Origin of the sequence: Nonomuraea sp. WAC 01424 (assembly GCF_003947315.1) — a bacterium.
Lineage (GTDB): Bacteria > Actinomycetota > Actinomycetes > Streptosporangiales > Streptosporangiaceae > Nonomuraea > Nonomuraea spiralis.
The window spans coordinates 114790-229713 of the sequence record NZ_QHHZ01000003.1 but is presented as its reverse complement, the minus strand read 5'-3'; the positions used below and the strand labels follow the sequence as shown (position 1 = coordinate 229713).

The following is a 114924-nucleotide window of genomic DNA, read 5'->3' as shown; positions in this document are numbered from 1 at the left end:
TCTACGTCACCGGCACCCCGAAGAACGACAAGCACCTGTTCGCCGCCCTCGACGCCGCCCTGTGCTGACCGCCGCCACCGACCGGCAGGCAACCGCCCTCACCTCACGAGCCCCGGCGAGCAGGCCCCTGGTGGGCTCGTGGCCGGTCTGAAGCGGCGTCGCCCGTCGTGGCGCTCACCCAGGTCAGCCACGGCCGCGCCGCCGGACGATCCGCCGCCACCGCTGCCGCCCGGCCGGCAGGTCGGTCGTCTCCAGTCCCTTCACCGCGACGAAGGAGACCTCGCCGACGATGGTCGTGCCGACGAACCTGGCTCCTCCGCCGAAGACCGCCCCGTCGAACACGGCGTCCCGCAGGAAGGCCGTCCTCTCGAACCGGGGGCTGCGGGTGAAGGTCGCATGATGGAAACTCGCGTCGTCGGCGAAGGTCGCGCCGTCGAAGTCGGCGCCGTCGAGTCCCGGGTGGCCATCGGCGAAGGTCACCCAGGTGAAACTGGCGTCGCCGGTGAAGGTCGCGCCGGCGAAGTTCGCGCGGCCGGTGAACGTCGTCGCCGCGAACATGGCCTCACCGGCGAAGGTCGCCTCCCGGAAGTCGGCGTCGGCCACGCGGCACTCGACGAACTCGAAGTCCACGAGGGTCGCGCCCGTGAGATCGAGGCGGGTGCCGGGCCAGTGCAGCCGGTCCGCGTCGCCGGAGTCGCGCGGCTGCCACCAGCGACGCACCGGCTGAGGGGAGTGGTGCAGATGCCTGGCCAGGATGCGCTGGGCGGCGAGGCGCACCTGCCGTTCCTCGCGTGGATCCGGCCCGGCCGGTACGGCCGACGCCTTCCGGCGTGCGGGCGGCGTCCAGGGCCCGCGGAGATACGCGCAGATCACCTCCGCGACGGTTCCCTGGAGCGCGGGGGTGTGCTCGGCGAGGCGTTCCAGGGCGTACATGCCGCCGAGGCGGATCGCGGCCTGGTCGCTGCCGAGGTGCTCGACCGCCTTGGTGTACAGCTCGGTGACCCGGCGTTCGTCGGCGTCGTGGGTGGTGTGCGCGGTGGCCAGCTCCTGGTGGCGCTGCCGGCGTACGGCCAGCAGCAGCGGGGCCGGGGCGCCGACGCCGGCCGCGGCGGCCAGGGCGGTGCGGACGGCCTCGATCCGGGCGGCGACCCGGCCGGACACCGGAACCGTGTTCAGATCCTGGAGCAGCCAGGCGGTGGTGGCCCATGCGGCGGCGCCGATCAGCAGCGCGGCGGGAAGGGTCCACCACCACATCGAGCGGGGCGGACGCAGCTCGGGCGGCCGGGCGGGGACCCGGGGCGGACGAGGTTCGCGCGGCTGGGCGGGGACTCGGGGCGTGCGCGGGAAGAGGCCCATGGCGACATTCCAGCCCGGCCGCCGGGATCGTTCGGCGGCAGTGTTCAAGTCGTGACCGAACGAAGCACACCCGGCCGGCCGGCGCGCGGCCGGGTCAGGCGGTCACGGTGAGGTCGTCCGCGGTCACGGCGGCTCGGGGTGGGCGGCCCGACACGTAACGGTCGAGCTCGTCGAGGGCGCTTTCGCTCAGCCGCCGGGTCTCCGAGCCGAGCGAGCCGGCGACGTGCGGGGTGAGCATGACGTTGGGCAGGTCGTACAGCGGTGACCCGGCCGGCAGCGGTTCGGGGTCGGTGACGTCGAGGATGGCGTCGATCCGGCCGGCGGCGCACTCGCGCTCCAGCGCGGCGGTGTCCAGGACTGAGCCGCGCGCGGTGTTGATCACCGTCGCGCCGTCGCGCAGCAGGGCCAGCTCGGCGGCCCCGATCAGGTGCCGGGTGGCCGGCAGCGCCGGTACGTGCAGGGTGAGCACATCGCAGCGGGCCAGCAGCTCGGGCAGCGCGACCGGGCGGGCACCGGCCGCGCGCACCTCGTCCTCGTCCGCGTACGGATCGGCGACCAGCACCTCGCCCAGCTCCAGCACGCGCAGCAGGTCCGCGACCGGGCGGCCCACCCGGGAGAAGCCGACGACGCCGACCGTCCGGCCGCGGTTGGACAACTCGCCCTGGTGGGCCAGGTAGGGCCAGTTCTCGCGGTGCCGGCGCGCGTCCTGGGCGAGGAACGGCGCCTTCTTCCCGGCCAGGATGATCGCGGCCAGGGTGAACTCGGCCACCGGGATCGCGTTCTCGCCGGCCGCGCTGGTGACGAGGAGGCCGCGCCGCCAGACCTCGTCGGTGGCGAACCCGCGTACCGAGCCGGCGCAGTGGAAGACCGCGCGCAGGTGGGGTGCGTCCGCCAGGCGCTCGGCGGTCAGGGGCGGGCAGCCCCACGAGGTCACCAGCACCTCGGCCGCGCGCAGCGCGCGGCGTGCCTCGGGCGTGTCCAGGTCCGCGATCGAGACCGGGTCGCCGACCTCGGCCAGCTCGCTCAGCCGTCGTAGTTGCGGCTCGTGGAACTGCTCGGCGAAGCTCGCGGGGTCCATGACGAGCAGGGCACGCGGACGTCGTACGTTCACCTGGGTCCTCTCGGAGGCATCCCGTCGGCGGGTGCCGGGCTTGCGGAAGATGTCCCTTGATGGTGCTGGATCATGCACCCGTGGAGGAAGGGCGGGGAAAGTCCGGCATTTCGATGACATCAAGCGCTTGGTGTCCTAGCTTGAGTGCTGACCGTCAAGGAGTGCCGATGCGGAATCAGGGGCTTGGGTCTTGGCCGGCACGCAGGGCGCGGATGACGCCCGGCCGGCCGGCGGTCGGCTACCCGGGAATCGACCGGACCTACGGCGATCTGTACGGCCGGGTCACGCGGCTGGCCCGCGCGTTCGCCGACCTGGATGTGGGACGCGGCGACCGGATCGCCTACCTCGGGGCCAATCACCCGTCCCTGGTGGAGACGTTCTTCGCCGCGGGGCTGCTCGGAGCGGTGTTCGTCCCGCTCAACACCCGGCTCGCCGCGCCCGAGCTGCGTTTCGTCCTGGACGACTCCGGCGCCCGGGTAGTCGTGCTCGGCGAGGGCCAGGACGGCGGCGGGCTGCCCGGCCGCCACCTGACCCAGGACGCCTTCGAAGAGCTGATCGCCGGCGCGCCCGCCGGCCCCCTCGACGAGCCGGTGAGCCAGGACGACATCTGCCTGATCATGTACACCTCGGGCACCACGGGACGCCCCAAGGGCGCCATGCTCACCCACGCCAACCTCATCTGGAACGCGGTCAACCTGCTGGTCGACGTGCCGCTCGCGCACGACGAGGTGACGCTGGTCAGCGCGCCGCTGTTCCACATCGCGGCCCTGGCGCAGACGCTCGTGCCCACCGTGCTCAAGGGCGGCAGGGCGTTGCTGGAGCCGTCCTTCGGGGTGGACAGGACGTTCGACCTGGTCGAGTCCGAGCGGGTGACGATGATGTTCGGGGTGCCGTCGATGTTCGCGGCCCTCGCGGGGTCGCCGCGCTGGGCGACGGCCGACCTGTCCAGCCTGCGGCACCTGCTGTGCGGGGGAGCGCCGGTGCCCGAGGCGCTGATCAGGGCGTACCGGGAGCGGGGGCTGACCTTCCTTCAGGGGTACGGCATGACGGAGACCTCGCCGGGCGCGCTCTTCCTCGGGGCGGGGCACCCGGACGGCAAGCTCGGCTCGGCCGGGGTGCCGTGCTTCTTCTCCGACGTGCGGCTGGTCGCCGACCTCGGCGCGCCCGCCGTCCCCGGCGAGTCCGGCGAGGTGTACGTGCAGGGCCCCAACGTGATGCCCGGCTACTGGCGACGCCCGGAGGAGACGGCGAAGGCGCTGTCGGCCGACGGCTGGTTCAGGTCGGGCGACCTCGGCGTGACCGACGCGGACGGGTACGTCCGCATCTCCGGCCGGATCAGCGACATGTACATCTCCGGCGGCGAGAACGTCTACCCGGCCGAGGTCGAGAGCCTGCTGTACGAGCATCCGGCAGTGGCCGAGTGCGCGGTGATCGGCGTACCGGACGAGAAGTGGGGAGAGGCCGGCAAGGCGCTGGTCGTGCTGCGGGCGGGCATGAGCGCGGAGCCCGACGAGCTGCTGGCGCACCTGGACGGCCGCCTGGCCCGCTTCAAGATCCCGAAATATCTGGAGCTCGTCCCGGAACTCCCGAAGAACGGCGTCGGCAAACTGCTCAAGGCCAGGCTGAGAGAGCTCTACGGAGAGCAGCGAGCCTGACCGCCGGGCAGGGCGCCGGGCAGCAGGGCGGGTGGTCAGGCGGCTCAGCCGAGGTCGGGCAGGCGCAGGTCGGCGAAGACGCCGCGGTGGTCGGTGCCCGGCACGTCGAGGATCTCCGTACTGGCCACACCCACCCGGCGGTCGGCCAGGACGTGGTCGATGGCGATGACCGGCGGGATCGCCCGGCCGTTGGGCCAGGTCGGTATGAGCCCCTTGCCCACCTGGTCGGCCGCGTCCACGTAACCGCGGGCCAGCAGGTCGCGGAAGGCACGGTGGTCGAGGCTGGCGTTGAAGTCGCCGGCCAGGATCCTGACCACCGACGGCGACGGGGACGGCAGCGCCTTGAGCGAGGCGTTCCACTCGTCCACCTTCGGGCCGAGCGGCGGGTTGGGGTGGACGGCCACGATCTCGACCTTGCCGCCGGCGGGCACGGACAGTGTGGCGGCCGGCATGTTGTGGCCGATCGGGGTGAACAGGCCGGTCAGCGGCCTGAGCGGGTATTTGGCGAACAGGCCGCTGCCGATCGCGCCGTCGGCGTCCTGGAGCACCCTGTAGGGGAGCAGCTTGCGCAGCCCGGCCTCGTCGAGCCGGGCGACCGCGTCAGGCGTGAGCTCCAGCGCGCTGAACACCTGGACGTCGTACGCGCGCACCAGGCGCACCACGGTCTCGGCGTCGGCCCGGCCGAACAGGTTGATCGACAACACCCGCAGCGAGACGCCGTCGGCCACCTCCCCCGCCACCCCGGACGTGCGCGGGATCAGGCACGAGACCAGCACCACGCCCACGAGCGCCGCGCAGAGCGCCGCCGGACGGTTGCGCTTGAGCATCGACAACAGCGCGGTCAGCGCGGCCAGCCCCGCGCCGATCGGCGTCACCGTCATGAGCTGGGTGAGGAAGGACCCGGTCTCCAGACCGCCCACCCGCAGCGCCGCCCACACGGCCAGCAGCGCGACCACGGTCCAGGCGAACCAGCGCCTGGGCCGCCGGGGTGCCCGCCGCTCGTCGGCCGGGGCTCGTTCGGTCGTCGCGCTCGCTCCGCGTTGATCCACAGCTTGAACCTTAAGGCAGCGGCGGATGGGCTGAACCGGGGTCAGCCCGCGGACTCGGCCCTGGCCTTGATGGTGAGGAGCTGCCTGCGCATCGCGACGAAGTCGCCCACGTCCATCATCGCGACGTGGGCGGCGCCGCGTACGGTGGGCTCGCCGCGCGTGCGCGTCCGGAGGATCAGCCGGGTGCCGCCGCCGGTGTCGCGGAGCACGACGGAACAACTCGTGGTGGCGTCGGCGCCGCGGTCGGCCAGCACCAGGCTGTACGGGGCCTCGACCCGTTCGACGACGTACCCGCCGCCGTCCATGACGTCACCGGCCTTGAGGTCGCGCGGGGGTTGCGCGGGGTCGGGGGGCGTGGGACCGGCGGTCCCGGGGCGCGCGCCGGGACGCGGATGGCCGGTGAGCCACACCACCCAGGGCCAGACGGCGGCGGGCGGCGCGTTCACGGTGACGGCGCGGGTGGCCTGGAGCTGGGGGAGCGGGACGATGTCGTCACCCGGCAGGTCCTCGTGCACCTCGCTGTCGGTCGCGCCCCAGCGCAGGTGCCAGGGGCGTACGGCGAGCAGGTATCCGGCCGCCGCTCCCACGGCCAGCCGGATCAGGGGGCGTGGCAGGAACATCGCAGTACTCCTTCGCATGTGGCTGATGGAACGAGTGGAACGAGTCAACGATCGGACGCCGAAAATAGACGGCTTGTGACTGAATTATGGGTGAATATGGCTAAATCTGGTGAGCTTTCCAAATTGTCAGGTCGTAGGCCTCCGCTATCGGCTGCCAGGACTGCGCGAATTGTGCTTTCGCCGTCTGCGCGGCCTCCGATCTGCTGAGTCCGCGCCGATAATCCCGGTCGCCGGAGACCGGGCCCGTACACCCGCCCGCGAGATGGCGGCGGGCCCAGGACAGGAACGCGGTGTCGGCGTCGTAGGAGGCGTCGAGCGCGGCGATGAGCGTCTGCTTCAGCGCCGCGCCGTCGGGGAGGGCCGCCAGTTCCAGGGTCCGGGCGGCGGTGAGCTGGTCGCGGCGGCTCGCGGTGATGTCCTCGATCGTGTCCACGGCGTTCCGGCGGCACCTGGTGGCGTCGGCGATCGCCGTCGAGAGGTTGGAACGGGTGGAGCTGCTGCTGGACAGCAGGCTTTCCACCTGCCCGGCCTGCTGGGCCGCCACCGCGTCCCCGCCCGCCGTCGGCTCCCCGGTGGGGGTCGCCTCGCCGGTCGGGATCGCGTCCCCGGTCGGTGTCGCGTCCTCGCTGGGAACGGCGTCCCCCGTGGGCGCCGGGTCCCCGGTCGCCGCCGGGTCCGACGCCTGCGACTGTACGGCCGCCGGCGTCCCGCCCTCGTCCGCCACGGCGGTGGCGGACGGACGGCTCCCGGCCAGCCACCACACCACGGCCGTCGTGGCACAGGCCGCCGCCACGCTGACCAGCACCACCGGACGCCGCCACGCCGGCCCTCGCAACCGCTCAGGCGGAGGCGGCAGCCCATCACTCCCCACACCCGCCCGCGACGGCACACCCCCAAACTCCCGCACATCTTCCATCCGTCCATCACCCGTCCGCCCGCCCAAGGACGCTCCCTCGTCACCCGCGCGCGCTGCGCCCGAGGGACCTGCGCCCGAGAGGCCGGGCCCCGTGGGATCGGCGCCCGCGGGGTCTGCGCCCTTGGGGGGTGGGGGAACGGAGGGTGGGGGAGCGGTGCTGGTGGGGGCGCCGCAGCGGGGGCATTGGGGGAGGGTGCCGGGGTCGCTGCCGCATCGCCGGCATCGGCCGCCCGCCCCTGAATGGTGGACCAATACACCCTCCCGTAATGCTCCGTAAAGGGATGAATTTCGATTATTAAGCTTTGTGCAGAGCTTCAGTTCCGGTCAACGAGACTATTTGATAACAACCATCGCCCTCACGCACTCGCCCCTCATAAGCTCGGCCGCGCAATCACCGACGAAGGAGGGTCATGGCCGTCGACAGCCCCGGCGCCGCCGGCTCGACGCGTGACACGGCGGCCGGCACGGGCGTCCCGCGCATGAGCAACGTCACGCGCTACCTCAGCGCCGCCGCCTACCTGGACAGCGGGTTCCGCGACCGCGTCCTGGCGGAGCTGATGTTCGATCCCTACCGCGCGGTCCCCCCGTCCTACGGCGGCTTCGACCTGGTCCCGGTCGTCCACCACTGCCGGCGTTCGCGCTCGATGCTCGTGGTCCGCGACGCGCTCATCACCGTGTTCTTCCTCATCGGGTTCATGGTCTCCCCGCTGAGCACGATCGCGTGGGTGGCGATGCTCGTCCCGCTCGTGCTGCTGACCTCCGCGCAGGTCCGGCGCGGATCGGTGGCGCTGCGCGCCCTGATCTGGTTCTGGGCCGGGAACATGGCCCTCTTCCTGCTGCTCGCGCTGCTCTCCAGCGGGCTGTGGGCCATGTGGGCCAACGCGCTGTCCGGCCCCTCGTTCTTCGGCGACGGCCCCTCCTACGGCCCCGCCGAGATCCTGAGTCTGGGCGTGGGCGCGCTGGCGCTGGCGATGTTCGTGCCCTTCATCACGCTGGGGGTGGCGCTGGTCTACCGGATCGCGACGTACATGACGCTGGCCGGCACGCTGCGGCCGGGCGCGCCCGCGGCGGTCACCAGGGCGGCCAACCCCAAGACGGCCCACCGCGTCGACTACGTGCGCAGCGCCCAGTGGGGCAACGTCACCATGTACGCCAACGAGGACGCCTTCATGGGCGCCGGTTCCATCGTCCGGAGCTGGTCGATCGCCGTCGAGCTCGACCGCGTACGCGGCCGCGAGGGCCCGCCGCGCCGCCAGGACGACCCGGTCGACGTCGACCCCGTCGAGCTGCACGCCTTCGTCCGCGAGCGGCTCAAGGACATGCGCGACCGCGTGCTGCGCCCGAACGAGGGCATCCAGCGCCTCGACATCGGCGACCACGTCGTCACCAGGGGCGTCTTCACCGTGGCCGACTGGCACCAGGGCGGCGTCCAGGTGCCCCACCCGCTGATCGGCAAGAACGGCCTGCCCAGATCCCACGCCACGCAGGAGGAGATCGAGGCCATCGCCCGCCATCCCCAGGGCGGCGTGCGCTACTACCAGCGGGTCACGATCAACAACGCGGGCCAGGAGATCCGCGACCGCAACGGCGAGCTCGTCGCGCCTGCCGAGGACCAGGAGGCGCTGACCTCCGCCTTCATCTACCTGGCCGTCGAGGGCCGGATGCTCTACACCCAGTTCGTGGTCACCGTGCTCCCGCCCGCCCTCGGTCCGTACCACGTGGTGGACCGGTTGCCCACGATGACCGGCGGCCGGATCGCCTGGGAGGCGGTCAGGTCGCTGAAGCTGCGGCTGCTGCGCGACGTGCTGGCCGCGCCGGCCCGCCTGGCGCGCGCGGGCATGCAGGCCGTCCGCCAGAACATGCTGGTCCCCGACCCGCGCAAGCACATCGTCTATCCCTACGGCGCCCGCTTCAGCGTCCGGGAGCTGGGCGCGAGCGACGACCTGCAGACCCACATCCAGGTGCTCGACGTCTCCAAGTACGTGCGGATGATCGAGCAGCGGCTCACCGAGGCGGTCCTCGACTTCCTGGAGGACCGGGGCGTGGAGACCGGCGCGTACCGGTTGCAGGCGGCGAGCGTGACCATGAACACGCTGTCCGTGAGCGGCGGCGCCACGGTCAGCGGCCCGGTGGCGTTCGGGCAGCAGGCGTCGGCGACGGTCAACAACCTGGGAAGGCCGGGCACGTGACGAACGAGGAGACCCCCATGGACAGCCGGTACGGCGTGCACATCAGCGGCGGCGAGGTCAGCGGCCCGATCGCGGTGGGGCCCCACTCCCGCGCCACGGTCAACAACCTGGGCGGCACGTCCCCCGGCGAGGCGGCCCGGCTCCTCGACCGGCTGGAACGCCTGCTCGCCGAGCACGAGTCGGACGTGACCGAGCCGGCACGCGCCCGCCGGGACGTCGCCGACGTGCGGCAGGAGATCGAGCAGGCCGATCCCGACCGTTCCCGGGTCATGGACGCGCTGAAGCGGTTGTCGGCGCGGGCGGCCGAGGTGTCGGTGATCGTGGAGGTCGTCGGCCAGATCCGCGAGCTGTTCGCCTGAACGCGGACCCGCCGGTAACGCGGCCTCGCCGGTGTGCGGGCCGGCGGGCCGGGGTCAGCGGAAGACCGCGACCGCGGCCTCGCCGAGCATGTCGTCGATCAGCTTCACGACGTCCTTGACGACGGGGGAGTGGGTGACCGCGATCTCGCGGAGGCGTTCGATGAGCCGGGCCGAGGGCTGGTCGAGGTAGAGCTCGGCCTCCAGCCGCAGCGCCGCCACCAGCCCGCACAGCGCCGCGCCGCGCCCGTCGGGCTGCTTCCACCCCTCCACCGCCGAGCGCACCCCGGCCGAGGCGCGCACGACCGAGGCGATGTCGGCGAGCTGGTAGCGCGTGTACGGCAACATGCCCATGCGCCGCCTGGTCACCATGACGAGCACGTTCGAGGCGACCAGGCTCTGGCGGGTGCGGTCGTAGGCGTCCTCGGCCAGCTTCTTGATCCAGAACTTGGCGTCCCGCTCGGCCCGGTCGCGGGCCAGCATCGGCACGAGGGAGTCGACGACCGGGTCGCCGACCGGGGTGGGGTCGGCGACGGAGATCCGGCCCTGCCCGACCGTGACGCGCTCGCTCAGGGCCAGGTCGAGCAGCACGGCCCCGACCAGCCCGACCGCCATCGAGTGCTGGTGCACCAGGGGCTTGCCGGTCTGGTCGTGGCCGATGAGGAACAGCTCGTGGTGCAGTGGCGCCCGGGTCACGTCGCTCGGCTGACTGTCACGTCGGCCGCAGGCTCGCCGCCCAGTACGGGCCGGCGGCCGAGTGCGTACAGGATGCCGAGGACGACGGCGCCGATGGCCAGCCAGATCAGGCCCACCCGCTGCGCCATGATGTTGGCGTTGATGATCACGAAGATCAGGATCGCCATGCCGATCAGCGGCGCCAGCAGATGCGACCAGATGTCGGTGGAGCGCCGGCGGACGGTGTAGTGCACGATCACCGACAGGTGCAGGATGACGAACGCGATCAGGCCGCCCATGTTGACCAGGCTGCCCAGCAGGCCGATGCCGTCCTCGCGGTTGGCCATCCACACGCCGAGGCTGACGGACAGGGCCGAGACGAGCAGGATGGCGTTGGCCGGCACGGAGTGCTTGACCGAGACCTTGGCGAGGAAGGAGGGCAGTTGCCGGTCGCGGGCCATCGCGTACAGCAGGCGGGAGACGGCGACCTGGGCGACCAGCGTGTCGGCCAGGCCCCAGGAGATCGCGGTGGCGGTCGAGGTGACGTGCCGCAGCCACTCGCCGCCGGCCGCGGCGGCGGCGTCGTAGAAGGCGGTCTCGGAGCCGTTGGCCAGCACACCCGCCGGGTCGGGCACGACCAGGGCCGCGACCCAGACCTGGACGATGAACAGCAGGCCGGCCAGGAACAGCGCGAGCCGCATGGCCTTGCCCACCTGGGCCGAGCCGCCGGACGACTCCTCGACGAGCATGCTGATGCCGTCGAAGCCCAGGAAGGACAGCACCGCGACGGAGACCGCGGCGAAGATCACCGGCCAGGAGAAGGTGTCCGGGTTGAACAGCGGAGAGAGGCTGAACCCGTGCCCCCTGCCCTGGAGCAGCGCCCAGACCCCGGCCAGCACGAACAGGCCGAGCACGACCAGCTCACAGGTGATCAGCACCTTGGTGAGGGACATCGTCATCCGGATGCCACGCAGGTTGATCAGCGTGTTGACGGCCACGAAGACGACGATCCACCCCCATACGGGCACCTGCGGCAGGGTGTTGTGCATGGCGACCGAGGCGACGAGGTAGAGCAGGCTCGGCACGAGGAGGTAGTCGAGCAGGATCGCCCACCCGGTCATGAAGCCGACCGGCGGGGCGATGCCGCGGCCCGCGTAGTTGTAGACCGACCCCGACAAGGGGAACGCCTTGAGCATCTGCGTGTACGACGCGGCGGTGAACAACATCGCGACCATGCCCACCAGGTACGCCAGGACCGGCATGCCGCCCGACGCCGAGTAGACCGGACCGAAGATCGCGAAGGGCGCGATCGGCACCATGAAGATCAGGCCGTAGAACACGAGATCGGTGAGCCCGACCCCACGGCGTAATTCCTGTCGGTAGCCGAACTGCTCGATGTTCTCCTGTGGTTGCACGACAGCCTCTCCATGTCGTCATGCGTGAACGCTGGGGGGTGCGGGCCGTCGGTATACGCATGGGATTACGGACACCGGTGGGGCTCGATCTGGCGATCCTTCCGTAGCCCGCCGTCACGTCGCAAGAGGCTGCCCCAGGTCGTACGTACCTGACCTCGCCGAAGCGGGCGTGACGCGGGCCGTCCCGCCCGCCCGCGGGCGGCGCCGGTCAGCAGGCGCCGGCGTCCTTCCAGACGCCCCACTCGCCGGTGGTGCCGGGCTCCTGGCCCTGCGTCCACCACTTGGCCTCCCACGTGTGGCCCTTGTGCGAGACGCGCTGGCCGCCGGTGTAGACGGCCGTCGCGCTCCAGGCGGGCGCGGTGCAGGCGCCGCCGGTCGGGGTGACGGTCGGCGTCGGGCTCGGGCTCGGCGTGACGCCGCCGCGCGCCAGGTCCTGCGCCAGCCCGTACGTCCGGCCGCCGAAGGTCAGGGTGTAGTTCGCCTGGCCGGGGACGGGCAGGTAGTAGACGTAGTCGAGGGTCACCGACGCCCCGGGGGCGAGCGACTGCCAGGTGGGCAGCTTCACCGACACCCGGTGGAAGTCGCCCTTGAGCCCGCCGATGTTGTTGCCGGTGTGCTCGCTGCTGATCACCCGCAGGCCGAAGCCCGACTGGTCCTTGGCGTTGTTCGGCGCCGAGGTCGCGTAGTCCCACTGGAACTCGGCGCCGCCCGGGATGGCGGTCTGGGTCTTGTTGGTGATGACGAGCTTGGGGTTGATCGGGTAGTTGCTGTCACCGGCGGGGAAGCCGGTGGCCTCGATCGTGACGTCCAGCTTCTCGGCCGGGACGGCCACCTTGGCCTTGGCCGCGCCGTACGGGGTCGCCGTCCTGAGCTTGTCGTAGAGCAGGCTCGTCAGGGTCTGGCCCATGAAGTACTCGCCCTTGGCCGCGTCCCAGGCGTAGTCGCCGGCCAGCTCCCAGATCATCACGCCGCCGATGCCCTGGTTCTTGACGTAGTCGGCCTTGGCGCCGAGCGACTGGTCGTCCTCGGTGGACAGGAACACCTTCTTGGTGGCGTTCCACAACCAGGGCGCGGTCAGGGTGGTGTTGTAGTTGCGGGTGTAGGTGCCGGTCAGCCGGTCCTCGGGGTCGTTCGCCGGGTCCAGGCCGTAGGCGGGGCCGTAGGAGCCGGAGATGCCCTTGGCCAGGTTCATGGCGTGCCACATGGGGTTGGAGCCGGCGCCGACCTCCTTGCCGTTCTCCTCGTCGTGCCACAGGTTGTCGATGCCGCGGGCGCCGTCGCCGCAGGTGGTCAGGCCCTGCGGGCAGCTTCCGCTCGGGCCGTTGGAGGTGCCCCACAGGCCGTTCACGCCGCCGTTGACGTTCTTCCAGCCGCGTGTGTAGTACGGCACGCCGACGTTGATCCGGCCGGCCGGCATCGCGCCGCGGAAGTAGTGGTAGGCCCAGTCGGTGTTGAGGTAGCCGAGGCCGCCGTACTGCGCGGCGGTGTAGACGCCCCACTTGGCCAGCTCGGCGTCCTTGCCGTCGTCGTACAGGGCGGCGTTGGGGCCGACGAACTCGTTCCAGGCGCCGTGCAGGTCGTACGACATGATGTTCACGTAGTCCAGGTACTGGGTGACCTGGAACGTCTCCATGCCGCGCAGCAGGTAGCCGGAGGCGGGGGCGGCGACGGTCAGCATGTAGTACTTGCCGTCGGCGGCGGCCGCGGTGTCCAGCTTCTGGCGCAGCGTCTTCATCAGGGCCGCGTAGCCCTTCATGAGGCTCGACCTGCGGGCGTTGGCGAGGGTCCAGTCGAGCGGGTTCCCGGCGTCCTTCATCGAGGTCGGGTACTCGTAGTCGATGTCCACGCCGTTGAACCCGTACGCGCGGACGAACGCGACGACCGAGTCGGCGAACGTGCCGATGCCGGCCTGGTTGACCGAGCCGTCGGCGTTGGTGGTCATGGAGTAGAAGCCGCCAGAGGCCACGCGCTTGCCGGTGGCGTCGAAGTAGCCGCCGGTCTCGGCCCAGCCGCCCACCGACACCAGCGTCTTGGTGCCGGGGTTCTGCTTCTTGTACTTGTTCAGCAGGTTGAAGTGGCCCTTGTAGGAGTAGGCCGGGTCCATCTCGGCGCCCGCGACGCCCGGCCACTCCATCCCGGTGGCGGTGTCGTCGACGGCGATCTTGTTGGAGCCGTCGACGTGCGCGAAGGCGTAGTTGATGTGGGTGACCTTGCCCCACGGGATGTTGGAGGCCAGGTAGGCGGGCTGGCCGTTCTTGCCGGTGCGCCAGCTCGTGAAGTAGCCGATGATGCGGCGGGGGTGGTCGGCCCCCATCTTCTCGCGGCCGTCCTCGTCGTAGTTCAGGCAGTAGGGGACGTCCACGCCGGGGGTCTGGTAGAGGCCGTCCGGGCGGCAGGCGGCGTTGTCGGTCGCGGCGCTGGCCGTACCGGCCAGGGCTCCGGCGATGAGGAGCAGCGAGGTGCCGCACGCGGCGAGCGCCGCGCGTAAACGTGAAGGCTTCAAGGGCCACCTCCGATGGGGCATGACTGGGGGGTTGATCGGAACCTAAGTCTGCTGACCAGGGTCGTCAATGCTCTCTATTAGGAAACTTTCTTAATAATTCGCGAAGGGGCCACGGAGTCCGATGGTTGCCCCCGGCCGATCATGGAGGTACGGTGCCTCCACCCGCGTGTTAATCGATTAACAGCACCGATCGACAGCACGCCGTCAGCGCTGACCGGCCTTCGACAGGAGCCCACGCTTGCGCCCGAACGTGATCGTCGTCCTCACCGACCAGCAGCGGTGGGACACCGTCGGCCCGCTCACCCCGAACCTCGACCGGATGGCCAGGCACGGCACGCAGGCCACGGTGGCGCTCACCCCGCAGCCGGTGTGCGCCCCGGCTCGCGCCGCCCTCCAGACCGGGCGTTATCCCACGTCCGTGGGCGTGCACCGCAACGGGCTCACCCTTCCCGAAGGGCAGCGCACGCTCGCCCACCACTTCGGCGCGGCCGGGTACGCCACCGGCTACATCGGCAAGTGGCACCTGGCGGACGGCGACCCCGTACCGGCCGGGCAGCGCGGCGGCTACGGCACCTGGCTGGCGGCCAACACGCTGGAGTTCACCTCCGACGCCTACCGCACGATCGTCTACGACGACGCGGCCGAGCCGGTGTTCCTGCCCGGCTACCGCTCCGACGCGCTGGTGGACGCCGCCGTCAGGTTCGTCGCCGACCACCACGCCGAGCCCTTCTACCTGTTCCTGTCGTTCCTGGAGCCCCACCACCAGAACGAGGTCGACAACCACCCGGCCCCCGACGGCTACGAGGAGCGTTACCAGGGCCGCTGGCTGCCCGCCGACCTGGCCGCGCTCGGCGGCACCTCGGCCCGCCACCTGGGCGGCTACCTGGGCCAGGTCAAACGGCTGGACCAGGGCCTGGGCCGGCTGCTCGACGCCCTGCGCAGCATGGACCTGCTCGACGACACGATCGTGGCCTACACCTCCGACCACGGCAGCCACTTCAGGACCAGGAACGACGAGTACAAACGTTCCTGCCACGACGCGTCCCTGCGGGTGCCGCTGGCGCTGCGCGGCCCCGGCTTCGACGGCGGCGGCGCGATCTCCCGCCCGGTCAGCACCCTCGACCTGCCGCCCACACTGCTGGCGGCGGCCGGGCTGCCGGTGCCCGGCGAGATGCAGGGCCGCTCGTTCCTGCCGCTGCTGGCCGACTCCCGCGCGCCCTGGCCGGAGGAGGTGTTCTTCCAGGTGAGCGAGTCGGAGGTAGGCCGCGGCATCCGTACGGACCGGTGGAAGTACTACGTCGTCGCGCCGGACGCCGACCCGTGGGACACCCCCGCCGCCACCCGCTACCGCGAGCAGGCCCTGTACGACCTGCACAGCGACCCCCACGAACTGGTCAACCTGGCCGGGCTGCGCTCGCACGCCCAGGTGGCCGCGGAGCTGCGCGAACGCCTGATACGCCGGACGGTCGAGGCGGGCGAGGCCGAGCCGGTCGTCGACCCGGCCGCCGAGCTGGACTCCGACGAGCGGGCGCTGCCCGACCCCGCCGTACGCGTGCTGGGCCCCGAGCCGGTCAGGTTCGGGCACCAGCGGCGCTCATGAGCCCGTCCTGCGCATGATGAGCACGGCGATGTCGTCGAGCTGGGCGCCGTCGGTGAAGGCGGTCAGGTCCGCGGCCAGGGCCTCGACGGTCCTGGCCGGCGGGTCGCGGGCCCAGGCGCGCAGCCGCCGCTCCAGCGGGTAGAACTCGCCCTCCCGGTTGCGGGCCTCGGTGACGCCGTCGGTGCACAGCAGGAGCGAGGCGCCCGCCGGGAAGGCGAAGCGCGCGCCGTGGCGCGGCGCGCCCGTCAGCGCGGCCAGGCCGAGCGGCACCTCGGGCTCGCCGAGCCAGGCCAGCCCGGCGTTCCCGCCGTGGATGAGGTACGGCGCGATGTGCCCGCAGTTGACCGCGTCCACCTCCAGCTCCGGGCCGATGTCCAGCAGAAGCGCGGTGACGAAGCGTTCGCGCTCGCCGGTGTGCGCGGCGAACCTGTTGTGCCTGATCACCGCGTCCTCCAGGGCGTCGGCCACGCCCATGAGGGTGGTCTCGCGGTAGGCCGCCTCCCTGAAGGCGCCCAGCACGGCCAGTGCGGCGCCGATCGCGGGCAGCCCCTTGCCCTGCACGTCCGCGATCATCACCCGGGTCCCGTGCGGCGACGGCGCCACCTCGTACATGTCGCCGCCCACCATCGTGTCCTCCTCGATGGGCTGGTAGAGGCCGTCCACGACCACGTCGAGCGAGCGCAGCGGCAGCGGCCTGACGAGCTGGCGCTGCAGCGCCGCGGCCGCCGACCGCAACCGGCGCACCTACTCCTCGCGCTGGATCCGGTAGCTCGCGCCGACCACGCTCATCAGCCCGAACGCCGCGGTGAAGCCGGAGACCTCCAGGTTCGTGCGCAGGTTGCCGCCCAGATAGGCGACCGAGCCCGACACCACCAGCAACACCCACAACGACGCGATCGCCGTCTGCCACACCGTGCCGAGCCCCGACACGATCGCGGGCAGGAAGATCAGCACCGGTACGAGCTCCGCGCCCCCGCCGGTGAACTTGTCCAGCCCGACCACCAGCGCCGTGATGCCGATCAGAAAGACCACGAACACCGGCGTCGAGAACAAGGGCTGTTTGAGCCCGCCACCCCAGAGAATCGTCGTTCACCCCCGGTGACCAGCTTCTCCCAGAGAGTTGGCGTTCCGTCCTGCGGCACGCCGGACACGGCGAAGGGCCGGTCCCGAAACCGGGACCGGCCCTGAGGTGCGAACTTATCCGAGGCCGTTCTTCATGGCCGTGAGGAGTTCGGCGTTGGTGGTGTCACCGCTGAGCTCCCAGAAGAACGCGCCGCCGAGGCCCTGGTTCTTCGTGTAGCTCATCTTGCCGCCGATCGTGCTCGGCGTGTCGTAGCTCCACCACTGGTTGCCGCAGTAGGCGTAGGCCGTGCCCGCGACCGTGCCGTTGGACGGGCAGCGGGTCTTGATGACCTTGTAGTCCTCGATGCCCTGCTCGTACGTGCCGGGCGCCGGGCCCGTCGCCGTGCCGCCGGGCGCGGCCTGGGTCACGCCGGTCCAGCCGCGGCCGTAGAAGCCGATGCCGAGCAGCAGCTTGGCGCCCGGGACGCCCTTGCTCTTGAGCTTCTGGATGGCGTTGTCGGTGTAGAAGCCGGGAATCGGGATCCTGTCCCAGGTGGTGAGCGGCGAGTGCGGGGCGGTCGGGCCCTTCGCGTCCCATCCGCCGAAGAAGTCGTACGTCATGACGTTGTACCAGTCGACGTACTGGGCGGCGCCGCCGTAGTCGGCTGCGTCGATCTTGCCGCCGTCGTTGCCGTCGGCGGTGATGGCCGCGGTGACCAGGTTGTTCGAGCCGAAGCGCGAGCGCAGCGCGGACATGACGTTCTTGAACGCCGCCGCGCCGCTGGTGTCACAGGTCAGGCCGCAGGCGTTCGGGTACTCCCAGTCGATGTCGATGCCGTCGAAGACGTCGGCCCAGCGGGGGTCCTCCACCAGCTTGTAGCAGGAGTCGGCGAAGGCCGTCGGGTTCTGGGCCGCCTGGCCGAAGCCGCCGGACCAGGTCCAGCCGCCGAAGGAGAAGAGCACCTTCAGGTTCGGGTACTTCTTCTTGAGCTTGCGCAGCTGGTTGAAGTTGCCGCGCAGCGCGCCGTTGTCCCAGGTGTCGGCGACGCCGTCCACGCTCTCGCCCGCCTGGTAGAAGCGGTCGTAGTCGGCGTAGCTGTCGCCGATCGTGCACTGGCCGTTCTGCACGTTGCCGAACGCGTAGTTGATGTGCGTCATCTTGGCCGCGGAGCCACTGGTGTCGATGTTCTTCACGTGGTAGCCGCGCTGGTAGATGCCCCACTGGACGAAGTAGCCCAGCACCTTGTTACCGCCGCCACCGCCGCCACCGGTGGTGGTCGCGGTGATCTGGTTGCTGTCGGCGGAGCGGTTGCCGGCCGCGTCCCGCGCGCGCACGGTGTAGTTGTAGGAGGTGTTGGCGCTGAGACCGGTGTCGGTGTGCGAGGTGCCTGTGACGGTGGTGACGAGGTTGCCGCCCCGGTAGATCTCGTAGCCGGTGACGGCCACGTTGTCGGTGGAGGCGTCCCAGGTCAGCGAGACGGTGCTGTTGCTGACGCCGGTCGAGCGCAGGTTGCCGGGGACCGAGGGCGGGGTCTTGTCGTCGCCGCCGCCTCCGCCCGTGGTGGTCGCGGTGATCTGGTTGCTGTTGGCCGAGCGGTTGCCGGCCGCGTCCCGCGCGCGCACGGTGTAGTTGTAGGCCGTGTTCGCCGTCAGGCCCGTGTCGCTGTACGTGGTGCCCGTGACGGTGGTGACCAGAGTGCCGCCCCGGTAGACCTCGTAGCCGGTGACGGCGACGTTGTCGGTGGAGGCGTCCCAGGCCAGGGCCACGCTGTTGTTCGTGACGCCGGTCGAACGCAGGTTGCCCGGCACGGACGGCGCGGTCGTGTCACCGCCGCCGCCACCGGAGACCTTCCACAGCGCCGCCACGTTCGGCGGCTCCCAGCCGGGCTGGGAGGTGTGTGCCTGGAGACAGACGTAGTCGACACCGTTGTAGGTGACGACCGTGCCGGCGGTGTAGGCCGTCCACGGCGCCCAGGCCGCCGCGAAGGCCACCGTACTGGCGGAGGCGATCGGTGGGGCGGCCACGGCCGCGGTGAGGGGCAGGGCAAGTGCCGCCATTCCCGCCAGGACCTTGCTCAGAATGGTGTGTTTCATGTCGCTCCGACATCCGTTGGGGGGTGTGTGGGGAGTGGGATGGGAGACTTCTGGGGAAACTATTAGGAAAGTTTCCTTTAAGTTGTGAATCGACGGTAGCTTCTGCCTGCGGGAGCGTCAATACGTATCGGTCAGGTGTCCGTAACCGTGCCGGTCAGGGCCCGGATACGCCCGTTCACAGGGGGATAACGGTTCAGGAACGGGGGCTGACGGCGGGGTGAGCCGTGGCCCAGCATTGGATCGTGGCAGGAATCTCCGCCTGGCGGCGGACGCCTACGCGCCGCGGACCCTATGTGGCCCGCGCGGTCGCGGAGTTACGGTCCTGGCCGTCGCTGGCTCTCAGCGGCACCGGGCAACAGGTCGCCTTCACCGTACGCGGAACCGAGATCCTGCGCCTGGCCGGCCGGGACGAGATCCACGTACGCCTCACCGCACCCGCCATCGGACGCCTGGAGCCCTATCTCCATGCGTGCGATCAGATCCATGCCTGCCGCGACCGCGCCTGGGTCGCCGTGCAGGTCGACGCCGAGCCGGATCTGGAATTGCTGCTCGCCCTCACCAGCGTCGCCATAAAGGCGCACGTGGCCTGACATTCGGCGAGCAGCGTTTCTCTTGCCGACTGCCGAAATAATTGCCCGCGTTTGCCCTGGAATTACTCGCCGGGTACGTTGGTTGTACACACCCAAGCGGGGAGTCGTCCCAGGTAGGGATGACATTGCCCGGGAATTACCCAGGCAGGCCCCATGTTGTACAGAGTCGGCGCGGGCAATCCGCGTCCGGGCGTCGCAGATATACCTTCAGGCCCTTTCCTGGGCCCGGGAAGACGTGCGTCAGCCCTTTGCCTGACCAGAGACCGCTGAATCCGCCTGTGTGCGGAACCGGGGACCCATGTGTCCATCGGGGTGAATCGGCACTGCTGTGCCGTAGGGCAGCTTCCCGCCCGAACCCGTCAGCTAACCCGGTAAGCGGCACGGAAGCACAAGGAGTAATCCCTCATGGCCAAGCACCGTCTTCACCGTGCCTTCAAGCTCGACCTCGCCAAGCTCGACCTCGGCGCGACCGCCGTCGCCGGCGTGCTCGGCACGCACGCCGCAGTGAACGCCGACACCGCCTCGCAGGCCGCCGCCGGCACCACCGCCGCGGGGACCGCCGGGACCGCCGCCCGCCCGTACGTCGCCAAGGTGAGCGACGAGAGCGCCAAGGGCAAGGTCAACGTCACCGCCGCCCAGGTCCTGGCCACCGCCAAGGCCCAGGTCGGCACCACCGAGGACGCCAACGGCGGCGGCACCAAGTTCCAGAAGTGGTACGCCTCCTCGCAGCGCGCCGGCGAGACCGTCGCCCGTGACGGCGGCAACCGCCAGGCCTACGTCAACGCCGCCTGGTGCTCGATGTTCGTCTCCTGGGTCGGCAACCAGACCGGCGCCACCCCGCAGATCGGCTGGGACGCCTACACCGTCGCCCACGCCAAGTGGTTCGCCGCCAACGACCGCTGGGGCACCGAGGCCAAGCCCGGCGCCGTGGTCTTCTTCTCCTGGGGTGGCAGCAAGGACCTGAGCGCCATCCAGCACGTCGGCTTCGTCGTCAAGAACAACGGCGACGGCACGATCTCCACGATCGAGGGCAACACCGGCAACGGCAAGGTCGAGGAGCGAGTCCGCCCGACGTCGCAGGTCGTCGGCTACGGGTACCCGTCCTACGCCGCCTGATCGCACTCCGAAAGAGCGCACTCCCACCTTGGGGGTGCGCTTTTTCGTGTGCGGGAGCGGCTCAGGGGGTGGGAGGTTTCGTGTGCTGGCCGACCAGGGCGGTGGCGGCGTGGGCGGCCGACCGGGCCGCGCCCGGGTCCTCGGAGATCATCGCGGTGACGGTGGCGCCGTCGATCAGGGTGAGCAACTGCTCGGCGAGCAGGCCGGGATCCTCCGCGCCGGCCTCCTCCGAGAGCGAGCGCAGGTAGGCGCGCAGGCGCTCCTTGTGCTCGCGCACCGCCGTACGCACCACGGCCGAACCGGCGCCCAGTTCGGCGAAGGCGTTGGCGAACCCGCAGCCCCGGAAGTCGTCCTCGGTGAACCAGCGCTCCAGCCAGCGGAACACCGAGGGGATGCCGTCGCCGTCGTCGGCCACGTACGCGGTGAGCGAGCCCATCCAGAGCTCGTCCCGCCGCCGCAGGTACGCCTCGACCAGGGCCTCCTTCGACGGGAAGCACTGGTAGAGCCGTTTCAGCGAGACGCCCGACGCGGCCCTGATCTCGTCCATGCCGACCGCCTGCACGCCGCGGCGGTAGAAGAGGTCGCCCGCGGCGTCCAGCAACCGCTGCTCGTGATCCATGACACTCCTCCAGATGCTTGCCGCGGAGAACGCTCGTTCTCTACGCTAGCGCACAGCCCGGGAGAACGCCCGTTCTCTCGACATGAGAGGACATCGCATGACACGCCCGCCCGTTCCGCCGTTCACCGAGGAGACCGCCCGGATCAAGGTCCAGGCCGCCGAGGACGCCTGGAACACCCGCGACCCCGACCGCGTCGCGCTCGCGTACACCGAGGACTCGGTGTGGCGCAACCGCGGCGAGTTCGTCACGGGCCGCGCCGAGATCGCCGCCTTCCTGCGCCGCAAGTGGGACCGCGAGCTGGACTACGCCCTGCGCAAGGAGCTCTGGGCGTTCACCGGCGACCGCATCGCCGTCCGCTTCCAGTACGAGTCCCGCGACGCCGCCGGGCAATGGTGGCGCAGCTACGGCAACGAGCAGTGGGAGTTCGACGAGTCGGGGCTGATGCGGCGCAGGGAGGCCAGCATCGACGACGTCCCCATCTCGGCCGGCGACCGCCGTATCTTCGGGCCGCGCCCCGAGTCGGACCACGGCGTGGACGTGCTCCCCGTCCACTGACTCCCCGTACGCGTCGATGGATCGCAGGAAGCCGGGCGCGTGGGATACCGGTTCGCGCGATGATCGCCGGGGTAGGGTCGAGAGGCCGATCCCAGGAGGTCTGACATGGCGGTACTGCTGCTGGGCACCCTCGACACGAAGGGGGCGGAGTACACCCTCGTCCGCGACCTGATCACCCGGGCCGGGCAGGACGTCGTCCTCATGGACACCGGCGTGATGGGCTCCTCCGCGCTGGCCGCCGACGTCCCGGCCGAGGCCGTCGCGCGGGCTGCTGGCACCGACCTCGACCGGCTCAGGAGCGCGGGCGACCGCGGCGCGGCGCTGGCCGCGATGGCGGCCGGGGCCACCGCGATCGCCAGGGACCTGCACGCCCGCGGCGGCCTGAGCGGCGTGCTCGCGCTCGGCGGCAGCGGCGGCTCCTCCATCGCCGCCGCGGTCATGCGGGCGCTGCCCGTCGGCCTGCCCAAGCTGCTGGTCTCGACCATGGTCAGCGGCGACGTCTCCGCCTACGTCGGGGAGAGCGACGTGACGCTCATGTACAGCGTCGTCGACGTCGCCGGCGTCAACTCCGTCTCCCGTCGCATCCTGTCCAACGCCGCCGCCGCGATCAGCGCGATGGCCGCCTCGTACGACGCCCGCGCCGAGCCGGCCGGCGAGGACAAACCGCTGGTCGCGGCCACGATGTTCGGCGTCACCACGCCGGCCGTGGACGCCGCGCGGGCCCGGCTGGAGTCCCTGGGCTACGAGGTGCTGGTCTTCCGCGCCACCGGCTCGGGCGGACGCGCCATGGAGGCGCTGGCCGCGGGCGGCCACTTCGCCGGGGTGCTCGACCTGACCACCACCGAGCTGGCCGACGAACTCGTGGGCGGCGTGTTGTCGGCCGGCCCCGACCGCCTGACCGCCGCCGGGAACGCCGGAATCCCGCAGGTCGTCAGCCTGGGCGCGGTGGACATGGTCAACTTCGGCCCGATGGAGACCGTCCCCGAACGGTTCAGGTCACGGCGGCTGCTCGTGCACAACCCGACCGTGACGCTCATGCGCACCACCCCCGCCGAGAACGCCGAGATCGGGCGGGCGATCGGCGAGCGGCTGGCCCGCGCGTCGGGGCCGGTCACGCTGTTCGTGCCGCGCGGCGGCGTGTCGGCCGTCGACGTCGAGGGCGGCCCGTTCCACGACCCCGAGGCCGACGCGGCCTGCTTCGACGCGGTGCTCGCCGCCGTCGCGGGCAGCCCCGTCGAGGTGGTGGAGAGCGACCAGGACATCAACGACACGACGTTCGCCGTGGCCGCCGCCGCCCGGCTGCACCGGCTGATCCAGAAGGGGGCCTGATGCATCGGGACGAGGCACTGCGGCGGCTGCGCGCCGAACGGGAGGCGGGCCGGCTCATCATCGGCGGCGGCGCGGGCACCGGGCTGTCGGCCAAATCCGCCGAGGCGGGCGGGGTCGACCTGCTCATCATCTACAACTCCGGGCGGTTCCGGATGGCCGGTCGCGGCTCGCTGGCGGGCCTGATGCCGTACGGCGACGCCAACGCCATCGTCGTGGAGATGGCCGGCGAGGTGCTGCCGGTCGTCAAGGACACACCCGTGCTGGCCGGGGTGTGCGGCACCGACCCGTTCCGGCTGATGCCGCGCTTTCTCGACGAGCTGAAGGACATCGGGTTCACCGGCGTCCAGAACTTCCCGACGGTCGGCCTGATCGACGGCGTCTTCCGGGCGAACCTGGAGGAGACCGGCATGGGCTTCGACCTGGAGGTCGAGATGATCAGGCTGGCCGCCGAGCGCGAGCTGCTGACCGCCCCTTACGTGTTCACCCCCGAGCAGGCCACGCCCATGGCGCGGGCGGGCGCCGACATCCTCGTCCCGCACATGGGCCTGACCACCAAGGGCAGCATCGGCGCCGTCACCGCGATCAGCCTCGACGAGGCGGCCGTACGGATCCAGGAGATGCGCGACGCGGCCGTCGCCGTGAACCCCGACATCATCGTGTTGTGCCACGGCGGCCCCATCGCCGAACCCGACGACGTACGCCTCATCCAGGAAAGAACGGCCGGCATCGCCGGGTTCTTCGGCGCGTCCTCGATGGAACGCCTGCCCGCGGAGCGTGCCATCGCCGACCAGGTACGTGCCTTCAAGCAGCTCTGACCGGGAGGAACCCGCCATGCACCGACGACCGGACGCCCTGCCCACCATGGTCTTCGACTGGGGGGCCATCAAGTGGCACGTGACGCCCGACGCCGTGCCCGGCGCCTCCTCCACGTTCGGCGAGGTGATCATCAACCCCACCAAGGGCCACGAACGCCACCTGCACCCGGACTCCGACGAGGTCCTCTACGTCATCGAGGGCGAGGGACGGCAGACCGTCGGCGACGATCCGGAGTTCCCGGTCAGGGCCGGTGAGGCGATCTACATCCCCAAGGGCACGCTGCACTCGACGTTCAACACCGGGTGGCGGCCGCTGCGGATCATCGCGACGTACACGCCGGGCGGGGCCGAGCTCGCCCTGCGCGAGCTGCCCGGCTTCGTGGAGCTCGCCCCCGGCGCACACCCGGCCTGGACGGCGTCTCTTTGATCGACGGTCGCGTCGTCGATCGGCGCTGATGCGGGCGGTTCGCCCGAGATGATCGTTCCAGCCCGCTCTGTCAGTGGCCTCCGGTAGATTTCCGGGTCTGTTGATCAAGCCCATTCGGAAGTGGCTGTCGGCGTGAGCATGCCGTCGGACTGGAGGTCGAGATCTTGGACGCGGACGAAACCGCGTGGGAACAGCGCAGCGTCGTACGGGTGGTGCCGCCGGTCCAGCCGCGCAAGCTGGCGAAGGTGCCCTTCGTCGAGCTGGCTGACGGCCGGTTGCAGGGGGTCGTGTCGAGCGGGTCCGACATCGAGCGGGTCTACGTCTCCTCGATCACCGCCGGCACCCACGACCTGAGTTGCAGCACCAACAACAACCGCCCGTGCGGCGCGCTGCACGGCTACGCCTGCAAACACCTTCGCCTGCTGGCCGACGAGGCCGTGCTGCAGTACGGCCTCGACCGGGTGGCCCGCTACCTGCGCGTGGAGGTGCCCGAGGGCGGCCACCTGATGAGCGCGCTGAACGGCAGCCCGCAGCGCACCCCGGCGGCCGTGGTGTTCAGCCGGTTCCTGCGCCATCTGGCCTACCTGGAGGTGCCCGACAGCGTCGAGCCCCTGGCCGAGCTGCACTGGTTCCCGGCGATGGGGGAGGTGCGGTGATGCTCGACGTACAGCTCGCAGAGCTGGTGGGGGACGGGCCGGCCGGGCGGCGGGAGGCGCTCGCGCTCGCGGCGGGGTTCGACGAGGCGCTCGGCCACGGGTTCGCCAGGATCGCGGAGGAGCCGGCGGCGGCGCTGGCCGCGCTGGCGGGCGCGCTCGGCGCCTCCCCGCTCGGTGACCGGCTGGGCGAGGCGGTGGAGAAGGTGACCGCCGGGTCGGTCGCCGACGAGCACCTCGCGGCGCTGGCCGGCGGGCGGGCCGCGCTGTTCGGCGCGGTGCACGACGCCCTGCTCGCCCGCCTCGACCAGGCCGTGGGCCGCACCCGCGCCGCCTGGCCCGCCTCCCCGGCCGGGGAGCCGGGGGAGGGCGCCGGCGACGAGGTGCCGGCGAACCTGCTCGCGGGGTGCCGGGTCTGGTTGCGGGAGCTGGCCATCACCGGCTGGCGCGGTGTCGACCACGATCTCGTCTCCGGCGCCGACCAGGCGATCGAGGCGCTGCTCGCGGTGCCGCGGCTGCGCGGGCTCGCCGTCCTGCTCGACGGGCTGGCCGCCGAGCTGCGTGCCTCGGCCCCGGTGGCGGCCATGGACAGGCTGCCCGCCAGGCGGTGGGCCGACCTGTGGACGCGGGCGCTGCTGCTCGCCCAGTCCGGCACCTGGCACGGCGCGCCCGAACCGGTGTCGGGACGGCTGCTGATCCTCGGCGCCGACGTGCACGAGCACGCCACCGTCGTACGGGTGCAGGTGCACGGCGTCCTGGAGGAGGCCGGCGGGCAGACCCGGCTGGTGCGTACCAGCGTCGCGGCGGCCAAGGTCGACACGATCGCCGGGCCGTCGGTGTGGCGGCTGCTGGGCGGTCATCCCGTGCTGATGGGCGCGCTGGCCGGACACCGGTCCGTGGAGATCGACGGCATGCCGCTGCTGCCCGGCGGCGACCTGCTGTGGCACGACGACCGGGCCCGTACGGGCGCCGAGGCCGACCCGTTCACGACCGCGCGGGTCCAGCTCGCGGGCGCGACGGCCGCCGCCACGCCGCCGCTCGACCGCCACCCCGTGCGCATCGCCGAGCCGGTGCTGATCGAGGGATACAAGGTCGACGGCGAGGGCCTCGACCTGGGCGGCCACCGGCTCGCCCTCGACCTCGACCGGCTCCCGTCGAGCTGCCCGCTCACGCCGGAGCTGGTGGCGGCGTCCTCGGCCTGCATCGGGCTGGTGCGCTGGGACGGCGGCAGGTGGCTGCTGCAACCGCTCGCCGTACAGGCGACGGTCAAGAAGAAGCCGGTCACCGCGCACAACGGCGACTGGGCGACCGGCCCGACCGACCCCAAGGTCGTCAAGGCCGAGGCCAAGGCCGGTGACGTCGTCGCCGTGCTGCGCGAACGAGCGGGACGGCTGCTGCGCAAATGAGCGACCCGACCACGAGCGCCGACGAGACCCGGCGCCAAGTGTTGTACTGGCGGCTCATGTCGCGGCTGTTCTCGGCCGACGAGCAGCCCGCGCTGGAGACCGCCAGCATGGGCATCGTCGGCCACCTCGACCTGCCGCCCGCGCTGCTCGACCCCGGCGTGTCGGTGGACACGCTGGTCCAGCGCTTCCCTGAGCTGGGCGCCGAGCTGCAGGACCTGATGGCGGAGAAGGAGCACGAGGAGGGCGGCGAGGTGCGCCGCGCCGCGCTGGTCTCCAAGCTGCTGCTGAACGTCTTCTCCACCGGCACGGGCAACGTCACGGCGGGCGATCTGGCCCGCTGGAAGCAGGACGCGGGCTGGTTCGAGAAGGGCATGGGCTGCGAGCCCGGCGGCCTGAAGCACGGGCCGGGCAACGAGGAACTGGCCGCCGTGCTCGCCATGATCGAGGGCGACCTCGTCAAGCGCATGCGCCTGCGCGAGGTGCTGGCCGACCCGGCCCTGGCCAAGCAGCTCACGCCCAGCATGTCGCTCATCGAGCAGCTGCTGCGCGACAAGTCCAACCTGTCGGGCGTCGCGCTGGCCAACGCCAAGGCGCTCATCCGCAGGTTCGTGGACGAGGTCGCCGAGGTGCTGCGCACGCAGGTGGAGAAGACGAGCGTGGGCGTCATCGACAGGTCGGTGCCGCCGAAGCGGGTCTTCCGCAACCTCGACATCGAGCGCACGATCTGGAAGAACCTCACCAACTGGAGCCCCGAGGACCAGCGGCTCTACGTCGACCGGCTCTACTACCGCCAGACGGCCCGGCGTACCACCCCGGCGCGGCTGATCGTGGTCGTCGACCAGTCGGGCTCGATGGTGGACGCGATGGTCAACTGCACCATCCTGGCCTCGATCTTCGCCGGCCTGCCCAAGGTCGACGTGCACCTCGTCGCGTACGACACCCGCGCGCTCGACCTGACGCCGTGGGTGAACGACCCGTTCGAGGTGCTGCTGCGTACGACGCTGGGCGGCGGCACCGACGGCACGGCCGCGATGGCCCTGGCCAGACCGAAGATCGCCGATCCGCGCAACACCGTGATGGTGTGGATCTCCGACTTCTACGACAACCGCTCGCTGATCACCGACTTCGAGTCGATCCACCGGTCGGGCGTCAAGTTCATCCCCGTCGGCTCGGTCAACAGCTCCGGCTACCAGAGCGTCGACCCGTGGTACCGGCAGAAACTCAAGGACCTGGGCACCCCCGTGCTCTCCGGCCATGTCCGCAAGCTCGTCTTCGAGCTCAAGAACTTCCTCACCTAGGAGAACCCCCGACCATGAGTGACATGCTCCGCGCCCCCGCAGAGGTGAAGTACGCCGAGGAGCTCGACTGGCTGGAGTCGGTCGACGACGGGCCCAAGCCGTTCTCGTGGCGGCTCAGCCCGCGCATGATCCGCATCTTCGTCCTCGGCTCCGAGCGTTCCGACGGGCTCGACCGCGAGATCCCGCAGAAGTGGTTCGGCGACCGCAGCTTCGTCGAGCGCAGCATCGTGACCCTGGCCTCCGACCGCGGCCTGCTGCTGATCGGCGACCCGGGCACGGGCAAGAGCTGGCTGGCCGAGCTGCTGTCCGCGGCGATCAGCCGCAACTCCACGCTGGTCGTGCAGGGCACCGCCGGCACCACCGAGGACCACATCAAGTACTCGTGGAACGTCTCGATGGTCATCGCCAAGGGCCAGTCGCGCGAGTCCATGATCCCCTCGCCCATCATGAACGCGATGGAGCAGGGCGTGATCGGCCGCTTCGAGGAGCTGACCCGCTCGACCAGCGACGTCCAGGACGCCCTGATCTCGATCCTGTCGGAGAAGTACGTCTCCATCCCCGAGCTCGACGACGACAACATCGTCTTCGCCCAGCCCGGCTTCTCGATCATCGCCACCGCCAACAGCCGCGACCGGGGCGTCAACGACCTGTCCTCCGCGCTCAAGCGGCGGTTCAACTTCGTCCGCATCCCGGTGGTGACGAACAAGAAGAGCGAGGCGGAGATCGTCCGGTTCCGTACCGAGGAGCTGCTGCGCAGGCACCAGATCGAGCTGGACCTGCCGCCCACGCTGCTGGACATCCTGCTGCAGAGCTTCGCCGACCTGCGGGCCGCCGCCGCCTCGGCGACCAGCGACGACGAGAAGCTGGAGTCCGCGTTGTCCACGGCCGAGCAGATCGGCGTGCTGGAGGACGCGATCCTGCACAGCCACTTCTTCGGCGACCGCACGCTGCGGCCCGACACGCTCGCGGGCTCGCTCGTCGGCTCGCTGGCCCGGCGCAGCCCCGAGGACCTGGCCATCCTGAACAAGTACTGGCACGGCGTCGTCGAACCGCGCAGCAAGAAGGACGGCGGCCCGTGGCAGGACTTCCTCGAGGGCGGCCGCCAGGCCATCTCCACCCTGTCATGAGCCTCTTCCAACCGCTGAAGGACCAGCTCAGCGAGGCCGCCGCGGCCTTCGTGGGCGACGGCGCGGTGTCGTCCATCCTCACCGGGCTGGTCGAGGACGTCGACCGGGCGCTGCGCGAGGAGCTGGAGATCTTCCCGGTCTGCCACCACTCGCCGGCCTCGGCGCTGGCCATGGTGCGCCGCCTGCGGGAGAAGCAGCCGAAGGTCATCTACCTGGAGCTCTGCGAGGACCTGGCGCCGCTGCTGACCGAGCTGCGCAACTGCCGGCTGCCGGTGGCGCTCCAGGCGTTCGCGACCGAGCTGGACGGCTTCCCCAAGGGTTCGGGGCCGCTGAGCGTGGTGGCCCCGATCACCGAGGCGTCGGCCGAGTACCAGGCCATCTCGTACGCGCTGGAGACCCCGGACGTCGAGCTGGTGCTGGTCGACCGCTCGTCGGACCACGTCTTCCAATGGCTGCCGCGAGAGCAGGAGAAGGAGCCGGCGAAACCGGGGGAGGAGGCCGGCCTGCACGGCGACGCCGTCGGCGTGGAGATCGGCGACCTGCGCCCCCGCTTCGCCGAGCTGGAGGAGCACCTGCTCCACCACGGCAAGGTCCGTCACTGGTCGGAATGGTGGGACCAGTACGTCGAGCAGCCGCTGTCCGGCGCCGACTACGACACCTACCGCCAGGTCATGGTCCTCATCGGCAGCCTGTTCCGCCGGCTGCGCCCCGAGGACGACCGGCTGGCCGTCGACGAGGAGCGCGAGCGCTACATGTGGACCAGGATGCGCGAGCACCTGGCCGCCTCGGGCGCCGACCCGGCCGACTGCCTCTACGTCTGCGGCGCCTTCCACGCCGCCAGCCGCGTCGAGCAGTTCGGCCTGGCCGCCACCGCCCCGTACGAGATCGGCCCCCGCACCGGGACCCGGTGGTTGTACGGGCTGATCCCGTCCAGCCACTCGGCCATCGAGGCGCAGTTCGGGCTGGCCTCCGGGTCGGTGTCGATCGCCGCCGCGACCTGGGCCAAGGCCGTGACGCGGAGCAAGCTCACCCCGTTCCAGCTCAGCGGGCAGAAGGGCACCAGGAAACGGGCGGTCAAGCTGTCCGCGCCCGCCGCGCCGGCGCAGCTCGCCGACCGGCTGACCGGGTTCCTGTCCAGCCCGCCCAAGCTCGACGCGCTCGACGAGGCCGGGCTGCTGGGCTGGAGCGTGGACATCGTCCGGCTGGCCCGCCGCAACGGCTATCTCGCCAGCACCGCCGACGCCATCGCGGTGTTCGAGACGTCGATCCTGCTCGCCGGCATGCGCAACCGGACCAGGCCCACGCCGTACGACTTCCAGGACGCGGCGGTCACGTGCATCGAGAAGGACGTCGTGCCGGGCCGGCGCGACGTGCGCCGCCTGTGCGAGATCCTGCTCGGCGGCGACCGCATCGGCTCGGTCGGCTACGACGCGCTGCCCCCGCTGGCCCAGAACGTCTACGACCGGCTCCGGCCGCTCGGCGTCGACCTGGACCGGCGCACGCTCCAGCGGGCGCTGCTCGACCTGCACTCCGACCCCGAGCTGCTGCCCTGCTCCGACCTGCTGTGGATGCTGCGCTACCTGCTGCCCGGCGACGCGGCACGGCCGATCATGGGCGAGCGCAGGCTCGGCGAACGGCCGATCCAGGAGAGCTGGGACCTGGCGATCGGCCGCAACCAGCGGGCCATCATCGAGCTCGGCTACGAGGGCGTCACCATCGAGCAGGTGCTCGAACAGCGGTTGCGGCGCAAGGTGTGGGAGCCGGACGCCACCGCCGCCGTCGCGCTGGCCGCCGTCGAGGACGCCATCCTCTTCCTGGGCGGCGGGCGCATCGCCGACGAGCTGGGCGCGCGGGCGGTGGAGCTGCTGGCGGCCGAGCGAAGCGTCGACGACGCCCCGGACGTGCTGCGCCGCATCCGCCGCCTGCTGTCCTACTACCGCACCGCCGAGCCCGTGCTGCCCGCGTGGTGCGAGGCGTTCGTGACCGAGGGCTACGCCCACTACTGCACCCTGCTCCCGACCGCGTTCGTCGAGGACGAGACCGGGGTGCGGCAGGTGTCGGCCATGCTCGGGTTCCTGTTCACGATGGAGGGGCTGGCGCTGGCGCTCGGGTGCGACCGGGCCCAGCTCGAGATCGCGGTGCGGCAGTCGCATCCGGAGTCGCCGGCCAAGGTGGCGCTGTTGTGGGCGGCCCAGCACCTGCTGGGGTTGCTGCCGCTGGCCGAGCTGCGGTCGCGGTGCGACGAACTGCTGGCCAACCCGCTGGTCATCCCGTCGTTCCCGCAGTACATCACCGGGTTCGTGCAGGCGATGGAGCCGGCTCCGGCGTTGTCCGGGTTCGTGGTGGAGGTGATCTCCAAGGCGTTCGGACGGCTGCCGGACCAGGTGTTGCTGCCGTGGTTGCCGAAGCTGATCACGACGCTGCGGGACCAGGCGGGGGAGCTGATGCCGGTCCTCGTACGGGAGGCCGGTCGTACGTTCCCCGGCAGCCTGACGGCGGTGGACGCCTGGACGCCGCCGTGGGCCCGTACGGCGGCGCCGCCCGCGTCCAAGGCGGTCGCGCCCGCCGCGTCCGGCCCGGTCGCCGAGCTGCTGGCCGGGCATCCGGCGGCCTGTGACGCGGCGGCCGGGCTGCTGGGCTGCGAGGGCGGCTGGCGGCCGGTGGCCGCCGGCGCCGGACCGGAGCACCCGGAGGCCGCCGCCCTGCTGACCCACCACCCCGACACCACCCTCGCCCTGGCGGCGCTGCTGTCCTGAGACCGGGCGGCCGCTCGCGGGCGCCGGACCACCTCCGGCGCCCGCGAAGTCCCAGGGCCGGGGCGCGGGGGCGGCGGGCGAGGGTCAGCGGCCGAAGCAGATGGTGCGGCCGGGGTGGACGTGGTCGGGTTTGTAGGTGACCTGGTCGATCGTGACGCCCTTGGCGTTCACGAGGAGGATGGTGTCGCCCTGGTTGCCGAGTTGCAGCCGCCCGCCGGGCACGACCTGAAGGACGCCTCCGGCGGCGAGCGACCCGGTCAGCTCGGTGCGCCCGCCCCGCGAGTCGGCCAGCGCCCATCCGGCCAGGTCGACCGGCCGGCCGGTGACGTTGAGGAGGGTGACGTTCTCGTGTCCCCGGTCGGCGCCCGCCGCGCCCGGCAGCGCCGCCACGATCAGCACGTCCCCGGCGGAGACCGGACGCGGGTCCACGGGCGCGCCGGGCGGCGCCGGGTCGGGGCTGATGACGAAGTCCTCGGGCCAGGCCGTGAGCTGGATCCGGGTGCCGGAGGCGCGGATCACGTCGTGCAGGTTGCCGTGTTCGAGCTTGTCCAGCAGGAACACGGCGTCGTCCCGGTTGACGGGGTCGGCCCGGAGCCAGGCGTCGAAGCCGTCGAGGTCGCTCGCGCCCGTCGCCAGGTACGGCACCAGCCTGCGGAACAACTTCGGCCACATGACGAGCCCGGTGAGGGCCTCCAGCGAGGCCACCTCGGCGGGCCCGCCGGGATCGGCGGCCGAACGCGGCCAGATGCCGGTGGGCGAGGCCTTCGTCCTGGCCGTACGCGACACCCCGGCCAGATGCGTGCGCAGCGTCGCGGGCAGCGTGGCGTAGAAGGCCGGGTACGTCAGCCCGGCGGCCAGCAGCCGCGCGTTCGCGGAGGTGTCCACCAGCGCCTCGTCGAGGAACACGGCCAGGCCGTCGGGCCCTGGGTGCTCGCCGGTGAACGCGAAGCCGATCAGCCGGCCGTTGGCGTCGATGCCGTTGCTGAGCACGTGCCCGCGCAGCTCGTCCTGGTCGGCCGACCGGACCTTGTTGGGCAGGTCGTCGAAGAACTGCACGCCGGTGAAGCCGAGCAGGCGCAGCAGCTCGTCCCGCGCCGCGTTCGCGCCGGTGAGCTCCTGGTGGGTGTCCTGGAAGTGGGTCTCCAGCGCGTCGATGGCCTCCAGGCGGACGGAGATGCCGCGCGCGCTGAGGTCCGGGGGCCGTCCGGAGGGACGGGCCAGCGTCTCGACCAGCGCGGGCGAGTCGGGTCTGAACTTGATCGTGTCGCCGTCGGGCTCGGGGCCCTGACGGGGAAGATCCGGGTAACGGATCACGAAGCTGCCGCGTAAAAGTGTGTAGCTCATTGGGTTCCCCCCCAAGAGTGGCCATCACTGCCATATCGGCCACCGGAGCGTAACTCCACGCACTTCTCAGCGTCTACGGCCTGCCGGGCCGGGGACCGGCCCGGCAGGGAACGGCCCGGATCAGGCGGCTCCGAACCGGGGGATCGGCAGGTCCTCGGTGGCCAGGTGCACGATGTGCGACTCGGTGTAGACGTCGATGCTGTGCCGGCCGCCCTCTCGGCCCACGCCGCTGGCCTTGACCCCGCCGAACGGCGTGCGCAGGTCGCGCACGTTCTGGGAGTTGACCCAGAGCATGCCCGCCTCGATCGACTGGGCCAGCCGATGCGTACGCCGCAGGTCGTTGGTCCACAGGTACGCCGCCAGGCCGTACCGGGTCGCGTTGGCCAGCTCCACCGCCTCCGTCTCGGTGGAGAAGGGCGTCACGCAGACGACCGGTCCGAAGATCTCCTCCTGGAAGATCCGCATGTGCGGCGTCACGTCGGCGAACACCGTCGCGGCCAGGAAGTTGCCCGACGTCAGGTGCTCGGGCCGGGAACCGCCGGCGACCAGGCGGGCCCCCTCGCCCGAGCCGATCGCGACGTACTCCATGACACGCTCGTAGTGCTCGGGGTGGATGAGCGCGCCCAGTTCCGTGGCGGGGTCGCCGGGCGCGCCGACCCGTACGCGCGCGGCGCGCTCGGCCAGCCGGGCCACGAACTCCTCGTAGACCGTGTCCTGCACGAGCACGCGCGAGCTGGCCGTGCAGCGTTCGCCGTTGAGCGAGAAGACGCCGAACACCGCCGCGTCGAGCGCCCGTTCCAGGTCGGCGTCCTCGAAGACGAGCAGCGGCGACTTGCCGCCCAGCTCCATCGACAACGTCTTCAGCGACGACGCGGCGTTGCGCATGATGGTCTGGCCGGTGCCGCTCTCGCCGGTGAAGGAGATCACCGGGACGTCGGGGTGGGCGACCAGTGCCGCGCCCGCGTCCTCGCCGATGCCGTGGACCAGGTTGAACACGCCGGTCGGCAGCCCGGCCTCCTCCATGATCTCCGGCAGCAGGCTCGCCGACGCGGGCGACCACTCGGCGGGCTTGAGCACCACCGGGCAGCCGGCCGCCAGCGCGGGGGCCAGCTTCCAGGTCTCCAGCATGAACGGCGTGTTCCACGGCGTGATCAGCCCGGCCACCCCGACCGGCTTGCGCACGACGTAGTTGAGCTGGGCGGTGCCGACGCGGTAGACGTCCTCGCCCATCGTGGTGATGACGTCGGCGAAGAAACGGAAGTTGTGCGCGGCCCGCCGCGCCTGGCCGCGGGCCTGGGTGATCGGCAGGCCGGTGTCGCGGCACTCCAGCGCGGCGATCTCGTCGTCCCTCGACTCGATGGCCGCCGCGACGGCGCGCAGGGTCCCGGCGCGCTGCTCGGCGGGCATCGTGCTCCACGGCCCGTCGGTGAACGCCTTCTGGGCCGCGGCCACGGCCGCGTCCACGTCGGCCGCGCCGCCCGCGGCCACCTCCAGGTACGGCTCGTTCGTGGTGGGATCGAGCGCCGTGAAGGTCGCACCGGACTGGCTCGGCACGTGCCGGCCGCCGATGTAGTGCTCCAGTTTCATCAGGCGACTCCCTCGCTCTGTGCCAGTAGTTCGTTGATCCGGGCGATGCCGGGCTCGGTGGGGGTGATCAGGGGGGCTCGTACGTGGCCGGAGGCGATCAGGCCGCGCTGCTCCAGCACCCACTTGGCCGGGGCCGGGTTCGTCTCCACGAACAGCAGCTCGACCAGCGGGTGCAGCGAGTAGTGCAGCTCCAGCGCGGTCTCGTGGTCGCCCGCCGTGTACGCCTCGTACATGCGGGCCACGGTCCGCGGCGCCAGGTTGGCCGCGGCGCTGACGAAACCGACGCCGCCGATGGCCAGCAGGGGCAGGCAGAGCAGTTCGATGCCGGACCACATGAGGAAGTCGCGGCCGCACAGGTTGAGCACGTGAGAGAAGTGCTCGAAGTCCTTGGTGGTCTCCTTGATGCCGACGATGTTGTCGTGGTCGCGGCGCAGCCTGGCCACGGTCGCGGGGGCGATGTCGACGGCGGTGCGGGAGGGCACGTTGTAGATGACGATCGGCAGCGCGGGGAACTCGGCGGCGACCGTGGCGTACCAGCGGTAGAGGGCTTCCTGGGTGGGACGGGCGTAGTAGGGCGTGATGACCAGGGCGGCGTCGGCGCCCAGGCGCTCGGCCTCGGCGGTCAGCCGCAGGGTCTCGTCGAGCTTGGCCGAGCCGGTGCCGGGCAGGAACGGCACCCGGTCGGCGGTCTCCTCGGCCACCACGGCCATCGCCGCGACACGCTCCTCGACGGACTGCGCGCCGGGCTCGCCGGTGGAGCCGCCGGTGGAGATGCCGTGCGAGCCCTGGCCGAGTTGCCAGCGCACCAGCGAGCGCAGCGAGTCGAGATCCAGCGACCCGTCGGCGGCGAACGGCGTCACCACGGGTGCGATGGATCCGCGGATGGTCGACGGATCGGAGCGGAACTTCATGGGTTCTCCTTTTCGGGGGGTCGGCGCTGCTGCTCGTACGCCTCGCGCCAGGCGCCCTTCAGCGGGTAGAGGCCGTCGATCGAGGCTCCCTCGGAGACGCGATCGAGGATGAAGCGCTCCTCGTCCTCCTGGCGGGCGGCGGCCCCGGGGTCCTCGGCGACCAGCGCGGGCGGGATCACGACGACGCCCTCGGCGTCGCCCACCAGCACGTCGCCGGGGCACACCAGCACGCCGCCGCAGTCCACCGGCACCTGGGAGTCCATCGGCACGTGGCGGCGGCCGAGCACGGCGGCGTGCGCGGTGCCGTAGTAGGAGGGCAGGTCGAGCGTGGCGAAGGAGGGGCTGTCGCGCAGCCCGCCGTCGGTGACGACGCCGGCCGCGCCGCGGCGCAGGGCGCGCATGGCCAGGATGTCGCCCAGCGTGCCCGCGCCGTGCTCGCCCCGGGCGGAGATGACCAGCACCTCGCCCGGCCGGATCTCCTCGACGGTGCGCTTCTGGGCGTTCATGCCGCCGCCGATCTCGGCGAAGACGTCCTCGCGCAGCGGCAGGTAGCGCAGGGTGCGGGCGACGCCGACCATGCGCAGGTCGGGGCGGGCGGGGCGGACGCCCTCGATGAAGTGGTGGTCGATGCCGCGGGCGCGGAGCTGGGAGGAGATCGTCGCGGTCGAGACCGACCGTAGCGCCGCGGTGATCTCCGGGGTCAGGGGGCCGGGCGCGGGGTGCGCGGAGCCGTACGCGGCGGCCCTGGTCGCGTGGGTGACCTTGGGCCGGACGCCGTACGCCGCGGGCGGGTCCTGCTCGGCGACGACCTCGTTGCGCAGCCGGGCGGTGCCTTCCAATTCGACCTCCACCACGTCCCCGGGCCGTACGACGGTCGAGCCGGCTGGGGTGCCGGCCAGGATCAGGTCGCCGGGCTCCAGCGTCATGTACCGGGACAGGTCGGCGATCAGCAGGTCGAAGCCGAACAGCAACTCGTCCGTGCACGCCTCCTGGGCGAGTTCCCCGTTGACGTACGTGCGCAACCACAACCGCCCCGGATCGGCGTCCGTGAGCAGTTCCGAGCCGACCGGGGTGAACCCGTCCTGGCCCTTGGCCCGCAGGTTGGAGCCGAGGTCGGCGTGCTTGAAGTCGTAGACCCCGAAGTCGTCGGCCGCCACGTACCCGGCCACGTGCTCCAGCGCGCGCTCGGGGGAGACACGATGGGCGCGGCTGCCGACGAGGATGCCGATCTCGCCCTCGAACGCCAGCAACTCGCACCCGTCCGGCCGTACGACGGGCCGGCCCGACCACGACAGGGACGTCGGCGGCTTGAGGAAATAGGAGGGGACGGCCGGGGTTCTGCCGCGTTCGGCGGCCCGGCTGCGGTAGTTCAGATGGACCGCGATGATCTTCCCCGGCGACAGGCCAAGAGGGTGTCCCACCTCGTCTCCTTCCAAATCATATACGACATCATTTATGTTATGGCATGTGGAACAATATCGACAAACCCCCTCAGATGCCTACATGATGCTCATCACGCCATCAGTGGAGAGGAGAGTGCGGATGATGGTTCAGACCGCCCAAGCAGGCCGGGGAGTGGCGTGATGGGCGAGATCGTGCTCGCCGCCAAGATCACGCACGTGCCGTCGATCTGGCTGTCGATCCAGCCCGGCAAACACTTCGGCATCCGCCGCCCCGCGGAGCTCGCCCTGACCGAGGTCGGCAGGCGGGCGCGGGAGCTCGGCGCGGACACGTTCCTGATCGCCGACACCCATTGGATGAACAGCATCGGCTTCCACCTCAACGGCAAGCCGCGCCACCAGGCCACGTACGTCAGCCATGAGCTGCCGCACTTCATCCACGACCTCGCCTACGACTACGCGGGCGATCCCGAGCTGGCCGAGCTGATCCGCGAGGAGATCGTCGCGGGCGGCCAGAAGGCCCGCGTGCACACCTACCAGGACCTGGGCCTGGAGTACGCCACGCTGGTGCCGATGTACTTCATGAACCAGGACGCCGGCGTCCGGGTCCTGCCCATCGGCTGCAACATCTACTCGACCGTCGAGGAGAACCGGCGGATCGGCGAGGCCCTGCTGCGTGCCGTGCTCCGCAGCGACAGGAAGGTGGCCTTCCTGGCCAGCGGGTCGCTCTCGCACGCCTTCCCGCCCAACGAGATCGCCGAGTCCCTGCTCGACGACGTGAGCAGCGAGCTGAACCGCAACGTCGACCACGCGGTGCTGGAGATGTGGGGCGAAGGCCGCATCCCGGAGTTCCTCGACATGTTGCCCGACTACAACGAGCGCTGCACCGGCGAGGGGGCGATGGCCGACACCGCCATGCTCTTCGGGCTGCTGGGCTGGCGCGCGTACAACGGGCGGGGCGAGCAGCTCTGTCCCTACTTCGGCAGTAGCGGCACCGGTCAGGTGGTCGTCGACTTCCCCGTGCCCGCGTTCCACACGACATGAAGGATTCGGCAGACATGACGGCCGTTCAGACGTTCACGCCCGACCGGCCCACCGGGGCGCCACCCGTGCTGCTGCTGCACGGGTTCGCCTCCAGCGGGCGGCAGGACTGGGTGGACACCGGGATCGCGGCGGAACTGGCCGCGGCCGGGCGCGTGGTCGTCGTACCCGACCTGCCCGGTCACGGCGGGAGCCCGGTTCCGGCCGAGGCGGCGGGCGCGCCCGCGGTCGCCGCGGCGCTGCTCGCCCTGGCCGGCGACGGGCCGGTCGACGTGGTGGGGTACTCGCTCGGCGCCCGGCTGGCCTGGGAGTTGCCGGAGCTGGCGCCCGACCGGGTGCGGGCGGTCGTGCTGGGCGGGCTGAGCCCGTTCGAGCCGTTCGCCGCGCTGGACGTGGCGGCGCTGCGCGCGGCGGTCGCGGGCGGCGAGCCGGGCGACCCGATGACCGGCATGATCGCGGCGATGATCGCGGGCGCCTCCGGCGGGGTGCCCGAGCGGGCCGCCGGGCTGGTGAGGCTGGTCGAGGGCCTGCGCGCCACGCCGTTCGAGCCCAAGGGATGGGCCGGGCGCACGCCGCCGGTGTTCGTGGCGGGCGCGGAGGACATGATGACCTCCGGCATCGAGAACGTCGTCGCGCCCGCGCACGTCGCCCGGCTGGTCACCGTCCCGGGTGATCACCGCGGCGCGCTGGCCGGTCAGGCGTTCCGCGACGCGGTCGCCAAGGCGCTCGCCACGTGACGAGCACAGGAGGAGTCGCGTCGAAGGCGGAGCTCAGCTACGAGATCCTGCGTTCGCGCATCCTGGACGGCACCTACGGCCCCGGCTACCAGCTCGTCATGGACCGCCTCGCGCGGGAGATCGGCGTGAGCACGATCCCCCTGCGCGAGGCGCTGCGCCGTCTCCAGTCCGACGGGCTGGTGGAGGTGGTGCGCAACGTCGGCGCCCGCGTCGCGATCTTCGACGCGGCGCAGGTGCGCCACACCCTGGAGGTGCTGGCCCGTCTGGAGGGGTACGCGGCCGCCATCGCGGCCCCGCGCATGGGCCCGGCGGACGTGGCTCGTTCCCGCGAGATCAACGCACGGCTGTTCGAGGCGCTGGACTCGTTCGACCCCGCCGCGTTCACCGCGCTGAACCGGGCCTTCCACTTCTCCGTCTACGAGCACTGCGACGACGAGCACCTGAACTTCCTGCTGGAGGCCGAATGGACCAGGCTCGACCACATGCGGCGCTCGGTGTTCGGCTACCTGCCGGGAAGGGCCCGCCGTTCGGTGGAGGAGCACGAGCACCTGCTCGACCTCATCGCCGCGGGCGCCGACCCCGCGGAGATCGAACGGGTCGCGTGCGCGCACAAGACCAACACCGCCGGCGCCCTCTATGACGTCCGGGTCACCCGCGGCTAACAATCGGGTCATGCCCTCCCGGCATTTTGTCCTACACTGGTAGACGAAACGCCGTACGAAGGGGTGCCGCATGCCCAAGATCATTGACCACGACCAGCGTCGCAGCGACATCATCGACGTCACGTGGGACCTGATCACGAAGGGGGGCATCGAGGCGGCCACCATGCGCGAGATCGCGAACGCGGCGGGCTTCGCCAACGGCGCGCTCAAGCACTACTTCCCCGGCAAGGAAGACATCATCGAGGCGACGTACGAGCGCGCCCTGGCCATCGTGACCAGCTACGTCAAGCTCGACGGCCGCCGCGGGCTGGGCGCGCTGCGCGAGATGTGCGAGGCGGCGATGCCGATCGACGAGGAGCGCATCACCGCCGGCCGGGTGCTGCTGATCTTCTGGCAGACCTCGCTGACCAACCCCAAGCTGTACGACAAGTACCTGGAGCACCTGCGCGCCTGGCGCGGCATGCTCCACCGGCTGATCGAGGAGGGCCGCGCCGACGGCGAGATCCGCACCTCGATCCCCGACGAGCAGCTCGTGGACGAGCTCGTGTTGCTCAACGCGGGCGCCAACGTGATGAGCCTGGTCGGCCCGCAGTTCTCCACGGTCGAGCTGCAGAAGCGGCACCTGCAGTCGTTCTTCGACCGCATCGCCCGGCCCTGAGCCCAGCCCTGGCCCTGACCCCGCTCGTTCCGGCCTGCGTCGCGCGTCCGCGGCGCGGGCCGGCGCGTGCTCAGACCGCTTCGGCCACGATGACCCGCGGGCTGCCCGGCAGGGCCAGCTTGTCCACCGGCTTCCAGGCGGCCTCGTCGAGCCAGCCGCGCACCTCATACTCCTCGTAGACGACCGTCCCGTCGATCACCAGGTACTCCCCGGCGTGCAGCGCGTCGATGGCCCGCTGCTCGGCGTCGTCGTCGAGGAAGAAGTCGAGCAGCAGCAGCCGCGCCCCCGGAGCCGCCGCCGCGCGGGAGTTGCGCAGGATGGCCCGGTTCTGCTCGACGTCGAAGCGGTGGATGACATGGTTGACCATGACCAGGTCGTACGGGCCGGACGGCGTCGCCGTGTCGGTCGGGGCGCCGGTCACCTCGGCCCGGTCGGCGAACCCGGCCTGGGCGACCTGCTCGGCGATCGAGTCGGCGAACGTCGGGTCGTACACGAAGGTGGCGCGCAGCGCGGGGTTGGCGCGCAGGGCCTCGAAGGCGAAGGCGCTGGACAGGCCGCCCAAGTCCAGCAGGTTGCGGAATCCGGAGAAGTCGAACGCGCCGCCCAGCATCCTGGCGTGCAGGCTGTTGTACGTCATGACCCCGGCCATGAACGTGCCCCACCGGTTGCCCGAGGTGTCCAGGACGCCCGGCTCGGTGGTGTCCACGGTCTTGTCGAACTGCAGCCAGTGGCCGTAGCTGATCTCGTTGAGGAAGGTGAGGAACGGGCCGAGGTCGAGCTCGGACGACTTCTGCCCGGCCAGATAGCCGGCCGCGTCGGCGCCGAGGGCGTACCGGCCGTCGGTCCTGGTCAGCAGGCCGAGCCCGGCCATGCTGTCGGCCAGGATGCGGGCCATGCGGGGGGTGACGCCGGTGGCCGTCGCGATCTCCCCGGCGCTGCGCGCGCCGTCCGCGAGCGCCGCGAACAGTCCGATGCGGCTGGCCGCGAAGAGCTGCTTGGCGCCCATGTAACCGGTGGCGATGGCGACGATCGGATCCGGCGTGGGGGAAGGCGTGGACATGGTCAAGGCCCTGCCCTTTCTGTATTGTCTACGAATGTAGACGTTCACCATAGACCCTCTGTCTACGAACGTGGAATAACCGTTGACAGTGGAGGGACCGTCTGTCAACCTTTGTAGAACTATCTGGCTCGAACATGGCTTTTCGGCAGCTCAGTGTGGGTTTGCGTGCCCCGCTTCGAGCACGGTACCGGTGCCAGGAATGGAGCTCACGCGCATGTCGCTGCTCAACCTGACGGATCTGACCATCGGCGTCACCCGGGAGGACGCCGGGCCCCAGGAACTCGTCCACCGGCTCACCCTCGGCGTCGCCTCCGGGCAGACGCTCTGCGTGGTGGGGGAGTCGGGCAGCGGCAAGACCGTCACGGCACTGTCGATCATCCGCCTGCTGGAGTTCGTGGCGCCGTCCTACACCGAGGGCGCGATCGAGATCGGCGGCGTGGACGTCACGCGCCTCGGCGCCGAGGAGATGCGCGCCTACCGGGGCGCGCGGATCGGGATGATCTTCCAGGAGGCCCTGGACTCGCTCAACCCCGCCCAGCGTGTCGGCGTCCAGCTCATCGAGGGCTACCGGCCCGAGGGTGCGCTGCCCCGGCAGGCACTGCGCCGGGGCAGCAGGCTGCGCCGCGAGGCCGAGGCCAAGGCCAGGAGTCTGCTGACCGAGGTGGGGCTGGGCGACACCGACCGGATCATGGCGCTGTATCCGCACCAGATGTCCGGCGGCATGCAGCAGCGTGTGATGATCGCGATGGCGTTGATGTCCGACCCCGACATCCTCATCGCCGACGAGCCGACCACCGCCCTCGACGTCACGACGCAGGCCGAGATCCTCGCGCTGTTCCGCCGGGTGCAGCGTGAGCATCAGACCGCCTGCGTGTTCATCACCCACGACATGGGCGTCGCCGCCGAGATCGCCGACCGGATCGCTGTCATGTACCGGGGCAGGCTGGTGGAGATCGGCGACAAGATGGACATCCTCACCAAGCCTACGCATCCGTACACCAAGGCGCTGCTGGAATGCGTGCCGCAGCTCGGCGTCAGCCGTCGTACGGGATTTCCGACGATCTCGGAGGCCAAGCTCAGGGCCGCCACCGAGGGGTCCGGCGAGACCGTGACGGAGACGCTGGTGCTCGCCGCCGAGCCCGCGCCGGTCACCGGCACCCCGCCCCTGGTCATCGAGAACGTCACCAAGGTCTACCGCACCGGCCGCCGGGCGAGCGTACGCGCCGTCGGCGACGTCTCCCTGGAGATCGCGCCCGGCGAGTTCTTCGGCCTGGTCGGCGAGTCAGGCTCGGGCAAGACGACGCTCGGCCGCATGGTCAGCGCGCTGGAACGGCCCACCTCGGGCAGCATCACCTTCGGCGAGCACCGCATCACCGCATCGGGGCTGCGCGGCGACGAGCGCGCCTTCCGGCGTACCGCGCAGTTGATCTTCCAGGACCCGCAGAGCTCGCTCGACCCCCGGCACACCGTGGCCCGCATCATCGCCGAGCCGCTGCGCGAGCTGACCCCACTGCGCGGCGCCGGCCTCGACCGGCGTGTGGCCGAGCTGATCGACGAGGTCGGCCTGCCCGCCGACTGCGCCGGCAAGCTGCCCTCACAACTGTCCGGCGGCATGCGCCAGCGTGTGTCCATCGCGCGCGCGGTCGCCGCCGAACCCAGGCTCATCGTCGCCGACGAGCCCACCTCCGCGCTGGACGTCTCGGTCCAGGGCCAGGTCATGAACCTGCTCCTGCAACTGCGCCGCTCGCACGGCATCAGCTTCCTGTTCATCACGCACAACCTCAGCCTGGTGCTGTCGGTGGCCGACCGCGTCGGCGTGATGTACAAGGGCGACCTCATCGAGGTCGGCATCCCGGAAACCATCGCCTCCTCCTCCACGCACGAGTACACGCGCCGCCTTCTGGCCGCGAATCCCGACTTGTCGGCATACGTGGGATAGCCCCTCGGGTCGACCTTCTCTTCTGTCCCCCCTTTTTTCAGAGCAAGAGCGAGAACCCACATGAACGTGCTCAAGAGCCTGAGGGCCGGGCTGATCTGCGCCGCCGCGGCGAGCGCCCTGCTGCTCTCCGGTTGCGCGGGCGGCGCGACTCCGTCGTCCTCCTCCGCCGACGCCGGCACCCCTGTACGCGGCGGCGACCTCGTGGTCGCGGTCCCGACCGATCCGCAGTCGCTGGACATGGTCGCCAACCCGGGCCAGGTCACCGCCCACATCGGCAACATGTTGTACGAGAAGCTCTTCGAGGTCGACAAGACCTTCGCGGCCCGCCCGATGCTGGTCGACACCTACAAGCAGAGCGAGGACCGGCTCACCTACACCTTCAAGCTGCGCACCGGTGTCACGTTCCAAGACGGAAACCCGCTGACCGCCGCCGACGTGGTCGCCAGCCTGGAGCGCTGGCTGAAGAGCCACGTCACCGGCCAGCAGGTCGCCGCCGACGTCAAGAGCCTCAAGGCCACCGACGACACCACGGTCACGCTGGAGCTGAAGAAGCCGCGCTACCCGCTGATCGACGAGCTGGCCAGCCCCGGCGCCGAGGTCTACGAGGCCAAGAACCTCAAGGGCGTGCCCGCGACCGGCTTCGCCAAGGAGGCGGCCGTCGGGACGGGGCCGTACAAGCTGAAGAGCTGGGACATCGGCCAGCAGGTCGTACTGGAGCGTTACGACGGCTACAAGTCGCGCGCCGAGGAGGACTGGGGCGGCCAGGCCGGCGCCAAGCACGCCTACCTCGACACGGTCACCTACAAGGTAGTCGCCGACCAGGACGCCGTGGTCAACGGCCTGCAGACCGGCCAGTGGACGCACGCCATGCCCGGCGACGACCAGTACACCCCGCTCAAGAACAACCCCGCCGTGGTCGTGTCGAACCTGGCCGGCGCCAACCAGAACGTGTTGATCCCCAACTTCAACAAGGGCTCCAAGTTCTCCGACGTACGCGCCCGGCAGGCGCTCAACCTGCTGATGGACAAGCCCGCGCTGAACGCCGCCACCGGCGGCGGCCCCGACCTCACCGTCGAGGTGGGCGCGCTGGTCTCGCAGGACAACAAGGGCCTGTACTCCACCGCCGGCGACGACGTCTACAAGCAGCACGACCCGAACAAGGCCAAGGAGCTGTTCGCGCAGGCCGGCGTCAACGCCGGTGACACCGTACGCATCCTGACCTCCAACAGCTACCCGCAGTTCAGCCAGTGGGCGGTGCTGCTGCAGGACCAGCTCTCCAAGATCGGCATCAAGACGAAGATCGACACCTACGACTTCCCGACGATGCTCGGCACGATCACCAAGGACCCCGGCGGCTGGGACATCACCACCCTGTTCTTCAACGCCGCGCTCACCTCGCCCTCGCAGATGCCCGCGCTGACCCTCGGGGTGTTCAACGGCTCGGGCTCGCCCGAGATGGCCAAGCTGATCGAGGACTACAACGCCGCGACCTCCCCGGAGACCGCCAAGACGCTCATGGACCAGCTCCAGACGTTCGTGTGGCAGCAGTTCCCGGTCATCACGATCAGCCAGTCGAAGCTGTACGCCGCCTACTCGCCCACGCTCAAGGGGTACGACACGTTCTACCGCGTGTTCTGGAACTCCTGGCTCCAGAAGTGAGGGGGGAACATGGCGGGACTCCTGCTCCGGCGACTGCGTGACCTGGTCGTCATCCTGCTGATCGTGGGCACGATGATGTTCTTCGTCATCCGCCTGATCCCGGGCGACCCGGCCATCGCGATCCTCGGCCCGACGGCCAAACCCGCCGACGTCGAGGCGCTCAGGCAGAGTATGGGGCTGTCCGGCTCGTTGTGGGAGCAGTACCTGAGCTGGCTCGGCAACGTGGCGGGCGGCGACTTCGGCTCGTCGATCACCTACCACGCCCCGGTGGTCCGGGTCGTGACCGAGCACTTCGTCCCGACGCTGACCCTGGCGGTGATCAGCACCGTCATCAGCTTCTTCGTCGCGGTGCTGATCACCTCCTGGAACGCGGTCTCGCCGCGCAACCCCGTGGCCCGCGGGTTCAACCTGCTCTCCTCGCTCGGCATGGCGATCCCCGACTTCTGGATCGCGCTGATCCTGGTGCTGGTGTTCGCCGTGTCGCTGCGCTGGTTCCCCTCCAGCGGGTACACCGACCTCTTCACCGACCCGGTCGCCGGGGTGCCGATGCTGGTGCTCCCGGTGGTGTGCCTGGTCATCGGGCAGTCGGCGCTGTTCACGCTGACCCTGCGGGAGAGCGTGCTCGGCGAGCTGCCGCACACGTACCTGCGCACCGCGCGGGTCAAGGGGCTGTCGGAACGGCAGGTCATGCTCAGGCACGTGCTGCCGAACGCGCTGATGCCGCTGATCACCCAGCTCGGCAGCAACTTCGCGATGATGGTCGGCGGCATCGTGATCATCGAATCGATCTTCGTGATCCCGGGGCTGGGCTCGCTGCTCATGGGCGCGGTCTCGACCCGGGACTTCCCGCTGGTCCAGGGCGTGACGCTGTTCGTCGCGCTGATGTTCGTGGTCGTCAACCTGATCGTCGACCTGTCCTATGCCCTCCTCGACCCCAAGGTGCGTGTTTCGTGACTACCGAGGCCGTCGCGGGGCGCGTCGGGGCGGCCGGGCGGCCCTCCGCCGCCTCCCGCGCCTGGCGCCGCAACCCGGTGCTGATCACCGCCACCACACTGCTCGTCCTGATCGTGCTGGCCGTCGTCCTGGCGCCGGTGTTCCTGCCGGACGCGAACGCGACCGACCCGGTGCACCGGCTGCTGCCGCCCTCGGCCGACCACCTGCTCGGCACCGACTCCTACGGCCGGGACGTGCTGAGCCGCCTGGTCTCCGGCGGCCGGGCCTCGCTCGGCCTGTCGGCGCTCATCACGCTCTGCGCGGCGTTCACCGGCATGGTGATCGGCCTGGTCAGCGGCTTCTACCGGACCGTGGACGCGGTCGTCATGCGCATCATGGACGCCTGGATGTCCTTCCCCGCGATCATCCTGGCCATGGCGCTGGCCATCGGGCTCGGCGCCAGCATCTGGACCGAGCTGATCGCGCTGACGGTCATCTTCACGCCGTTCACGGCCAGGGTGATCCGCAGCCGGGTGCTCAGTGTGGCGGCCCGGCAGTACATCGGGGCGGCGCGGGTGTCCGGCATGCGGCCGGCGAAGATCCTGTTCGTGCACGTGCTGCCCAACGTGCTGCCGCTGGCGCTGGTGCAGGTCGTGATCCTGTCGGCCTCGGCGATGCTGGTCGACGGGGCGATGAGCTTCCTCGGGCTGGGCATCGCGCCGCCGACGCCGACGTGGGGCAACATGATCGCCGAGGGGCGGTCGTACCTGACGCAGGCGCCGTGGCTGATCGTGTTGCCGGGTGCGGCGATCATGCTCTGCGTACTGCTGCTGAACCTCATCGGGTCGAGCATGCGCAACGTCGTCGACGCGCGGGCCCGGTCGATGAGCGAACTGCAGAAGCTGCGCACCCGCCGTCCGGCGCCGCGGTGAGGGCAGGCGCGCGCGGGGGCGCCCGGCGGTCACCGCCGCGCGCCCCCGCTCCCGCGTCACGGGGTCCAGACGCCGTCGGCGCTGACCTCGCGGTCCAGCCACAGGTCCGCCAGCGCCGCGTGCACCTGGGGTCCCCGCTCGCGCCAGAGCCGCAGCGCGCCCAGGTTGTCCTCCAGCTGGGCCATCCTGCTCACCCCGAACAGCACGTTGGCCACCGCCGGATGCTCCAGGCAGAACACGATCGCGACCTGGCCGGGCGTCGCGCCGAAGTCGGCCGCCACCCGCGCCACCGCGTCGGGGGCCTCCCTGATCGCGTCCCGGATGCCGCCCGGGTCGGCGCCGATCTTCCGCTCGGGGAACTTCCGGCCGGCCAGGATGCCGCCCTCGAAGATGTCGCTGGCCTGCAGCGACAGCGCCCCGGACGCGAAGTGCTTGCCGTAGAAGCCGCCCTCGGCCATCGAACGCCGCGCGATGCTGTACTTGAGCTGGGCGAAGCTCGGCGGCGTCAGCCCCTCCTCGGCGGCGAAGCGCAGCGCGAGGTCCACGTCCTCGGCGATCCAGTTGTTGACGCCCCAGCTCGCGAACCGGCCGGCGGCGATCTGCTCGGCGACGTCCGTCACGATCCGGCGGATGTCGGGCCGCTCCATGTAGTCGCCGACCACGACCGTCTCGGCGCGCTCGACGCCGACGCGCTCGAAGCTCACCTCGAGCTGCTCGCGGAAGCCCGTGCGCGGGTACTCCCACAACCACAACTTGCCGCAGAGCTGCCAGTCGTCCCTGTCCGCGCCGGCCTCGCGCACCGCGCGTCCGAAGATGAGGTCCGTACGGGCCTGCTCGGCGTGCGGGCCCATGTTGTAGTGGGCGACGTCGAAGAGGGTCACGCCGGCGTCCAGGGCCGCCCTGATCAGGGCCACCGCGTCGCCGAACTCCATGCGGTCCCACGTGTTCCAGGAACCCAGCCCGAACAGGGACGTCGTCGTGCCGCCCGGTCCGAGTCGCCGTACCGGAACCCGCTGTGTGTCGCTCACGTCGATCCACTCCCTGCCGGACGAGGTCTTTTTTGTCTACGCTTGTATAATAATAAACCCCAACGCCCCCCGCAGCCCCATCTGTGAAGGGCCCTCACCGAACAGGAACCCCCACATGAGCGAACCTGTCGTTCCCAGGACCGTCCTCGTCACCGGCGGCGCGAGCGGCATCGGCCGCGGCGTCGCGGAGGCGTTCGCCGCGGCGGGCGAGCGCGTCGTCATCGCCGACCTCGACGAGGCGCGGGCGCGGGCGGCCGCCGCGGAGATCGGCGCCCACCACGTCCAGGTGGACGTCGGGGACGCCGCCTCCGTCGAGGCCGCCGTCGCGGCCGTCGTCGCCGCGCACGGCACCATCGACGTGCTGGTGAACAACGCCGGCCACACCGCGGGCGGCGGCCCCCTCATCGGCCTCGACGTGGACGTCTTCGACTCCTGCGCCCGGGTGAACTTCCGCGGCACGTTCCTGATGACCAGGGCGGTCGGCGCGCACATGGTGGAGCGCGGCGTACGCGGCTGCATGGTCAACATCTCCTCCATCGGCGCCCGCCAGCCCACACCCGGCCTCGGCCACTACGAGGCCACCAAGGCCGCCATCGACGCCCTGACCCGCTCGGCGGGCATCGAGCTGGCCGCCCACGGCATCCGCGTGAACGGCGTCGCCCCCGGCCCGGTGCTCACCCCCATGACGGCGATGTTCGCCACGGACGACGCGGCCAGGAAGGCGTGGGAGTCGCGCATCCCGCTGGGCTCGATCGCCCAGGTGGCCGACATCGTGCCCGCCGTGCTCTTCCTCGCCTCCGACGGCGCCCGCCACATCACGGGCGTCAGCCTCCAGGTGGACGGCGGCCAGCTCCTGGCCTGACCGGCACCCCGGCGCGGGCTCAGTCCAGGGCCACGCCTTCGCGCATGTGGACGACGCGGCCGCCCACCACGGTCGCGTCGACCGCCACCTGCGGCAACTCCGCCGGCGTGACCTCCAGCGGGTCGCGTTCCAGGACGCAGAAGTCGGCGACCTTGCCCATCTCCAGCGACCCCTTCCACGACTCCGCGCCGTCCTGCGCGGCCGGTGCGGTGGTGTAGCAGCGCAGCAGCCGGTACATCAGGCCGGGACGCGGCGCCCGTTCGCCCAGCAGCGTGCACGCGGCCGCCACCTGCACCCGCCAGTCGGGCGTGGTCACCGGCCCGTCGCTGCTCAGGGTGAACCTCACCCCGCTCGACAGCAGCTCCGCCAGCGGCCAGGCGGCGACCGCGGCGTCCGCGCCGAGCGCCCCCGCCACCCAGTCGGCCGTGGCGACCGCGATCACGGGCTGCGTGGTGAGCCCCATGCCGAGCGAGCCCATACGGGCGATCTGCGCGGGGTTCACCAGGTCGCCGTGGATGACGTAGTGCCGCCCGGCGGCCGCGTCCGGCAGCTCGGCCACCGTGTCCAGGAACGCCTCGACGGTACGGTCGCCGGTGGCGTGCACGCCCACCTGGAGGCCCGCCTCATGCGCCAGCCGGATCATGGTGCGCAGGTTGTGCTCGCGCCCGGCGTCGTCGGCCCCGGCCACCAGCAACGACCCGTGGCCGCCCTCGGTGTAGGGGTGGCAGGTCCAGGCCGACCGCATGGGCGGGATGCCGTCGGCGAAGATCTTGAGTCCGGCCACGTTCAGCCAGGCGGGGTCGGACCGGGGGGCGAGCGCGCCGAGCCCGGCGGCCACGTCCTCCAGCGTGCTGGGGCCGTCGAGCACCCCGAACAGGCGCAGCGCGGTCACCCTGGCCCGCAGCTCACCCTCCTCGGCCAGCTTCGCGTAGGTGTCCAGGACGGCCTGTGAGAAGCAGCCGGTCTCGCCGTCGTCCTCGCCGGGGCCGAGGCCCGGCTCGGTGTAGCTGGTGATGCCGAGCGAGGCGCAGACCTGCCCGGCGCGCAGGATGGCCGCCCGCCTGGACTCCTCGTCGGCCAGCAGCCTGCCCTCGTGGGCGGACAGGCCGTTCTCGCTGATCAGCGTGTCCGGCCAGACCGCTCCTAACCAGGCCGCGTGCAGGTGCGAGTCGTTGATGCCGGGCAGGACCGTACGGCCGGCCAGGGAGAGCACCCGGGTGCCCGGCCCGGCGTACGCCAGGACCTCCTCGTCCGTGCCGACCGTCATCAGGCGGCCGGCGCGCACCGCCAGACCGCTCGCCCGCCCGTCGCGGGCGTCGAAGGTGAGCACGTTGCCGCCGACCGCCACGAGGTCCGCGTACTCGTCCGCTGACACCGGGTTCCTCCTGAGGGGCTGTAATTGTTTGTCAACGAGTGTAGATTAACCACACTCAACGGTCGAAAGCCATGAAGGTGACCATGCCAACGACAACCGCCGCCGCCGTCCTCACCGAGCACGGCAAGCCGCTCAGCCTTCAGGACGTGCCGCTGCCCGACGCGGTCGAGCCCGGCGCCGCCCTGGTCCGCATCACCTGCACCACCCTCTGCGGCACCGACGTGCACCTGTGGGCGGGCCAGATGACGTTCCCCGGGATGCTTCCGATGATCCTCGGCCACGAGATGGTCGGCGAGGTCGTGGAGGCGGGCCCGGGCACCACCGACGCCCTCGGCCGCCCGATCGGGCCGGGCGACCGCATCGGCTGGTCGGAGTCCACCTGCGGCCACTGCTACGGCTGCGCCGTCCTGCGCCAGCCGGTCGCCTGCGCCAACCGCGGGTACGGCTTCATGCAACGCGCCGACCGCCCCCCGTACGCCACGGGCGGCCTGGTCGAGTACTGCTACGTGACCCCGGGCGCGGCCAAGCTGCTGCTGCCCGCCGACGTCAAGGACACCTGGGCCTCGATGTCGGGCTGCGCGGCCAAGACCGTGCTGCGCGCCGTGGACCGGGCCGGCGGCATCAGGGCCGGCTCGACCGTGGTGGTGCAGGGCGCGGGCGCGCTCGGCATCTTCGCCACGGCCGTCGCCGGGATCGCCGGCGCGGGCACCGTCATCACCGTGGGCGGCCCGGACGACCGGCTGGCCGCCGCCGTACGGTTCGGCGCCGACGCCACCGTCTCCACCGACCTGGACAAGGACCAGCGCATAGCCCGGATCAGGGAGCTGGCCGGGGAGCGCGGCGCGGACTACGTGTTCGACCTGGCCGGAGCGCCGACCGTGGCCGAGGAGGCCGTCGCGGTGGGCGCCGAGCGCGGCACCGTGGTGATCGTCGGGTCCACCGGGTTCGAGCTCGCGCCCGTACCGCTCGGGGCGGTCATGGGCAAGGAGCTGACCGTGGTCGGCTCGCTCAACGGCGATATCGCCGACTACCACCGCTCGATCGAGTTCTTCCAGACGTTCGCCGGCCGCATGCCGTGGGACGAGCTGTTCAGCGAGCCCGTCGGCCTGTCGCAGGCCGGCGCCTGCGTCGAGTCGATGTCCAGGCTCGGCCAGATCAAGGCCGTCGTCGATCCCCGCCTGCCCTAGGAGCCGTACCGTGCAGACCATCCCGCGCCGACGCATCGGACGCAACGGGCCCGAGACGGGCGTGCTCGCGCTCGGCTCCTGGCACACCTACGACCGCATGGACTTCCACGACGCGGTCACCATGATCCGCGAGGCCGTGGACCACGGCATCGACCTCTTCGACGTCGGCGTGTACGGCTTCCCCGGCATGCCGCCGGTGTTCACCGACGTGATCTTCTCGGCCCTGGTGCGCGCCGCCGGCCTGCGCCGCGAGGACTACCTGCTCTCCTCCAAGTTGTGGCTGGAGGGCTACCCGGAGCACAGCCTGCGCGACCAGCTGGAGAACGCCCTGTTCCGCGCGGGCGCCGAGCACGCCGACCTCGTGGTGCTCGGCGACCTGCGGCACGACGGCGTCGACCTGCACCGGCTCGTCCTCGACCTGGACGGCCTGGCCAAGGCCGGGCTGATCAGGAGCTGGGGCGTCAACAACTGGTCGGCGACGAACGTGCAGACGCTGATCGACGCCGCCGCCGGCGAGGGCGTCGAGGGCCCGGCCATCGCGCAGCTCAAGTACAGCGTCTCGCGGCGCTCGATCCCCGACGGCGCGCCGTTCGCCCGGATCTTCGCCCAGGGCGTCACCCTGCAGTCCTCGGACGTGCTGGAGGGCGGCGTGCTGCTGGGCAAGGGCGTGGACCGGCAGGTCGGCCGCGACCCCGGCGGCATCAGGGAGCGCATCGCGGACTCGGCGGCCGAGCTGGCCCGCCTCGCCGCAGAGCTGGACGCGACCCCGGCGCAGGTGTGCGTGGCCTTCACACTCACCCACCCGGCCAACACCACGACGCTGTTCGGCGCGACCAGTCTGGAGCAGCTCCGCGACAACCTGGCGGCCGTGGAACTGGTCGAGCGGGTCGGCGCCGAGGAGTTGCGGGCGCGGGTGGAGCCGCTGTGGGCCGACCGGGACGCCGTCGACCCGGAGGGCCCGTGAGCACGCCGCCGAGCAGGGGCTACGAGGGCTTCGGCGGCACGGCCCGCGAGCTGGCCTCGCAGTCCACGCCCTGGTGGCCGCAGCGGCGGCGGGCGCGTCCGGGGGCGCCGAACGTGGTCGTCGTGCTGGTGGACGACCTGGGGTTCAGCGACCTGTCGCCGTTCGGGTCGGAGATCGACACCCCGTACGCGCAGGCGCTGGCCGGGTCGGGTTACCGGTTCACCAACTACCACAGCACGCCGCTCTGCTCGCCCTCCAGGGCCGCCCTGATGACCGGGCTCAACCCGCACCGGGCCGGGTTCGCGATGGTCGCCCACGCCGACCCGGGTTATCCCGGCTACCGGATGGAGCTCCCGCCGGAGGCGCCCACGCTGGCCGAGTCGTTCCGGGCCGGCGGGTATGCCACGTTCATGGTCGGCAAGTGGCACCTGACCCTGGAGTCCAGGATGCACGACGGCGCCGACAAGAGCTCGTGGCCGCTGCAACGCGGCTTCGACCGCTACTACGGCTCCATGGACGGCTTCACCTCCCTGTTCCACCCCCACCGGCTGATCAGCGACAACGGCCCGGTCCCCGACGAGGGTTTCCCGGACGACTTCTACCTGACCGACGCCCTCACCGACCGCGCCATCGGCATGATCGACGGCCTGCGCGCCAACGACGCCGGCAAGCCGTTCTTCCTCTACTTCGCCCACCAGGCCGTGCACGGGCCGGTGCAGGCCAAGTCGGCGGACATCGCGAAATACCGCGGCCGCTACGACGCGGGCTGGGCGCGGGTCCGCGAGGAACGGTTCGCCCGCCAGCTCCGCGACGGCCTCTTCCCCGAAGGCACGAGACCGTCGGACCCGGACCTGCCGCCGTGGGCGGAACACGCCGAGCTGTACGCCCGCCACATGGAGGTCTACGCCGCCGCCGTGGACGCCGTGGACCAGAGCCTCGGCCGGCTGGTCGAGCACCTGAAGCGCATCGGCGAGTACGACAACACGATCATCGTCCTCACCAGCGACAACGGCGCGACCGGCGAGGGCGGCCCGGAGGGCACCCGCAGCTACTTCAGCCGCTTCGTGCACCTGGCCGGGCTGCCGGCCGACTGGTGCCCCGACGTGCCGCGCGACCTCGGCCTCATCGGCGGCCCCCAGGTCCACGGCCACTACCCGCGCGGCTGGGCGAACGTCTCCAACACCCCGTTCCGCCTCTACAAGGGCCACGCCTACGCGGGCGGCATCCACGTCCCGTTCGTGTTGTCCTGGCCGGCCGGGCTGCCCAGGCGCGACGACGACCCGGGCGTGCGCGACCAGTACGCCTACGTCACCGACGTCGCCCCCACCCTGCTCACCCTGGCCGGGCTGGAGCGTCCCGGGGACGTGGACGGCGTGCCGTTCGACCACCTGCTGCGCGAGCGCGACCGGCCGAGCCTGCACCGCTCCCAGTACGTGGAGTGTGGCGGCCAGCGCGGCTACTTCGAGGACGACTACAAGATCATCGCCCCGCACCTGCCCGGCACGCCGTTCACCGACGACGGCTGGGAGCTGTACGACATCGCCCGCGACCCGGCCGAGACCACCGACCTGGCCGCCGAGCAGCCCGGACGGGTCGCCGACCTGGCCGCGAAGTGGCGGGCCGCGGCCTGGCTCAACACGGTCTTCCCGCTGGCCGACACGCCCGGCATGCTCAACACCCGGCCGGCGAGCGAGCTGCCGCTGTCGGAGCCGGTCACGATCCGGCCCGGCACGCCGGTGCTGGAACGGTTCCGGTCGGCCAAGCTCACCTCGCTGCGGTCGTTCACCGTCGAGGCGTGGCTGGATCGGGAACCCGGCGACGAGGGCGTGATCGTGGCCCACGGCGACCAGGGCGGCGGCTATGTCCTGTTCGTCGAGGACGGCGAGCTGCGGCTGACGTACAACGCCTACGGGGTGCCGGTGCGGGCGGCGGGGCCGCTGGCGGCGCAGGGCCCGGTGACGGTCATGGCCCGCTTCACCGCGCTGCCGGAGATGCGCTGGGACATCGAGGTGCTGGCGGAGGACAAGCCGGTGCTGGCCGTCGAGGGGGTGCCGCAACTGCTCGGCATGGCCCCCTTCACCGGCATCAGCGTCGGCTACGACTACGGCGGCCCGGTGGACTGGGAGCTGCACGAGCGCAGGGGCGTGTTCCGCTACCGCCGCGGCCTGGACCGGGTGCGGTACGTCCCGGGCGAGAAGGCGCCCTACAACCCGGAGATCATCGCGCTGGCCGAGGACCTGGCGCAGCGCGCGATCGAATGACGGGTCACAGGTGGTAGGCGTACTCGCCGAACTCCCAGTCGGTGACGTGCCGCTGGAAGCGGGCGACCTCGTCACGCTTGTAGGCCAGGAAGGCGGCGGTGAAGTCCTTGCCGAGCAGCTCGGGCAGCTCGCCGTCGGCCTCGAAGGCGTCCAGGGCCTCGGGCAGCGTCATCGGCAGCACCGGGGCCCTGGAGGCGTCGTAGCCGTACCCGACGAGCGGGGCGGGTGGTTCCTCGCCAGCCCGTACGCCCAGCAGCGCGGCGGCGGCCGTGCCCGCGACCAGCAGGTACGGGTTGGCGCTGGCGTCCCCGAGCCGCAGCTCGAACCGGGCGCCGGCGCCCCGCTCCGGTGGGATGCGCAACATCGCGCTGCGGTTGTCGAGCCCCCAGTCGATGAGCCAGGGGGCCAGCGTGTCGGGGCCGAACCGCTTGTAGGAGTTGACCGTCGGGTTGGCCAGCGCCGCCAGCGCGGGGGCGTGGGCCAGCACGCCCGCGATGGCGTGCCGCGCGGTCGCCGACAACCCGTACGGCGCGTCCGGGTCGTCGAAGGCGTTGCCGCCGTCCTCGCCCAGGCACGACAGGTGCAGGTGGAAGCCCGACCCGCCCTCGTCGTTGAACGGCTTGGCCATGAACGTCGCCAGCCTGCCCTCCACCCGCGCCAGCTCCTTGACCGCCGCCTTGAACCAGAAGGCCCGGTCGGCCGCGTCCAGCGCCTCGGAGTGCCGCAGGTTGATCTCGAACTGGCCGCTGCTGAACTCGTGGTTGCCCGCCGTCACGCCGAGACCGAGGTCGCGCAGGTGCCGCAGGGTACGGGTCAGGTGGCCGTCGGGGTCGCCGCGGCGACCGGCCGTGTAGACGTTGCCGGTGGCCTCGGCGTAGCGCTGCCAGCCGCCCGCGGGGGCCGGGTCGCACAGGAAGTACTCCAGCTCGGGGCCGACGACCGGGCGCAGGCCCTGCCCGGCGCAGCGGGCCAGCACGGCGCGCAGCAGGTCGCGCGGCGACTCGGGGGCCGGGGCTCCGGTGGCGGGATCGACGACGTCGCCGTGGCACCAGGCGACGCCGGGCTCCCAAGGCAGCGGTGCGAGCGTGGCCAGGTCGGGTACGACGGCGATGTCGGGCAGCCCCGCGTCCAGGCCGCCGCTGATGTCGGCGGTGCTGCCGCGCGGGGTGGAGTGGTAGACCGCCCGGCAGAAGGCCAGGCCGTGGCCGACGGCGTCGGGAAGGGACTCCAGCAGGACGTCGCGGGCGCGGTCGGTCCCGGTCAGGTCGGGGTAGGTCACGCGGACCACGTCGACTCCCCGCTCGCTCAGGCGGTCGATGTGCTGCTGCACCGGTGTCTCCTAGAGTCGTTTGAGGTCAAACGTAACGGTGACGTATGGATAGCCGCAAGTGGTGTTGACCGATCGGGCTCGTTGTTCCTATTTTATTTGGAACCAAACGAGTTCCAGGAGGACCACCTTGGCCGGCGTCCGCGGCTACTTCCACCCCAAGACGGCCACAGGCCGCTCGTCCCTCGTCCCGGAGCCGCCGTGGCACTACTCCGGCGACCTGCTCACGATCGAGTACCGCACCGACCCTGACCGGGTGCGCGCGCTGCTGCCCGAGCCGCTGGACCTGGCCGAGGAGGACCCCGGCGCGGTCGCGCTCATCTGGGCCGACTGGCAGTCCTGCTCCGGCTCCCGCGAGGAACTGCTCGACCCGGTGCGCTCGCAGTACAAGGAGGCGTTCGCCGTCGTCCGCTGCTCCTACCGGGGGCGGACGTACTCCAGGTGCGTCTACATCTGGGTGGACAAGGACTTCGCCGTCGCCAGGGGGCTGCACCAGGGCTATCCGAAGAAGCTGGGCTCGATCCACCAGACCAGGCCCCACCCGTACGGGCCCGCGCCCAGGATCGAGGCCAGCGCCCGGTTCGGTGCGACGCTGGCCGCCGCCGACCGCCGCCTGGCCCAGGCCGTCGTGACCCTGCGCGAGCCGTCGCCCGGCAACGGGTTCGTCAACGGCCACCCGATGGCCCACCACCGCTGGCTGCCCGCCATCGGCAAGGGCGGCGGGCTCGCGCTGGACGAGCTGGTCGAGTCCGGCGCCGCCGCCTTCGAGGCCGGACAGGCATGGGCGGGCGATGGCGAGCTGGAGCTGTTCGACTCCCCGACCGAGGAACTGTCCAGACTGGCGGTACGCGAGCCCATCGCCGCCTACTACCGCCAGGTCGGCGTGGTCTGGGACGGCGGCACGCTCCTGGAATCCGGCACGTCCGGCGCGCACTGAGCCGAGACGCGCACTGAGCCCCGTGAGAATGGAAGCACCCGACATGTCCGAACAGATCACCGGCCAGATCACCGCCGCCGCGGCCGCCGTCGACACCCGCCACTGGATCGGCGGCCGGCGCGTCGCCTCCGCGCGCACGTTCACCGACCTCTCGCCCATCGACGGGAGCACGCTCGGCGAGATCGCCCGCGGCGGCCAGGCCGAGGTGGACGCCGCCGTCGCCGCCGCCCAGGACGCCTTCCCCGGCTGGGCCGCCACCCCGCGCGCCGGACGCGCCGCCGTGCGCCGGGCGATCGCCGAGGGCGTCGAGAAGCGGCTGGAGGAGCTGGCCGCCGTCGAGACCGCCGACAACGGCGCCCTGCTGCGCTCGCACCGCCGCGGCGTCATGCCCCGCGTCGCGCACAACTTCCGCTTCTTCGCCGACTGGCTGGAGAGCCTCGGCCACGACGACTTCGACACCCGCGGCCACGCCAACCACGTCTCCTGGGACCCGGCCGGCCCCTGCGCCCTGATCACCCCCTGGAACGCGCCCCTCATGCTGGCCACCTGGAAGATCGCCCCCGCGCTGGCCGCCGGCGACACCGTGGTGCTCAAGCCCGCCGAGTGGTCGCCGCTGACCGCCTCCCTGCTGGCCGACATCGCCGCCGCCGGGCTGCCGGACGGCGTGCTCAACGTCGTCCAGGGGCTCGGGGCCGAGGCCGGGGCCGCCCTGGTCGAGCACCCCGGCATCCGCCGGATCAGCTTCACCGGGTCGGTGCCGACCGCGCGGCGCATCGCCCGTTCGGCCGCCGCCAACCTCACCCCGCTCAGCCTGGAACTGGGCGGCAAGTCGCCGCTGCTGGTCTTCGCCGACGCCGACCTCGACCTGGCCGTCGACCTGGCCGTCGAGCAGTACGACAACGCCGGGCAGGTCTGCCTGGCCGCCACCCGGCTGCTGGTCGAGTCGCCGATCGCCGAGGAGTTCACCCGGCGTTTCACCGAGCGTGCCGCCGCCCTGGTCCAGGGCGACCCGCGCGAGGAGGCCACCGACGTCGGCCCCAACATCCATCCCCGCCAGGTGGACAAGATCGACGGGTTCGTCCGGCGGGCCCTGGCGGCCGGGGCGCGCGCCGTCGTCGGGGGCGAACGTGGCGACGGCCTGTACTACCGGCCCACCCTGCTCACGGACGTGGCCCAGGACAGCGAGATCGTGCAGGAGGAGGTCTTCGGCCCGGTGCTCACGCTCCAGACGTTCGACACCGAGGAGGAGGCCGTGCGGATGGCCAACGACACCCGCTTCGGCCTGGCCGCCACGGTCGCGACCGGCGACCGCGAGCGCGCCCGCCGGGTCACCGAGCGGCTGGTCGCGGGCACGGTCTGGGTCAACTGCTTCTTCGTACGCGACCTGCGAGCGCCCTTCGGCGGCTCCCGCGAGTCCGGCGTCGGCCGCGAGGGCGGCACCTGGAGCTTCGACTTCTACTGCGACCTGAAGAACACCGTCACCGCGCCGAAGGGCTGGAGCGACCATGGGTGAGATCGTCGGGGCGGGCCTGCTGGCGCACGTCCCCACCATCGTGCTGCCCGAGCGGACCCGGCTGGAGCTGAACGAGGGCAAGGAGATCACCCTCGTCACCGGCCTGCGCGAGCTGCGCCGGGACGTCTTCGAACGCGACGACTACGACACCGTCGTGGTGCTGGACTCCCACTGGGCCACCACGGTCGAGTTCGTGGTCACCGCCCAGCCGCGCCGCGCCGGGCTGTTCACCTCCGAGGAACTGCCGCGCGGCATGTGCCGGATGCCGTACGACTTCCCCGGCGACCCCGAACTGGCCCGCAACGTGGCCTCCTTCGCCGGGAAACACGGCACCTGGATCACCCCGATCGACGACGAGTACCTGCCGATCTACTACGCCACCACCAACCTGTGGAAGTACCTCGGCGAGGGCCTGCCCGCCAAGCGCTGGGTGAGCATCGGCGTGTGCCAGACCGGCGACATGGAGGACCACCTGCGGCTCGGCCGCGCGCTGGCCGACGGCGTCGCGGCCACCGACCGCCGGGTGCTGGTGATCGCCTCCGGCGCGCTGTCGCACACGTTCTGGCCGCTGCGCGAGCTGCGCGACCACGAGTCCAGCGACCCGCGCCACATCTTCACCCCGGAGGCCGCCGCGGCCGACCGGCAGCGCATCGAATGGTTCAGGCAGGGGCGCCACGACGAGGTCCTGCGCACGATGCCGGAGTTCTGGGCGTACAAGCCCGAGGCCCGGTTCTACCACTACATCATGCTGGCCGGCGCCCTCGGCGAGGAGCGCTGCACCGCCCCCGCCCGCCAGTACGGCGAGTACGAGAACTCCGTCGGCACCGGCCAGGCCCTGATGTGGTTCGACCGCCCGTCCGGCGGCTGGACCGCCCCCCGACAGGAGAACGCCCATGCCTGAGTACCGCCGCATCCTCCTCGACGGCGCCGTCACCGAGACCGTCCGCGAAGGGGACGAGCTCGTCGCCGGGGACGGCCGCCGCGTCGCGATCGACGAGGCCGCGCACCTGCCGCCGGTCGTGCCCACGAAGATCATCGCGGTGCACCTCAACCACCGCAGCCGGGTCGAGGAGTTCCGCACCCGGCTGCCCGACGCGCCGACCTACTTCCACAAGCCCACCTCCGCGCTCAACTCCCACCGGGGCGCGGTCGTGCGCCCGGAGGGCTGCAAGTGGCTCAACTACGAGGGCGAGATCGCCATCGTCATCGGCCGTACCTGCCGGAACGTCGCGCCCGAGGAGGCCGCGGAGCACATCGCGGGCTACACCGTGGCCAACGACTTCGGGCTGCACGACTTCCGCGACACCGACGCCGGGTCGATGCTGCGTGTGAAGGGCTCCGACACGCTCTGCCCGCTCGGCCCCGGACTGGTGACCGACTGGGACTTCCGCGGCAAACACCTGCGGACGTACGTCAACGGCGAGGTGGTCCAGGACGGCAACACCGACGAGATGACCTGGGACATGCACTACCTGGTCGCCGACATCGCCAGGACGATCACCCTCTTCCCCGGCGACGTGCTGCTGTCGGGCACCCCGGCGGGCTCGCGGCCGGTCCGGCCGGGCGACGTGGTCGAGGTCGAGGCCGGCGGCCTCGGCCGGCTGACGAACCACGTCGTGACCGGGCCGGTGCCGATCCGGGCCGACGTCGGCGCGCAGCCGACGGAGTCGGAGGAGGTGCGCTCGACCGCGCTCGGCGGCGACTGGGAGTTCCGGGGCATCCGCCCGCCGCGCCGGTCATGACCGCGAAGGAGAGCAGGCAGTGGCGGACCACCGTTCCATCACCGAGACCGAGAAGCTGGTCGAGGCCAAGCTCGGCGGCATCCCCGTGCTGCGCGAGCAGATGGCCGTCGTGGCGAACATCCACCGCGCCGCGGCGGCCGTCCGCCAGCACCTGGAGAACACCGTCCTGCGCGGCGCCGACCTGACCTGGACCGGGTTCGTGGTGCTCTGGGTCATCTGGATCTGGGGCGAGCCGGAGTCGCGCCAGGTGGCCGAGGAGGCGGGCGTCTCCAAGGGCACGCTGACCGGGGTCGCGCGCACGCTGGAGTCGCGCGGCCTGGTCGCCCGCGCCCCCCATCCGGGGGACGGCCGCCTGGTGCTGCTCAGGCTCACGCCGGAGGGCGAGACGCTGATGCGGCGGTTGTTCCCGGCGTTCAACGCCGAGGAGGCGTTCGTCGCCGGGCAGCTCACCCCGGCCGAGTGCCTGACGACCGCCGACGCGCTGCGCCGGATCGTCAGGCAGGTCGAGACCGGCGGCGAGCGGCGCAGGCTGGCCCTGCTCGACTGCCGGCCGCCGGCGCCGCGCCGCAGCGGACGCCGCCGGCGGCTCACAGAGGGTGACTGAGGATGCGGCGGCCCTCGTCGCGGAAGCCGCGCCCGCCGTAGTAGGCGAACAGGTGGCTCACGTCGGCGCCGTTCGGGGCGATCACGATCTCCAGGGCCGTGCACCCCTGGCCGGCGGCCCATCGGCGGCTGTCCTCGATCAGCCGTTCGGCCTCGCCGCGCCGCCGCGCCCGGGGTGTGACGTACAGGTCCTCCAGCTCGGCGCACAGCCCCTTCTCCAGCCCGAACGTGGTCGTGGTGATCCCGAACGCGACCAGCGCGCCGTCGCTCTCGCTGACCGCGACCCGGGCCGCGGGCGAGGCGATCAGCGTGGCGAGGTTGTCCTTGAGCGTACGGGCCGGGGTGGTGAAGCCGTCCTCGGCGTAGAAGGCGACGGCGAGGTCGTGGAGTGCGGGCAGGTCGTCAGGGACGGCGGCGCGGATCATGCGAGCCATCATGCCCCGACTCGCGGACGAGCGCGTCGAACAGGGCCTGCTGAGCCGGGTCGCGGTGGGCGGTGTCCTCCGGATGCCACTGCACGGCGGTGAACCAGCCGGGCGGGCCGTCGTGCTCCAGGGCCTCCACCGTCCCGGCGGCGGCGTACGCGGCGGGGGACAGGCCGCCGCCGAGCCGGTCGACGCGCTGGTGGTGGAAGCAGGACGCCTCCACCTTCTGCGTCCCCGCCACCTGTTCCAGGAGGGAGCCGGGGCGCAGCGACACCGGGTGGACGACGTGCCGGTGGCCGCCCTCGGGGCCGCCCATGTCCTGCTCCAGGGTGCCGCCGAGGGCCACGTTGACGACCTGGAGGCCGCGGCAGACCGCCAGTGTGGGCAGCCCGGCGGCCAGCGCGTGGCGGGCGAGGGCCAGGTCGAAGGCGTCCTGCTCGTCGTCCACGTCGTAGACGTCCTCGTGGGTGTCGGCGGCGCCGTACCGGTGGGGGGCCACGTCGCCGCCGCCCGGCAGGAGGAGGCCGTCGAACCTGGCCAGTCTCCCCGCCACGTCGTCCCCGGCGGGGTGGATCGTGGCCGGCTCGCCGCCCGCCCGCCACACGGCCTCCACCAGGGCGCGGGCGCTCACCTCGGCCGCGTAGCGCAGGGCCGAGGCGGAGGCGGAGAAGCGGGCGGGGATCGCGATCAGGGGTCTCACAACTGGATCCAGGTGGTCTTGAGCTCGGTGTACTTCTCCAGCGCGTGCGCCGACTTGTCGCGGCCGTTGCCCGACTGCCGCATGCCGCCGAAGGGCACGGTCAGGTCGCCCTCCTCGTAGCAGTTGACCCAGACGGTGCCCGCCTTCAGCGCGCGGGCGACGCGGTGGGCGGTGCCCAGGTCGGAGGTCCACAGCCCGGCCGCGAGGCCGTACTCGGTGTCGTTGGCCAGGCGTACGGCCTCCTCCACGTCGTCGAAGGCCAGCACGGACAACACCGGGCCGAAGATCTCCTCCCTGGCCAGCCGGGCGCCGGGGTCCACCCGGTCGAAGACGGTCGGTTCGAGGTACGCGCCGCCGTAGCCGGCCAGGATCCGGCCGCCGCCCGTACGCAGCCGCGCGCCCTCGGCGAGCCCGGCCTCGACGTGGCCGCGCACCCGTTCCAGGTGGGCCTCGCCGACCAGGGCGCCCATCTCGGTGGCCGGGTCGAGGGGATCGCCGACCCGCAGCGTACGGGCCCGGGCGACCACGGCCTCCGTCACCCGGTCGGCGACCGACCTGTGGACCAGCAGGCGGGAGGGCGCCGTGCACATCTCGCCCTGGTTGAAGAAGATGCCCCAGGCGGCGGTGGCGGCGGCGGCCTCCAGGTCGGGGGCGTCGGGCAGGATGATGTTGGGGGACTTGCCGCCCAGCTCCAGCCACACCCGCTTGAGGTTGGAGTCGGCCGAGTAGCGCAGGAAGTGCCGCCCGACGGCGGTGGAGCCGGTGAAGGCCAGCACGTCCACGCCGGGGTGCAGGCCGAGCGCCCGCCCGGCGGTGGGCCCGTCGCCGGCGACCACGTTCAGCACGCCCGGCGGCAGCCCGGCCCGGGTGGCCAGCCGGCCCAGCTCCAGGGCCGACAGCGGCGACGACTCCGACGGCTTCAGCACGACCGTGCAGCCCGCGGCCAGGGCGGGGGCCACCTTCCAGGAGGCCAGCGTGAGCGGGAAGTTCCACGGCACGACCGCGCCGACGACCCCGGCGGGCTCGCGGGTGACCAGCGCCAGGGCGTCGGCGGGCACGTGCGGGGCCTCGTCGGTGAGCTTGCCGGCCAGCTCGCCGTACCAGCGGAAGGTGGTGATCGCGGCGCGCAGCTCGATGTCGTGCGCGTCGGTGATCGGCTTGCCCATCTCCAGGCTGACGAGCAGCGCCAGGTGCTCGCGCCGTTCCTCGATCAGGGACGCCAGCCGTACCAGCGCCCGCCCGCGCTCGGCGGGCGCCATCCGCGGCCACGGCCCGGAGTCGAACGCCCGCCGCGCGGCCGACACCGCGAGCGCGACCTCCGCCTCGCCCGCGTCGGCCACCTCGATCAGCACCCGGCCGTCGCGCGGCGAGCGCACCGGGAAGGCCGCGCCGCCGCCGGGCTCGTCGGCGCCGTCGATGTGATGCGCGGACGGGAGCCGCACCGCCGCGGCCCGGTCCAGCCACTCCTCGTGGGTCACTGTTCACCTCGCTCGTGGACGATCCGGCCGTCGAAGACCGTCAGGTCGATCGGCAGGTCCGGGAGGTCGTGCGGATCGGCCGCCCGCAGATCGCCGCCGAGCACGCACAGGTCGGCGGCCATGCCGGGCCGCAGGGTGCCCTTCCACGTCTCGGCGAAGTCCTGCCGGGCGGCGTTGACCGTGTAGGCGCGCAGCGCCACCTCCAGCGGCACGCACTGCTCCGGCCCGCTGGCCCGGCCGCTCGCCCGCGACTCGCGCAACATCATCGCGGCCACGGCCCGCCGCCAGTCCGGCTCGGTGATCGGGGCGTCGGAGCTCGCGCAGACCGCGATCCCGGCCTCGTGGGCGGTGCGCACGGGCCACTGGTAGTCCGAGCGCTCCTTGCCGACGACCTCGTCCATCAGGTCGGCGGTGGCCCACTTGATGGCGGGGTTCATGTTGACGCCGTAGCCGCGCGCGGCCAGGGCGGCCAGGCTGCGGGGCGAGGCGAAGTCGGCGTGGATCAGGTAGTGGCGGGCGTCCGGGCGCGGGACGGCCTCGTCGGCGGCGGTGAACGCGGCCACCACGGCGTCGATCGCCCGGTCGCCGGTGACGTGCACGCCGAGCTGGTGGCCGGCCTCGTGCGCGAGGCGGATCATCTCGGCCAGCTCGGCCTGCTGCCGGGCCGGGCCTTCGCCGTGCACGCACAGCGCGCCGTGCCCGCCGCCGCCCGGGTACGGGTCGTGCATCCACGCGGTCTCGTTCGGCGGCACGCCGTCGGCGAAGATCTTGACCCCGATCACGGCCAGGCGTTCGGGGTCCAGCCCGCCGGGCACGATCCCGGCCAGCTCGGCCAGCCCCCGGGTCACGTCGGCCGCGCCGCCACCCATGGGGGCCGGCAGCAGCAGCACCCGTACGCGGGCGTCCAGCGCGCCCTCGGCGGCCAGCTCGGCGTACGCCCGCAACGTGTCGGTGCCGAGCGCGCCGCCGAGGACGTCCGCGCCGCCCGGCCCGAGGCCCGGCTCGGTGTAGCTGGTGATGCCCTGGGCGTGCAGCGCCGCCACGGCCGCCCGGACGGCCTCCTTGCGCTGGGCCACCGTCGGCGGCGGGATCAGCCGCTGGACCAGCGACTGCGCGGCCTCCTTCAGGATCCCGGTGGGCTCGCCACGCCCGTCGGTCTCGATCACGCCGCCCGGCGGCGCGGCCGTGCCGGGGCCGATGCCGGCCAGCTCCAGGGCCCTGGAGTTGACCCACATCATGTGGCCGGAGAAGTCGGTCAGGCAGACCGGCCGGTCGGGGGCGGCGGCGTCCAGGTCGCGCCGGTGCGGGCGGCGGCCGGGGTCGGCCCGGCACTCGGCCAGGTAGCCGACGTCCCAGCCGAGCCCGGTGAGCCAGCCGTCGCCGGGCGCGCGGCGTACCGCGGCGGCGATGTCGGCGATGGAGCCGACCGCCGGATGGCCCACGTTCAGCGCGAACGGCGGCCTGCTCAGCGCCCACGCCGCGCCGTGCAGGTGGGAGTCGTTGATCCCGGGCAGCACGGTACGGCCGGCCAGGTCGATCACCCGCGTGCCCGGTCCGGCCAGTGCCCCGATCGCCTCGGTGGTCCCGGTGGCGAGGATCCTGTTCCCTCGTACGGCCACCGCTTGTTCGGTGGCGAACGTCTCGTCGAGCGTCAGCACGTCACCGTTGATCAGGATCAGGTCCGCCGGATCTGACATGGTCGGCCCTTCTGCCGGAAACAGGATGAACGAAAATGTATGGGTCCAAACGATTATCAGTCAATGCCGGGCGGGCCTCACCGGGTCATTGACCGGGCGTGGGCGTTCGTTCTAACATCCGCATGCCTGTATCCGAAAATTTCCCACAATGTACGAAACTTTCGGTCGGCTGCTCGCGCGTCCCCGCACCCGTCACCGTCACCGGGCCGGGCGGGGCGAGCGTGACCGTCAAGGCCGTCGTGGACAACCCGGCCGGCCCGGTCAAGGGGTTCGTCGAGGCGGGCGGCCAGGTCACGATCGACGCCGCGCACTACGGCCGGGCCGTGGGCGCCTGGCGGACCATCCCCGACCTCGGCCGCAGCTCCGACGGCGTGACTCCGCTCCAGGTGACCGCCCCGCGCGTGACGCCCGGCGGGGGCAGCCCCCGGCTGGAGTACACGATGACGTTGTTCACGCCCGGTGAGGTCAAGGTGTCGGCGCTGCTGTCACCGCGCAACAACGTGTTGCCGTCCGACGGGCTGAGCTACGCCGTCTCCATCGACGACCAGCCGCCGCAGACGGTGAACGTCACGGCCGTGACCGGCGCGAACGACACCACCATGAACCGCCAGTGGGAGCGCAACACCTCGAACAACGTCAACGAGACCACGACCGTCCACACGATCACGGCTCCCGGCACGCACGTGCTGAAGTTCTGGATGGTGGACCCGACCGTCGTCCTCCAGCGGCTCGTGGTGGACACCGGCGGGCGCCTGCCCAGCTACTTGGGGCCGCCCGAGAGCCGGCGGGCCGGCGCGTTGTAGACCAGCTCCGGCGGCCGGCCGCCGAACAGCTCGCTGACCGTGACGAAGCGGTAGCCGCGGGCGGACAGGCCCTTCAGCACCCGCGGGAGGGCCTTCACCGTGGTCGGGTGGATGTCGTGGAACAGCACGACGCTGCCGGGGCGTACCCGCTTGAGCGAGACGCGGGCCACCCGGGCGCTGTCCCGGTGGCGCCAGTCGAGGGTGTCCACGCTCCACAACACCAGCGGCCGGTGCGACTGCCGCCGCACGTCGCGGTCGAGCGCGCCGTACGGGGGGCGCACCAGGCCGGGCGTGACGCCCGCGGCCGACTCCACGGCCTCGTCGGTACGGGTGAGCTGGGACTTGATCGCGGCCCGCGACAACTTGGTCAGGTCGGGGTGGGACCAGGTGTGGTTGCCGATCTCGTGCCCCGCCTCGGCCGTGCGCCGCACCACGTCCGGGTAGGCGCCGACGTTCTGGCCGACGACGAAGAACGTGGCGCGGGCCCCGTACTTCGCCAGGTGCCGCAGCAGCGTCTTCGTGTAGGGCCCCGGCCCGTCGTCGAACGTGAGCGCCACGCACTTGACCCGGCGGCAGTCGGCCTTCCCGGCCTGCTCGGCAGCGTCGGCGGGCTTCGACGACGGCTCGCCCTGGTCATGCCGCCCGTCCCGGTCCCTGTCCCGGTTCTTGTCCCGGTCGTCCCGGTCCGGCCGCCGGTCGGGTTCCGGGGAGGCCGACGGCGCGGGGTGGGTGGGGGAGGGCGTGGACCGGGCGGGCGTGGCCCCTGTGAGCGCGGCCGTGACGGCCAGCATCGTCGCGGCCATCCCGATCCCGTACAGGCGCGGCCTCACGGCGCTGTTCATGACGTTCCCCCTCATGCACCGCCCCCGGTGCCTCTTCCCCTGAGAACGGCCCACAAGGACCGTTCCACAAAGTTGGACACCAGATCCACTCATATGGTTCGCGCGTCTCCCCAACCGCGGCCGAAGGTTTCTCCCATGCCCAACGGGCAGAGGTGTCCAGACGGGACAGCACTGACCGATTAATCTGGAAATTGACGCCTTGTCAGGCACGGGAGGCATCGAGGATGCGGAACGGCCGGACCAGCACCACGCTCGCCCTCGCGGCGCTCCTGATCGCCGGCTGCACCTCCGGCGGGGGCATGCGATCTCAGGACGGCTCGCCGCAGGCCGAGGGCCCGGTGGCCAAGCTCGCGATCACGCCCGCCGACGGCACGAAGAAGGTCGCCCCCGACACCGGGATCAGCGTCAAGGTGACCGACGGGAAGGTCACCAAGGTGACCGTCGCCGACGCCAAGGGCCGCCAGGTGACGGGCTCGGCGGCGGCCGACGGCACCTGGCGGCCCCGGTGGCCGCTGCGGCCGGCGACGTCGTACACGGTGAGCGCGCAGGCCACGGGCACCGACGGCAAGGCGGTCACCGGACAGGCGTCCTTCACCACCCTCAAGCCCCGGCGGGCGCTCCAGAGTGGCATGTCGCCGCTGGACGGCGAGAAGGTCGGCGTCGGGATGCCGGTGCAGCTCCTGCTGTCCCAGCCGGTCACCTCGAAGCGGGACCGGGCGGCGGTCGAACGGTCGCTGGTCGTGGAGATGTCCGAGCCGGTCGAGGGCGCGTGGAGCTGGGTGAGCGACCGCGAGGTGCAGTTCAGGCCGCGCGAGTACTGGCCGGTGGGGGAGAAGGTCAACATCGTCGCCCATCTGGCCGGGCTGCGCGCGGGCCAGGGCCTGTGGGGCACCAAGGACCGCAGCCTGTCCTTCACCGTCGGCCCCCGGCACGTCACCAAGGTGGACGCCGACGACCACGAGGCCGTCGTCACCGCGGGCGGCAAGGTCGTCCGGACCATCCCCGTCAGCCTGGGCAAACCCGGCGACGACAGCTACTCGGGCACCATGATCGCCCAGGAGAAGGCCGCGGAGACCGTCATGGACTCCGCCACGATCGGGAAGCCGGGCGAGTACCGGATCAAGACCAAGTGGAACGTCCGGATGACCTACAGCGGCACCTTCTTCCACGCCGCGCCCTGGTCCACCGGCGCGCAGGGCAACTCCAACGTCAGCCACGGCTGCGTCAACGCCAGTCCGGCCGACGCCCGCTGGTTCTACGACTTCACCCAGCGCGGCGACGTCATCCAGGTCAAGGGCACCTCGCGCAAGCTCGAATTCGGCAACGGCCCCACGCCCTGGGCGAAGTCCTGGGACGAATGGCTGGCCGGCAGCGCCACCGGCAGGCCCACGACCGGCTGACCGCCTCCCGGGGCGCGCCCTTCGCGCAAGATCGGCCATCAGAACCACAGGACCTGCGAGAACATCAGGATGTCGCCTTGCCCAGGAGGGTCCGTCCCACGATCATGTCGCCAATGGACGCCGACCTACCCCTGGACTACTACCTGATCTACGCCGCCCCGCAAGACCGCGGCCGCGGCACACCTCCCCTGGGCATCCTGGTCGAGGAGTTCGTGCTCTGCGACGACTACACCGCCGCGGGCATCGACTGCGCGGAATGGACGTCCGAGTGCGGCGAGTGGCGCGAGTCGCCCGGATCCAGCCGGGCCATCCGCGCCGATCCCGCCCTGCGCGAACGGGTGCTGCCCGTGACCCGGCGGGACGCCCGCGACACGTACTCGATGCTCGGCGGGGGCGCGCGGCCGGAGGAGGCCGGGCTGCGGGCCTTCTTCCAGTACCGCCAGGCGCTCCCCGCCGCGGCCCCGCTCGACCTGAGCGGCGGGCGCTCCACGCAGACCCGGCGCTACCGCATCCTGTTCGCCGGCGAGCTCGGCGAACGCGGGCTGGCCAACGTACGCACGGTGCTGCGGCTGGAGCCGCCGGAGCCGAACCCGCGGGCCAGGATCGCGGGCACCGCCACGGCGACCGCGGCCGGACACACCTTCACCTGGGAGCTGCGGCGCATCGGCCCCGGCATCGCCTGGTGCCTGGACGTCACCGTACGCCTGAGCGCCGGGCCGCTCGCCGCCATCGGCGCCCTGCTCCACCACCACCGGCAGGCCATCCGCGGCCAGGGCCTGATCCCGGTCACCATCGAACGCTTCGCCTGACCACCGGGCGGTCCGGCCCACGACACCCCGGACCGCCCGCCCGAGCGGGTCAGGGCACGGTGACCGCGCGCACCGCGACCGGCCCGAGCAGCGGGTTCAGCTCGTCGGCCTGCGACACCCCGTCCGGGGTGAGCACGTCGAGCGCCTTGGGCGCCGTGCCGGGATCGGCCGCGCACAGCGGCGCGCCGCCGCCCTCCGCGCACACCCCGAACCGGTACGGCTGCGGCGTCGCCGCGAACCCCCTGGCCTGGTCGGCGGCGTAGCCGTCCTGGCCGGTCAGCACGACCGCGAACCGCCATCCCGGCCCCGGCGTGCCGAAGGACGCCCTGGGCAGGGCGACGGTGATCGTCCGGGTGGCGCCGGACGCGCGCACCGCCGCGCCGCTCAGCCCGCGCCCGTCCGCGCCGGCCCAGACCGGGGCGGCGAAGCCCTGCACCTCGACCCGCTGCGACCAGGCGTCCTCCTCGGCGATCCGGTAGTTGCGCTGCGGGAAGGCCGCCTGCGCCGACCGCCCGGCGGCGGCCGGGTCGCGTACGTAGACGTCGAGGAGCTGCGCGCCCATCTGGTTGCCGAACGTCGGCGTAAGGTCGCTCAGCCCGGCCCGCAGGTAGACGGTGCTCGCGTCGGTGATCACCTGGAAGCGGCGCAGGTCGAACGCCCCCGGACGGAAGTCGGCCGCCGTCGGGTAGGCGTAGGTCCCGGGGCCGTCGTCGTCGCCCTCGGGGTCGGCGACGTCGAGCACCGTGGTCCCGGTGACGTCGCCGACGACCGACCGCCGGGCGTACCCGGTGCGGCCGCCCGAGGTCGCGGTGACGGTCAGCACGACCTCGCCGAACACGATCGGCGCTTCGGCCGTGAACGCGCCGTCGGCCCCGGCGCGCACCGAGACGACCCGGGCGGGCGCGCCGACGTCCACGGGCGCGGCCTGCACGTCCACGAACGCCCCGGGCGCGGCCGTCCCCCGGACGCTGACCGAGCCCCCGGCGCCCGCCGAGCCGTCGGCCGGGGCCGTGACGGTGAGCGGGGTTTCCCCGGGCATGCCGTGTGCGGCGTAGCGGTCGCGTACCGCCTCGGGCTGTTCGGCCGGGCGGCGGGAGCCGAGCGACGACACGAGCCGTACCACCTGCGCCTGAGCCCAGGTCAGCGGCGAGGCCGAGCCCGCCGGGCCGCCGTCGCGGAAGCCGATCGAGGCGGTCGCCGGATCGCTCCCGTACGGGGACGCGGCCAGGTCCGGGTTCTCCCAAGCCTGCTCGGGCACCAGCCCCGTGCCCGACGACATCGCCCGTACGGCCGCCAGCAGCGACGCCGCCGTCGCCTGGTCACCCGTCTGGAGCGCCTGCTCGGCCCGCTCCCCGGCCAGCACCGGCCACACGTGCCCCGAGCCGGTGTTCCCGGTCGGCCACGGCCTGCCGGACGGCGCGCACGACGTGGGGTCGGGCTCGTGGCAGTCGCCGTAGCCGTCCTCGGTGCCCGGCGTGGCCGAACCGTACCGGTACCAGCCGGGGCCGCTCGCGGTGGTGCGCCTGAGCACCCGGTCGACGACCGCGAGGCCGGCCAGCACGTCCGGGTCGTCGGCGGGCAGGACGCCGAGCCTGGTCAGCTCCAGGAAACCGGCGTCCACCACCCGCCGCTGGTCCTCGGTGGGGCCGCCATTGCCCAGGTCGTACGACACGGCCGCGTCCGGGTCGCCGCCGCGCGACAGGCGCAGGAAGTAGCGAGGGGCGTACGGGCCGGTGGTGGTCACCGTCCAGTCCTTGACCGAGCGCGCGAAGTGGTCGGCGGTGGCCCGGTACAGCCGGGCGCGGGCCCGGTCGCCCTGCCGGTCGGCGATCTCGCCCGCCGCGACCAGCCCGGCGATCTCGGCCGCGATCGTGGAGGGCGAGTGGCCCGCCTGCTCCTCCCACCGCTCCACGCCGAACGCCGGCCCGTGCGCCAGCAGGAAGTCGGCCGCCGCCCGTACGCGCTGCCACAGCTTCGTGTCGCCGCCCAGCCCGGACTGGTACGCCATGAGGATCGGGTAGGCCGTCTCGTCGAGCTGGTCGCCGCCGGAGTCGGGCGCGAGCCGGCCGTTGAGCAGCGAGTTGCGCGGCAGCCTGCCGTCGGGGAGCTGCTGGCGTTCCAGCAGGAAGCGGGTGGTGGCGCGGGCCGTGGCCAGGTCGCCGGCGGTGAGGAAGCCGCTGAAGGCGGCGTACAGGTCGCGGGCGAACACCTCGCGGTAGGAGCCGAAGTAGACCGGTCTGCCGCCGGGCAGCTCACCCGCGCCGACCGCCTGCCCCCACGGACTTGCGAGCGAGGCGACGACCGCGCCCGGGAAGGTCTTGTCCTCACTGGCCTTCAGCACGTTGGCCGACAGCCGGTAGAAACCGGCCAGGTCGGCGGGCAGGCCGGTGGGCAGGGCGCCGGGCGGCCGGCGCAGCCCGGCGTCGTAGGCCGCCCAGCCCGCCTCGAACCTGGCGCGGGTGGACTCGAACGGCCGCGCCGCGGCCTCGCCCGCGACGCGCAGCGCCGCGGCGGCGTCGCGCCCGAAGGCGAGCGCGAACGTCACCGAGCCCGAGGCGTCGATCGGCAGCCGCGCGGTGGCCACCACGTTGCCGTCCGGCGCGCTGTTCTGCGGGGTCAGCACGTGGTCGGCGTCGAGCTGCGCCAGCCCGTCGCCCGGGGTGCCCGCGTAGCCGACGGCGGCCTGCGGCAGCCGCCGCTCGGCACGCAGCGCCAGGTGGGTGGGCACGGCGTAGTCGCGTTCCGGGGCGGAGGTCACGGTGGCGGTGTCGGAGATCACCGGAGCCCCGGTGGCGGCGTCCACCGTGCCGGTGTCGGCCCCGCCGTTGGCCGCGCCGCCGCCGCCGTTGCCGTTCACGCTCGCGTCCAGCCGGACGTACAGGCGCAGGCCGGGCGGCTGCAGCCGGGTCCGTACGACGACCGCGTCGCTCCCGGGGTCGGTGACGTAGGTGGTGGTCAGCCGGTAGCGGCCGGCCCTGCTGGTGGAGGTGACCGTGCAGCTCAGCCCCGAGCGGCCGGTCTCCACCCGGTAGGTGGTGTCGCGGGCCTGGAGCTCGGTGAACGTGTCGCCGTCGGTGACCACGAACTGCATCGTCTCGACGTTCGTGTTGTCGATCGTGGGCTCGTACACGTCGGAGAGCACGCCGCCGGCGACCGTGTACCAGACCTTGGACGCCCTGCCCGCGGCCGTACCCACGCAGTCCTTGCGCGCCGCGCCGAAGTGCGAGGCGACCCCGGGCCCCGCGGCGACGGCGGGCGCGCCCGGGACGGCGGCCAGTGGCACGCACAGGACCAGCCCGACGACGAACCGCCCGAAAGCGCGCATGATGGCTCCCTCCGCCCCCGCGTCTCGTTGCAGAGAAGACCAGCCCGGCCCCCCTGTCAACCACAGGCGGCGTTTGCCGATGTCAAATGAACCTTGACAGTTCCGAGGAAGCCGTTCCGCCTGTAACGAGGCACGGTTACGGGTACGATCACCGTCCGAAGGCCGTTCGGCGGGTGACCGGTCTTCCAGGAGGCAGGCTGGTAGTCGAGCGCGCCTGGCGCCCAGTGTCCGGACGCCTTGGGAGCGATTGAGGTGACCGACAGCACCACGGGCGAAGGCCCGGCCGGCGGGAGACGCATCCCGTGGCGGCGTGACTTCAACCTCCTGTGGAGTGCCTCGGCCACCACCCAGCTCGGCTCGATGAACGCCATGCTCGCCGCGCCCCTGCTGGCCCTGTCGCTGACCGGTTCGCCGGTGTTCGCCGGCTGGGTCACGGCGGCCGGCACACTGCCCAGGATCCTGCTGGCCCTCCCCGTGGGCGCGCTGGTCGACTACATGGACCGCCGGCATGTCATGATCGTCAGCCTGCTGGCCCGGGGCCTGCTCGCCACGCTGCTGACCGTAGGCGTGTTCGCGAGCATGCCGGAGCACGTCGTGCTGCCGCTGGTCGCCGCGGCCCAGGGGGTCTGCCTGGTGTTCTTCACCACCGCGGAGACGACGGTGGTGCCGCGGCTCGTACCACGCGAGCACCTGCCGGGCGCGATGGCGAAGAACGAGGCGCGCGTGCACGCGGCGGCGCTGCTCGGCCGCCCGCTCGGCGGCCTGCTGTTCGATCTGCACCGGGCGCTGGCCTTCGCGCTCGACGCGCTGACCTCGTTCCTGTCGGTGCTGGCGCTGCTGGGCATGGCCAAGGACCGGCTCGCGCCCCACGCGGACCGGCTGCGGGCGCGGAGGCTGGCGGCCGACCTGCGCGCCGGTTTCGCCTTCCTGCGCAAGGAGCGGTTCCTGGTACGGGTGCTGCTCGTCTGCGCGCTGGCCAACTTCTTCTTCCAGACGCTCGGGCTCGTCCTCATGCTGCTCGCCCACCAGCAGCGGTTGCCGAGCCTGGTCATCGGCTGTCTCATCGCGGCCACCGGGTTCGGCGGCGTCCTGGGCTCGTTCACCGCGCCGCGGCTGCAGAACAGGGTGTCCACGCAGGTCGTGATCGTGTTGTGCGTGTGGATGTGGGTGGGGCTGACGACGGCCGTGGCCCTGGTCGACCACGGCAGCCTCCTGTACGTCGCCGTCGTGCTCCCGCTGGCCTGGGGCGGCATCGGGTTCACCGGCGCGCACATCAACGTCGCGCTGGCCGTCTACCAGGCCGACGTGGTGCCGAAGGAGCTGCTGGGCAGGGTCACCGGCGCGGGCCGCTTCTTCTCCGGCGGCGCCGTACCTCTGGGGGCGCTGGCCGGGGGCTACGTCATCGCCGAGTTCGGCACTGCGGGCGCCCTCGGCCTCGTGGCGGTGGTCGTCGGCCTGCTGGCGGTCGCCCTGTCGTTCATGGTGACCTCGCTCCGGCACGAACTCGGCCGCCTGGCGCGCGCGGTCGTCAGCCGGCCGCGCCGTCGGGGACGGAAGGGGGCGGCGGTGGGAACACCTGCTCGCTCAGAGCCCGCAGAGCCCGTCGCAGAGCCGTCTCCACCTCCTCCCCTGCAACAACCGGACTTGATACTGAGCGGGCGTGGCTGAACGCCCTGGTGACGGCCGTGCTCAGCCGTTCGATGTGCTCGCGCGCGTTCTCCGGGCACAGCGGCCACAACCGCTCGACCGCCACGGCCGCCGCGAGGTACTCCACCCGCGCCTGCCGGAACTGGCCGGGCAGGTCCTCGCCGTCGAGGCGGGCGTCCCGGTCGCTGCGCATGTCGAGCGAGATGCTCACGGTGAGCCCGAATCTCAGCACCGCCGACTGCGCGTCGGCGAACGCCGTGCGCAGGGTCTCGGCCCGCGCGTCCTCCCGGTCGGCGCGGCGCTGCTCGGCGGCGGCCCTGGCGGACTGCTTCGCCTTCACCCGTTCGGTCACCACGGCCCACCCGGCGCCCGACAGCGCGGCCAGCACCGCCGATCCGCCTGTGATGAGGGCCACGAGGGCGGTGTCCGGCATCACGAGTCGCGCAGGAGCTTCCTGGCCGTACGCCGCTGGTGCTCGGGGAGCGGCGGGCGGCGGGCCGTCATGGCCCGGTCGGCCAGCTCCGTCGCCCTGGTGAGGTCGCCGGTGAGCTTGTGGACGCGGGCCGCGCGAAGCAGCACGGGCCCGCTCTCCTCGGCCTCCTTCAACGCCTCCTCGGCCTCGTCGAGCACGTCGCCGGAACCGTGGGCGGCCTCGGGACGCGCCAGGCTGGCCAGCGCCAGCGCGCGGGCCGCCTTGGTGGAGGGCGCCGGTCTGCCGCCGCGCAACTGCCCCATGTCCCGCAGGGCCGACTCGGCGTCGCCCAGATCGGCCAGGAACTCCCCGCGCGAGCGCCGGGCCTCGGGCGTGTCGGCCTCGCGGTTGAGCACGTCGCTCAGCACGGCGAGGGCGGCGTCCGGCTGCCCGGCCTCCCACAGGGCCTGGCCGAGCGCGGTCTGCACGACGAGGTCGTCCGGCACCCGGCCGACCGCGGCGCGCAGCTGCTCGACGGCCGTGCCCGGTCTGCCCTGGGCCAGGATGGCGCGCCCGACCGCGGTCATCAGCCAGCCGACGGCCGTGGTGTCGCCGACGGCCTCGAAGAGCCGCGCCGCGGCGCGGTAGTGCTCGATGCTCTCCGCCAGCAGCCCCTGGTCGTAGTCGATGTTGCCGGAGAGCGTGTCGATCTCGGCCCGGAGCCGCAACGCCTGCGGCGGGCAGGTCTGGGCGGCCTCGCGCACGAGCTTGCGGGCGCGCTCGGGCTCGCCCTCGTCGCCGGCGCGTTTCGCGGCACGCAACCGGGCCGCCGGATCGGGCGGGAACTGCGGCCACATGGCGGCGTCGAGCTGCCGCAGCGGGGCCAGCATCCGGGGGTGGCGGGGGACGTGCATGGGCAGGCCGTTGCGCTTGGCCGAGCTGATCAGGCAGCGCTCCTCCAGGGCGTTCAGCACGGCGGCGCCCACGTCGGCGACGGGACCGGGCAGCCTGCCGTACTCGCGCAGGACGTCGCGCCGGAACCAGGACATGAGGCGGCCCGGGGGTAACAGGTAGTCCTCGGCGACACTGGCCAGGACGTCCGCGCAGTATCCGCGCAGCGCCCGGTCGACCGCCGTGTCCAGCTCCGCGAGCAGGAAACGGGCGGGGTCGGGCGGATCGCCCCACAGCCGGGCCCCGGCGGCCTGGAGGAGCAGGGGGTCCACCTCGTCGGCGGGCGGCCTGGCCCGGCCGGCGTCGTCCCTGATCGTACGGATCTCCTCGACCAGTTCCCCGGCCTTGCCTGCGGCGGCGCCGTCGCCCGTGGACTCGGCCGACAGGCGCATCGCCTCGACCGCGCGCTCCCGGGTCAGCGGCGGCAGCGCCAGCTCCCGCGGCTCACGGACCGCGTAGCGTCTGAGCACGTGCCGCAGCTCGTCGAGCTGGTCGGTGCGGACCGACAGCAGCAGGCGCAGGTCGGGCCGCTGGGACAACGAGCCGAACAGCTCGTCGAAGAAGCTCTCCCTGAGGTGCTCATGCGGGTCGGGCAGGCGCAGGAACGTCTCGGCCTGGTCGACGGCGGCCAGCGTGGGCCCCGGTCCGGCGTAGCGGTCGTCGCGCCGGAGCCTGCGCAGGAAGTCGCCCACGGACAACCCCGCGAAACTGGCCAGGGAGCTGCCGCCCGACCACGAGGAGAGCAGCGCCATCACGTACGGGTTGTGCTCGGGCAGCGCCGCGGCGAGCCAGACGCGGGTCGAACGGGCCAGGCCCACGGGCAGCACACGCTCGCGCTCGCGGGTCAGCAGGGGGATCACGGCCGCGCGCAGCAGCGAGGTCTTACCGGCCCCGGCCGCGCCGTGCAGGATCGTCAGCCGGTTGTGCCGCCACATGTCCGCCAGCTCGGCGGTCTCCGCGTCCCGTCCGAAGAACAGGGCCCCGTCGTGCTCGCCGAAGGGACGGGCGCCGACGAAGGGACCACGCCGGGGGCCGGAAGCAGTCATGGGACCAGACCTCACTCACCGAGGACGACGTCATATTCCTTTTTGGTCCGGGACCGTATCGCGCGGGCACCGGCGCCGGCCGATGCCGTCACCGCCGTACCATTCACAATGGCTCCCCATGATATGGCATCACCGGGGACGGCGTCCTGTTTTCGGCTTCGCCGAAACCCGGGGAAAGATCTCCGCCGGGTTTCGGCGAACCGGTTGAGTGATTACGGATTTCCGGGCCGGTGCGGCACCGGCATGCAGTTGTCGAACGCGGCGAAGACCTCGTCGTCCCCCGGGCCCGATTCGAGCAGTTCGAGCAACTCCAGTGCGATCACGGAGTTCCCCAGCCCCTCGAGACGTGCAGGTGAGAGTGCGGACAAATCAAGAAGATCCGTGTGTTGCGTGACGACCTGCGGTGCCATGGGCGCTCCCTCGTCGGCTCTGGCCTGCCCGCAGCGTTCCCCGTCCGGATGACCGGCCCGTCCGGAGCGAAGTGCTCAACAGGCTGATCCAAGATTGGCCGAATTTCGTCCGCCCGCCAATAGGTGCGCGAATAACTGCTGTCCCGAACGGGCCGATGGCGAACGTCGCTAATGGTCGGGTAGTACGCGGCTCGCCGGGCCGCTACCATGACAGCTGTCGTTTTTTATGTTGCCCTTTTCGCGGAAACGACACTCCATTCCGGCATGAACACACCGTGAAGGCACGGACAGAAGGGCGGGCACGTGACGATTCCAGAGCCGTCCGCCGCACAGCGCGCAGTGAGCGACTTTCCCAATGTCTGGAAGGTTCCACCCCGGAACAAGAACTTCACCGGCCGCGAGGAGCTGCTCTCCAGGCTGCGGGACAGCATCCTCCAGCAGCCCACCGCGGTCGTGCCGCACGCCCTCCAGGGCTACGGCGGCGTCGGCAAGACGCAGGCCGCGATCGAGTACGCCTATCGCTTCCGCGACGAGTACGACCTCGTCTGGTGGATCCCGTCCGACCAGCCCGGCCTGGTGCGCTCGACGCTGGCCCAGCTCGCGCCGCAGCTCGGGCTGCCCGGCCCGACCGCGACGGGCATCGACGAGGCGGCCAACGCCGTTCTCCAGGCGTTGCGCCGCGGCGACCCGACCCGCCGGTGGCTGCTGATCTTCGACAACGCCGACGAGCCGGACGACATCAGGGAGATCGTGCGTCCCGGGCCGGGACACGTGCTGATCACCTCGCGCAACCACCGCTGGGAGAGCGTCGTCGACACCGTCCCCGTCGACGTCTTCCCACGTCAGGAGAGCGTCGACTTCTTCCAGAAGCGCATGCGCAAGGCCATCAGCGACGCCATCGCCGTCGAGCTGGCCGAAGCCCTCGGCGACCTGCCGCTGGCGCTGGAGCAGGCGGCCGCGCTGCAGAGCGAGACCGGCATGGCGCCGGAGGAATACCTCAAGTTGCTCCAGCAGCGCACCAGCCAGCTGCTGAGCAAGGGCAAGCCCTCGGAGTACCCGGTCTCCATGACGGCCGCGTGGGGGCTGTCGGTGGCCAAGCTCAAGGAGAACCTGCCCGAGGCCATGGAGCTGCTGCGCTGCTGCGCCTTCTTCGGGCCCGAGCCCATCCCGCGCTCGGTGCTCGTCCCGGTCAAGGGGACGGTGCGACCCGTGATCGCCGACCTGCTCGCCGACCCGATCAAGCTGAGCGGGGCCATCGGCACGCTGGCCAAGTACGCCCTGGTACGGGTCGAGGTCGAGGCGAACCGGCAGGCCGGCGGCCAGCGAGGTCCGGGACGGCCGGCCACCCTCCAGGTCCACCGGCTGATCCAGGCCCTGCTGCGGGAGGAGCTCGACCAGGAGACCCAGGAGGAGATCCGGTCGGAGGTGCACTCGCTGCTCGTCGGCGCGCTGCCTCCGGCCGCCGACGACCCGACCAACTGGCCGCGCTACGACGCGCTGCTGGCCCACGTCAGGCCGGCCAGGGTGGCGGAGAGCCGCAGGGAGGAGGTCCGCGACTTCTCGATCAAGATGCTGACCTACCTCAGCTCCTCCGGCAACTACGCCGCGACCGGCAGCCACGTGACGTCGTTCCTCGACCGCTGGACGCAGGACTCCGGCCCGGAGGACCGGCACGTGCTCCAGGCCCAGCGGCTGCAGGGAGACCTGCTGCGCGACCAGGGCCGCTACGCCGAGGCGTACGAGCTCAACCAGGCCACCCTCGTCACTGTGCGCCGCGCGCTCGGCGCGGAGCACCGCGACACCCTCATCCTGCTCAACGGCATCGGCTCCGACCTGCGCGCGCAGGGCCGCTTCATCGACGCCAAGGAGCACGACGAGGAGTCGCTGCGCCTGCACAGGAAGGTGCTGGGCACCGAGGACGTCACCACCCTGCGGGCGATCAACAGCCTCGCCATCGACTACGGCCTGACCTCCGAGTACGTCCGCGCCAGGGAACTGCTGCTGGAGGCGCTGCGCGTGGCCCAGGGCGGCGCGACCGTGGTCACCCGCGGCACCGAGCTCAACCTGCGCACCGGCCTCGGCAGGGTCGTGCGGCTGTGCGGCGACTACCGCCAGGCGGTCGACGTGTGCGACGACGCGCTGATCTTCGGCCGCGAGTTCTTCGACGCCAACCACCCCAGGATCCTGCTGGCGCAGAAGGACCTCGCGATCGCCCTGCTGCGGTCCGGCGAGACGGAGGACGCCCTCGCCCAGGCCATCGACCTGCACGAACGCTACGTACGGCTGTACGGCGTCGACCACCCGAGCACCCTCGCCGCCGCCACCTGCCTGGCCAACTGCAACCGCGCCAACGGCAACGTGGAGGCCGCCTTCGAGCTGGCCTTCGACACCATGAACCGCTACCCGCGGATGTACGGCCCCGGCCACCCCTACAACCACGGCTGCGCCAGCAACGTGGCCCTGCTGCACCGCGTGCTCGGCGACGCGCAGGCGGCCCGCGAGCTGAACAGGAAGGCGCTCGACGGCATCGAGCGCAGGCTGGGCCGCGACCACCACTACTTCCTGCTCATCGCCATCAACTACGCCAGCGACCTGGCCGTGCTCGGCGACCTCAAGAACGCCTGCGAGGTCGGCGCGGAGGTCCACCAGCGGCTGAGCGCGCTGATGGGCGCCCGCCACCCCACGACCCTGGCGTCGGCCGCCAACCTGTCGGCCGACCTGGAGGCCGCCGGGCAGCAGGCGGAGGGCGCGGCGCTCTTCGACGCGACCATGCTCTCCTACCTGGAGACGCTGGGCCCAGAGCACCCGGACACGCGGGTGGCCGCCGAGCGGCGCCACCTCGACTGCGACTTCGACCCGCCGCCGGTCTGACCGGGCCCGGCCCCGCTCACCCGCCGGGCGCGAGCAGCTCGGGGGTGCGCGGGGCCGGCGGCGGCGCGGCCCCGGTCCGGTCCGTCAGGTCCGCCGGGCCGGCCGGGCCGGTCAGGCCGGCCACGTCGTCGGTCACGGCCTGCCGGATGTGGCTGATCAGCCGGTACAGGTCGCGGCAGAAGATCGACGGGTTGCGGAACCCGGTGCCCGGACGGTAGCGGTGGGGGTAGAGCCCGCCGCCGCAGATCCTGGCTAGCTCGCAGGCGGCGCACTCGTCCGAGAGGGCCCGCGCGCCGATCTGCCGGGCCGCGATGGAGGGCAGGAGCAGCGCCGCGTCGAAGGAGTCGCGGAAGGTGTGCAGCAGCGTTCCGGAGGCGCCCTCGTACGCGGACTTGAGCGTGTCGACCTGTTCGATGCTGCCGTCGGTCTCGATGACCACGACCGCGACCGGGGACAACCCGATGCCCTCGCTCCTGGACGGCCGGCCGCACACCAGCCGGATGATCTGGCTGAACATCCGGATCTGGGTCTCCCGCTCCGGCGCGCGGTACCAGCGGTCGAAGACGGCCACGAGCCAGTCGCCGTACGGGGAGCCGGTGGGGGACCAGCCGGGCGGGGGAGTCTCCCAGTTGCCGTGCGGCAGCAGGAAGTCCAGCACCGGCGGACGGAACCGCAGCAGCGCCTCGTAGGTCGTGACGGGGTCGTTGGCCAGGTCGAGGGTGCACAGCAGGCCGCCGAACAGGTGGCGGTAGCCGGGCGCGGTCAGGCGTTCGATGCCGGCCCGTACCTGCTCGTAGCTGCCCTGGCCGGAGGCGCGGCGGCGGTGGCGGTCGTGTCCCTCCTCGTCGCCGTCGACGCTGACGCCCACGTGGACGTCCAGGTCGGCGAACAGGCTCAGGAACGCCTCGTTGAGCAGGACGCCGTTCGTCTGCACACGGGTCACCAGCTCGATGCCGGGGCCGAGCGCGGTGCGCAGCGCGGTCAGCGCGTAGCGCATGTGGTCGACGCCGGCCAGCAGGGGTTCGCCGCCGTGCAGGATGACCTCGACGCTCTCCAGGCCGTTGGCCCGCGCGTGTTCGGCGATGCGGGCGGCCACGCGGTCGATCGTCGGGCCGGACATGCGGCGCGGCTGGCTGCGCCAGCTCTGGTCGGCCATCTCGTACATGTAGCAGTAGTCGCACGCGAGGTTGCAGCGGCTGTGGAGCTTGAGTATGAACTGCCTGAACGGAGTGGGCCGCCACCCTGACTCCAACAGTCTTCCCACATCGAGATCTGCGGGCCATTCGGCTTCGCCCACGCTGATCAGCTCCCGGGGCTGCGACGATGCTCGGTGGCCGAGTTCGTTCGTCCGCGGACCGGATTCCCCCGAACGAAGATCGCCAAACCGGGGATGCGGTGGGGCCCGTTTCCGGAAGGGCACGTGGCTTTTCATGTAAATCCAGTAGGGAATGTTGACTTAGCTCCGCGGGTTCCGTAGCTTCGTACGCATGAGCCAGGGCCTCTACCTGACCCGGCGCCCGCACGTGGACTTCGGCCACGTCGCCAGCGCGCAGTGTCGCTGATCACGCACCTCCGGCAGCCCCCGACCCCTGCGCAGTTCTCCCCAGAGGAACTTCTCGTGATCAACATCAGACATGCACTCCTCGCCGTGCTGCTCGCGACCGTGACCGTCGGCTGCGGCGCGGCCGAGGGCTCGGCGAAACCCGGCGGACCGGAGGTGAAGGAGCTCCGCTACCAGGGCAGCGCAGGCAACGTCACCTTCCCCGAACTGGCCGCGGAGCTCGGCTACCTCGGCGATCTCAAGCTCAAGTGGGTGGGCAACACCACCTCCGGGCCGCAGGACATCCAGTCCGCGGCCACCGGCCAGACCGACTTCGGCGGCGCCTTCGACGGCGCCGTCATCAAGCTCAAGGCGGCCAAGGCGCCGATCAAGGCGGTGATCGGCTACTACGGCTCGGACGAGAAGTCGTTCAACGGCTACTACGTCAAGGACGACAGCCCCATCAGGACCGCCCGCGACCTCATCGGCAAGAAGATCGGCGTCAACACCCTCGGCGCGCACCACGAGGCCGTCATCAAGGAGTACCTCAAGCGCCAGGGGCTGACCCCGGCCGAGATCGAGCAGGTCCAGCTCGTGGTGATCCCGCCGGTCAACACCGAGCAGGCCCTGCGCCAGGGACAGCTCGACGTCGGCACGCTCGGCGGCGTGCTCAAGGACAAGGCGCTCGAACGCGGCGGGCTGCGTCCCCTGTTCACCGACGTCGAGTTGTTCGGCCCGTTCACGGCCGGGTCCGTCGTGTTGCGCGAGGACTTCATCGCCGCGAACCCCGCCACCGTCAAGACCTTCGTCACCGGCTTCGCCAAGGCCATCGAATGGGCCCAGACCCACCCGCGTACGGAGGTCGTCGCCAAGTTCGAGCAGATCATCGCCAAGCGCGGGCGCAACGAGAGCACCGACACGGTGAAGCTCTGGAAGAGCACCGGCATCGCGGGCAAGGGCGGCGTGATCGACAGCCGGGAGTTCCAGCGGTGGATCGACTGGCTCCAGCGCGAGGGCGAGATCCGCCCCGGCCAGGTCAAGGCGAGCGACGTCTACACCAACGAGTTCAACCCCTACGCGAACGGGAACGGGTCATGACCGCCACGATCAGCGAGACCGGCGTCCGTACCAAGATCGGCATCCGGAACGTCGGCAAGGAGTTCCGGGTCAGGGACGCGGACGAGCCGTTCACCGCTCTGTCCGGGATCGACCTCGACGTCCGGGAAGGGGAGTTCCTCACGCTGGTCGGGCCCAGCGGGTGCGGCAAGTCCACGCTCCTCGACCTGGTCGCCGGGCTGACCGAGCCGACGTCGGGCGAGATCGTGGTCAACGGCGTGCCCGTCACCGGGCCCGGCCTCGACCGGGGGGTCGTCTTCCAGCAGTACGCGCTGTTCCCGTGGCGTACCGCCCTGGCCAACGTGGCGTTCGGGCTGGAGGCCAAGGGCGTGGGCAAGGCCGAGCGTACGGAACGGGCGCGGCGGCACCTGGAGCTGGTCGGCCTGTCCGGCTTCGAGGACCGCTACCCGCACGAGTTGTCGGGCGGCATGCGCCAGCGCGTCGCCATCGCCCGCAGCCTGGCCTTCGACCCCGACGTCCTGCTGATGGACGAGCCGTTCGCGGCGCTCGACGCGCAGACCCGCGAGTCGCTCCAGGAGGAGCTGCTGCGCATCTGGCAGCACACCCGCAAGACCGTCATCTTCATCACGCACGGCATCGACGAGGCCGTCTACCTGGGGCAGCGGGTCGCCGTCATGACCTCCAGGCCCGGCCGGATCAAGGAGATCACCGAGGTGGAGTTCGACTCGCGCGAGGGCGACCTGCGGGCCGACCCGCGCTTCGGGGAGTACCGGCACCACGTGTGGGGGCTGCTGCGCGACGAGGTCGCCGCGGCACAGGTGCAGGAGCGGAAGGCGGCGATCCGGCATGACTGACGCGCGCGCCGACGAGCGGACGCGGCCCGAGGGCGACGTCCACTGGTACGACCTGCCCGACGACGAGGCCGAGCCCGGCTCCGGCGAGCCCGCCGCCCCGGCCCGCCCCGTAGCCCAGGCCGACCCCGTCGCCCCCGCAGTGGGGGAGGGCCGGAGCCCCGGCGCGACCGGGCGGCGGGCGGACGGCGTGGCGCGGCGGCGGGTGGGGGACGCGGCCCGGCGGGTGGTCCGGAACTCGGCCGCCATGCTGATCGTCCTGGCCGCCTGGGAGGCACTGCCCCGCCTCGGCGTGGTGGACCCCGTGTTCGTGCCCCCGCTCTCCGAGAGCCTCGCCGCGGGCCTGGACCTGCTGCTCGCCGGCCAGCTCCCCGAGCACCTGGAGGCGTCGCTGGTGCGCTCGCTGTCCGGGTTCGGGCTGGCGATCGTGCTGGCCATCCCGCTCGGGCTGCTGATCGGCTGGTACAAGCCGGTCGCCGACTTCCTCACCCCGCTGCTGGAGGTCTTCCGCAACACCTCCGCGGTCGCGCTGCTGCCGGTCTTCACGCTCATCCTCGGCATCGGCGAGACGACGAAGGTGACGTTCGTCCTGTACGCCTGCTCCTGGCCCATCCTGCTCAACACGATCAGCGGCGTGAAGACCGTCGAGCCCCTGCTGATCAAGTCGGCCCGGTCGATGGGCCTCGGCCCGGTACGCCTGTTCCAGAAGGTGATCCTCCCGGCCGCAGTGCCCACCATCTTCACCGGCGTACGCCTGGCCGGCGCGTACTCGATCCTGGTCCTGCTGTTCGCCGAGATGGTCGGCGCCAAGGCCGGGCTCGGCTACCTCATCCTCGACGCCCAGTCCAGCTTCCGCATCCCCGACATGTACGCCGGCATCATCACGATCTCCGTGGTCGGCCTGCTGTTCAACCTGCTCCTGATCGGCGTCGAGCGCCGCTTCTCCACCTGGAGGACCACGTGACGAGAAAGCTCCACCTGAACGCCTTCCTCATGGGCGTCGGCCATCACGAGGCGGCCTGGCGGCATCCGCGCACCGAGCCGAGCCGCCTGACCGACGTCCGCCACTACCAGGAGCTGGCCAGGATCGCCGAGCGCGGCAAGCTCGACTCGCTCTTCCTGGCCGACGGCGTGGCCCTCCAGGGCAACGTCCGGCACAACGCGCTCGGCGGCCTCGAACCGCTCACGCTGCTGGCCGCCCTCGCCTCGGTGACCGACCACATCGGCCTGATCGCGACCGTGTCCACGACGTACAACGAGCCCTTCCACGTGGCGCGCAAGTTCGCCTCCCTCGACCACATCAGCGGCGGCCGGGCCGGCTGGAACATCGTCACCTCCGCCAGCGAGGCCGAGGCGCTCAACTTCGGCGTCGAACGCCCCGCGCACGCCGCCCGCTACGCCAGGGCCGACGAGTTCCTGGACGTCGTCGGCAAGCTCTGGGACAGCTGGGAGGACGACGCCATCCTGGGCGACCGCGCGGGCGGCCTGTACGCCGACACCGGCAAGATCCACCCGATCGAGCACGCGGGCCGCCACTTCGCCGTCAGGGGCCCGCTGAACACCTCGCGCTCGCCGCAGGGCCGTCCGCTGCTGGTCCAGGCCGGGTCGTCGGAGGACGGCAAGGAGTTCGCCGCCCGGCACGCCGAGGCCGTCTTCACCGCCCAGCAGACGCTGGAGGAGGGCCAGGAGTTCTACACCGACATCAAGCGGCGGCTGGCCGCCCACGGCAGGCAGCCCGGCGACGTGCTCGTCCTGCCCGGCATCTCGCCGATCATCGGCTCGACCGAACGGGAGGCGCTGCATTTGGAGAAGGAGCTCGAAGACCTGATCATCCCCGCGTACGGCCTGGCCCAGCTCTCCCACATGACCGGCATCGAGCTGAGCGAGGACGACCTCGACCGGCCGCTGCCCGACGTGCCCACGGAGACCGAGGGCGCGCAGAGCCGGCGCAAGCTCGTCATCGACCTGGCCAGGCGGGAGCGCCTGACGGTCCGGCAACTGCTCAACCGCCTGGCCGGCGGACGCGGCCACCGGGTGGTCGCCGGCACGCCCGAGCAGATCGCCGACCAGCTCCAGGAGTGGTTCTTCACCGGGGCCGCCGACGGCTTCAACATCATGCCGCCGCTGCTCCCGTCGGGGTTGTCCGACTTCGTCGACCACGTCGTGCCGGAGCTGCAGATCAGGGGCCTGTTCCGGTACGAGTACGAGGGCCGTACCCTCCGCGACAACTACGGCCTGACCCGGCCCGCCTCCCGCTACGCGGCCAGGCTGGAAGCGGCGGTGGCCGGATGAGCGTCGTCACGCTGGTCGGCAACCCCCGCGAGGGCTCCAGGACGAGAAGCGTGGCCGTCGAGGCCGCCGAGGCCGTCGCGCGGCGGCTCGGCCTCCCGGGCACGAACGACGTGGTCGACCTGTCGGCGCTCGGGCCGCACCTGCTCGCCCCGGGGCCCGCGCCCGGGGTCGAGGTGGCGCTGGAGCTGGTCGCCGAGGCGAGGGTGCTGGTCGTGGCCAGTCCCACCTACAAGGGCACCTACACCGGGCTGCTGAAGGCGTTCGTGGACCGGCTGCGGCCGGAGGCGCTGGCCGGGGTGGTGGCGCTGCCGCTGCTGGTCATGGGCGACCCGAAGCACACGCTGGCGGTCGAGGTGCACCTGCGGCCCCTGCTGGTCGAGCTGGGCGCGACCGTGCCGACGCCCGGGCTCGCCGTAGTGGAGTCCCAGCTTCCCGGGCTGGGGGAGATCCTGAGCGGGTGGGCCGACCGGGTCGCGCCGCAGGTGGCCGCGGCGCTCGCCGTCGGGCAGCCGGCCACCGCGTAGAGCGGGCGGGGGCGCGGGGTCAACGCCGGTCGCCGGACCGGAGCGCCCCCGCCGCCTGACGCGGGTGCCTCACCAGGGAGAGGGAGCAGGAGGCGGGGTGACCGGCGGGCGGTCGTCGCAGGTGAGCGTGTTGGGGAGGAGCCAGGACGCCAGCCAGCCGTCGTTGCCGCCGCCGTCGGCCAGGGAGAACTCCGAGCCCGCCGGGGTGAAGTGGAAGGTGCCGCAGTTGTTGACCGGGACCGCGCCCACGTTGCGCGCGTCCACGTTCGCGAAGGTGGCCGAGCCGGCGGCGCGGGCGCTGAGCACCGAGGTGCCGGTGCCGTCCACTCTGATGTCCTCGAAGTGCAGGTTCTTGATGGAGTACAGGTCCTTGACCGGCCAGTCGGCGACCAGCATGACGGCGTTGTAGGTGTTGTCCAGGTAGTGGTCGCCGGTCACCCGGACGTCGGCGTCGATGTCGTGCTCCAGGGCGTAGAACCAGATCGCGCCGAGGCCGATGTTCCAGTTCAGCTCGTACGTGCCCGCCCGGACGGTGGTGTTGCCGGTGATGTCCAGGCGGCCCGCGAACGGCTCGGCGCCGAAGCGGGAGCCGACCTGGAGGGCGCTGCCCTCGCGTACGGGATCGGCGATCAGGTTGGCCGAGACCGTGTTGTCGGTGCCGCCGTAGAGGGCGATGCCGTTGGCCAGCACCGGCGTCTGCACGGTGTTGTGGTCGAACGTGTTGCGCGCGTTCGCCGTCCTCTCCGACCACATCGCCAGGCCGTCGTCGCCGGAGTTGCGGACGAAGGTGTGCGACACGACCGAGCCGGTGACGCCGGTGTGGAAGTTGAGCCCGTCGGCGATCTGGTCGGCGATCACGTTGCCGGTGACGCGGGCGCCGCTCATCGGGCCGTCGAACCACAGGCCGACCTTCGTGTGGTGGATGTAGAGGCCCTCGATCGTGGAGTCGCTCATCGCGCCGCCGATGCCGTTGACCTGGTCGGTGTCGATCCGCTCGCGTACGTCGCCCTCGATCGCGAACCCGGACAGGTGCACGTTCCTGCTGCCGCCGTCCTTCGCGTCCTTGCCGTAGAAGCCGACGCCGGTGTGGACCGAGCCGTCGGGCGCCGGGGTGTCCAGCGTGACCTGGCGGCCCTTGATGATCGTGTACCAGCTTCCCGCGCCGATGATCGTCACGTCGTCCACGACGATGTGCCGGTTCACCTGGTACGTGCCGGGCGGGACGTACACCTTCAGGTGGGCGCGCCGGGCGAAGGCGACGGCCCGGTCGAAGGCGGCCGAGGACTCCCGGCGGCCGGTCGGGTCGGCGCCGAAGGCCAGCACGTTCGCCGCGCGCGGCTCGATCCGCGGCGGGGCGACGAGCTCGGAGTCCAGCAGGTCGACGACCGTCCAGGCGGCGCCGGAACTCGCCGTGAGCCGGATCCGGTCACCCGCCCGGTACGTCCGGCCGAGCGGCAGGCGCTGCTCGTCGTAGAAGTGGCTGGGCCGGAACGGCTTGGCGATCGCCGGGGCCGGGGTGGTCGCGGCGGGCACGCAGGAGCACTCGGTGATCCACCAGTCGGGGTGCAGCAGGTCGGCACCGGGGTCGTTGGTGAACGGGTACTGGTTGTAGAGCCACGAGTACTGCGAGGTCAGCGTCATGGTCGCGGTGCGCCTGCCGTTCACGGCCACGTCGAGCGGCGCGGTGATGCCGCCGCCCGAGGGCGCGTCGGGGATGCTGTAGCGCACGGTGATCGCGTTGGCCGCGGCCGGGAGCGTGAATTCGACGTGCTGCCCGGGTGTCAGCCTGACGGCCCGCCGCCCGGACGCCTCGGCGGGCAGCGTGTACGCGGCGCGGTCGGGGCCGATGACCGTGCCGTCCGTCGCGGCGTTCTCGGCCTCCTGCTCGGCGAAGCCGACGCGCGCGCCCCTGCCGGCCACCAGCGCCGGATCGAGGGCGGCCCGCGTCACCACCGGCCGCGCTCCCGCGGCGGCGGCCTGGGCGGGGGCGGCGAGCGGCGCGAGGGGGAGGCCGAGAGCCGCGGCGAGCACCGCCACGACTCTCCTCAATGTGCTCGTGCGTGACATCGCAAGCTCGATTCTCTCGGGGGGTGAGGTGACAGTAGGACCCCACGACCCCGGGACACAAGGCTCGTGCGAAAGAGTTTCGTAACGTTGTTGTCGAGCTTCTCGTCTCTATCGGCTTCTTGCGTGAGCTACGCAAACGGCTTGCGTGGTTTGCGGGCCGGCGTCAGGGGAGCCAGCTCACCTTGCCGTGCAGCGCGGCGTACCCGGCGAAGGCCACCGCGTCGATCAGCGTGTGCGCGACCACCAGCGGCATCGCCCGCCCCCATCGCTGGTACAGCCGCCCGAAGACCAGGCCCATGACCACGTTCCCGACGAACCCCCCGAACCCCTGATACAGGTGGTACGACCCCCGCAACACCGACGACACCGCCACCGCCCGCCACGGCCCCCAGCCCGCTTGGTCCAGCCGGTGCAGCAGGTAACCGGCGACCAGAACCTCCTCCAGCACCCCGTTCTGCACGGCGGCCAGCAGCAACACCGGCACCCGCCACCACACGTCCGGCAACTGCCCCGGCACCACCGTCAGGTTGACGCCGATCGCCTGGACCACCAGGTAGAAGGCCAGCCCCGAGCCGCCGATCGCGGCCGCGAGCAGCGCGCCGCGCAGCGTGTCGCGGCCCGGCTCGCGCAGGTCCACCCCGATCGTCCGCAACGACTCGCCCGACCGCACCATCAGGTACGCCACCAGCGCCACCGGAGCCACCGAGATCGCGATGTCGACGAGCTGCAACGTCAGGTCCAGCCACGGCCGCCCCGGGGCCAGCGACCCGACGAGCACGGCCTGCTGCCCCTTCAGCTCCCGGGGCGCGGTCAGCGCGCCGATCAGCCGGACCAGCGAAAGCACCGCGCTGGCGCCGAGCGAGACCGACAGCACGACGAGGATCTCGGCTCTGATGAGCCTGGGGCCGAGGGCCGGAGCGGGGGCGAGTGACTGGGTGTGCATGGGCCGCAGGGTAGCCTCCCGCCGCTCCGATGCGGATAAAGGCCCCATTGTCGGCGGGTCCCGAGGGGTCGGCTGTGCTGCCGACCGTGCTTCAGGCCGTCGTCCAGTGGCGGAGTTTGTCGGGGTTGCGGATCACCCAGATGTGCTTGATCCGGTCGCCCGCCACCTCGAACGCGAACACCGTCACGACGGCGCCGCCCTGCTCCGCCACCAGACCGGGCTGGCCGTTGACCGTACGCTCCAGGAACGTCATGTCGTCGGGCCTGCGGCGGGCGATCTCCATCCAGGCGCGGGCGATCTGCTCCCCGCCCTCGATGGGGTGCTGGAACGTGGTGGCGCGACCGCCGCCGTCGGCGACCGCCGTGGCGTCGGGATCGAGCAGCGCGATCAGCGCGCCGATGTCCTTGGCCTCCCACGCCTGCTTGAACTCCCTGACGACGACACCGCCGCCGCCGACCGGCCGGGCCGTCGCGGTCGGGGACGGCCGCGCGGCCCGAACGCGGCGGCGGGCCGAGGAGGCCAGCTGGCGGCAGGCCGCCGGGGTGCGGCCGACGATCTCGGCCACCTCGGCGAAGGAGTGGCAGAAGACGTCGTGCAGGATGAACGCGACACGTTCGGCCGGGGTCATCGACTCCAGCACGACGAGGAAGGCCATGTTGACCGACTCGTCCAGGGTGACCCGGTCGGCCGGGTCGGCGGCGGTGCCGTCGGGCAGCGGCTCGGGGATCCATTCGCCCACGTAGGTCTCGCGCCGGGCCCGTGCCGAGCCGAGCAGGTTGAGGCAGACGCGGCTGGCGACCGTCGTCAGCCAGGCGCCGGGGGACCTGATGGCGTCCTGCTCCTGCCGGGACATGGCGTACCAGCGGGTGTAGGTCTCCTGCACGGCGTCCTCGGCCTCGGCCAGCGAGCCCAGCAGCCGGTAGGCGAGGTTGGTCAGGTGACGCCGCTCGCTCATGATCGCGTCCAGGCTCGGGTCGGATCGGGTGGTCATGGCGGCCGTCGCTCCCTCTGTCGGGTTGTCCTCACCGGTACGACAGGACGGGACGCCGGAATGTGAGGCGGCGTAACCGGCCTGACATTCCTCGGGGCCGCGTTGTCGAACCGCTGAGACCAGCACATCATCCAGCGAACAGGGAGCTCTCAGACATGACGACCACCTCGATTCCGGAGACCACGTTCGCCGACGCGGCGACCGCCGAGCGTCTGGAACGGGCGGCGGCGGCGCTGACCGCGCACGGCTTCACCGTCGAGATCCTCGACGACGCAGCCGCCGCGCGTGTCCGCGTCCAGGAGCTCATCCCCGACGGCGCCAGCGTGTTCACCGGGGCCAGCGAGACCCTCCGCCTGTCCGGCATCGACGCCGACATCAACACCGGCGGCCGGTACGACGCCGTCAAACCGCGCACCCTGGCCATGGACCGCGCCACCCGGGCGGAGGAGATCCGGCGGCTGCGGGCCAGCCCCGACGTCGTCGTGGGTAGCGTCCACGCGGTCACCGAGACCGGTTCCCTCGTGGTCGCCTCGGGCAGCGGAAGCCAGCTCCCCGGCTACGCGGGCGGCGCCGCGCGCGCGATCTGGATCGTCGGGGCGCAGAAGGTGGTGCCCGACCTGAGCACCGCGCTGCGTCGCGTCGAGGACCACTGCCTGCCGCTGGAGAACGCCCGTACGCAGGAGGTCCACGGCTGGCCCAGCGCCGTCAACCGGCTGCTCGTCCTCAACGCGGAATACCAGCCCGGACGCGGCACCGTGCTGCTGCTCCGCGAGGCCATCGGGTTCTGAACGCCCGCCTGCCGGTCCGGATGTCACACTTCGCGCCCCGCGGCTCTCTCAGGGGGCATGAACGACAACATCCTCATCACCGGCGCCACCGGCGCCCTCGGACGCCCGCTGGTCGAGCTGCTCACCGCCCAAGGGGCCAAGGTACGTGCCGTCACCCGGTCCGCGGCCGGGGTGCGCCTGCCCGCCGGGGCCGAGGCCGTCGAGGGCGACCCGGCCCGTCCCGAGACCCTGGCCGAGCACCTGGACGGCGTCACCGCCGTGTTCCTGCACCCGCGCGCCATCGGCGACGCCGCGCCCGCCCTGCTCGCCCGCGCCGCCGAGCGCGGGGCGCGCCGGGTGGTCGCCCTGTCCGCGATGAACGCCGACGACCCCCTCGACGAGCAGCCCTCCCGCTTCCGCGGCGACCGGAACGCGGAGGCCGAGGCCGCCGCCATGGCCAGCGGCCTGGAGTGGACCAGCCTGCGTGCCGCCTCCTTCGCCGGGAACGCCCTCCAGGCGTGGGCCCCGCAGATCCGCGCCGGCGACGTCGTCCGGTACATGTACGCAGGCTTTCAGGAGGTGCCGATCGACGAGCGGGACCTGGTCGAGATCGCGGCCAGGGCGCTGCTCGGCGGGCAGGCCGGGCGCCGGCTCGAACTGACCGGGCCCGAGTCGCTGACCCACGCCCGGATGGTGGCCGTGATCGGCGAGGCGATCGGCCGCCCGCTGCGCTTCGAGGAGATCCCGCCGGAGGCGGCCGGGCGGCACATGGTCGCGGGCGGCCTGCCCGAGCCGTTCGTCCGCGCCCTGCTGGCCAGGTACGCGCGCCACGCCGAGCACCCGCAGCACCCGGTCACCGGGGACGCGGCCATGGTGCTCGGCCGTCCACCTCGCACCTTCGCCGCCTGGGCCACCGCCCACGCCGCGGCCTTCCGCCCCCACCCTTGAGCCCCCGTGACCGCCGTCCGGCGCCGTACGAGACCCGCTGGAGCCTCATGCGCCGCACTCCTGGCTGCTCTGGCCGATCGGCACGCTCAAGGCCGCCGCCGCGGCCGGGCTCGTCCTGTACTTCGTCTGCGCCCTCTACACCCGCCTGCGCGTGGGCGACCGGTCGCCGCAGTTCTTCCTGGCGATCGTGTTCCTCGCGACGGCGGTCCTCACGCCGGCGCTGGACCCCGCGCTGGTGGTACGGGTGTGAACGGTCAGTCCCGCTCGGGGACGGCCAGCTCGCCGAGCAGCGACCAGTCGTCCTGCGGGACGGTCGCGTTCACGATCCGCGGCGTCTCGGCCAGGTAGCCGGGCAACACCTGCTGGGCCTGCTTGAAGTGCGCCGAGTTCACGTGCGCGGCCCCGGCGTCGCCGTCGCGGAACGCCTCGACCAGGACGTACTCGGCCGGGTCGTCGAGGCTGCGCGACCAGTCGAACCACAGGCAGCCCGGCTCGGCGCGGGTGGCCTCGGTGAAGTCGGCGGAGAGCTCCGGCCAGCGGTCGGCGTACTCGGACAGGACACGGAACTTCGCGGTGATGAAGATCATGACGGTGACTCCCACGGTCGGCGGCGTTACGGCACGAGACTAGCCGCACCCCGCCGCCCGGCCGTGGCGGCCCTCACGCGCGTCGCGCCGTCCCGGGGCCCCGCCGTTCCGTCACTTGATCACGCCGCAGGCGGTACGGCCGCCCGCGTCGCCCGTCCTGAGCGTGGCCTCGTCCGGGCCGGAGGGGGCGTAGCGGGTGGGGATGTTGGCCAGGTTGTCGGGGAGCGCGTGCACGACGACCGCGCTGCCGTCGGCGTCGGTCAGCTCGCGCAGCCCGAACCGGTCGGTGACGACCGACACCGCGCCCGACCCGTCCTTGCCGACCAGCAGCGGCGGCAGGTCGCCCGCGTGCCCGGCGTGGGTGCCGCCGGCCAGGTCGAAGTGGCCTCCGGCGGTGAAGAAGGGGGAGACCTGGCCGGTCGCGGGATCGACGGCCTTGGGGTCGCAGACGCCCGTCGTGTGGATGTGGAAGCCGTGGAAGCCGGGCGTCAGGCCCTTGACCGAGACCGAGACGCGCGCCGTACCGAACCCCTCGCGCAGGATGCTGAGCCGCCCGACGGCGACGCCGCGGGTGTCCCGGATGACCACCGGGCGCGGGTCGCCCTGCCGCGACGCGGTGGCGTCGGCGACCGCGCCCGCGCCGATGGTGGCGACCCCGGCGGCGAGCGCGAGGCAGAGTGCCAGGTGTGTCCGGCTGAGCGCCGGGCGCATCCGGTCGAACGTCCGTGCCTTGGGCATGGCGAACCGTCCCTCGATGAGGCGGAGATGTGCGGACTCATCGAGGGTATGGGCCGGGTACGCCGCCTGTCGTATAGCTCTTGATCCCCCGGTCGGGGTTATGGGACCGCGCCGGGGATCCAGTCGGGGATCCGGTCGGGGATCCAGGAGTCGTGGAAACCGGCCGGGAGGCCGCGCGGTGTCGGAGCGGGGGTCACCTCATTCCCCCCGCCCCGCCCGGCTCCCCGGCGTCGTCCAGGTCCAGGTCCTCGTCCTGGCCGGGGAACGCCTGGTCGGGGTCGGCAAAGGCCTGGTCGGGGTCGGGGAGGATGCGGTCCGGGTCCTGCGTGGGGCGGTCGGGGGCGCAGTCGGCGTCGCAACCGCCGAACCGGCCGGTGTCGAGCGGCGTGAACGCCCTGGCGGGCACGCCCTTCAGCGCGGCCGTCATGGTGTCCTTCCAGATCGGCCCCGGCAGCGAGGCCCCGGCGACGTAGGGGAAGTACCGGCCGCCGATCGTGGTGCCGACCAGCCTGTGCCGCTGCGACCCGCGCGGGTCGCCGATGCTGACGGCCCCCGCCAGATCCGGGGTGAACCCGGCGAACCAGGCGGAGGCGTACTTGTCGGTGGTGCCGGTCTTGCCCGCCGCCGGGCGTCCGATGCCGCCGACCGAGCGCATCGTGCCCTTGGTGAACACCCCTTGCAGGACGTGCGCGGTCGCGTCGGCGACCGCCGGGTCCAGCGCCTGGCGGCACGACGGCCGGTACGAGGTCGTCCGGCCGGTGGCGGCGTCGGTGATCTTGGTGATCGCCGTCGGCTCGCAGTACTTGCCCCGCGCGGCGATGGCGGCGTACGCGTTGGCCACGGTCACCGGGTCGGTCTCGTTGATGCCGAGCGTGAACGTCTCGAACTCCTGCAACTTGTTCCCGTCGGCCCGGACGATGCCCAGCGACTTGGCCGTCTCCACCGTCGGGCACAACCCCACCCGCTCCTGAAGGGCCATGAAGAAGGTGTTCACCGAGCCCCACGTGCCGGTGCGCAGCGTCTTGAAGCCGGGCGAGCCCTCGTCGTTGGTGACCGTCCAGGACGGGTCGCCGATGTTCTCCTTGCGGCAGTTCTTGAAGGAGGCGGTGGAGGGGGCGTTGTAACCGTTGCCCACATTGATGCCGTCGTCCACCTTCATGCCCTGCTTGAGCGCAGTGACCAGCGTGAACGTCTTGAACGTCGAGCCCGCCTGGAAGCCGATCAGCCCGCCGTGCCGCATGTCGGCCGCCGCGTTGAAGGAGATCTGCTTCTTCCTGGCGGAGGAGCCGTAGGCGCCGGCGGCGGCCATGGCCCTGATCGCGCCGGTGCCGGGCTGGACCAGGGCCTCGGCGGCCAGGGCGTTGTCCGTGGCGTTCACGTGCTTCTTGATCGCCTGCTCGGCGGCGGCCTGGGCCTTCGGGTCCAGCGTGGTGTAGATCTTCAGGCCGCCCTGGGCGAAGGCCCGTTCCCTGGCCCGCTGCGTACGGCCGAAGGCCGGGTCGCCGAGCAGCTCGTGCCGGACGTACTCGCAGAAGTACGGATAGGAGCTGTCGCCGCAGCCGTTGGGCTGCCGGACATTACGGAAGCCCAGCTTCTTCGCCTTGGCCGCGGCCGCCTGCTGCGGTGTGATCCGGCCCAGCTGCGCCATCCGGTCGAGCACCACGTTGCGCCGGGTGAGCAGCAGCGCGCGCGCCTTCTTCCCGCGGTTCGGGTCGGTCGTGTTCGGATCCTGCACGGCGCCCGCCAGCGTGGCGGCCTGGGCCAGGTCGAGCTTGGCCGCCGGGACGCCGAAGAAGCGCTTGGCCGCCGCCTGCACGCCGTTGGCCCCCGCCCCGAAGTAGGCGATGTTGAGGTAGCGGCGCAGGATCTCGTCCTTGCCGTACTTCTGCTCGACGCCCATCGCGTACCGCAGTTCCTTGAGCTTGCGGGCGTAGCTGGCCTCCAGGGCCCGGTTCTTGTCCTGTTCGCTGTCGGCCGCGTTGAGCAGCACCTGCTTGACGTACTGCTGGGTGATGCTCGAACCGCCCTGGCTGAGCCGGTTGGAGGTGAAATTCGTGACCAGGGCGCGCAGCGTGCCCTCCACGTCGATCGGGCCGTGCTCGTAGAACCGGTCGTCCTCGATCGCGACGATCGCCGTCCGCATCACGCCGGCGATCTGGTCCAGCCGGACGACCTCGCGGTTCTGGTCGTAGAACCGGGCGATCACGTTGCCCTCGGCGTCGTACACGGTGGAGGTCTGCGAGAGTGGCGGCTCCTCCAGCACCATCGGCTTGAGGTTCAGCTCCTCGGTGGCGGAGACGACCAGTGTGCCGGTGCCGCCGACGGCGGGCAGCGTGATCGCCGCGGCCAGCAGTCCGGCCGACACCGCGGCGACCGTCAGCCGGGCGATGTTCGACAAGCGGTTGGGCATGCGGGGGACCTCCGGGCGGAAGTGTGGACAAGCCCGGACATGACAGCACACGACGAAAGGCGACGTCCAAGACCGATATCGACCCGTCTGTGATATCGGATCGGATATCGCCCCAGCGTGCGGGCCACGCGCGAGCAGGTCGCGCGTGGCGGCGCCGCCCGGCGGTCAGAGCAGGGTCGGCGCGACCGGCCGCACCTGGTTCTCGATGTGCTCCTTCAGCCGCATCAGGTCCTGGCGCAGCTTGCGCGCGGGATGCGCGCCGAGCAGGCCGGCGATGGCGTGCCCGGCAGCCCCGGCAATGGGGTTGTAGCACAGATGGACCTGGACGCGCGTCCTGCCGTCGGACTGGGCGTCCACGCGCAGCACGCCGGTGTGGGCGATGAGCTCGCCCTCCGTGGACTTCCACGCGATCTCCGCGCCCTCCTCCCGCTTGGTCTCGGTGGCGGTGAACCGGATCCGCGTCCCGGCCGGGCCCCTGATCACCCAGTGGGAACGCAGTTCGTCGGCCGACAGCCGCACCTCCTCCACGTCCGGCATGAAGCGCGGGAACAGCGAGTAGTCGCTCACCATCGGCCACACGGCCTCCAGCGGCGCGGCGATCGAGACGGCGGCGTTGACGTGGATCGCCTCGCGGCCGGCGTTGACGCCGGTGAGGCGGCGCAGCGGCAGGTTCGTCGCCGCGCGGACGGCCAGCGCGGACGCCGCGCACCGGGTCAGCCAGGACAGCGGCCTCGGCAGCCCCTTGGTCATCGCCCAGATCGAGGCCGCGGCCCCGCCCGCGAGCAGCCGGGTCGTGGGCGACCAGCGCTGCTGCATCAGCTCGGGCACCGCCCTGCGCCGCCGCCCCTGGCCCTGCAGCCGGGGCACGGCGGATCCGTCCTGGTGCACGTGCCAGTTGGTCTCCACGTGCCTGACGCCCGGGATGCGGCGCACCTTCTGGCGGGCGCGCTCGTCCTCGCCGGCCAGCACGTCGCCGGTGAGCGTCACGACGCGCTCGTGCACGTCCACCTCCACCGCGTGCGGGTGGCTGATGTGGCGGCCCAGCTCGGCGCGGACGCGCTCGTGCAGGACGCGGTCGTCGGCCGAGCCGCCGGTCAGGCGGTACCTGGCCGCCGCGGCCGACCCGCGGCCCCGGTTGGACAGGTCGCGGCCGAAGACGGTCAGGCCGTCGCGCACCTCGTGCGTCGCGTGCGACCCCTTGTCGCGTACGCGGGCGCGGCGCGTGCGTCCCCGGTCCGGATCCAGCAGGTACGTCACCACGGCCCCGGCGCAGGCGCCGGCCACCGCCGCGACGACCGGGTGCGACCGCCTTCGCCGCTCGGCCCGGACGAGCTGGAAACGGCGTGGAGCCGGTTGCCGCAGTTCTCCGTTGATGGGGGTGATCCCCCGAAAAGCAGTCGTGCGCATGACCATAATCCCCCTCGCTCGCACTTCCCGCTGGCCGTGGGCTACCCCGCAGGTCGCGCCGCTAACGGGCGTCCGTCAGGAGGCGTGACCGCCCCCGATATCGGGCAGATGGCCACAATCGGGGTAATTAAGGGAGTTCGGGGATGAAAAGCACTGTTCGCGCCGCGAAGCAGGCGTTCTGGATCGACGCCGGGCACGCCGGGACGCAGGAGCACTACGGCGAGCAACTGCGCAGGTGGCGGCACGCGTTCGCGGCCACGGGCGGGGAGCCGGGCGCGAGCGGCGTCACGCTGGACCCCCTGCACTTCGCGCTGGCCGCCTGGGAGGTCGCCACCGGGCCGGTCGCCGACTCCCCCTACGTACGCACCCATCCCCGCGTCCTGGACGCCACCTGCCACCGCGCCGAGGACGGCCGCGACCCGCTGGCCGTGGTCGAGCTGGCCGCGCCGCCGCCCGTACCGCTGCCGGACGGCTGGTCGAGCTGGCGGCACGTGGGCGAGCAGCCGTACGCGGCCGGGCCGGAGGGCAGCCCGACCGTGCTGAGCACGCTTGAGCTGCGCATCCCGCTGTCCGGCGACCGCCTGCCGACACCCACCCGGCCGCGCGCCGAGGGGCTGCCCAACCTGGACGACGCCCAGGCCTCGCTGGAGGCGTTCGTGGCCGAGCTGAACGCGGCGGTCACCCCGTTCCTGCGCGAGCTGGACGGCGTCGAGGGCGTACCGGAGACCGACGGCGCGACGATGGTGCAGTGGCTGCGCACGCAGATCGAGGCCGACAAGGCCACCGCGGAGGCTGCGGGCGCCGGGCCCTGGCGCTACCTCACGACCTCCGGCGCCGCCCCCGGCCCGGTACGCCAGGGCACCGGCGGCGCGCGGCGGCTGGAGTTCGGCGGCCGGCGGACGGTCACCCGCGTCGGCTTCCACGACGACGACCTGCTGCACCCGGTCGAGGCGATCCACATCGCCCTGCACGACCCGGCCGACGTGATCGCCCGCTGCGGCGCCGAGCTGGCGCTGCTGAACGAGCACACCCCGGCCCTGTCCGCCGCGCGCGACGCCGGGGCCGGCGCCCCCTGCCCGCAGTGCGGCGAGGGGGCCGGCTCCCCGTGCCAGACCCTGCGCCACCTCGCCTACGGCTACCGGCTGCGCCTCGGCTGGCGCCCCGAATGGAGCCCGGCCCGCTGACCGTCAGAGATGGTCGCCGTCAGAGGTAGTTGCCCTCGCCCTGGGGGCGGAGGCCGTCTGGGCGGGCCAGGGCGCGGCCGGTGTGCAGGCCGAGCTGCTGCTGGCGGGCGGCGGCCTGCTGGAGCTGGAGCCCGGCCTGGATGCCCTGGAACACGCCCTCCAGCCAGCCCACGAGCTGACCCTGCATGACCCGGATCTCCATCTCGGTCGGCGTCCCGCCGTTGGGCGTGGGCCGCAGGCGTTCGAGCTCGTCGCGCAGCTCGGGCGCGACCGAGTCGGCGACCTCCTTGATCGCCTGCTCGTAGATGCGGTGCATGCGCTCCCTGGCACGCTCTTCCAGGTGCACCCCCTTGGCCTCCTCCAGCAGGCTGCGGGCCATCGCGCTCACGCGGAGCAGTCGTGCGGGCTCCTCGACGCGTTCGATGTCGGTCCTCACGGCATCGCGCAGGTCGTGCTCCCGCTGATCGTCCCCCGAAGCCGGATGCGGCGTCGTCGTCATGTCTACAGTCCTCATTCATGCAGGTAGACGGCTCGTGCCGCCAGGAACAGCCCTTCCCGGTGCCTCGCCGTTCACTCGTGGAGCGGCCGGAATCCTGGGTAGGGGTCCTCCTCATGAACCGGGAGAACGACGATCCCGAGGACGAGTTCTTCGCGCCCGTGCTGCGCGAGCCGCCGCCTCCGGACGAGATCAGCCGCTCCGGCGTGGTGAGCGACACCGGCGTGCCCGACGTGCACGGCGGCGGCGAGGGACACTGGCCGGCCTCGCCGCCGCCCTCGAACGCGCTCGGCCTGCGCCTGCTGGCCGCCGCGCTGGCGCTGCTCGCCGGGATCGTGCTGGCGGTGCTCGCGCTGCTGGCCGGACGGGCGTTGCTGGCGCTGCCGCCCGCGGCCCTCGCGGTGGCCGCCGCCGTCTACCTGGTGGTGTTCGCCAGGCGGCGCTCGCGCGAGGACGGCGGCCCGCCGACGTTCGGGTAGCGCGTCGCGCCGGGTTTCACCTCGTTCCTGTGGGTACACGCCCGATGAGGGGAAGAGGAGCTGTGATGTCTCTCATCGACCGTGATTGTGTGCGCCAGTTGCTGGAGTCGGAGCACGCCGACGCGACGCTCGTGTTCGTCCGGGGCGACTGCGTCGTGCTGCGGGCCGGGGAGATCGACGACGCCCACAGGGGACTCGTGATCGCCAGCCGCGAGGACGTCGTCGCCCAGCTGCCCGACGGCGGCGCACTGAGCGAGCAGGCCCTCGACGACCTGGCCGTACGGCTCGACAACGTGGTGCGCGACCTGGGCGCCTGAGCCTCAGCCGGACCGCGCGAGCAGGTCCGCCAGGCCGGTCGGCGCACGGCCGGTGAGCCGCCGTACGTCGTCGCTGACCCCCTCCAGCTCCCCGGCGGCGATCGCCAGGTAGGTGGACACCCAGGCGTCGACCTCCCAGCCGGGCGCCCCGTAGGACCTGCGTGATTCGTACGCCTCCTCGACCGTCTCCGGGTGGTAGCTGATCGCGCGCCCGGTCGCCGCGGTGAGCGTGGCGGCGACCTCGTCGAGCGTGAGAGCCTCGGGGCCGGTCAGGTCGTAGGTGCGGCCCGCGTGCGCGCCGGGGTCGAGCAGCACCGCGACGGCCGACTCGGCGATGTCGTCCTGGGCCACGGCCGCGATCCGGCCCTGCCCGGCCGGTCCGCGGATCACGCCGTCGGCGCCCGCCAGGCCGGGCAGGAAGTCGGCGTAGAGGTTGTCGCGCAGGAACGTGAACGGCAGGCCGGCGGCCCGGATGTGCTGCTCGGTGACCCAGTGGTCGCGCGCCAGCGTGAACGTGGCGTCGGGGGCGGCGCCGTAGAAGGAGACGTACACCAGGTGGCGCACGCCGGCCGCCTGCGCCGCGGCGACGAACGTACGGTGCCGGTCGACGCGGTCGGCGCTCTCCGACGCCGACACGAACAACACCGTCGAGGCCCCTTCGAGCGCCCGGTCCAGCGCGGCGCGGTCGCCGTAGTCGGCCTCCACCGCGCTCGCCCCCGGCAGCCCGGCGGCGGCCTGCCCGGCGCGGCGGGACACCAGCCGCTGTTCGACTCCGCGGGCGGCGAGCAGGGCGGCGATCCGGCCGCCGAGCCGGCCCGTGGCCCCGGTGGTGACGACGAAGCTCATGACCCGAGATCTTCCGCCGTCATGTCCGGAATCTGCAAGCCGCCACGTCCACCAGGGGAAAGACGCCGCGGGCCCCGCCGGGATTCACTGCCGGGAACACGACACGAAAGGGGCCGTTCACATGCCCGACAACCCCACCGGCGAGTTCTGGAAGGACCTGCGGCCGATCGAGAACTCCTTCCGCCCGGACGCGCTGCCCGAGGTGTACCTATCCCAGGTGGCCACCGACGACGACCGGTACTACGTGCCGTTCACCGAGACCGTCGGCTCCCGGCCGCTGTGGATCAACGTCAAGGACAACAGCTGGGCCGACATCCTGCGGGCCAAGGAGGCGGGGCTGGTCAACCGGCACTACCACCCGCACGAGGTGTTCGCGTACACGATCTCCGGCAAGTGGGGCTACCTGGAGCGGCCCTGGACGGCGACCGCCGGCGACTTCGTCTACGAGGCCCCGGGCGAGGGCCACACGCTGGTCGCCTACGACAGCGGCGAGCCGATGAAGACGTTCTTCATCGTCAAGGGCCCGCTGGTCTGGCTGGACGAGAACGGCGACCCCGACGGCTTCTTCGACGTGCACGACTACATCAAGATGTGCCGCGAGCACTACGAGAAGGTCGGCATCGGCGCCGACTACGTCAACTCCCTGTTCCGCTGATCGCAGCCCCGCCGCATCCCCCGAAATGAGAGCGTCATGACCGACACCGCGGCCGCGCCGGACACCAGGGCCGCCGACCGGTACGAGAACCGGCTTCTCGTCATCCTCTTCCTGTCCTTCGGCTTCGTCTTCTTCGACCGGCAGGCGCTGGCGTTCCTGGCGCCGTACATGGACCAGGACTTCGGCCTGTCCAACGCCGAGCTGGGCACGCTGTCCGGCGTACTGGCCCTCACCTGGGCGCTGGCCGGGATGTTCGCCGGCCGCCTGTCCGACGTGCTCGGCAGGCGCAAGCCCATCCTGGTCGTGGCCGTGGTGCTGTTCTCGCTGTTCTCGGCCTCGTCGGGGCTGATGGGCGGGTTCGCCGGGCTGCTGGTCGCCCGCGCGCTGATGGGCACGGCCGAGGGCGCCGTGTTGCCGATGGCGCAGTCGCTCATGGTGGAGGCGTCCAGGGAGCGCCGCAGGGGCTTCAACATGGGGCTGCTGCAGGGCTCGTCGGCCGGGCTGCTCGGCGGCATCGTCGCGCCGCTGGTCGTGGTGTGGATCGCCGAGACCTACGACTGGCGGGTCGCCTTCTACGTGACGATCGTGCCTGGTCTGATCATGGCCGCGCTGATCGCGAAGTTCGTCCGCGAGCGGTCGCCGCGGGCGGCGGCCGAGGCGCCCGCCGAGACCGCGGCGCCCGTCAAGGAGCCCAGGGTGCCGCTGGGCGAGGTGCTCAAGCTGCGCAACATCGTCGTGTGCATGCTCATCGCCTGCGCCTACCTGACCTGGTTCGTCACCATCATCACCTTCACGCCGACGTACCTGACCGAGGTGAAGGGCTTCGGGCCCGGCACGATGAGCGGCGTCATGACCTGCCTGGGCGTGGCATGGGTGCTCTGGGGCTTCGCCACACCGGCCATCTCCGACCGGCTGGGCCGCAAGCCCGCGCTGATCGGCTTCACCGCGCTCGCGGTGTTCTGCCCCCTCGCCGTGGTCTACGTCGAGAGCCCGGTGCTGCTCGGCGCGATCATGATCGTCACCTACACCGGGCTCGGCTGCTTCACGCTGTTCATGGCCACGATCCCGGCCGAGACCGTGCCGCGCGGCGCGCTGGCCACCGCGCTCGGCGTGATCATGGGCGTGGGCGAGCTGGCGGGCGGCTTCCTCGGCCCGATGGTCGCCGGCTGGGCCTCCGACCAGTGGGGGTTGCAGGCCGCCATGTTCATCGCCGCCGGCGGCGCGCTGGTCGTGGTGGCGCTCGCCTTCGCGCTGAAGGAGACGGCCCCCGCCGTGCTGCGCAGGGCGGCCGCGTGAGGGCCGCGGTCTGGCACGGCGCCAAGGACGTACGGGTCGAGGACGTGCTCGTACGCGAACCCGGCCCGGGGGAGGTGACGATCGCGGTGGCGTACTGCGGGATCTGCGGCAGCGACCTGCACGAGTACGCCGACGGCCCGCACGCGATCCCCGTGGGCGAGCCGCACCCGGAGTCCGGCGTGCGCGCGCCGATCGTCCTCGGCCACGAGTTCTGCGGCACGGTCACCGGCCTGGGCGAGGGGGTCACCGGTCTGGCCCCCGGCGACCGGGTCGCGGTCGAGCCGCACTACCGGTGCGGGACCTGCCCGCGCTGCCTGGCGGGGGAGTACAACATCTGCCGCCACTTCGGGTTCGCCGGGCTCATGGGGCACGGCGGGCTCGCCGAGCGGGCCACGGTGCCGGCGTACATGCTGCACCGGCTGCCGGAGGCGGTGCCGCTGGAGCAGGCGGCGGTGTTCGAGCCCGCGGCGGTCGCCCTGCACGCGGTGCGGCGGGCCGGGATCCGCGAAGGGGACACGGTCGCGGTCCTCGGGCTCGGCCCGATCGGGCTGCTCGTGGCCCGTTTCGCCGCGCGGGCCGGCGCGGGCCGCGTCGTGGCCGCCGACCGTTCGCCCGCCCGACTGGAGCTGGCCCGCCGGCTCGGCGCGGAGGCGGGCGACGACCTGGCCGAGGCCGTCGGCGGCGAGGGCGCGGACGTCGTCTTCGAGGCCGTCGGCTCGCAGGACACGCTGCGCGCGTGCCTGGCCGCCACCAGGCGCGGCGGGCGGGTGGTGTTCCTCGGGCTGACCGGCACGGTCTCCCTGGACGCCTTCGCCCTGGTCAACAACGAGCAGACGATCGTGACCAGCGTCGGCTACCGCGACGTCTACCCGGAGCTGATCCGCATGGTCGCCGAGGAGGGCGAGGACCTGGCGGCGATCGTCACCGCCACCATCCCGCTGGAGGACGTGGTGAGCGACGGGTTCGAGGCGCTGCTGCGCGGACAGGAGCAGGTCAAGGTGCTGGTACGACCCGACGGCGGCGCACCGGGCGGCGCACTGGGCGGCTGGGACGGGAGGCGGCGCCCGTGACCGAGGGATTCGCTCCTGGCCTGTTCGCCGGGCGGCACGCGTTCGTGACCGGCGGCACCTCGGGCATCGGCGCGGCGACCGCCGTGCTCCTCGCCGAGCTGGGCGCCGGGGTGACGGCGCTCGGCCTGCCGCCCGCCGACCCCGCCGAGCTGCCCGGCCACCCCGGGGTCCGCGTCGTGGAGCACGACGTGCTCGACCGCGGCGGCCTGGCCCGCCTGCTGTCCACGGGCGACCCGCTCGACGTGCTGGTCAACTGCGCGGGCGTCAGCCACGACCGCGAGGAGTACGACCTGGCCCGCTGGCAGCGCGTCATAGAGATCAACCTCACCGCCACCATGGTCGCCTGCCAGGCCGCCCGCCCCGCGCTGGCCGAGCACGGCGGCGCGATCGTCAACGTCTCCTCCATGTTCGCCTTCTCCGGCAGCCGGGACCGGCCCGCCTACAGCGCGAGCAAGGGCGGAGTGTCCCAGCTCACGAAGTCGCTGGCCGCCGAGTACGCCGCCGACGGCATCAGGGTCAACGCCGTCGCCCCCGGCTTCGTCGTCACCCCCCTCGCCCGCGGCGTGCTCGACGACCCGCCCGCCCTGGCCCAGGTGTTGTCCCGCGTCCCCGGCGGGCGGCTCGGCAGGCCGCGCGAGGTGGCCTCGGTGGTGGCGTTCCTGTGCTCCCCTGCGGCCTCGTACGTCACCGGGGCGGTCGTCCCCGTGGACGGAGGCTATCTGGCTGTGTGACACCTCACATAAGCTGTGTCCCTCTGACATGCACGAACGCGAGGAGGTCGCTTGTCCGCCGTCTCCGTGATCTCCCAGGCCACCACCGAGCACATCGAACCCGCCGAGCGCATCCATTACTGGGAGGACTACAACCGCCGGGCGCTCGTGGGCCTGTCGTGCACGTCGTACTCCGAGCACGGCCTGCTGGCCAGGCAGACCAACATCGAGCTGGCCGGGCTGCGGCTGGCCGAGATCGCCGGGAACGCCCACGCGATCGAGCGCAGCCCGCAGACGGTCAGGTCCACGCCGAAGGACTCGGTGTTCGCGACGCTGCTGCTCAAGGGCGAGGCGGTCTTCCTGCACGAGCACGGCTGCCTGTCGGCCACGGCCGGTGAGCTGGTCGTCTACGACACGCGCAGCCCGTACCTGTTCGGGTTCTCCTCCTCGATGCGGCAGATCCTCGTGGACATCCCGCGCGACCTGTTCGCGCAGGCGTGCGTGGCGGGCGGGCTGCCGGGGCCGATGGTGTTCGGCAGGGGCACCGCGCGGGAGGGCACGCTCGTGGCCGCGCTGCGCTCGACGATCGGCGGCCTGGCCGCCCTGCGGCCCGCGCACGACCCCGCCGACGCCGAGCGCGCCGTGCTCGACCTGCTCAGGCAGCTCGCCGAGGAGCGTACGGGCGGGCGTCCCGGCCCCGACGCCTACCGGTCGCAGCTCATCGTCGCCGAGGACTACGTCGAACGGCACCTGCACGACCCCTGCCTGGGCGCGGCGCAGGTGGCCGGCGTCATGGGCATCTCGGTACGGCACCTGGCGCGCATCTTCGAGTCCACCGGCAGGTCGCCCGCCCGCCACATCATGGAACGGCGGCTGGTCCGCGCGCACGACGAGCTGACCGGCCCGGGCACGCGGGAGACCACCATCGCCGACGTGGCGCACCGGTGGGGTTTCTCCAGCCAGGCCCACTTCGCCCGGCTCTTCCGCGCCAGGTACGGCCTGACCCCCAGCGAGGCCCGCGCCGAGGCCGCCCGCTAGGGCAGCCGCCCGGTGTGGGCCAGGTCGGCCTCCATGCGCGCGGCCGTCCGCCTGAGCTCGGGCAGCACGTCGCGCAGCAGGTGGTCGCGGCTGGCCTTGCTGGCGTGCGTGGCCACGTTGACCGCCGCCACCACACGCCCGTCCGGACCGTGCACCGGGACGGCGATCGACCGCACGCCCTCCTCAAGCTCCTGGTCCACCAGCGCGTAGCCGTCGGCGGCGGCCCGCCGCACGGCCGCGGCCAGCCCTTCGGGCGAGGTGATCGTGTGCTGGGACAGCGGCTTCGGCTCGATGGCGGCCACGCGCTCGGCCGGCAGCCCGGTCAGCAGCACCCGGCCCATCGACGTCGCGTACGCGGGGAAGCGGGTGCCGACCGTGATGTTCACGCTCATGATGCTGACCGTGGGCACCCGGGCCACGTAGAGCACGTCGTCGCCGGACAACACCGCGACCGACGCCGACTCGCGTACGCGCGCCACCAGGTCGGCCAGGTGCGGCTGGACCACCTCGCCGAACGTGCGCCCCGACAGGTGGGCGTAGCCCAGTTCGAGCACCTTGGGCAGCAGCACGTACCGGTTGCCGTCCGCGGCCGCGTAGCCGAGGCCCTCCAGGGTCTGCGCCGCGCGCCGGACCGTGGCCCTGGGCAGGCCGGTGACCTTGGCGGACTCGGCGAGCGTGCACCCGCCGCGCGCCGACCCGAGTGACACCAGCACGGCCAGGCCGCGGGCGAGCGACTGCAGGTAGCCCATGCCCAGCTCCTCCTTGGCCGCCCGTGAGCCGTCCGTACCAGAGGGGCCGCCCTCGCGGGGGCCCGCGAGGGCGCCCGTGCGGGGGTGGTGCGGCTCGCGGGCCCTGGCGGCCAGGACGGCCTCCATCTCGGCGACCGTGGCGCGCAGCCGGGGCAGGGCGTGGGCGCGCAGGCCCGCCACGGTGTGCCTGCTGGTGTGACTGACCACGCTGACCGCGCAGGCCGCCTTGCCGTCCGGGTCGCGTACGGGCAGCGCGACCGCGATCAGCCCCGGCTCGATGAGCTGGTCGTCCTCGGCCCAGGGCGCGGCCGGGTCGAGCAGGGCCAGCCCCGCCGCGCACCGTCCGGCGGGCAGCAGGTCGCCCACCCGGAAGGCCACCGACATCGTGCGCCGCCTGGTGAACTGGCCGACGAATCGCACGCCGTCGCCGTCGCGCACGGCCAGCGACACCGACTCGTCCAGCTCGGCGGCCAGCCGTCCGGCCAGGGGCGACAGGCTCTCCCGGAGGCCGTCGCAGGCCAGGTAGGCCGCGCCCAGCTCCATCAGCGGCGGCGCGAGCAGCACGTCGCGGCCCTCGGCGCGCAGGTGACCGAGGTGCACGAGGGTGGCCAGCACCCGGTCGACGGTGGACCTGGCCAGGCCCGTGGCGCGTACGAGATCGGTCGCGCGCATGCGCCGCCCGGGGTCGGCGGCCAGCACGCGCAGCACGGAGAGGCCGCGCTCCAGGGTCCCGGCCGGTTCCATCGGCGGCTCCTCGTCCAGGTGGGGGCTTTGACAGGAACGCCCCCGGTGCAGATACTCGAAGCATAATAGTGAACTTAAGTTCGCAGAGCGAACACCTCGGGCGAACTTCCCCGGCTGAACGGAGTGTCGTGCGGAGAGACAAGGTGGTCGCGACGGCCGCGGAGGCGCTGGCCGGCGTGCATGACGGCGCGTCGTTCGCGGTCGGCGGCTTCGGGCTCAGCGGCATCCCCAACGTCCTGATCCAGGCCCTCTACGACACCGGCGTGACCGGCATCGGCGTCGTGTCCAACAACTGCGGCGTCGACCGCGGCGTCCTCGGGATCCTGCTGGCCGCCGGCCGCATCGCCCGCGTGACCGCCTCCTACATCGGCGACAACAAGGAGTTCGCCCGCCAGTACCTGAACGGCGACATCGAGGTCGAGCTGACCCCGCAGGGCAGCCTGGCCGAACGGCTGCGGGCCGGCGGCAGCGGCGTCCCCGCCTTCTACACCCCGGCCGGGGTCGGCACCCCCGTCGCCGACGGCGGCCTGCCGCTGCGCCACCACCCCGACGGCACGGTCGCGGTCGCCTCGCCGCCCAAGGAGGTACGCGAGTTCGACGGCCGCGAGTACGTCCTGGAGCGTGGCATCCGTACCGACTTCGCGCTGGTCCGGGCGGCCAAGGGGGACCGGTTCGGCAACCTGGTCTTCCATCGGTCCGCCAGGAACTTCAACCCGCTGGCCGCCATGGCCGGACGGGTCACCGTCGCCGAGGTCGAGGAGCTGACCGAGCACATCGACCCGGACGAGGTCCACCTGCCGGGCGTGTTCGTACGGCGCGTGCTCCCGCTCACCCCCGAGCAGGCCGCCGACAAGGGCATCGAGAAGAGGACGGTCACCGAATGAGCTGGACCCGGGACCAGATGGTCGCGCGGGCCGCGGCCGAGCTGCGCGACGGCGACTACGTCAACCTCGGCATCGGCCTGCCCACCCGCATCCCCTCGTTCCTGCCCCCGGGCGTGGACGTGGTCCTCCACTCCGAGAACGGCATCCTCGGCGTCGGCCCCTACCCCGCGCCCGCCGACGTCGACCGCGACCTGATCAACGCGGGCAAGGAGACGGTCACCGTGCTGCCCGGCGCGTCGTTCTTCGACTCCTCGCTGTCGTTCGGGATGATCCGAGGGGGTCACATCGACGTGGCCGTGCTCGGGGCGATGCAGGTCTCGGCCCGCGGCGACCTGGCCAACTGGATGGTCCCCGGCAAGCTGGTCAAGGGCATGGGCGGGGCCATGGACCTGGTCCACGGCGCCCGCAAGGTCATCGTGATCATGGAGCACAACGCCAAGGACGGCTCGCCCAAGATCGTCAAGGAGTGCTCGCTGCCGCTGACGGGCAAGGAGTGCGTGCACCGGATCATCACCGACCTCGGCGTCTTCGACGTCACCGGGCAGGGGCTGGCCCTGGTCGAACGCGCCCCGGGCGTGGACCTGGAGGAGTTGCGCAACCGTACCGACGCGGAGGTCACAGCATGAAGGACGTCTACATCGTCGACGCCGTACGCACGCCGTTCGGCCGGTACGGCGGCGCGCTGGCCGCGGTCCGCCCCGACGACCTGGCCGCGCACGTCGTCGCGGCCCTGGTCGAGCGCACCGGGCAGGAGAGCGCCGACGAGGTGCTCCTCGGCAACGCCAACGGCGCCGGCGAGGAGAACCGCAACGTCGCGCGCATGGCCGCGCTGCTGGCCGGGCTGCCGGTCACCACGCCCGGCGCGACCGTCAACCGGCTGTGCGGGTCCGGCATGGAGGCCGTCGTCCAGGCGTACCGGGCCATCGCGGTCGGCGACGCCTCGGCCGTGATCGCGGGCGGCGTGGAGTCGATGACCCGTGCGCCGTGGGTGCTGCCCAAGCCCGACCGCGCCTTCCCCGCGGGCGGGCAGGAGCTGGTCTCCACCACGCTCGGCTGGCGGCTGGTCAACCCGAAGATGCCGGCCGAGCACACGGTCGCGCTCGGCGAGGGCGCGGAGCTGATCGCCGACAAGCACGGCATCACCCGCGAGGAGCAGGACGCGTACGCGCTGGGCAGCCACCGCAAGGCGGCCAAGGCGGCCCTCGACCGCGAGATCGTCCCGATCGCCGGCCTGACCAGGGACGAGGGCATCCGCGACGACACCTCCGCCGAGGCGCTGGCCCGGCTCAAGCCGGTGTTCAGGAAGGACGGCGGCACGGTCACGGCCGGCAACTCCTCCCCGCTCAACGACGGCGCGGCGGCGTTGCTGCTGACCGACGAGGAGGGGCTGCGCGGACGCGAGCCGCTGGCCCGTCTCACCGCGAGCGCCGTGAGCGCGCTGGAGCCGCGCTACTTCGGGCTCGGCCCGGTCGAGGCCGTACGCAAGGCGCTGGCCAAGGCGGGCAAGGGCTTCGGCGACCTGTCGACCGTGGAGCTGAACGAGGCGTTCGCCGCGCAGGTGCTCGGCTGCCTGGCCGAGCTGCCCGACCTCGACCCCGCCCTCGTCAACCCCGACGGCGGCGCCATCGCGATCGGCCACCCGCTCGGCGCCTCCGGGGCCCGCGTCACCGGCGCCGTGGCGCACCGGCTGGCCGCGGCCGGCTCGGGCGTCGGGATCGCCTCCCTCTGCATCGGCGTCGGCCAGGGGCTGGCCGTCGTACTCGAAAGGTAGCGTCCATGTCCGAACCACTCACGCAGGCCGACATCGACCGCGAGATCGCCGCGCTCGGCGAGAGCGACCGGCGGGCCGCCCACCCCGCGCGCGACTACGCCCCCTACCGCAGCACGCTGCTGCGCCACCCCAAGCAGCCGCTGGTCGCGCTGAAGGACCCGGAGGCGAGCGAGCTGGCCGGGCCGGTGTTCGGCGTCACGGACGTGACCGCCCTCGACTCCGACCTGACCAGGCAGCACCTCGGCGAACCGCTGGGCGAGCGCATCACCGTGACCGGCCGCGTGCTCGACCGCGAGGGCCGCCCCGTACGCCGCCAGCTCGTGGAGATCTGGCAGGCCAACTCCTCGGGCCGCTACCTGCACCAGCGCGACGACCACCCCGCGCCGCTCGACCCCAACTTCTCCGGCGTGGGCCGCTGCCTGACCGACGACGACGGCGGCTACCACTTCACCACGATCAAGCCGGGCCCCTACCCCTGGCGCAACCACCTCAACGCCTGGCGGCCGGCCCACATCCACTTCTCGTTGTTCGGCACGGCCTTCGCCCAGCGGCTGGTGACCCAGATGTACTTCCCCGGCGACCCGCTGTTCCCCTACGACCCGATCCTGCAGTCCGTCACCGACGAGAGCGCCCGGCAGCGGCTGGTCTCCACCTACGAGCACGACCTGTCCAAGCCGGAGTGGTCGCTCGGCTACCGGTGGGACATCGTGCTCGACGGGCCCGCCGCGACCTGGATGGAGGAAGGCCGATGAACCCCACCCCCTCGCAGACCGTCGGCCCGTTCTACGGCTACGCGCTGCCCTTTCCCGGCGGCGGCGACCTCGCCACCGGCGGCATCACCGTGCACGGCCGCGTCCTCGACGGCGCCGGTGACCCGATCCCCGACGCGCTGCTGGAGTTCTGGCAGGCCGACCCCACGGGCGACCTGTCCGGCGCGCCCGGCTCGCTGCGCCGCGACCCGGTCAACGGCGCGGTCCTCGGCCGGCACGGCGTCGACTTCACCGGCTTCGGCCGGGTCCCCACCGACGCCGACGGCCACTGGACCCTGCGTACGGTCGAGCCGGGCAACGGGTACATCAGCGTGTGCGTGTTCGCCCGAGGCCTGCTCCACCACCTGTTCACCCGCATCTACTTCCGGCCCGACGCCTTCCTCGACTCGCTGCCGCCCGAGCGGGCGCGCACGCTGGTCGCGGTCGAGGAGCGGGAGGGCGTCCACCGGTTCGACATCCACTTGCAGGGCGAGAAGGAGACGGTCTTCCTTGACTTCGGCTGACCCCGCCCGAGGTGCCCCAGGCGCGCCGTCCGCGGCGGGCTCGGGGGACTTCGGGCTGCTCGCGCCCATGCGCGGCGGCGTCGCGGCGACCGGCGACGTGGCGGTGCTCCAGGCCATGCTGGACGCGGGGGCGGTGCTGACCCGGGTCCTCGCCGCGGTCGGGCGCGCGCCTCGGGAGGCGGCCGACGCCGTGACCGCCGCCGCCCGCGCCGAGCTGTTCGACCCGGCCGGGCTGGCCGAGCGGGCCCGTTCGGGCGGCAACCCGGTCATCCCGCTGGTGGCCGACCTGCGCGCGGCCGTCGGGCCGTACGCCGAGCACGTGCACGCGGGCGCGACCAGCCAGGACATCATGGACACCGCGCTCATGCTGGTCGCGTACCGGGCGCTCGGGCCGGTGCTGGACGACCTCGACCGGGTGGTCGCCGGGCTCGGCACGCTGGCCGAGGCCCACCGCGACACGCTCATGGCCGCGCGTACGCTCACCCAGCAGGCCGTGCCCACCACGTTCGGGCTCAAGGCGGCCGGCTGGCGCAAGCTGGCCGTCGACGCCCGCGACCGCCTGCGCGCCGCCCGCGCCGCCCTGCCCGCCCAGCTCGGCGGCCCCGCGGGCACCCTCGACCGCTTCACCACCCCGGGCATTGCCTCAGGGGATGGAGGCGGGGCCGGGGAGGCGCTGGAGGTGGTCGCCCGGTTCGCCGCCGAGCTGGGGCTGGCCGCGCCCGTCCTGCCGTGGCACGTGTTGCGCACGCCCGTGGCCGACCTGGCCGGGGCGCTGGCGTTCACGGCGGGGGCGCTGGGCAAGACGGCCGCCGACGTGCTGGTGTTGTCGCGTACCGAGATCGGCGAGGTGTCCGAGGGCGTCGGCGGCGGCTCCTCCTCGATGCCCCACAAGCACAACCCCGTGCGGGCCACGATGATCGCCGCGGCGGCCCGCCAGGTGCCCGCCCACGCCGCCGTCCTGTACGCCTCCCTGGCCGCCGAGGACGAGCGCCCGCCCGGCGCCTGGCACGCCGAATGGCAACCGCTGCGCGAGGCGCTGCGCCTGGTCGCCGGCGCCGCCCGCGACGCCGCGGAACTGGTCGCGGGCCTGCGGGTGCACCCCGGGCGCATGCGCGCCGCCCTGACCGTCGCCGGACCGCCCGGCGCCGCCGCCGCCCTCGTGAAGCGGGCCCTGGAGGAGAAGTGACGTTGTTGCAACACCGCCTGGACGGCCCGGAGCACGGCGAGCCGATCGTCCTCGGCCCGTCGGTCGGCACCTCGACCCGGGTGTGGGAGCCGCAGGTCGCCGAGCTGGCCCGCAGGTTCCGCGTGATCCGCTTCGACCTGCCGGGACACGGCGGCTCCCCGTCCGGGGACGTGTCCACCATCGACGGCATGGCCGGGCTCGTCCTGGAGCTGGCCGACGCGCTGGGCCTGGACGCCTTCCACTACGCCGGCATCTCCATCGGCGGCGCGATCGGCGCCACCCTCGCCCTCCGCCACCCGGACCGCGTGTTGTCCCTGGCGATGATCTGCTCCTCGGCCCGCTTCGGCGAGCCCGGCGGCTGGCACGAGCGGGCGGCGCTGGTCCGCGAGCAGGGCACCGGGCCGATGCTGGAGCTCTCGGCGAAACGCTGGTTCGCCGGGCCCGGCGACCAGGCGCTGCTCGACGACCTCGCCGCCGCCGACCCCGCCGGCTACGCCGCGTGCTGCGAGGCGCTGGCGGGCTACGACCTGCGCGCCGAGCTGCCCGGGATCACCGCGCCCACACTGGTCCTGGCCGGCCGCGACGACCCCGCCACGCCGCCCGCGCACGCCAGGGAGCTGGCCGACGGCATCCCCGGCGCCACACTCGTGGAGATCCCCGGCGCGGCCCACCTGGCCGGCGTCGACCAGCCGGAACGGGTCACCGCCGCGCTGCTCGCCCACCTGCCCGCGACCCCCGGCATGCGGGTACGCCGCGACGTGCTCGGCGACGCGCACGTGGACCGGGCCGTCGCCCGTACCACCGCCTTCACCAGGGACTTCCAGGACCTCATCACCCGGTACGCCTGGGGCGAGATCTGGACCAGGCCGGGCCTGGACCGGCGTACCAGGAGCTGCGTCACCCTCACCGCGCTCGTCGCGCACGGACACCTCGACGAGCTGGCCATGCACGTCCGCGCCGCCGTACGCAACGGCCTGACCGCCGACGAGATCGGCGAGGTGCTGCTGCAGAGCGCGATCTACTGCGGAGTTCCCGCCGCCAACGCCGCGTTCGGCGTCGCCCAGCGTGTCCTTACCGAGATATCAGGGGAAACCTCATGACCATCACCCGTGACCTGCTGATCGGTGGCAAGAACGTCCCCGCCCAGAGCGGACGCACGACGTCCGACCTGGCGCCGTACACCGGCGAGGTGTACGCGACCGTGGCCGCCGCCGGCGTCGAGGACGTCACGCTGGCCGTGGACGCGGCGCAGGCCGCCTTCGACGGCTGGGCCGCAACCAGCCCGTTCGCCCGCCGGGAGATCTTCCTCAAGGCCGCCGACCTGCTCCAGGAGCGCGGCGAGCAGGCCGTGGCGCTGATGGCCGCCGAGGTCGGCGGCACCCGCCCGTGGGCGCTGTTCAACGTCGGGCTGGCCGCGAACATGTTGCGCGAGGCCGCCGCCGCGATCACCGCGCCGCGCGGCGAGGTGCTCACCGCGCAGGAGGAGGGCGTGCTCGGCCTGGCCGTACGCGAGCCGCTCGGCGTGGTCGCCGCCTTCTCGCCGTGGAACGCGCCGATCATCCTCGGCGTGCGCTCGGTGGCCGCCGCGCTGGCCGCGGGCAACACCGTCGTCATGAAGCCCAGCGAGGACGCCCCGATCGCGTGCGGCCTGTTCGTCGCCGACCTGCTGCACGAGGCCGGGCTGCCCGCGGGCGTGCTCAACGTGGTCACCAACGACCCGGCCGACGCCGCCGTCATCGCCGAGGCGCTGATCGCCGACCCCCGCGTACGGGCGGTCAACTTCACCGGCTCCACCGAGGTCGGCCGGATCATCGGCACCCACGCCGCACGCCACCTCAAGCCCGCCCTCCTGGAACTGGGCGGCAAGAACGCCATCATCGTCCTGGACGACGCCGACCTCGACCACGCGGTGAACGCCGCCACCTTCGGCGTCTACATGAACGCCGGCCAGATCTGCATGTCCGGCGACCGCGTGCTGGTGCACGAGTCGCTGGCCGGCGAGTTCGGCCGCAGGTTCGCGGCCAAGGTGGGCACGCTGCCCGCCGGTGACCCGTCCCGCCCGGAGACCGTGATCGGGCCGCTGGTCAGCGCCGGGGCCGCGCGCCGGGTGGCCGGCCTGGTCGCCGACGCGGTCGCCAAGGGCGCGACGGTGCTGGCCGGAGGCGGCGAGCCGGACGGCGCGGTGCACCCGGCCACGGTGCTGACCGGCGTCCCCGAGCACGCCGACCTGCACTACGGCGAGGCGTTCGGCCCGGTGTGCGTGATCGGCACGTTCACCACCGACGACGAGGCCGTGGCCCTGGCCAACGACACCGAGCACGGCCTGACCGCCGGGATCATCACCGAGAACGGCACCCACGGCCTGCGCGTGGCCCGCCGCCTGCGGACCGGCATCGTGCACGTCAACGACCAGTCGGTCGGCGACGAGCCGCAGGCGCCGTTCGGCGGGGCCGGCTCCTCCGGCTACGGCCGGTTCGGCGGCCGGTGGGGCCTGGAGGCGTTCAGCAACACCCGCTGGATCACCCTGGCGACCGAGCAGGCGCACTACCCGTTCTGAAGCGGCGGGCCGGCCGGGCCGGCCCGCCCCGGGATCAGTGCGAGTACGCCTGGAACTCCGCGGCCCGCACCTGCTCGCGCGCCGCACTGGCGGTGGCGCAGTCGGTCGAGGAGTTGGGATCGGCGTCCTGCTCACCGGCGTAGCGCGGGTTGCCGGTGCACTGGCTGCTGACCACCCGCAACATCAGGTGGGTGGCGCTGGTCGGCGGCACCCGGAAGGAGCGGACGAGCAGGTCCGGGCCGCGCGGCCGGGGCAGCGTGGCGTCGAACGCGTCCGCCGGGCTGGTGTAGATCTTCCTGAAGCTCGCCGGGTCGGCGCAGTTCGCGGCGCAGGCCAGCACCTCGAACGCGCGCAGCGCCGAGAACCTGTTCTGCGCCCCCGGGTCGGCGGCGTCGCCGACGTCGGGCCGCAACATCGCGCTCACCTGGACCCGGCGGACCGTGACCGGCCGGTCGCCCGCCAGGTCCACGGTGACCGACTTGCCGGCCGGCGCGCCGGTGCGCGAGGCCCAGTTCGTGGCCTCGGTCTCGTCGATCAGCCTGGCCTGGTTGACGCCGTCGCCCGCGGCCGTCGCGCCCGCCGCGGCCGAGGCGAGGTTGCGCGGCGGCGACAGCACGAGCGGCAGCTTCACCCCGGCCACCACCGGGAACGTCAGCCGCGTGTGCCCGAACCCGGCCCCCGCCACGACGAATCGGTACGTGCCGGGCGTCATCTCGACCGTGTCGCCCAGCGGCGTCGCCGGGTCGGTGTCGGCGACCGGCACCGCGCGGCCCTCGTAGTCGCCCACGTACAGCCGCAGGGCCGCGTCCTTGGCCTCGCCGAGCGGCTTGAGCTGGAGCGAGCCGTTGCGGCCGGCCGGGTCGGTGAAGCTCGGCGTCGGGTCGGGGTCGTTCGGGCCGTTGCTGGCCGCGCCCTTGCCGAGGCCGCGCTCGGCGAACGCGCGCCACAGGATGTCCTGGTTCGCACCGTCGAAGCGGATGGCGTCGGCGGCCAGGATCGCGTCACGGTGATCGACGTAGCTGACCGCGCCGGAGGCCATCAGCAGCAGGGCGTCGTACGAGAGCTGCGCCCACCGCCGGTTCCCCGGGCACTTGTCCACCGCCACCTTGCCGTCGGCGCAGGCGCGCTGCCGGGCGGGCGTGCCGTCGCCGTAGCGCTTGACGAAGGCGGCGCGGGCGTCGAACTGGGTGGCGGTCCAGATCTCGCCGTCCGCGTGCACCTGCGCGCCGACCAGGTCGTAGGCGATGTCGCTGTAGTTCAGCGGAGACTTGGACATGTCGTAGTTGCGGATGCCGCGTGCCCGGTCACCCGTCACGTACGGGCCGATCACGTACGGGGTAGCGCCGGAGGAACGGAAGCCGTACTCGTTCAGGTACTCCATGGCGAACAGGTCGGAGGTGCTCTCGTTCATGGCGCCCGCCTGCGCGCCGCTCCAGCCGGCGTTCGGGCCGCCGATCATGCGGCCGGAGATGGCGTGGGTGTACTCGTGGCCGATGACCGACATGTCGTAGTCGCCGTCCACACAGGGGGAGTAGAACGAGCCCGCGATCGGCTGCCACAGGTACATGTTCGTGATCGGGGCGGTGCCGTCGGGGCCGGTGATCTGGTTGGCGTTGTCGCGTACGGACGACACGCGCGCGCCGGCCTGGGCGTTGCCCAGCTCGGGGTCGTTGCCGAGGCCGCCGCGGTCGCCGTTGTCCACCTGCATGTTCCAGGCGGACTCGGTGAAGCCGAGCCGGTAGGACCAGTCGTGCAT

The 114924-nt window shown here is 72.3% G+C and carries 102 protein-coding genes and 1 riboswitch (2 of these 103 cut by a window edge); of the genes, 62 read left to right on the top strand and 40 right to left on the bottom strand.

The genetic code is table 11. The features are described from left to right. Window positions 1-68, top strand: the end of a protein-coding gene (locus DMB42_RS10395; protein WP_221762085.1) for a serine hydrolase. It extends 979 nt beyond the left edge of the window; the window shows 68 of its 1047 coding nt (coding positions 980-1047); the start codon falls outside the window, past its left edge; it ends in the stop codon at window positions 66-68. 115 nt (window positions 69-183) lie between these two features. Here the strand turns inward: DMB42_RS10395 and DMB42_RS10390 are convergent, their stop codons facing one another. Beyond that, window positions 184-1356 carry a pentapeptide repeat-containing protein gene (locus tag DMB42_RS10390; protein WP_125633109.1) on the bottom strand — a complete coding sequence of 391 codons (1173 nt, stop codon included), beginning with the start codon at window positions 1354-1356 and terminating at the stop codon, window positions 184-186. Between the two features lie 94 nt (window positions 1357-1450). Next, window positions 1451-2467 (bottom strand): hydroxyacid dehydrogenase, encoded by a 1017-nt coding sequence (locus DMB42_RS10385; RefSeq protein ID WP_260477605.1) that lies wholly within the window; start codon window positions 2465-2467, stop codon window positions 1451-1453. A 212-nt stretch (window positions 2468-2679) separates the two neighbouring features. Between DMB42_RS10385 and DMB42_RS10380 the strand changes: the two genes are divergently transcribed. Beyond that, complete coding sequence (locus DMB42_RS10380) at window positions 2680-4122, top strand: long-chain fatty acid--CoA ligase (protein WP_260477604.1); 1443 nt, start codon at window positions 2680-2682, stop codon at window positions 4120-4122. 44 nt (window positions 4123-4166) lie between these two features. Here DMB42_RS10380 and DMB42_RS10375 read toward each other — a convergent pair whose 3' ends face one another. The 3 genes from DMB42_RS10375 to DMB42_RS10365 form a co-directional block, all read right to left on the bottom strand. Continuing rightward, window positions 4167-5171 (bottom strand): endonuclease/exonuclease/phosphatase family protein, encoded by a 1005-nt coding sequence (locus DMB42_RS10375; RefSeq protein WP_125633105.1) that lies wholly within the window; start codon window positions 5169-5171, stop codon window positions 4167-4169. 41 nt (window positions 5172-5212) lie between these two features. Then, complete coding sequence (locus tag DMB42_RS10370; protein WP_125633103.1) at window positions 5213-5791, bottom strand: hypothetical protein; 579 nt, start codon at window positions 5789-5791, stop codon at window positions 5213-5215. 100 nt (window positions 5792-5891) lie between these two features. Beyond that, window positions 5892-6599 carry a hypothetical protein gene (locus tag DMB42_RS10365; RefSeq protein ID WP_125633101.1) on the bottom strand — a complete coding sequence of 236 codons (708 nt, stop codon included), beginning with the start codon at window positions 6597-6599 and terminating at the stop codon, window positions 5892-5894. Between the two features lie 518 nt (window positions 6600-7117). Between DMB42_RS10365 and DMB42_RS10360 the strand changes: the two genes are divergently transcribed. Both DMB42_RS10360 and DMB42_RS10355 read left to right on the top strand, forming a co-directional pair. Then, a complete protein-coding gene (locus tag DMB42_RS10360; RefSeq protein WP_125633099.1) occupies window positions 7118-8896 on the top strand; it encodes a hypothetical protein in 1779 nt (592 codons plus the stop codon). A gap of 17 nt (window positions 8897-8913) precedes the next feature. Then, window positions 8914-9255 (top strand): hypothetical protein, encoded by a 342-nt coding sequence (locus DMB42_RS10355; protein ID WP_125633097.1) that lies wholly within the window; start codon window positions 8914-8916, stop codon window positions 9253-9255. Window positions 9256-9309: 54 nt separating this feature from the next. Here the strand turns inward: DMB42_RS10355 and DMB42_RS10350 are convergent, their stop codons facing one another. From DMB42_RS10350 to DMB42_RS10340, 3 genes are all read right to left on the bottom strand, one after another. Further along, on the bottom strand, window positions 9310-9948 hold the full coding sequence (locus DMB42_RS10350) for a GPP34 family phosphoprotein (protein ID WP_185844574.1): 639 nt from the start codon (window positions 9946-9948) through the stop codon (window positions 9310-9312). Further along, on the bottom strand, window positions 9945-11342 hold the full coding sequence (locus DMB42_RS10345) for an APC family permease (RefSeq protein WP_185844573.1): 1398 nt from the start codon (window positions 11340-11342) through the stop codon (window positions 9945-9947). The genes DMB42_RS10350 and DMB42_RS10345 overlap by 4 nt, the downstream gene beginning before the upstream one ends. 208 nt (window positions 11343-11550) lie before the next feature. Beyond that, window positions 11551-13845, bottom strand: coding sequence for a chitinase C-terminal domain-containing protein (locus DMB42_RS10340; protein ID WP_312024722.1), 2295 nt, complete (start codon window positions 13843-13845; stop codon window positions 11551-11553). Window positions 13846-14083: 238 nt separating this feature from the next. On the opposite strand from DMB42_RS10340, the gene DMB42_RS10335 reads away from it, so the two are divergent. Further along, window positions 14084-15445: a sulfatase-like hydrolase/transferase gene (locus DMB42_RS10335; RefSeq protein ID WP_185844572.1), complete on the top strand. Its 1362-nt coding sequence runs from the start codon at window positions 14084-14086 to the stop codon at window positions 15443-15445. Here DMB42_RS10335 and DMB42_RS10330 read toward each other — a convergent pair. The 3 genes from DMB42_RS10330 to DMB42_RS10320 all read right to left on the bottom strand — a co-directional run bounded on the left by DMB42_RS10330 (window position 15440) and on the right by DMB42_RS10320 (window position 18601). Continuing rightward, entirely contained in the window at window positions 15440-16189 is a 750-nt protein-coding gene (locus tag DMB42_RS10330) for a PP2C family protein-serine/threonine phosphatase (RefSeq protein ID WP_125633091.1), read from the bottom strand. The two genes, DMB42_RS10335 and DMB42_RS10330, sit on opposite strands and share 6 nt — an antisense overlap. Then, window positions 16190-16483, bottom strand: a complete 294-nt coding sequence (locus tag DMB42_RS10325) for a hypothetical protein (RefSeq protein WP_125633089.1) — start codon at window positions 16481-16483, stop codon at window positions 16190-16192. Window positions 16484-16642: 159 nt separating this feature from the next. Further along, window positions 16643-18601, bottom strand: a complete 1959-nt coding sequence (locus DMB42_RS10320) for a glycosyl hydrolase family 18 protein (RefSeq protein ID WP_125633087.1) — start codon at window positions 18599-18601, stop codon at window positions 16643-16645. Between the two features lie 242 nt (window positions 18602-18843). On the opposite strand from DMB42_RS10320, the gene DMB42_RS10315 reads away from it, so the two are divergent. Then, a complete protein-coding gene (locus tag DMB42_RS10315; protein ID WP_125633085.1) occupies window positions 18844-19191 on the top strand; it encodes a luciferase family protein in 348 nt (115 codons plus the stop codon). A 254-nt stretch (window positions 19192-19445) separates the two neighbouring features. Next, window positions 19446-19583, top strand: a riboswitch (cyclic di-AMP (ydaO/yuaA leader). 13 nt (window positions 19584-19596) lie between these two features. Continuing rightward, window positions 19597-20307, top strand: a complete 711-nt coding sequence (locus DMB42_RS10310) for a CHAP domain-containing protein (RefSeq protein WP_125633083.1) — start codon at window positions 19597-19599, stop codon at window positions 20305-20307. Between the two features lie 61 nt (window positions 20308-20368). Here the strand turns inward: DMB42_RS10310 and DMB42_RS10305 are convergent, their stop codons facing one another. After that, complete coding sequence (locus tag DMB42_RS10305; RefSeq protein ID WP_125633081.1) at window positions 20369-20926, bottom strand: TetR/AcrR family transcriptional regulator; 558 nt, start codon at window positions 20924-20926, stop codon at window positions 20369-20371. Window positions 20927-21023: 97 nt separating this feature from the next. Between DMB42_RS10305 and DMB42_RS10300 the strand changes: the two genes are divergently transcribed. The 9 genes from DMB42_RS10300 (at window position 21024) to DMB42_RS10260 (ending at window position 31293) form a co-directional block, all read left to right on the top strand. Beyond that, window positions 21024-21482, top strand: coding sequence for a nuclear transport factor 2 family protein (locus DMB42_RS10300; RefSeq protein ID WP_125633079.1), 459 nt, complete (start codon window positions 21024-21026; stop codon window positions 21480-21482). 105 nt (window positions 21483-21587) lie between these two features. Continuing rightward, entirely contained in the window at window positions 21588-22811 is a 1224-nt protein-coding gene (locus tag DMB42_RS10295; protein WP_125633077.1) for a Tm-1-like ATP-binding domain-containing protein, read from the top strand. After that, window positions 22811-23626: a phosphoenolpyruvate hydrolase family protein gene (locus DMB42_RS10290; protein WP_125633075.1), complete on the top strand. Its 816-nt coding sequence runs from the start codon at window positions 22811-22813 to the stop codon at window positions 23624-23626. The genes DMB42_RS10295 and DMB42_RS10290 overlap by 1 nt, the downstream gene beginning before the upstream one ends. Before the next feature lie 16 nt (window positions 23627-23642). Then, entirely contained in the window at window positions 23643-24053 is a 411-nt protein-coding gene (locus tag DMB42_RS10285; RefSeq protein WP_125633073.1) for a cupin domain-containing protein, read from the top strand. Between the two features lie 164 nt (window positions 24054-24217). After that, entirely contained in the window at window positions 24218-24709 is a 492-nt protein-coding gene (locus DMB42_RS10280; protein WP_125633071.1) for a hypothetical protein, read from the top strand. Then, window positions 24709-26112 carry a hypothetical protein gene (locus tag DMB42_RS10275; RefSeq protein ID WP_125633069.1) on the top strand — a complete coding sequence of 468 codons (1404 nt, stop codon included), beginning with the start codon at window positions 24709-24711 and terminating at the stop codon, window positions 26110-26112. Before DMB42_RS10280 ends, DMB42_RS10275 begins: the two co-directional genes overlap by 1 nt. Next, window positions 26109-27410, top strand: coding sequence for a VWA domain-containing protein (locus DMB42_RS10270; protein WP_125633067.1), 1302 nt, complete (start codon window positions 26109-26111; stop codon window positions 27408-27410). The genes DMB42_RS10275 and DMB42_RS10270 overlap by 4 nt, the downstream gene beginning before the upstream one ends. 14 nt (window positions 27411-27424) lie before the next feature. Beyond that, the gene (locus tag DMB42_RS10265; protein ID WP_125633065.1) at window positions 27425-28537 is read left to right on the top strand and encodes an AAA family ATPase; all 1113 of its coding nucleotides are present in this window, start codon (window positions 27425-27427) and stop codon (window positions 28535-28537) included. Then, window positions 28534-31293, top strand: a complete 2760-nt coding sequence (locus tag DMB42_RS10260; protein ID WP_125633063.1) for a DUF5682 family protein — start codon at window positions 28534-28536, stop codon at window positions 31291-31293. Before DMB42_RS10265 ends, DMB42_RS10260 begins: the two co-directional genes overlap by 4 nt. 84 nt (window positions 31294-31377) lie before the next feature. On the opposite strand, the gene DMB42_RS10255 is transcribed toward DMB42_RS10260, so the two are convergent. The 4 genes from DMB42_RS10255 to DMB42_RS10240 form a co-directional block, all read right to left on the bottom strand. Then, entirely contained in the window at window positions 31378-32637 is a 1260-nt protein-coding gene (locus DMB42_RS10255; RefSeq protein WP_125633061.1) for a lamin tail domain-containing protein, read from the bottom strand. Between the two features lie 120 nt (window positions 32638-32757). Further along, window positions 32758-34224 (bottom strand): 5-carboxymethyl-2-hydroxymuconate semialdehyde dehydrogenase, encoded by a 1467-nt coding sequence (gene hpaE, locus DMB42_RS10250; RefSeq protein ID WP_125633059.1) that lies wholly within the window; start codon window positions 34222-34224, stop codon window positions 32758-32760. Continuing rightward, window positions 34224-35135, bottom strand: a complete 912-nt coding sequence (gene dapA / locus DMB42_RS10245; RefSeq protein WP_125633057.1) for a 4-hydroxy-tetrahydrodipicolinate synthase — start codon at window positions 35133-35135, stop codon at window positions 34224-34226. Before dapA ends, hpaE begins: the two co-directional genes overlap by 1 nt. Further along, window positions 35132-36556 carry a fumarylacetoacetate hydrolase family protein gene (locus tag DMB42_RS10240; RefSeq protein WP_125633055.1) on the bottom strand — a complete coding sequence of 475 codons (1425 nt, stop codon included), beginning with the start codon at window positions 36554-36556 and terminating at the stop codon, window positions 35132-35134. Before DMB42_RS10240 ends, dapA begins: the two co-directional genes overlap by 4 nt. Before the next feature lie 162 nt (window positions 36557-36718). On the opposite strand from DMB42_RS10240, the gene hpaD reads away from it, so the two are divergent. From hpaD to DMB42_RS10220, 4 genes are all read left to right on the top strand, one after another. After that, window positions 36719-37579: a 3,4-dihydroxyphenylacetate 2,3-dioxygenase gene (gene hpaD / locus DMB42_RS10235; protein ID WP_125633053.1), complete on the top strand. Its 861-nt coding sequence runs from the start codon at window positions 36719-36721 to the stop codon at window positions 37577-37579. Window positions 37580-37593: 14 nt separating this feature from the next. Then, the gene (locus DMB42_RS10230; protein ID WP_260477603.1) at window positions 37594-38313 is read left to right on the top strand and encodes an alpha/beta hydrolase; all 720 of its coding nucleotides are present in this window, start codon (window positions 37594-37596) and stop codon (window positions 38311-38313) included. Continuing rightward, complete coding sequence (locus tag DMB42_RS10225) at window positions 38310-38975, top strand: GntR family transcriptional regulator (RefSeq protein ID WP_260477602.1); 666 nt, start codon at window positions 38310-38312, stop codon at window positions 38973-38975. The genes DMB42_RS10230 and DMB42_RS10225 overlap by 4 nt, the downstream gene beginning before the upstream one ends. Window positions 38976-39045: 70 nt before the next feature. After that, window positions 39046-39633: a TetR/AcrR family transcriptional regulator gene (locus tag DMB42_RS10220; protein WP_125633049.1), complete on the top strand. Its 588-nt coding sequence runs from the start codon at window positions 39046-39048 to the stop codon at window positions 39631-39633. Between the two features lie 70 nt (window positions 39634-39703). Here DMB42_RS10220 and DMB42_RS10215 read toward each other — a convergent pair whose 3' ends face one another. Further along, window positions 39704-40693, bottom strand: coding sequence for a methyltransferase (locus DMB42_RS10215; protein ID WP_185844571.1), 990 nt, complete (start codon window positions 40691-40693; stop codon window positions 39704-39706). Between the two features lie 214 nt (window positions 40694-40907). On the opposite strand from DMB42_RS10215, the gene DMB42_RS10210 reads away from it, so the two are divergent. The 4 genes from DMB42_RS10210 to DMB42_RS10195 are packed head-to-tail and all read left to right on the top strand — an operon-like array spanning window position 40908 to window position 46156. Then, window positions 40908-42632, top strand: coding sequence for an ABC transporter ATP-binding protein (locus tag DMB42_RS10210; protein ID WP_125633045.1), 1725 nt, complete (start codon window positions 40908-40910; stop codon window positions 42630-42632). A gap of 60 nt (window positions 42633-42692) precedes the next feature. Then, entirely contained in the window at window positions 42693-44291 is a 1599-nt protein-coding gene (locus tag DMB42_RS10205) for an ABC transporter substrate-binding protein (RefSeq protein ID WP_125633043.1), read from the top strand. A gap of 9 nt (window positions 44292-44300) precedes the next feature. Further along, window positions 44301-45245 carry an ABC transporter permease gene (locus DMB42_RS10200; protein ID WP_125633041.1) on the top strand — a complete coding sequence of 315 codons (945 nt, stop codon included), beginning with the start codon at window positions 44301-44303 and terminating at the stop codon, window positions 45243-45245. After that, window positions 45242-46156 carry an ABC transporter permease gene (locus tag DMB42_RS10195; RefSeq protein WP_125633039.1) on the top strand — a complete coding sequence of 305 codons (915 nt, stop codon included), beginning with the start codon at window positions 45242-45244 and terminating at the stop codon, window positions 46154-46156. The genes DMB42_RS10200 and DMB42_RS10195 overlap by 4 nt, the downstream gene beginning before the upstream one ends. Window positions 46157-46212: 56 nt before the next feature. Here DMB42_RS10195 and DMB42_RS10190 read toward each other — a convergent pair whose 3' ends face one another. Then, the gene (locus DMB42_RS10190; RefSeq protein ID WP_125633037.1) at window positions 46213-47184 is read right to left on the bottom strand and encodes an aldo/keto reductase; all 972 of its coding nucleotides are present in this window, start codon (window positions 47182-47184) and stop codon (window positions 46213-46215) included. A gap of 115 nt (window positions 47185-47299) precedes the next feature. Between DMB42_RS10190 and DMB42_RS10185 the strand changes: the two genes are divergently transcribed. Next, window positions 47300-48046 (top strand): SDR family NAD(P)-dependent oxidoreductase, encoded by a 747-nt coding sequence (locus DMB42_RS10185; protein WP_125633035.1) that lies wholly within the window; start codon window positions 47300-47302, stop codon window positions 48044-48046. A 19-nt stretch (window positions 48047-48065) separates the two neighbouring features. Here the strand turns inward: DMB42_RS10185 and DMB42_RS10180 are convergent, their stop codons facing one another. After that, window positions 48066-49421 carry an amidohydrolase gene (locus DMB42_RS10180; RefSeq protein WP_260477601.1) on the bottom strand — a complete coding sequence of 452 codons (1356 nt, stop codon included), beginning with the start codon at window positions 49419-49421 and terminating at the stop codon, window positions 48066-48068. 83 nt (window positions 49422-49504) lie between these two features. Here DMB42_RS10180 and DMB42_RS10175 point away from each other — a divergent pair, with 83 nt between their 5' ends. From DMB42_RS10175 to DMB42_RS10165, 3 genes are read left to right on the top strand one after another with little or no spacing between them, the layout of a single operon-like run. Next, window positions 49505-50608, top strand: coding sequence for a zinc-binding dehydrogenase (locus DMB42_RS10175; protein WP_125633034.1), 1104 nt, complete (start codon window positions 49505-49507; stop codon window positions 50606-50608). A gap of 10 nt (window positions 50609-50618) precedes the next feature. Then, window positions 50619-51572 (top strand): aldo/keto reductase, encoded by a 954-nt coding sequence (locus DMB42_RS10170; RefSeq protein ID WP_125633032.1) that lies wholly within the window; start codon window positions 50619-50621, stop codon window positions 51570-51572. Continuing rightward, a complete protein-coding gene (locus tag DMB42_RS10165) occupies window positions 51569-53833 on the top strand; it encodes an arylsulfatase (RefSeq protein ID WP_125633030.1) in 2265 nt (754 codons plus the stop codon). The genes DMB42_RS10170 and DMB42_RS10165 overlap by 4 nt, the downstream gene beginning before the upstream one ends. A 4-nt stretch (window positions 53834-53837) precedes the next feature. Here the strand turns inward: DMB42_RS10165 and DMB42_RS10160 are convergent, their stop codons facing one another. Further along, the gene (locus DMB42_RS10160; protein ID WP_221762082.1) at window positions 53838-55163 is read right to left on the bottom strand and encodes a glutamine synthetase family protein; all 1326 of its coding nucleotides are present in this window, start codon (window positions 55161-55163) and stop codon (window positions 53838-53840) included. A gap of 127 nt (window positions 55164-55290) precedes the next feature. Between DMB42_RS10160 and DMB42_RS10155 the strand changes: the two genes are divergently transcribed. From DMB42_RS10155 to DMB42_RS10135, 5 genes are read left to right on the top strand one after another with little or no spacing between them, the layout of a single operon-like run. Then, the gene (locus DMB42_RS10155) at window positions 55291-56097 is read left to right on the top strand and encodes an acetoacetate decarboxylase family protein (RefSeq protein ID WP_125633028.1); all 807 of its coding nucleotides are present in this window, start codon (window positions 55291-55293) and stop codon (window positions 56095-56097) included. Between the two features lie 43 nt (window positions 56098-56140). Further along, a complete protein-coding gene (locus DMB42_RS10150) occupies window positions 56141-57610 on the top strand; it encodes an aldehyde dehydrogenase (RefSeq protein ID WP_125633026.1) in 1470 nt (489 codons plus the stop codon). Further along, window positions 57603-58511: a 3,4-dihydroxyphenylacetate 2,3-dioxygenase gene (locus DMB42_RS10145; RefSeq protein ID WP_125633024.1), complete on the top strand. Its 909-nt coding sequence runs from the start codon at window positions 57603-57605 to the stop codon at window positions 58509-58511. The genes DMB42_RS10150 and DMB42_RS10145 overlap by 8 nt, the downstream gene beginning before the upstream one ends. Then, complete coding sequence (locus DMB42_RS10140) at window positions 58504-59352, top strand: fumarylacetoacetate hydrolase family protein (protein ID WP_125633022.1); 849 nt, start codon at window positions 58504-58506, stop codon at window positions 59350-59352. Before DMB42_RS10145 ends, DMB42_RS10140 begins: the two co-directional genes overlap by 8 nt. Window positions 59353-59371: 19 nt before the next feature. Further along, window positions 59372-59956, top strand: a complete 585-nt coding sequence (locus tag DMB42_RS10135; RefSeq protein WP_125633020.1) for a MarR family winged helix-turn-helix transcriptional regulator — start codon at window positions 59372-59374, stop codon at window positions 59954-59956. On the opposite strand, the gene DMB42_RS10130 is transcribed toward DMB42_RS10135, so the two are convergent. From DMB42_RS10130 to DMB42_RS10115, 4 genes are read right to left on the bottom strand one after another with little or no spacing between them, the layout of a single operon-like run. After that, window positions 59940-60380, bottom strand: a complete 441-nt coding sequence (locus tag DMB42_RS10130; protein ID WP_221762081.1) for a GNAT family N-acetyltransferase — start codon at window positions 60378-60380, stop codon at window positions 59940-59942. The two genes, DMB42_RS10135 and DMB42_RS10130, sit on opposite strands and share 17 nt — an antisense overlap. Continuing rightward, window positions 60358-61080: a gamma-glutamyl-gamma-aminobutyrate hydrolase family protein gene (locus DMB42_RS10125; RefSeq protein ID WP_260477600.1), complete on the bottom strand. Its 723-nt coding sequence runs from the start codon at window positions 61078-61080 to the stop codon at window positions 60358-60360. The genes DMB42_RS10130 and DMB42_RS10125 overlap by 23 nt, the downstream gene beginning before the upstream one ends. Further along, the gene (locus DMB42_RS10120) at window positions 61077-62558 is read right to left on the bottom strand and encodes an aldehyde dehydrogenase (RefSeq protein WP_125633016.1); all 1482 of its coding nucleotides are present in this window, start codon (window positions 62556-62558) and stop codon (window positions 61077-61079) included. The genes DMB42_RS10125 and DMB42_RS10120 overlap by 4 nt, the downstream gene beginning before the upstream one ends. Further along, the gene (locus tag DMB42_RS10115; protein WP_125633014.1) at window positions 62555-64255 is read right to left on the bottom strand and encodes an amidohydrolase; all 1701 of its coding nucleotides are present in this window, start codon (window positions 64253-64255) and stop codon (window positions 62555-62557) included. Before DMB42_RS10115 ends, DMB42_RS10120 begins: the two co-directional genes overlap by 4 nt. A gap of 221 nt (window positions 64256-64476) precedes the next feature. On the opposite strand from DMB42_RS10115, the gene DMB42_RS10110 reads away from it, so the two are divergent. After that, window positions 64477-65058: a hypothetical protein gene (locus tag DMB42_RS10110; protein ID WP_125633012.1), complete on the top strand. Its 582-nt coding sequence runs from the start codon at window positions 64477-64479 to the stop codon at window positions 65056-65058. On the opposite strand, the gene DMB42_RS10105 is transcribed toward DMB42_RS10110, so the two are convergent. Then, window positions 65016-65900, bottom strand: coding sequence for a polysaccharide deacetylase family protein (locus DMB42_RS10105; protein WP_260477599.1), 885 nt, complete (start codon window positions 65898-65900; stop codon window positions 65016-65018). The genes DMB42_RS10110 and DMB42_RS10105 overlap by 43 nt on opposite strands. 224 nt (window positions 65901-66124) lie before the next feature. Between DMB42_RS10105 and DMB42_RS10100 the strand changes: the two genes are divergently transcribed. Both DMB42_RS10100 and DMB42_RS10095 read left to right on the top strand, forming a co-directional pair. Next, entirely contained in the window at window positions 66125-67300 is a 1176-nt protein-coding gene (locus DMB42_RS10100) for an Ig-like domain-containing protein (RefSeq protein ID WP_125633010.1), read from the top strand. Between the two features lie 113 nt (window positions 67301-67413). Continuing rightward, window positions 67414-68109 carry a hypothetical protein gene (locus tag DMB42_RS10095; protein ID WP_125633008.1) on the top strand — a complete coding sequence of 232 codons (696 nt, stop codon included), beginning with the start codon at window positions 67414-67416 and terminating at the stop codon, window positions 68107-68109. Window positions 68110-68158: 49 nt separating this feature from the next. Here the strand turns inward: DMB42_RS10095 and DMB42_RS10090 are convergent, their stop codons facing one another. Beyond that, entirely contained in the window at window positions 68159-71434 is a 3276-nt protein-coding gene (locus DMB42_RS10090) for a glucodextranase DOMON-like domain-containing protein (protein WP_125633006.1), read from the bottom strand. 252 nt (window positions 71435-71686) lie between these two features. On the opposite strand from DMB42_RS10090, the gene DMB42_RS10085 reads away from it, so the two are divergent. After that, the gene (locus DMB42_RS10085) at window positions 71687-73102 is read left to right on the top strand and encodes an MFS transporter (RefSeq protein ID WP_185844568.1); all 1416 of its coding nucleotides are present in this window, start codon (window positions 71687-71689) and stop codon (window positions 73100-73102) included. Window positions 73103-73513: 411 nt separating this feature from the next. Here the strand turns inward: DMB42_RS10085 and DMB42_RS10080 are convergent, their stop codons facing one another. Together DMB42_RS10080 and DMB42_RS10075 are read right to left on the bottom strand one after the other, a co-directional pair. Further along, on the bottom strand, window positions 73514-75490 hold the full coding sequence (locus DMB42_RS10080) for a tetratricopeptide repeat protein (RefSeq protein WP_125633002.1): 1977 nt from the start codon (window positions 75488-75490) through the stop codon (window positions 73514-73516). Window positions 75491-75702: 212 nt separating this feature from the next. Next, entirely contained in the window at window positions 75703-75900 is a 198-nt protein-coding gene (locus tag DMB42_RS10075; protein ID WP_125633000.1) for a hypothetical protein, read from the bottom strand. Window positions 75901-76203: 303 nt separating this feature from the next. Between DMB42_RS10075 and fxsT the strand changes: the two genes are divergently transcribed. After that, window positions 76204-78771 carry an FxSxx-COOH system tetratricopeptide repeat protein gene (fxsT, locus tag DMB42_RS10070; protein WP_125632998.1) on the top strand — a complete coding sequence of 856 codons (2568 nt, stop codon included), beginning with the start codon at window positions 76204-76206 and terminating at the stop codon, window positions 78769-78771. A 16-nt stretch (window positions 78772-78787) separates the two neighbouring features. Here the strand turns inward: fxsT and DMB42_RS10065 are convergent, their stop codons facing one another. Beyond that, complete coding sequence (locus DMB42_RS10065) at window positions 78788-80023, bottom strand: FxsB family cyclophane-forming radical SAM/SPASM peptide maturase (RefSeq protein ID WP_260477598.1); 1236 nt, start codon at window positions 80021-80023, stop codon at window positions 78788-78790. Window positions 80024-80389: 366 nt separating this feature from the next. Here DMB42_RS10065 and DMB42_RS10060 point away from each other — a divergent pair, with 366 nt between their 5' ends. Genes DMB42_RS10060 through DMB42_RS10040 form a run of 5 tightly spaced genes read left to right on the top strand, consistent with a single transcriptional unit; the run spans window position 80390 to window position 85055 of the window. Further along, on the top strand, window positions 80390-81409 hold the full coding sequence (locus DMB42_RS10060) for an ABC transporter substrate-binding protein (RefSeq protein WP_125632994.1): 1020 nt from the start codon (window positions 80390-80392) through the stop codon (window positions 81407-81409). Further along, a complete protein-coding gene (locus tag DMB42_RS10055; RefSeq protein WP_125632992.1) occupies window positions 81406-82242 on the top strand; it encodes an ABC transporter ATP-binding protein in 837 nt (278 codons plus the stop codon). The genes DMB42_RS10060 and DMB42_RS10055 overlap by 4 nt, the downstream gene beginning before the upstream one ends. Beyond that, window positions 82235-83203 (top strand): ABC transporter permease, encoded by a 969-nt coding sequence (locus tag DMB42_RS10050; protein WP_125632990.1) that lies wholly within the window; start codon window positions 82235-82237, stop codon window positions 83201-83203. Before DMB42_RS10055 ends, DMB42_RS10050 begins: the two co-directional genes overlap by 8 nt. Beyond that, on the top strand, window positions 83200-84531 hold the full coding sequence (locus DMB42_RS10045) for an LLM class flavin-dependent oxidoreductase (protein WP_260477597.1): 1332 nt from the start codon (window positions 83200-83202) through the stop codon (window positions 84529-84531). The genes DMB42_RS10050 and DMB42_RS10045 overlap by 4 nt, the downstream gene beginning before the upstream one ends. Then, complete coding sequence (locus DMB42_RS10040) at window positions 84528-85055, top strand: NADPH-dependent FMN reductase (protein WP_125632988.1); 528 nt, start codon at window positions 84528-84530, stop codon at window positions 85053-85055. Before DMB42_RS10045 ends, DMB42_RS10040 begins: the two co-directional genes overlap by 4 nt. A gap of 69 nt (window positions 85056-85124) precedes the next feature. Here the strand turns inward: DMB42_RS10040 and DMB42_RS10035 are convergent, their stop codons facing one another. From DMB42_RS10035 to sigJ, 3 genes are all read right to left on the bottom strand, one after another. Next, window positions 85125-87092: a glycosyl hydrolase family 28-related protein gene (locus DMB42_RS10035; RefSeq protein WP_260477596.1), complete on the bottom strand. Its 1968-nt coding sequence runs from the start codon at window positions 87090-87092 to the stop codon at window positions 85125-85127. Window positions 87093-87285: 193 nt separating this feature from the next. Further along, entirely contained in the window at window positions 87286-88065 is a 780-nt protein-coding gene (locus DMB42_RS10030; protein WP_125632984.1) for a CPBP family intramembrane glutamic endopeptidase, read from the bottom strand. A 91-nt stretch (window positions 88066-88156) separates the two neighbouring features. Further along, on the bottom strand, window positions 88157-89056 hold the full coding sequence (sigJ, locus tag DMB42_RS10025; RefSeq protein ID WP_125632982.1) for an RNA polymerase sigma factor SigJ: 900 nt from the start codon (window positions 89054-89056) through the stop codon (window positions 88157-88159). Window positions 89057-89211: 155 nt separating this feature from the next. Between sigJ and DMB42_RS10020 the strand changes: the two genes are divergently transcribed. The 3 genes from DMB42_RS10020 to DMB42_RS10010 are packed head-to-tail and all read left to right on the top strand — an operon-like array spanning window position 89212 to window position 91021. Continuing rightward, window positions 89212-89844, top strand: a complete 633-nt coding sequence (locus DMB42_RS10020) for an LUD domain-containing protein (RefSeq protein WP_125632980.1) — start codon at window positions 89212-89214, stop codon at window positions 89842-89844. Between the two features lie 57 nt (window positions 89845-89901). Beyond that, entirely contained in the window at window positions 89902-90771 is an 870-nt protein-coding gene (locus DMB42_RS10015) for an NAD(P)H-binding protein (protein ID WP_125632978.1), read from the top strand. 37 nt (window positions 90772-90808) lie between these two features. Then, complete coding sequence (locus tag DMB42_RS10010; protein WP_125632976.1) at window positions 90809-91021, top strand: DoxX family protein; 213 nt, start codon at window positions 90809-90811, stop codon at window positions 91019-91021. Between the two features lie 4 nt (window positions 91022-91025). Here the strand turns inward: DMB42_RS10010 and DMB42_RS10005 are convergent, their stop codons facing one another. The 4 genes from DMB42_RS10005 to DMB42_RS09990 all read right to left on the bottom strand — a co-directional run bounded on the left by DMB42_RS10005 (window position 91026) and on the right by DMB42_RS09990 (window position 95913). Further along, window positions 91026-91358 (bottom strand): putative quinol monooxygenase, encoded by a 333-nt coding sequence (locus tag DMB42_RS10005; protein WP_125632974.1) that lies wholly within the window; start codon window positions 91356-91358, stop codon window positions 91026-91028. Window positions 91359-91469: 111 nt separating this feature from the next. Further along, window positions 91470-92096 (bottom strand): superoxide dismutase family protein, encoded by a 627-nt coding sequence (locus tag DMB42_RS10000; protein WP_221762080.1) that lies wholly within the window; start codon window positions 92094-92096, stop codon window positions 91470-91472. Window positions 92097-92289: 193 nt separating this feature from the next. Beyond that, window positions 92290-94506: a transglycosylase domain-containing protein gene (locus tag DMB42_RS09995; protein WP_125632972.1), complete on the bottom strand. Its 2217-nt coding sequence runs from the start codon at window positions 94504-94506 to the stop codon at window positions 92290-92292. A 165-nt stretch (window positions 94507-94671) separates the two neighbouring features. Beyond that, the gene (locus DMB42_RS09990) at window positions 94672-95913 is read right to left on the bottom strand and encodes an SRPBCC family protein (RefSeq protein WP_185844567.1); all 1242 of its coding nucleotides are present in this window, start codon (window positions 95911-95913) and stop codon (window positions 94672-94674) included. A 143-nt stretch (window positions 95914-96056) separates the two neighbouring features. Between DMB42_RS09990 and DMB42_RS09985 the strand changes: the two genes are divergently transcribed. Beyond that, the gene (locus tag DMB42_RS09985) at window positions 96057-97097 is read left to right on the top strand and encodes a DUF6221 family protein (protein ID WP_125632968.1); all 1041 of its coding nucleotides are present in this window, start codon (window positions 96057-96059) and stop codon (window positions 97095-97097) included. A gap of 19 nt (window positions 97098-97116) precedes the next feature. On the opposite strand, the gene DMB42_RS09980 is transcribed toward DMB42_RS09985, so the two are convergent. Continuing rightward, window positions 97117-97596 (bottom strand): proteasome activator, encoded by a 480-nt coding sequence (locus tag DMB42_RS09980; protein ID WP_185844566.1) that lies wholly within the window; start codon window positions 97594-97596, stop codon window positions 97117-97119. Window positions 97597-97709: 113 nt separating this feature from the next. Between DMB42_RS09980 and DMB42_RS09975 the strand changes: the two genes are divergently transcribed. Both DMB42_RS09975 and DMB42_RS09970 read left to right on the top strand, forming a co-directional pair. Beyond that, the gene (locus tag DMB42_RS09975) at window positions 97710-98072 is read left to right on the top strand and encodes a hypothetical protein (protein ID WP_125632964.1); all 363 of its coding nucleotides are present in this window, start codon (window positions 97710-97712) and stop codon (window positions 98070-98072) included. Between the two features lie 65 nt (window positions 98073-98137). Beyond that, window positions 98138-98389 (top strand): hypothetical protein, encoded by a 252-nt coding sequence (locus DMB42_RS09970; protein ID WP_125632962.1) that lies wholly within the window; start codon window positions 98138-98140, stop codon window positions 98387-98389. A 3-nt stretch (window positions 98390-98392) separates the two neighbouring features. Here the strand turns inward: DMB42_RS09970 and DMB42_RS09965 are convergent, their stop codons facing one another. After that, window positions 98393-99235: an SDR family oxidoreductase gene (locus DMB42_RS09965; protein ID WP_125632960.1), complete on the bottom strand. Its 843-nt coding sequence runs from the start codon at window positions 99233-99235 to the stop codon at window positions 98393-98395. A gap of 121 nt (window positions 99236-99356) precedes the next feature. Between DMB42_RS09965 and DMB42_RS09960 the strand changes: the two genes are divergently transcribed. From DMB42_RS09960 to DMB42_RS09940, 5 genes are read left to right on the top strand one after another with little or no spacing between them, the layout of a single operon-like run. After that, window positions 99357-99890, top strand: coding sequence for a 2,4'-dihydroxyacetophenone dioxygenase family protein (locus tag DMB42_RS09960; RefSeq protein ID WP_125632958.1), 534 nt, complete (start codon window positions 99357-99359; stop codon window positions 99888-99890). A 36-nt stretch (window positions 99891-99926) separates the two neighbouring features. After that, window positions 99927-101186 carry an MFS transporter gene (locus DMB42_RS09955; RefSeq protein WP_125632956.1) on the top strand — a complete coding sequence of 420 codons (1260 nt, stop codon included), beginning with the start codon at window positions 99927-99929 and terminating at the stop codon, window positions 101184-101186. After that, entirely contained in the window at window positions 101183-102256 is a 1074-nt protein-coding gene (locus tag DMB42_RS09950) for a 2,3-butanediol dehydrogenase (RefSeq protein ID WP_125632954.1), read from the top strand. The genes DMB42_RS09955 and DMB42_RS09950 overlap by 4 nt, the downstream gene beginning before the upstream one ends. Continuing rightward, entirely contained in the window at window positions 102253-102987 is a 735-nt protein-coding gene (locus tag DMB42_RS09945; RefSeq protein ID WP_125632952.1) for an SDR family NAD(P)-dependent oxidoreductase, read from the top strand. Before DMB42_RS09950 ends, DMB42_RS09945 begins: the two co-directional genes overlap by 4 nt. 51 nt (window positions 102988-103038) lie before the next feature. After that, on the top strand, window positions 103039-104004 hold the full coding sequence (locus DMB42_RS09940) for a helix-turn-helix domain-containing protein (RefSeq protein ID WP_125632950.1): 966 nt from the start codon (window positions 103039-103041) through the stop codon (window positions 104002-104004). On the opposite strand, the gene DMB42_RS55960 is transcribed toward DMB42_RS09940, so the two are convergent. Further along, window positions 104001-105497 carry an IclR family transcriptional regulator C-terminal domain-containing protein gene (locus DMB42_RS55960; RefSeq protein ID WP_125632948.1) on the bottom strand — a complete coding sequence of 499 codons (1497 nt, stop codon included), beginning with the start codon at window positions 105495-105497 and terminating at the stop codon, window positions 104001-104003. The two genes, DMB42_RS09940 and DMB42_RS55960, sit on opposite strands and share 4 nt — an antisense overlap. 128 nt (window positions 105498-105625) lie before the next feature. Here DMB42_RS55960 and DMB42_RS09930 point away from each other — a divergent pair, with 128 nt between their 5' ends. Genes DMB42_RS09930 through DMB42_RS09895 form a run of 8 tightly spaced genes read left to right on the top strand, consistent with a single transcriptional unit; the run spans window position 105626 to window position 113168 of the window. Beyond that, window positions 105626-106381: a CoA transferase subunit A gene (locus tag DMB42_RS09930; protein ID WP_125632946.1), complete on the top strand. Its 756-nt coding sequence runs from the start codon at window positions 105626-105628 to the stop codon at window positions 106379-106381. Beyond that, complete coding sequence (locus tag DMB42_RS09925; RefSeq protein ID WP_125632944.1) at window positions 106378-107007, top strand: CoA transferase subunit B; 630 nt, start codon at window positions 106378-106380, stop codon at window positions 107005-107007. Before DMB42_RS09930 ends, DMB42_RS09925 begins: the two co-directional genes overlap by 4 nt. Further along, window positions 107004-108152, top strand: coding sequence for a thiolase family protein (locus DMB42_RS09920; RefSeq protein ID WP_125632942.1), 1149 nt, complete (start codon window positions 107004-107006; stop codon window positions 108150-108152). The genes DMB42_RS09925 and DMB42_RS09920 overlap by 4 nt, the downstream gene beginning before the upstream one ends. A gap of 5 nt (window positions 108153-108157) precedes the next feature. After that, on the top strand, window positions 108158-108904 hold the full coding sequence (gene pcaH / locus DMB42_RS09915; protein WP_125632940.1) for a protocatechuate 3,4-dioxygenase subunit beta: 747 nt from the start codon (window positions 108158-108160) through the stop codon (window positions 108902-108904). Further along, the gene (gene pcaG, locus DMB42_RS09910; protein ID WP_125632938.1) at window positions 108901-109425 is read left to right on the top strand and encodes a protocatechuate 3,4-dioxygenase subunit alpha; all 525 of its coding nucleotides are present in this window, start codon (window positions 108901-108903) and stop codon (window positions 109423-109425) included. Before pcaH ends, pcaG begins: the two co-directional genes overlap by 4 nt. Next, on the top strand, window positions 109412-110611 hold the full coding sequence (pcaB, locus tag DMB42_RS09905) for a 3-carboxy-cis,cis-muconate cycloisomerase (RefSeq protein ID WP_260477595.1): 1200 nt from the start codon (window positions 109412-109414) through the stop codon (window positions 110609-110611). Before pcaG ends, pcaB begins: the two co-directional genes overlap by 14 nt. Window positions 110612-110613: 2 nt before the next feature. Then, a complete protein-coding gene (pcaC, locus tag DMB42_RS09900) occupies window positions 110614-111711 on the top strand; it encodes a 4-carboxymuconolactone decarboxylase (protein WP_125633831.1) in 1098 nt (365 codons plus the stop codon). After that, complete coding sequence (locus DMB42_RS09895) at window positions 111708-113168, top strand: aldehyde dehydrogenase family protein (protein ID WP_125632936.1); 1461 nt, start codon at window positions 111708-111710, stop codon at window positions 113166-113168. The genes pcaC and DMB42_RS09895 overlap by 4 nt, the downstream gene beginning before the upstream one ends. Window positions 113169-113202: 34 nt before the next feature. Here the strand turns inward: DMB42_RS09895 and DMB42_RS09890 are convergent, their stop codons facing one another. Further along, window positions 113203-114924, bottom strand: partial view of a M36 family metallopeptidase gene (locus tag DMB42_RS09890; RefSeq protein ID WP_260477594.1) — the 3' portion only. Its footprint extends 1173 nt past the window's final position; only the last 1722 of its 2895 coding nucleotides appear in the window; its start codon lies beyond the right edge, outside the window; its stop codon occupies window positions 113203-113205.

Coding starts and splice junctions, on each gene's coding strand:
- DMB42_RS10200 (WP_125633041.1), top strand. CDS start 44,301: ATGGCGGGACTCCTGCTCCGGCGACTGCGTGACCTGGTCGTCATCCTG.
- DMB42_RS10210 (WP_125633045.1), top strand. CDS start 40,908: ATGTCGCTGCTCAACCTGACGGATCTGACCATCGGCGTCACCCGGGAG.
- DMB42_RS10370 (WP_125633103.1), bottom strand. CDS start 5,791: ATGTTCCTGCCACGCCCCCTGATCCGGCTGGCCGTGGGAGCGGCGGCC.
- DMB42_RS10300 (WP_125633079.1), top strand. CDS start 21,024: ATGACACGCCCGCCCGTTCCGCCGTTCACCGAGGAGACCGCCCGGATC.
- DMB42_RS10080 (WP_125633002.1), bottom strand. CDS start 75,490: ATGACTGCTTCCGGCCCCCGGCGTGGTCCCTTCGTCGGCGCCCGTCCC.
- DMB42_RS09990 (WP_185844567.1), bottom strand. CDS start 95,913: ATGCGCACGACTGCTTTTCGGGGGATCACCCCCATCAACGGAGAACTG.
- DMB42_RS10310 (WP_125633083.1), top strand. CDS start 19,597: ATGGCCAAGCACCGTCTTCACCGTGCCTTCAAGCTCGACCTCGCCAAG.
- dapA (WP_125633057.1), bottom strand. CDS start 35,135: ATGAAGTTCCGCTCCGATCCGTCGACCATCCGCGGATCCATCGCACCC.
- DMB42_RS10075 (WP_125633000.1), bottom strand. CDS start 75,900: ATGGCACCGCAGGTCGTCACGCAACACACGGATCTTCTTGATTTGTCC.
- DMB42_RS10220 (WP_125633049.1), top strand. CDS start 39,046: ATGCCCAAGATCATTGACCACGACCAGCGTCGCAGCGACATCATCGAC.
- DMB42_RS09980 (WP_185844566.1), bottom strand. CDS start 97,596: ATGACGACGACGCCGCATCCGGCTTCGGGGGACGATCAGCGGGAGCAC.
- DMB42_RS09955 (WP_125632956.1), top strand. CDS start 99,927: ATGACCGACACCGCGGCCGCGCCGGACACCAGGGCCGCCGACCGGTAC.
- DMB42_RS55960 (WP_125632948.1), bottom strand. CDS start 105,497: ATGGAACCGGCCGGGACCCTGGAGCGCGGCCTCTCCGTGCTGCGCGTG.
- DMB42_RS09995 (WP_125632972.1), bottom strand. CDS start 94,506: ATGCCCAACCGCTTGTCGAACATCGCCCGGCTGACGGTCGCCGCGGTG.
- pcaH (WP_125632940.1), top strand. CDS start 108,158: ATGTCCGAACCACTCACGCAGGCCGACATCGACCGCGAGATCGCCGCG.
- DMB42_RS10185 (WP_125633035.1), top strand. CDS start 47,300: ATGAGCGAACCTGTCGTTCCCAGGACCGTCCTCGTCACCGGCGGCGCG.
- DMB42_RS10005 (WP_125632974.1), bottom strand. CDS start 91,358: ATGATCTTCATCACCGCGAAGTTCCGTGTCCTGTCCGAGTACGCCGAC.
- DMB42_RS10130 (WP_221762081.1), bottom strand. CDS start 60,380: ATGATCCGCGCCGCCGTCCCTGACGACCTGCCCGCACTCCACGACCTC.
- DMB42_RS10355 (WP_125633097.1), top strand. CDS start 8,914: ATGGACAGCCGGTACGGCGTGCACATCAGCGGCGGCGAGGTCAGCGGC.
- DMB42_RS10020 (WP_125632980.1), top strand. CDS start 89,212: ATGACGACCACCTCGATTCCGGAGACCACGTTCGCCGACGCGGCGACC.
- DMB42_RS10285 (WP_125633073.1), top strand. CDS start 23,643: ATGCACCGACGACCGGACGCCCTGCCCACCATGGTCTTCGACTGGGGG.
- DMB42_RS10105 (WP_260477599.1), bottom strand. CDS start 65,900: ATGAACAGCGCCGTGAGGCCGCGCCTGTACGGGATCGGGATGGCCGCG.
- DMB42_RS10290 (WP_125633075.1), top strand. CDS start 22,811: ATGCATCGGGACGAGGCACTGCGGCGGCTGCGCGCCGAACGGGAGGCG.
- DMB42_RS10175 (WP_125633034.1), top strand. CDS start 49,505: ATGCCAACGACAACCGCCGCCGCCGTCCTCACCGAGCACGGCAAGCCG.
- DMB42_RS10215 (WP_185844571.1), bottom strand. CDS start 40,693: ATGTCCACGCCTTCCCCCACGCCGGATCCGATCGTCGCCATCGCCACC.
- DMB42_RS10360 (WP_125633099.1), top strand. CDS start 7,118: ATGGCCGTCGACAGCCCCGGCGCCGCCGGCTCGACGCGTGACACGGCG.
- DMB42_RS10320 (WP_125633087.1), bottom strand. CDS start 18,601: ATGAAACACACCATTCTGAGCAAGGTCCTGGCGGGAATGGCGGCACTT.
- DMB42_RS10270 (WP_125633067.1), top strand. CDS start 26,109: ATGAGCGACCCGACCACGAGCGCCGACGAGACCCGGCGCCAAGTGTTG.
- DMB42_RS10140 (WP_125633022.1), top strand. CDS start 58,504: ATGCCTGAGTACCGCCGCATCCTCCTCGACGGCGCCGTCACCGAGACC.
- DMB42_RS10295 (WP_125633077.1), top strand. CDS start 21,588: ATGGCGGTACTGCTGCTGGGCACCCTCGACACGAAGGGGGCGGAGTAC.
- sigJ (WP_125632982.1), bottom strand. CDS start 89,056: ATGACCACCCGATCCGACCCGAGCCTGGACGCGATCATGAGCGAGCGG.
- DMB42_RS10260 (WP_125633063.1), top strand. CDS start 28,534: ATGAGCCTCTTCCAACCGCTGAAGGACCAGCTCAGCGAGGCCGCCGCG.
- DMB42_RS10230 (WP_260477603.1), top strand. CDS start 37,594: ATGACGGCCGTTCAGACGTTCACGCCCGACCGGCCCACCGGGGCGCCA.
- hpaE (WP_125633059.1), bottom strand. CDS start 34,224: ATGAAACTGGAGCACTACATCGGCGGCCGGCACGTGCCGAGCCAGTCC.
- DMB42_RS10090 (WP_125633006.1), bottom strand. CDS start 71,434: ATGCGCGCTTTCGGGCGGTTCGTCGTCGGGCTGGTCCTGTGCGTGCCA.
- DMB42_RS10100 (WP_125633010.1), top strand. CDS start 66,125: ATGCGGAACGGCCGGACCAGCACCACGCTCGCCCTCGCGGCGCTCCTG.
- pcaG (WP_125632938.1), top strand. CDS start 108,901: ATGAACCCCACCCCCTCGCAGACCGTCGGCCCGTTCTACGGCTACGCG.
- DMB42_RS10255 (WP_125633061.1), bottom strand. CDS start 32,637: ATGAGCTACACACTTTTACGCGGCAGCTTCGTGATCCGTTACCCGGAT.
- DMB42_RS10150 (WP_125633026.1), top strand. CDS start 56,141: ATGTCCGAACAGATCACCGGCCAGATCACCGCCGCCGCGGCCGCCGTC.
- DMB42_RS10095 (WP_125633008.1), top strand. CDS start 67,414: ATGGACGCCGACCTACCCCTGGACTACTACCTGATCTACGCCGCCCCG.
- DMB42_RS10390 (WP_125633109.1), bottom strand. CDS start 1,356: ATGGGCCTCTTCCCGCGCACGCCCCGAGTCCCCGCCCAGCCGCGCGAA.
- DMB42_RS10015 (WP_125632978.1), top strand. CDS start 89,902: ATGAACGACAACATCCTCATCACCGGCGCCACCGGCGCCCTCGGACGC.
- DMB42_RS10305 (WP_125633081.1), bottom strand. CDS start 20,926: ATGGATCACGAGCAGCGGTTGCTGGACGCCGCGGGCGACCTCTTCTAC.
- DMB42_RS10030 (WP_125632984.1), bottom strand. CDS start 88,065: ATGCACACCCAGTCACTCGCCCCCGCTCCGGCCCTCGGCCCCAGGCTC.
- DMB42_RS09970 (WP_125632962.1), top strand. CDS start 98,138: ATGTCTCTCATCGACCGTGATTGTGTGCGCCAGTTGCTGGAGTCGGAG.
- DMB42_RS09965 (WP_125632960.1), bottom strand. CDS start 99,235: ATGAGCTTCGTCGTCACCACCGGGGCCACGGGCCGGCTCGGCGGCCGG.
- DMB42_RS10050 (WP_125632990.1), top strand. CDS start 82,235: ATGACTGACGCGCGCGCCGACGAGCGGACGCGGCCCGAGGGCGACGTC.
- hpaD (WP_125633053.1), top strand. CDS start 36,719: ATGGGCGAGATCGTGCTCGCCGCCAAGATCACGCACGTGCCGTCGATC.
- DMB42_RS10040 (WP_125632988.1), top strand. CDS start 84,528: ATGAGCGTCGTCACGCTGGTCGGCAACCCCCGCGAGGGCTCCAGGACG.
- DMB42_RS10000 (WP_221762080.1), bottom strand. CDS start 92,096: ATGCCCAAGGCACGGACGTTCGACCGGATGCGCCCGGCGCTCAGCCGG.
- DMB42_RS10115 (WP_125633014.1), bottom strand. CDS start 64,255: ATGTCAGATCCGGCGGACCTGATCCTGATCAACGGTGACGTGCTGACG.
- DMB42_RS09895 (WP_125632936.1), top strand. CDS start 111,708: ATGACCATCACCCGTGACCTGCTGATCGGTGGCAAGAACGTCCCCGCC.
- DMB42_RS09975 (WP_125632964.1), top strand. CDS start 97,710: ATGAACCGGGAGAACGACGATCCCGAGGACGAGTTCTTCGCGCCCGTG.
- DMB42_RS09920 (WP_125632942.1), top strand. CDS start 107,004: ATGAAGGACGTCTACATCGTCGACGCCGTACGCACGCCGTTCGGCCGG.
- DMB42_RS10265 (WP_125633065.1), top strand. CDS start 27,425: ATGAGTGACATGCTCCGCGCCCCCGCAGAGGTGAAGTACGCCGAGGAG.
- DMB42_RS10380 (WP_260477604.1), top strand. CDS start 2,680: ATGACGCCCGGCCGGCCGGCGGTCGGCTACCCGGGAATCGACCGGACC.
- DMB42_RS10145 (WP_125633024.1), top strand. CDS start 57,603: ATGGGTGAGATCGTCGGGGCGGGCCTGCTGGCGCACGTCCCCACCATC.
- DMB42_RS10055 (WP_125632992.1), top strand. CDS start 81,406: ATGACCGCCACGATCAGCGAGACCGGCGTCCGTACCAAGATCGGCATC.
- DMB42_RS10205 (WP_125633043.1), top strand. CDS start 42,693: ATGAACGTGCTCAAGAGCCTGAGGGCCGGGCTGATCTGCGCCGCCGCG.
- DMB42_RS09985 (WP_125632968.1), top strand. CDS start 96,057: ATGAAAAGCACTGTTCGCGCCGCGAAGCAGGCGTTCTGGATCGACGCC.
- DMB42_RS09925 (WP_125632944.1), top strand. CDS start 106,378: ATGAGCTGGACCCGGGACCAGATGGTCGCGCGGGCCGCGGCCGAGCTG.
- DMB42_RS09960 (WP_125632958.1), top strand. CDS start 99,357: ATGCCCGACAACCCCACCGGCGAGTTCTGGAAGGACCTGCGGCCGATC.
- DMB42_RS10275 (WP_125633069.1), top strand. CDS start 24,709: ATGCTCGACGTACAGCTCGCAGAGCTGGTGGGGGACGGGCCGGCCGGG.